We start from the raw sequence: 113,520 nt of genomic DNA, 5'->3' as shown, positions 1-113,520 counted from the left end.
CCTTCGTTCTCGACCTTGGCGCGGTCGGTGAGGATCACCACGTCTTTCTGCGCCTGGTACTGGATGGTCACGGCCCAGCCTTTCATCTTGTCGGGCTTGGCGGCGCTCTGCTGCTGCTCGAAGTAGGCCAGGTTGCCCACCGAGGTGACCACGTCGATATCGCCGTTGGCGGCGCGGGTCATGGTCACGGTGTTGCCTTTGATCATCATCGAGCCCTGGGTGATGATCACATCGCCCGTGTAGGTGGCGACGCCCTGCTTGTCGTCCAGGTGGGCGTTGTCCGCCTGGATGCGGATCGGCTGGTCACGGTCGTTCGGCAGGGCGAAGGCGCTCGCGCTTCCCAGTGCTACGCCCAGGCTGAGCAGAAGGGGGATGGTTTTAACGAGCCTCATACTGTCCTCTTACGTTAGAGAGCAGGTCCATCCTGCCTTCTTTCAAATACGCTTTCATTCCTTTGCCCGTAGTCGTGCCACCGGCGCCGTCGATTCTAACGGCTTGCTCGGTCTGCGCATATTGCTTCTGCGGGAACACGGTCATGCGTGTGCTGGTGATGATGGTTTCGCGTTGCTTCTCGTCGGTGCGCGCCACGCGCACTTCGTCGATCAGCTCCACCTCGGTGCCGTCCGGGTTGACCTCGGCGCGCTTGCTCTGCACATGCCAGGGGTACTCGGTGCCACGGTACAGGTGCAAGTCGGGAGTGGTCACCAGGGTGACCTCGCTGGCCTTGAGGTGCTCGACCTTGGCGGCGGTCATCTCGTACTGCAGCTTGCCGTCGGGCAGGAACTGCAGGCTGTGGGCGTTGATCGCGTAGTAGTCGATGGCGCTCTGGTCGACCTGGGCCTGGGGCTGCTCGAGGAAGCTTTCCGGGCTGATGTTCCAATAGCCTACAGCAACCAGCACCGCGGCGATCCCGCCTAGCAGCGCGACATTTCTGATCTTCTTGCTGAGCATGGGCAGCCTTACAGATAATGGGCGTTGGCAGCGTCCAGGGTGCCCTGGGCCTGCATGATCAGTTCACAGAACTCGCGGGCGGCGCCTTCGCCGCCGCGGGCCTGGGTAACGCCGTGGGCGTGCTGGCGAACGAAGGTCGCGGCATTCTGCACCGCCATGCCCAGACCGACGCGGCGGATCACCGGCAGGTCGGGCAGATCGTCGCCGAGGTAGGCGACCTGTTCATAGCTTAGATTGAGTTCGGCGAGCAGGCCGTCCAGCACCACCAGTTTGTCCTCGCGGCCCTGGAACAGGTGCGGGATACCGAGGTTCTTAGCCCGGCGCTCGACCACGGGGGTCTTGCGCCCGCTGATGATCGCGGTGGTCACGCCCGAGGCCATTAGCATCTTGATGCCGTGGCCGTCGAGGGTGTTGAAGGTCTTGAATTCGCTGCCGTCCTCGAGAAAGTACAGGCGGCCATCGGTGAGCACGCCATCGACGTCGAACACGGCCAGCTTGATGGCCTTGGCGCGTTGCATCAGGTCCTGGTTCATTTACATCACTCCGGCGCGCAGCAGGTCGTGCATGTTCAGGGCGCCGGTCGGGCGGTCGTCCTGGTCGACAACCACCAGCGCGCTGATCTTGTGGTCTTCCATGATCTTCAGTGCCTCGGCGGCGAGCATCTCGGCCCGGGCGGTCTTGCCGTGCACGGTCATCACTTCGTCGATGAGCGTCTTGTGCACGTCGATGTTGCGGTCCAGGCTGCGGCGCAGGTCACCGTCGGTGAAGACTCCGGCCAGCTTGCCGTCGTTACCCAGCACCACGGTCATGCCCAAACCTTTGCGAGACATTTCAAACAGCGCGTCCTTGAGCAGGGTGCCGCTCTTTACCACGGGCAGTTCTTCGCCGGCATGCATGACATTCTCGACCTTCAGCAGCAGGCGACGGCCCAGCGCGCCGCCCGGGTGGGAGAAGGCGAAGTCTTCGGCGGTGAAGCCGCGAGCCTCCAGCAGGGCAATGGCCAGGGCGTCGCCCAGTGCCAGCGCCGCGGTGGTGGAAGAGGTGGGTGCCAGGTTGAGCGGGCAGGCTTCCTGGGCGACGCTGGCGTCGAGGTTGACCTCGGCGGCCTGGGCCAGGGGCGAGTCCGGTTTGCCGGTGAGGCTTATCATCTGGATGCCCAGGCGCTTGATCAAGGGCAGCAGGGTGACGATCTCGGCGGTGCTGCCGGAGTTGGACAGGGCAAGTATGACATCGTCACGGGTGATCATGCCCATGTCGCCATGGCTGGCCTCGGCCGGGTGCACGAAGAATGCCGGGGTGCCGGTGCTGGCCAGGGTGGCGGCGATCTTGTTGCCGATGTGCCCCGACTTGCCCATGCCTACCACCACGACCCGTCCCTTGCTGGCCAGGATCAGTTCGCAGGCCTTGACGAAGTCCCCGTCGATGCGGGCCAGCAGGGCCTCCACGGCCTCGAGTTCGAGGCGCAGGGTGCGCTGGGCGGATTGGATCAGCTCGCTGGATTGAGTCATGTCGAAACGCAATGCCTGATGAAAAGGCGGCGATTATAGCCGCAATGTGTGAAAGGCTCATCCTTCGAATGTCATATGGATGCCGCGCTTGCCTGTCTGTGCCCTGAACGAGTGGGGTGACGGCCTTGGGGCGGGCCTATCAGCGGTGCTATAGTTCGCCGCTATTCGCCCGCCGGGGACCTGTGTGCCTTCCAGATGAAGGCAGGCGTCCACTATGACGAGGCTGCACTAGCAAGGAGTCTAGATGAGTGTGGATAGCGCCTACGCGGTCGAGTTGAAGGGCGTCACCTTCAAGCGCGGTTCGCGCAGCATTTTCAGCAACGTGGACATACGCATTCCCCGCGGCAAGGTCACCGGCATCATGGGGCCTTCGGGGTGCGGCAAGACCACCTTGCTGCGTCTGATGGGCGCGCAGTTGCGCCCGGCCGGCGGCGAGGTCTGGGTCAATGGGCAGAACCTGCCCGCGCTGTCGCGGGGCGACCTGTTCGATGCGCGCAAGCAGATGGGCGTGCTGTTCCAGAGCGGTGCGTTGTTCACCGACCTGGATGTGTTCGAGAACGTGGCCTTCCCGCTGCGGGTGCATACGCAGCTGTCGGACGAGATGATCCGCGACATCGTGCTGATGAAGCTGCAGGCCGTGGGCCTGCGCGGCGCCATCGACCTGATGCCCGACGAGCTGTCCGGTGGCATGAAGCGCCGTGTGGCGCTGGCCCGTGCGATCGCCCTCGACCCACAGATCCTCATGTACGACGAGCCTTTCGTCGGCCAGGACCCGATCGCCATGGGCGTGCTGGTGCGCCTGATCCGCCTGCTCAACGATGCCCTGGGCATCACCAGCATCGTGGTGTCCCATGACCTTGCGGAAACCGCGAGTATTGCCGACTACATCTATGTGGTCGGTGATGGCCAGGTGCTGGGGCAGGGCACGCCGGACGAACTGATGGGCTCGGACAACCCGCGCATCCGCCAGTTCATGAAAGGCGACCCGGATGGCCCGGTACCCTTCCACTTCCCTGCGCCTGACTACCGCGCCGATCTGCTGGGGACGCGTTGATGCGCAGAAAATCCTTACTCGAACGTATCCGTCTGTTCGGCCGTTCGGCCATCGATGTGCTGGCTGTGCTGGGACGCTCGTGCCTGTTCCTCGGCCATTCGCTGGGCGGGCGCAGTGGTATCGGCGGCGGTTTCCAGCTGCTGGTCAAGCAACTGTATTCGGTGGGCGTGCTGTCGCTGGCGATCATCGTCGTGTCCGGCGTGTTCATCGGCATGGTGCTGGCCCTGCAGGGCTACAGCATTCTCAACAAGTACGGCTCGGAACAGGCGGTGGGGCAGATGGTCGCCCTGACCCTGCTGCGCGAGCTGGGGCCGGTGGTCACTGCATTGCTCTTTGCCGGTCGCGCGGGCTCCGCGCTGACCGCCGAAATCGGCAACATGAAATCCACCGAGCAGTTGTCGAGCCTGGAAATGATCGGCGTCGACCCGCTCAAGTACATCGTGGCGCCACGCCTGTGGGCCGGCTTCATTTCGCTGCCGCTGCTGGCGCTGATCTTCAGTGTGGTGGGCATCTGGGGCGGCTCGTGGGTTGCCGTGGACTGGCTGGGCGTCTACGAAGGCTCGTTCTGGGGCAACATGCAGAACAGTGTCTCTTTCAGCGACGACGTGCTCAACGGGCTGATCAAGAGCCTGGTGTTCGCCTTCGTCGTCACCTGGATCGCCGTATTCCAGGGGTACGACTGTGAGCCCACTTCAGAAGGGATCAGCCGTGCCACCACCAAGACCGTGGTCTATGCCTCGTTGGCAGTCCTGGGTCTGGACTTTATTCTGACCGCCTTGATGTTTGGAGATTTCTGATGCAAAACCGCACCCTGGAAATCGGTGTCGGCCTGTTCCTCCTGGCCGGGATCCTGGCGCTGCTGCTGCTGGCCCTGCGTGTCAGCGGGCTGTCGGCCAGCCCGAGCAGCGACACATATAAAGTTTATGCGTACTTCGACAATATCGCCGGTTTGACGGTCAGAGCTAAAGTGACCATGGCCGGTGTGACCATCGGCAAGGTCACCGCCATCGATCTGGATCGCGACTCCTACACCGGTCGGGTGACGCTGCAGTTGGACAAGCATGTCGACAACCTGCCGACCGACTCCACTGCCTCGATCCTGACTGCCGGCCTGCTGGGCGAGAAGTACATCGGCATCAGCGTGGGCGGCGAGGACGTGGTTCTCAAGGATGGCAGCACCATCCACGACACGCAGTCGGCGCTGGTGCTGGAAGATCTGATCGGCAAGTTCCTGCTCAACTCGGTGGGCAAGGAACCGAAAGAAGCTCAACCGGCTAATTAAGGAGTTTCCATGATTTCGATCCTGCGACGTGGCCTGCTGGTTCTGCTGGCGGCCTTCCCCCTGCTGGCCCTGGCGGCGCCGGGGCAGTCTGCCCGTGATGTGATCCAGGGCACCACCACCCAGTTGCTCAGCGACCTGAAGAGCAACAAGGAGCAGTACAAGGCCGACCCCAATGCGTTCTACAACGCGCTCAACGCCAATCTTGGCCCGGTGGTCGATGCCGACGGCATCTCCAAGAGCATCATGACGGTCAAGTATTCGCGCAAGGCCTCGCCCGAGCAGATGCAGCGCTTCCAGGAGAACTTCAAGCGCAGCCTGATGCAGTTCTATGGCAACGCCTTGCTGGAGTACAACAACCAGGGCATCACCGTCGACCCGGCCAAGACCGAGGCTGACGATCGCACCAGCGTCGGCATGAAGATCACCGGCACCAACGGTGCGGTCTATCCGGTGCAGTACACCATGGTCAAGCTGGACGGCGAGTGGAAGGTGCGTAACGTCATCGTCAACGGCATCAACATCGGCAAGCTGTTCCGCGACCAGTTCCAGGATGCCATGCAGCGTAATGGCAACAACCTGGACAAGACCATCGACGGTTGGGCCGGTGAAGTGGCCAAGGCCAAGGAAACAGCCGACAGCTCGCCGGATAAGGAAGTCAAATGAGCGACGCCGCCGTGAGCATGGCCGCGCCGGGCGTTCTTGCCCTGGCCGGCGTGCTGGATTATCGCAGCGGCCCGGCCCTGCGCAAACAGGGCAAGGCGTTGATCGCCGCCAGTGGCGAGGCGCGCCTGGTGTTCGACTGCACTGCGGTGGTCAAGTCGAGCAGCGTCGGCCTGTCTTTGCTGCTGGGGTTCATGCGCGACGCCCAGGCGGCTGGAAAAACCTGGGAGTTGCGCGGTATCCCCGAGAACATGCAGGAAATTGCCGGGGTCTATGACCTCGATGAGGTATTGGCGGGCTGAGGCCCTGCCGTTCGGGAAAGGCCCCTCGGTCAGTGCGCCCCTTCATGGGCTTCGCAGGCGAGGGGCTTTTTTGTATGATGGCCGACCCGCGCGCGTTGGGCGCCGATCGAGGTTGAGCATGCAGGCCGTAGAAGTTAAAAGCTTTCTGGAAGAGAAATTGCCGGGAACCCAGGTCGAAGTTGAAGGCGAAGGCTGCAACTTCCAGTTGAACGTGATCAGCGACGAGCTGGCCGGCCAGAGCCCGGTCAAGCGTCAGCAGGCGATCTATGCTCACCTCAATCCGTGGATCGCCAACGGCAGCATTCACGCGGTAACCATGAAATTCTTCAGCAGCGCAGCCTGGGCTGAGCGCACCTGAGCCTACTTGGCGGCGAGATACGTATGGACAAACTGATTATCACTGGTGGCGCGCGTCTCGATGGCGAGATCCGCATTTCCGGCGCAAAGAACTCCGCCCTGCCGATCCTTTCGGCCACCCTGCTGTGCGATGGCCCGGTCACGGTCGGCAACCTGCCGCACCTGCACGACATCACCACCATGATCGAGCTGTTCGGCCGCATGGGCATCGAGCCTGTGATCGACGAAAAACTCTCGGTGGAGATCGACCCGCGTACCATCAAGACCCTGGTCGCTCCCTACGAGCTGGTCAAGACCATGCGCGCCTCGATCCTGGTGCTCGGCCCCATGGTAGCTCGCTTCGGTGAGGCCGAAGTGGCCCTGCCGGGTGGCTGCGCCATCGGTTCGCGTCCGGTCGACCTGCACATCCGCGGCCTCGAGGCCATGGGCGCGAAGATCGACGTCGAAGGCGGCTACATCAAGGCCAAGGCCCCCGAAGGCGGCCTGCGCGGCGCGCATTTCTTCTTCGACACCGTCAGCGTCACCGGCACCGAGAACATCATGATGGCCGCCGCCCTGGCCAAGGGCCGCAGCGTGCTCCAGAACGCCGCCCGTGAGCCGGAGGTGGTCGACCTGGCCAACTTCCTGATCGCCATGGGTGCGAAGATCCAGGGCGCCGGTACCGACACCATCACTATCGATGGCGTCGAGCGCCTGCACTCGGCCAACTACCGTGTCATGCCCGACCGTATCGAGACCGGCACCTACCTGGTCGCCGCTGCCGTGACCGGTGGCCGCGTCAAGGTCAAGGATACCGACCCGACCATCCTCGAAGCTGTCCTCGAGAAGCTCAAGGAAGCCGGCGCCGACATCACCACCGGCGAAGACTGGATCGAGCTGGACATGCACGGCAAGCGGCCGAAGGCCGTTAACCTGCGTACCGCTCCGTACCCGGCGTTCCCGACCGACATGCAGGCGCAGTTCATTTCGCTCAACGCCATCGGCGAAGGCACTGGCGCGGTGATCGAGACCATCTTCGAAAACCGCTTCATGCACGTGTATGAAATGCACCGCATGGGCGCGCAGATCCAGGTCGAGGGCAACACTGCCATCGTCACTGGCGTCAAGGCGCTCAAAGGTGCGCCGGTAATGGCCACCGACCTGCGTGCTTCCGCCAGCCTGGTGCTGTCGGCGCTGGTCGCCGAAGGCGACACCCTGATCGATCGCATCTACCACATCGACCGTGGCTACGAGTGCATCGAGGAGAAACTGCAGATGCTGGGCGCGAAGATCCGTCGCGTGCCGGGCTAGCAGTCACCGTGGCGCAGGGACGCGCCAGCCGAATCGTATGCGGTCGGGCTGCTGAGCCCGGCCGGCAGTAGACGCTTAAGGACCGACGTTCCAATGTTGACCATCGCGCTATCCAAAGGCCGTATTCTCGACGATACCCTGCCACTGCTGGCCGAGGCCGGTATCGTGCCGACCGAGAATCCGGACAAGAGCCGCAAGCTGATCATCCCCACCACGCAGGATGATGTGCGCCTGCTCATCGTGCGTGCCACCGATGTGCCGACCTATGTCGAGCATGGCGCCGCCGACCTCGGTGTGGCCGGCAAGGACGTGCTGATGGAATACGGTGGCCAGGGCCTGTACGAACCCCTGGACCTGCAGATCGCCCAGTGCAAGCTGATGACCGCTGGCGTAACCGGCGCACCAGAGCCCAAAGGCCGCCTGCGCGTGGCTACCAAGTTCGTCAATGTAGCCAAGCGCTACTATGCCGAACAGGGCCGCCAGGTCGACATCATCAAGCTGTACGGCTCCATGGAGCTGGCGCCACTGATCAACCTTGCCGACAAGATCATCGACGTGGTCGACACCGGCAATACCCTGCGCGCCAACGGCCTCGAGCCCCAGGACCTGATCGCCACGATCAGCTCGCGCCTGGTGGTCAACAAGGCCTCCATGAAGATGCAGCACGCCCGTATCCAGAGCCTGATCGACACCCTGCGCAACGCCGTCGAATCGCGACACCGCGGCTGACCTCTGCGCGCGACCTCCGCTGTCGCGCCCGTCTATCCGCGTCATAGCCTTTTTTCTCAGGTGCCCGCGCGGATGGAGTGGTAGCTTTAGGGCGCCTGAACATCCGCTAATAACGAGGCCCTCGCCATGACCGTGTCCACTGCAATTGCCCGTCTCAACGCCGCTGACCAGGATTTCGCCCGACATCTGGATCATCTGCTGAGCTGGGAAAGTGTGTCCGATGACGCGGTCAACCAGCGCGTGCTCGACATCATCAAGGCCGTGCGTGAGCGCGGTGACCAGGCACTGGTGGAGTTCACCCAGCGTTTTGATGGTGTTGATGCCAAGACGATCGACGACCTGATCCTCGATCGCGAGCGCCTGGAGCTGGCGCTGACGCGCATCACCCCGGTACAGCGCGAGGCCCTGGAAAAGGCCGCCAACCGCGTGCGCATCTACCATGAGCGGCAGAAGCAGGACTCGTGGCAGTACACCGAGGCTGACGGCACTGTCCTCGGCCAGAAGGTCACGCCGCTGGACCGTGCTGGGCTGTATGTGCCTGGTGGCAAGGCGTCGTACCCATCGTCGGTACTGATGAATGCCATTCCGGCCAAGGTCGCGGGCGTCAGCGAGGTGGTGATGGTAGTGCCGACCCCGCGTGGCGAGGTCAACGAACTGGTACTCGCCGCGGCCTGCATCGCCGGGGTCGACCGTGTGTTCACCGTCGGTGGCGCCCAGGCCGTGGCAGCCTTGGCCTACGGTACCGAGAGCGTGCCGCAGGTGGACAAGATCGTCGGCCCGGGCAACATCTATGTGGCGACCGCCAAGCGCCATGTGTTCGGCCAGGTCGGCATCGACATGATCGCCGGCCCTTCGGAGATCCTGGTGGTCTGCGACGGCCAGACCGACCCGGACTGGATCGCCATGGACCTGTTCTCCCAGGCCGAGCACGACGAGGATGCCCAGGCGATTCTGGTCAGCCCGGACGCCGCTTTCCTCGATCGCGTCGCTGCCAGCATCGACAAGCTGCTGCCGACCATGGAGCGTGCCGAGATCATCGAGAAGTCGATCAATGGCCGTGGCGCGCTGATCCAGGTGCGTGACATGCAGCAGGCCATCGAGGTGGCCAACCGCATTGCCCCCGAGCACCTGGAGCTGTCGGTGGCCGATCCGCAGGCCTGGTTGCCGCAGATCCGCCATGCTGGCGCGATCTTCATGGGCCGCCACACCAGCGAGGCGCTGGGCGACTACTGCGCCGGCCCCAACCACGTGCTGCCGACCTCCGGCACCGCGCGCTTCTCTTCACCACTGGGCGTGTATGACTTCCAGAAGCGTTCGTCGATCATCTTCTGCTCCGAGCAGGGCGCGTCCGAGCTGGGTCATACCGCTTCCGTGCTGGCCCGGGGCGAATCGCTGACCGCCCACGCGCGCAGCGCCGAATACCGCATCCTCAACGAGAAGGGGAACTGAGCATGAGTCGATTCTGGAGTCCCTTCGTCAAGGACCTGGTGCCTTACGTGCCGGGTGAGCAGCCGAAGCTGGCGCGGCTGGTCAAGCTGAACACCAACGAGAACCCCTATGGCCCGTCGCCCAAGGCGCTGGAAGCCATGCGCGGCGAGCTCAACGACAACCTGCGGCTGTATCCGGACCCGAATGGTGACCGGCTCAAGCAGGCGGTGGCCGAGTACTACGGCGTGACGCCAGCGCAGGTGTTCGTCGGTAACGGCTCGGACGAGGTGCTGGCGCACATTTTCCACGGTCTGTTCCAGCATGACCGCGGGCCGCTGCTGTTCCCGGACGTGAGCTACAGCTTCTACCCGGTGTATTGCGGTCTGTACGGTATCGCGTTCGAGCAGGTAGCACTGGATGAGCAGTTCCAGATCCGGGTTTCGGACTACAGCAAGCCTAATGCCGGGGTCATCTTCCCCAACCCCAATGCGCCGACCGGCTGCCTGTTGCCGCTTGAGGCGGTCGAGCAACTGCTGCAGGCCAACCGGGATTCGGTGGTGGTGGTCGATGAGGCCTACATCGATTTCGGTGGCGAAACGGCCATCAGCCTGGTTGATCGCTATGACAACCTGCTGGTGACCCAGACCTTGTCCAAGTCGCGTTCGCTGGCGGGGCTCAGGGTTGGCCTGGCGGTGGGGCATCCCGACCTGATCGAGGCGTTGGAGCGGATCAAGAATAGCTTCAACTCCTATCCGTTGGATCGCATGGCGATTGTCGGGGCGGCGGCGGCGTTCGACGACCGTGAGTATTTCGATGAGACCTGCCGCAAGGTTATCGACAGCCGGGACGTGCTGGTTTCTGAGTTGGTGGCGCGTGGGTTCGAAGTGCTGCCTTCGGCGGCGAACTTTATCTTTGCCCGGCATCCCGGGCAGGATGCTGCCGGGATCGCGGCGCGGCTTCGTGAGCAAGGGGTGATTGTTCGGCACTTCAAGCAGGAGCGGATTGCGCAGTTCCTGCGGATTACGATTGGGACGCCGGAGATGAACCAGGCTTTGCTTGATGCTTTGAATTGATTTCAGGGGTTTGACAGGGGGGCGGATTGGGGGTGGTTGTTCTGACTTCTGATTCGCCCTTTGTTGTTGTTGTTGTTGTTGTTGTTGTTGTTGTTGTTGTTTGGTGGTTTTGGAAGTTGTATGCGCATTCATTTTTGATGTCGACGCTTATTCACCTTTCCGCCCTTACGGCGGGTCCCTTTTTGAAGGATCAAAAAGGAACCAAAAAATCCTCGCTCCATTCATCCGGCCCTCCGCTTCGCTCCGGGTTCCCTCACTCCGGCCTTGCTCCCGGGAGGACCGCGCTGAACGCCCCATCCTGGGGCGCAGCGCTTGACGGGCATCCATGCCCGTCACCTCCCTCCGCAAGACCTGCGTTCGGCCTCCTGAAGTCGCGAAGTTACGGGCGGCGCCTGGACTGGCGCAGCTGTCGCTAGTTGGAGCGTAATTAAACTCTCGATTGTTTCGCGGGGCACAGCCAATATATAACTTACTTTGAAACAGTAAACCTCGCATTTCCTGCTCTTGCTCTTGCTTCTAAGCGCGCGATAGTTCAGGCGCTGCCAATCGCGACTTCAGGAGGCCGAGCGGAGTTCTTGCGTAGTGGGGCGACGGCCATGGATGGCCGTCGAGCGCTGCGCCCCAGGATGGGGCGTACAGCGCGGTACCCACGGGAGCAAGAACGGAGCGAGGGAACCCCGGAGCGAAGCGTAGGAGCCGTATGAACGGAGCCGAACGGTTTTGCCGACTTTTGCCACGACAAAAGTCGGCCGCCGTAAGGGCGGAAAGGTGACTAAATGTCGATATCGTCTACGAATACGCATACAAAACCAAAAACAATCACCCTCAAGCCCCAGCAACACCTTTATGCGCCAAAACACTATAAATGCACGGCAAAACAAACAACGTAAACAAAGTCCCCACCGACATCCCGGTAGCAATCACCATCCCGATATCAAACCGGCTGACCGCCCCGGCCCCGGTGGCCAAAATCAAGGGCACCATGCCAAACACCATGGCCGCCGTGGTCATCAGCACCGGCCGCAGGCGAATCGCAGCGGCTTCTTCGATTGCCTCGCGTACCCCAAACCCCCGCTCGTCCCGTAGCTGATTGGCAAACTCGACAATGAGAATCCCATGCTTGGTAATCAGCCCGATCAGTGTCACCAACCCCACCTGGGTATAGATGTTCATGCTCGAGACCCCAAGGAACAGCGGCAAGAGCGCACCGCAGATGGACAACGGCACGGTCACCAGAATCACCAGCGGATCGCGGAAGCTCTCGAACTGCGCCGCCAGCACCAGGAAGATGATCGCCAGCGCCAGGCCGAAGGTCACCCACAACGCGCTGCCCTCCTGGACGAACTGCCGAGCTGTCCCGGCATAGTCCAGTGAAAAGCCTTCCGGCGCCTCCTCGCGGGCGATGGCGCGCACGGTTTCCAGTGCTTCACCCATGCTCACCAGCGGAACGCCCTGGATGATCGCCGAGTTCAGCTGCTGGAACTGGTTGAGCTGTCGCGGCCGGGCCCGGTCGCTCAGGGTGATCAAGGTTGATAATGGCAACAGCTGGCCTTGCTCGTTCTTTACGTAGTAGCTGTTCAACCAGCCGGGGTTGGCGCGGTAGGGCCGTTCAACCTGGGCGATGACCTTATAGCTGCGCCCCTCCAGCGTAAAGCGGTTGATCTCGGCCTCGCCAAGCAAGGTCGCCAGGGTGCTGCCAAGGGTGTCCATCGACACGCCCATCTGCGCCGCCTTGGCGCGGTCGATGTCGATCACCACCTCCGGTTTGTCGAAGGCCAGGTCGATGTCGAGGAAGGCGAATTTACCCGAGGCCTGGGCGCGCTCCTTGACCCGTTGCGCCACCTCCAGCAGCGCCGGGTAATCACCGGCGGTGTTGATCACCAGCTGGAACGGCAGGCCCTCGCCGGTGCCGGGCAGCGATGGCAAGTTGAAGCCGAAGATCTGCAGGCCGCCGATCTGTTCGAGTTTGGCCTGCACCAGCGGCAACAGCTGCATCTGCGTGCGCTCGCGTTCGTTCCAGGGTTTGAGCAGGAAGCCGCCGATACCGCTCTGTACGCCGTTGAAACCATTGATCTGGAATGACGAGTAGTACTCGGGGAAGCCCTTGAAGATTGGCGTGAACTGGTCGGTATAGGCGTTGAGGTAGTCCAGGTTCGCGGTTTGCGGTGAACTGCTCATCATGAAGATAACCCCCTGGTCCTCCTCCGGGGCCAGCTCGTTGCGGGTGAACATCAGCAGCACCGGGATCAGGCACATGATGAGCACGGCGAACGCCAGCACCACCGGGCGGCTGTTGAGCGTACCGTGCAGCAGGCGCTGGTAGCGTACCTTGAGCGATTCGAAGATCAGGTCCAGGCGGTGGGCCAGCCCGCTGGGGTTCTGTTCGTGGCGCAGCAGCACGGCGCACATCATGGGGGAGAGGGTGAGGGCGACGACCCCGGAGATGACCACGGCTCCGGCCAGGGTCAGGGCGAACTCCTTGAACAGGGCGCCGGTCAGCCCGGTGAGAAAACCAATGGGAGCGTACACAGCAGCCAAGGTGATAGTCATGGACACGACCGGCAGGGCGATCTCGCGGGCACCCTCCAGGGCCGCTTCGAGGGGCGTCTTGCCTTCTTCGATATGGCGGTGGATGTTTTCCACCACGACGATGGCGTCATCCACCACCAGGCCGATGGCCAGTACCATCGCCAGCAGGGTCAGCAAATTCAGCGAATAGCCCATCATCTGCATGAAAAACAGCACGCCAATCATCGACAACGGGATGGTCACCACCGGGATCACCACCGACCGCAGGGCGCCGAGGAACAAAAACACCACGACGATGACGATCAGCACCGCCTCGCCGAGGGTCTTGATCACTTCGTCGATGGAGGCCTGGATAAACAGGGTGGCGTCGTAGGCGATGGACACCTTCAGGCTGGAGGGCAGTTGTTCTTCGAGCTGCGGCATGATCCGCCGTACTTCCTTGATAACCTCCAGCGGGTTGGCCGCCGGCGTGGCCTTGATGCCGATGTAAACCGAGGGCGTGCCGTCGAACGAACTGACCGTGTCGTAGTTTTCGGCGCCCATTTCCACCCGGGCCACGTCACCCAGCAGTACCCGGCTGTCACCGCTGGTCTTCACCGGTAGGGCGGCGAAGGCTTCGGCAGACTTGAGCTCGGTGCTGGCGTTGATGCTGGTGACCACGTACTCGCCCTTCACTTCGCCAGCTGCGGAGAGGAAGTTGTAGCGGCGCACGGCGTTGGTCACGTCCACTGCCGACAGGCCGAAGCCGGCCAGCTTCACCGGATCGATCCAGATACGCATGGCGAACACCTGGTTGCCGAGAATCTCGGCCTCGGCCATGCCCGGCAACGTGGCCAGTTTGGGTTGGATGACCCGTGACAGGTAGTCGGTGATCTGCGGGTTGCTCATTTCCTTGCTGTAGAAGCTGATGTACATCAGTGCCGAGGCGTCGGCGGCCTCCTTGCTCAGTACCGGATCCTCGGAGTCCTGGGGCAGCTTGTTGCGCACCTCGTTGGCCTTGGCCAGCAACTGGGTGAACAGCCGGTCGGTGTCGGCGCCGATCCGCGCGTAGACCGAAATGATCGAGAAGTTCTGCCGGCTCACCGAGGTCATGTAGTCGATGCCGTCGGCGCTGGCCAGGCTCTGCTGCAGCGGCTGGGTGATGTAGCCCTGGATGGTCTCGGCGTTGGCCCCGGGGTAGGCGGTCGTCACCGTGATCAGGGCGTTTTCCATCTGCGGGTACTGGCGGATCTGCAGCTTGCTCCAGGCCTGCAGGCCCAGCAGCAGGATCAGCAGGCTGACCACGCAGGCCAGCACCGGGCGGCGGATGAACGGGTCGGTGAACGCCATGGCCGCCTCCCGTTCACTGCGCGCCAGGCGCGGCGGGTTTCAGGGCTGAATCGGCGCTGATGCGGATCGCCGCGCCTGGGCTCAGCTTGAGCTGACCCGCGGTGACGACCTGGTCACCGGCCTGCAGGCCCTTGAGCACCACGACCCAACCGTCGCGACGCTCGCCGGTCTGCACGGTGAGTTGTTCGGCGATCAGCTGCGGCTGATCGTTGGCATCGTGCAGCGGCTGGCCGTCCTCGCCCTTTTTCGGGCTGACGCGATACACCGAGTTGCCGTAGAGGGTGTAGGTGATGGCGTTTTCCGGCACCACGACCTGCGGTTGCGGGTCGGGCAGCAACAGTTGCAGGCTGGCGAACATGCCCGGCAGCAGCTTGCCTTCGGGGTTGGCCAGGGTGGCGCGGACCATCAGGTTGCGCGTGCTTTCCTCGACCTTGGGGTTGATCGCGCTGAGGCTGGCGGGGAAGGTCTGGTCAGGGTAGGCGGCCACCTGGGCCAGCACGCGCTGGCCGAGGCTCAGGTGTGGCAACGCCTGCTCGGGCACATTGAAGTCGACGTAGAGACTGGACAGATCCTGCAGGGTGGCGATCACCGTACCGCTGGGCAGGTAGGCGCCGACGTCCACTTGGCGGATGCCGATGGTGCCGCTGAACGGAGCGCTGATGCTCTTTTTCGCCAGCGATGCCTTGAGCTGGTCGACCACGGCCTGGTTGCGCCGGTACTGGCTGGCCAGGCGGTCATATTCGCCACGGGAGATCGCCGAGTCGCCGACCAGTTGGCTGCCGCGGCCGAAGTCGACCTTGGCCAGCCCCAGGTCGGCCTGTGCGGTGCCGAGCAGGGCGGTTTCCTGGTCGCTGTCCAATTGCAGCAACAACTGGCCGGCCTTGACCTGTTGCCCGGATTCGAAATGCAGCGACTTTACCGTCCCGGCCACCTCAAGGCTCAACTCAACGCCCTGGTAGGCCTTGAGGCTCCCGACCGCCGGCAGGCGCTCCTGCCACTGGCGTAGCTCGGCCTGGGCAGCGGCAACACTGACCGGGGGCCTGGGCTGCGAGAACATCTGCACTTGCCGGTAGATGGAAAAGGCCTTGATGCCCCCCAGGATCAACACGATCAGCAGGACGACGGCCAACATGATCAGCATGCGGCGGCGCAACATGGTCCGGTTCCCTGGAGGTGGATTTTGTTGTTCGTCGGGCACGACCACGGGCGATCCGGCCCACGTGCGATGGGGCAAGTATTGTCGGTTTTCTGGAAAAGGGGAGGAGATAGATTGCCTGTTGTGGCCCCATAGTCGGCAAGCCGGCTCCCACAGGAGGGTGTTGCTGGTGTGGGAGCCGGCTTGCCGGCGATGGGGCCGGTGCAGGCAATAGAGCGATCAGACCAGGTGCAGATGGTTATCCCAGAAGCCTGAAGGCAGGTCCATCGGTTGCCCGATCAACTGCGCCTGGCGGCAATCATAGAAGCGGCAGCGGCCTTGCCCGGAGGTGACTACGAAACCATCCTTCACCGCTCCGACCCCGGCGCAATCGGGCATCGGCGCATCAAGTTTGACTGCGCCGCTGTCCAGGTCCCAGATGAACAGGCGGTTGGCCCGCGGCGCGGTCAGCGCCACCAGGCGCAGGTCGCTGTGGATGGCGACGCTGGCGGTGTACTGGGCCATCGATTGCAGCTGGCGCTCCGGCACCGGGAAGGCCTGGAACGGCTCGCCCGGGCGCTTGATTGCCAGCAGTTCGGCGGTTTCTTCCGAGCCACCCATGAACTGCTGGCAGGCGGCGATGGTGCCATCATCGCCAACTGCCAGGTGACGCACGCTGTTCATCTGCTGGGCCAGGGTCTCCTTGCTCAGCAGCGTGCCGTCACGCTGCATCAGCACCAGGCTCGGCTCCATGGCGTCGAGGTTCATCTCCACCCGGCTCTCGGCCTCGGTGCGGATGCCGCCGTTGGCCACCACCAGGGTCTCGCCATCGGGCAGCCAGGCCACTTCATGGGGCCCGATGCCGTGGGTGGGGATCTCGCCGCTGTGCACCAGGCGCTCGCCCTCGAAGCGGTAGACGCCCAGTACGCCACGGCCCGGGTCGCTGGTGTCGTTCTCGGTCGCATACAGCCACTCGCCACCCTTGTGGATCACTGCGTGGCCGTAGAAGTGCCGGCTGGGCTGTGAGGCGAGGGTTTGCAACAGGCGCCCGTCACGCAGGTCGACCAGATAGCTCTCGGTACCGGGCCGGCGCGCGACGAACAGTGCGATCGGCAGCGTCGGGTGGTTGATGATCGCATGGCAACGCTGGGCCACCTGGGTGCTGAACACCTGGGTGCCGTCCAGGCGGAAGCCGACGGCGTAGTGCTTGCCGTCGCCGTCGTCGCGGGCCGAAAGCAGCAAGGGTTCGCTGCCTTTGCCGCGGAACAGGCTCCAGCCACCCAGGGTGAGGGCGCTGAGCAGAACGCTACCGAGTTTCAGGGCCTGGCGTCGCAGCATGATCAGTCACCGTCGTTGGCGTTGAAGCCCAGCTGGATGTTCAGCGCCTTGGCCAGCTCGCCTTCGTGCAGGCGGTGGACGACGTTGAGGGCATCGTAGATTTGGTTGAGGGTCTGCTTGCCGGCGTCATCGGCCAGCAGTTCGCCGAGGGTCTTCTGGTTGTCGGCCAGCAGCTTGAGCGCAGCAGCATAGGCGTCGTCGATCTTCTGTGCCAGTGCCGTCTGGTCCTTGCCCAGCAGTCCGCGCAGGCCTTGGTTGTCGACCCCGACCCAGACAGTCTGGGCGGCCTTGAGCGAGGCTTCCAGGCTCTTGATCGACGAGTGGCTGCGCCAGGCCTCGGCCTGCAGTGGTTGGGCAATGCCCTTGCTCTGCCGGCCCATTGGCGCGCCGAGCTTTTTCTTCAGGCTGTCCAGGGCGGTGACCTGGGCACGCAGCACGTCGGCGATCGCCTCGTGGGAGTCGGCGTAGCGCTGGTTGGGGAACTTGGTCATCTGCGACAGCATGCCGTCGGTGCTGTTCCAGCCCTTGAGGATCTCTTCGGCCAAGGCCTTCTGGTGTTCGCCGATGGCGACCAGCAGCGGGCAGTAGCGGGCCTTCTGTTCGGCGCTGGCGATGTCCGGTTTGCTGTCGAACAGGATGTATTCGTAGGCGGACAGGCCACGGACCACGACGCTGGCCTTGCCCAGCGATTCGACGGTGACCGCCTGCTCGCCGTTGACCAGTTGCTCGACCTGGCGGCCGACCAGGTTTTTCTTGTCCGGCCAGAACTGCACCTGCCAGGCACGGTTGCCTTCGGCCAGCGGGCCGACCAGCAATGGCTGCAATTCGGCCCAGGCTTTTTGCGCGTTGAGGAAGTCGGCACGGGCGGTCTCGAGGTCCTGCTTGCCCTCACAGTAGGCCAAGGCGCTGGCGGCCAGTTGCCGGTCGGCCTCAACCCAGCGGCTGTAGGTCGGCAGGATCACCTGCTTGGCGATGGCCGCGGAGGTCACTGCCTGTGGGTCTTGTGGCGAGCAGGCGCCCAAGGCGAGTGCGGCGAGGCTGGTGAACAACAGTTTGGGTCGGAACATGCCCGGCTCCTTGTGCGTTTAAAGTGAATTCAGGAACGCCAGCAGCGCTGCGCGCTGCTCGGCATTGAAGGTCAGTACATGGTCGCGCGCCGCCTGGGCTTCGCCGCCGTGCCAGAGCACGGCCTCGAGCAGGTTGCGGGCGCGGCCGTCATGCAGGAACTGGCTGTGGCCGCTGACGGTTTCGCTCAGGCCGATGCCCCACAGCGGTGGGGTGCGCCAGTCCTGGCCGTTGGCGGCAAATTCGGTGCGTTCGTCACTCAGGCCCGGGCCCATGTCGTGCAGCAGCAGGTCGCTGTAGGGGCGGATCACCTGGTTGGCCAGTTCCGGCTCGGCCGCATTGGCGGAGGTGGTGAATTGCGGGGTGTGGCAGCCCTGGCAACCAGCCCGGTAGAACAGGTTCTTGCCGGCCAATACCTGCGGCGCATCGACGTTGCGCCGGGCCGGCACGGCAAGGTTGCGGGTGTAGAAGGTGACCAGGCGCAGGATATTGTCGCTGACCTCCTTTTCGCCGCCCTGGCCATTGCCATTGGGCGCGGCCAGGCAATCGAGCTGCGCTGCGGTGCAGTCGTCCTTGGGCAACAGGGTGGTGGTCAGGCCCATGTCGCCGGCGAAGGCGTGCACGTTCTGCTGGTTGACGTTTGGCTGTCCTGCCTTCCAGCCGAAGCGGCCGACCACGGTCCTGCCCTGGGCATCGTCCCACACGCGGTTGGCGCGGCCACGGATACCGTCGCGGTTGTGGTCGTCGGGATCCTCGTTGGCCAGCATGTCGGCTTCGGGGATGGCTTCAAGCAGGCCCAGGCCGATCATCGGCGGAGCGACCCGGGCGGAGAAGCGTGTGTCGGGGTGCAGCGGGCCGTAGCCGAGCTGGCTGATTCGCAGGGTCGGGCGTCGCAGTTCGACCTGGTGGCCGTCCGCGAAGGTGACATTGTGGTTGTCGTAGGTCACGCGGACCTTGCCTTCCGGGGCCACGCCGGGGATGGCCATGTCCTGGAACTGGGTACCGTAGACGGGCTCCGGGACTACCCCCAGGCGCTCGATCACCTGGGCGTAGTACGGCTGGTCGGGGATCGACAGACGCACCAGCATCGACACCGCGTTGCTGTCGTCTGGCTCCGGCGGATGGCCGCGACCATCGCGCACGTGGCAGTTCTGGCAGGCGTTGGTGTTGAACAACGGGCCGAGGCCATCGCGGGCGGTAGTTGTGGAGGGGGCGATTACCCAGGGGTTGCGGAAGAAGCTGTTGCCCACGGCGAAGTCCAGGCGCCGCTCGGGCGTGAGGTTGGCCGAGGGCAGCGAGTAGGCGTTGCGATCGCTGCGCTGCACCGTCGCCTTGCCGCCGGAGAGCGCCTCGCCGGGCTCGGCCTGGGTGAAACGCGGGGCGTCGTCACAGGCGGCGAGGGCGAAGGCCAGCAGCAGAGGGCTTAGGCGGAGCAAGGACATCGACAATCCTGGGCATGGGCGAAAAACCGGCGTGCAAGCTTATCAGGCCAGGGGGGATTGAATAAGAGCAATTTGCAATTACCAGATGAAATAGGCTTTACCTGGAAATGTCCGCGACCACCCATTCCGCTCCCGAACACGGAAATGAAAAAGGCGGCCCGAAGGCCGCCTCTGCTGAACCGCAACGCTGATCAGAATTCGTGATCGGCGGTGTCCGGGTTCAGGTTGTCGATGCCCAGCTTGCCCGCGGCCTGCTCGATCGCGCCGGTCTGCTTGACCAGGGAAGCGATGGCGTCACGCACGATCTGGTTGCCGGCGGCGTTGTCGGCGGCGATCAGCTGGTCGTAGTGCTCGCCCTTGAGAGCGTGGTCGACGATCACCTGGATCTTGGCTTCGGTGGCTTCCAGGTCGGCCTTGAGGGTGGCGTCGGTGGCTGGGTCGGCCTTGGCCACCAGCGACGACAGGCTCGGGCCGCTCAGCTTGCTGCCGTCGACACGGGTGTACTCGCCCAGGTAGACGTTGCGGATGCCCTTGGCGTCGTAGAAGTGCGAGTAGTGGGTGTTGTCGCTGAAGCAGTCGTGTTCATCTTCCGGCGAGTTGGCCTCCAGCGAGACCTTCATGCGCTCGCCCGCCAGTTCGCCCAGCGACAGGCTGCCCATGCCGAACAGCATCTTGCGCAGGCCATCGTTGGCCGGCTCTTTTTCCAGGCTGGCGCGGTAGTTGTCGGCGACGTTCGGCGCCCAGTTGCCGACCATTTCCTCAAGGTCCTTGACCAGCAGGTCGGTGGCCGCCTTCAGGTAGGCACGGCGACGGTCGTTGTGCCCGCCGGTGGCACCTTTGCCTTCGAGGTAGTCGGAGGCCGGGCGGTTGCCCGCGCCTGGGCCGGTGCCGTTGAGGTCCTGGCCCCAGAGCAGGAATTCGATGGCGTGGTAGCCGGTGGCGACGTTGGCTTCGGAACCGCCCAGCTCGTTCAGGCTGGCCAGCTTCTCGGGGGTGATGTCCTTTACGTCGATTTTGTCTTCGCCCACCTGGATCTCGGTGTTGGCGATGATGTTGGCGTTGGCCGCCGGGTTGCCCAGGGCGTGCTCATAGCTCTTGTCGACGTAGTCGATCAGGCCTTCGTCCAGGGGCCAGGCGTTCACCTGGCCTTCCCAGTCGTCGATGATGGTGTTGCCGAAGCGGAAGACTTCGCTCTGCAGGTAGGGTACGCGCGAGGCGACCCAGGCGTCCCGGGCGGCTTTGAGGGTCTGGTCGTCGGGCTTGGCGAGGAAGGCGTCGACGGCAGTCTGCAACTGCTTGGCGGTGCTCAGCGAGTCGCTGTACACGGCATGGACCATCTCGGCGTAGTGCTTGACCACGGCCTTGGCGGCGGCTTCATCGACAGCCCCTGGTGCCGCGGTGGTGGCAGCGGCAGATGTCTGGGCTTGCGGTGCGGCGGCCTTGTCGTCATTGCCTTCGCCGCAACCGGCGAGGGCGATGGCGATGGCCAGCAGACTGGCGGAGGCCAGAGGCATTCGAATCATTGTTGGTTTCCTGCGTCGTGTGGTTGGACCATGGGTGGACCGTGCGCCGTGGCACGCGAAACCGCAACATCATGCGAAAGATTTGCATTTGCTGTAAAGGGGCGGGCGCGCATTTCATGCAAACGCCCGCTTGCCCTGCTTGGCCGAGATTGGTGGGGGTTACAACGCGGAAACCTGGTTGCGTTGCGCCTGCTTGAGGAAGTTGGTCAGTTCGCGCGCGGACAGCGGCTTGCTGTAGTGGTAGCCCTGACCCTCATGGCAGCCCTGGGCGATGATGTAGGTCTCCTGTTCGGCGGTTTCCACGCCTTCGGCGATCACCTGCATGCCCAGGCTCTTGCCCAGCTGGATGATGGCGCGAACGATGGTGGCGTCGTCATCGTCGTCGAGCAGGTCCTGGACGAAGCTCTTGTCGATCTTGATCTTGTCCAGCGGCAGCGATTTCAGGTAGCTGAGCGAGGAGTAACCGGTGCCGAAGTCGTCGATGGCGATCAACGCCCCGGAGCGGCGCAGGCTCAGCAAGTGCTGGGCGGCGGTGCTGATGTCTTCCATCAGGCCGGTCTCGGTGACTTCCAGCTCCAGGCTGCGCGGTGGCAGGCGGTAGGCCTGCAGCAGGTTGTTGACTACCCGCGGTAGCTCGTTGTGGTGCAGTTGCACGGTGGACAGGTTGACCGCCATGCGCAGCTCGCTGAAGCCCTGGTCGTGCCATTCGCGCAACTGCCGGCAGGCCTGGTCGAGCACCCACTCGCCGATGCTGATGATGCTGCCGTTCTGCTCGGCCAGGGGAATGAACTGGTCGGGCGGGACCATGCCCAGCTCCGGGTGCTGCCAGCGCAGCAAGGCTTCGACGCCTACCACGCGGTGGTCGCGGTAGCTGATCTGCGGCTGGTACACCAGGTACAGCTGGTTGCGCGGCAGGGCTTCGCGCAGGTCCTTTTCCAGTTCGCGGCGGCGGCGCATCTCACTGTCGACGCTGGCGATATAGAACTGGTATCGGTTACGCGAGCGGGCCTTGGCCAGGGTCATGGTCTGCTCGGCCTTTTGCAGCAGCTTCTCAGTGCTGTCGCCGTCCTCGGGGAACAGGGTGATGCCGATGGTGGCGCGCAGGCGGATCTGCTGGTGGTCGAGGTCGAAGGGCGCCTCGAGGTCATCGAGGATGCTCTGGGCCAGCTCGGCGGCTTCGTAGGGCTGTTCGATATTGGCCTGGACCAGGGCGAACTGGTCGCCACCCAACCGGGCCAGGGCGCCGAGGCGCCCGCTGTGGGCGCGCAGGCGGTCGGCCAGCGCCAGCAGCAGCTGGTCGCCGACCTGGTAGCTGAACTGCTCGTTGATGCCCTTGAAGTCGTCCAGGCCCACGCACAGCACGGCGACACGGCGTTGCAGGCGGCCACCGTCGATGAGGATCTTGTCCAGTTGCTGCTGCAGTTGCTGGCGATTGGGCAGGCCGGTGAGAAAATCGTACTGGGCCATGCGCTGCAGACTGTTCTCGGCCTCGTGGCGCAGGTGGGTGTTGCGTTCGATGGAGGCCAGCAACTGGTTGGCGGTGTTGACCCAGATGCCCAGTTCGTTGCGCTCGTGCCCCTTGAGCAAGGGGATCTGGTGCTGGCTGGGGCGGTCGGGGTTGATTTGCGTCAGGTGCTCGATGATCTTCGACAGCGGCTTGGTCAGCAGCCAGTGGTACACCAGATACAGCACCAGGCCCATGGCCAGGGCGCGCAGCACGCCGGAGATGAAGATGATCACCGCGTTGACCAGGAAACCCTCGCCATAGGCGGAGGTGTCGAGGGTAATGCTCAGGTCGCCGTAGTATTCACTGTAGGGGCCGCGGCCGACCAGTTGCGTGGTGTAGGTGCGCTCCTGGCCGAGGATCAGGTCGGTCAGCCAGCGCATGGACATGTCCTGCAGTGGCCGGGACTTTTCCGCGAGCATGGTTTCGTTGGGGTGGCCGATGGAGGCCATGCGTACCGAGCCGTCCTGGAACAGGCCTTCCATCACCTGCATGCCCATTTCCCGGTCGAGGCTGTACACCGCCTGCGTCGAGGGGTCGCGGAACATGTCGAGGATGCGCTGGGCGTCGTTGTTCACCGACTGGCGGGTCTTGTAGGCGTCATAGACGATCTGCGCACAGCTGAGTACGACGCCGACAGCCAATGCCGAGAGCAGTACGACCCGCAGCAACTTGACCGATAAGCTGTTTCGGAATTCCAGCTTCAATGGGGTTTCCTTAATCCATGCGCATGCCATTATTTTGCCATCAACCATGGCGACAGACTATCGACCGAATGCCCCGGCAGGCAACACGTCCGTCGACGGATCTGCCCTTGGCTCTATATCGGTTGAGCGGTCATGCGACTTGAGTGCGCTGCGTCAACTTTCCAGAAGGTTGATGTTAGCGCGCTATGCGGGCTGAGCAAGAGCGCACGGATGGGTTGCAGGCAATTCTGTCAGGTTGGCCCTGGGGGCAGCGAGCTTGCTTGGCGCTAGCGTCATGGCAGGCAACAAAAAACCCGGCACGAGGCCGGGTCTTTTTGCAGGCTTGGCGAACAATCAGGCCTTGAAGGTCTTGCCTTCGAACTGCTCGGCAACGAACTTCCAGTTGACCAGGTTCCAGAACGCCTCGACATACTTCGGACGCAGGTTGCGGTAGTCGATGTAGTAGGCGTGTTCCCAGACGTCGCAAGTCAGCAGCGGGGTGTCGCCGCTGGTCAGCGGGTTGCCGGCGCCGATGGTGCTGGCCAGGGCCAGGGAGCCGTCGGCCTTCTTCACCAGCCAGCCCCAGCCGGAGCCGAAGGTGCCGACGGAGACCTTGGTGAACTCTTCCTTGAACTTGTCGAAGGAACCGAAGGCGGTGTTGATGGCCTCGGCCAGAGCGCCAGTTGGTTGGCCGCCGGCGTTCGGCGCCAGGCAGTTCCAGTAGAAGGTGTGGTTCCAGACTTGAGCGGCGTTGTTGAAGATACCGCCGGAGGAGCTCTTGACGATCTCTTCGAGGGTCTTGCCTTCGAATTCGGTGCCTGGGACCAAGTTGTTCAGGTTCACGACATAGGTGTTGTGGTGCTTGTCGTGGTGATACTCCAGGGTTTCCTTGGAGATGTGCGGCTGCAGGGCATCGTGGGCGTATGGCAGCGGCGGCAATTCAAAAGCCATGGTGGATCTCCTGATTCAGGTCTGTTCGCGGTATGCGCAAGGCCGATCACGGGCGGCCCGGTGAGCGTCGGCGAGTTTGTACTCTTTGCGACGCAAGGGCTGGATCATAGCACCGGCCTCGGCGCTTAACCACGCAACATCTATAGGGAATAGAGGTTCCAGAGCGGTTGGCTGGGGCCGACAGGTGGGCTGCTTGACTGTCGTAGCCCTGCGTGGGATACCCGGTTTTTTCGCGGCGTCAGTTGAAGATCAACTGCGCCGCCACCGCGAACATCATCACCGCCACCATCAGGTCCAGCATGCGCCAGGTCGCCGGACGTGCCAGCCACGGTGCCAGCCAGGCGGCGCCGATCGCCAAGGTCGAGAACCATACCAGCGAGGCACTGGCGGCGCCGGCCACGTAGGCGCCGGGCACGGCCTGCTGGGCGCCGAGGGAGCCGATCAGCAACACGGTATCAAGGTAGACGTGCGGATTGAGCAGGGTCACCGCCAGGGCGCTGAGCAGCACCGCGCGGCGCGAACGCATGCCCTGGCCTTCCTGATGCTGCAGGCTCTGTTTCGAGCAGGCGCTGCGCAGGGCCTTGGCGCCGTACCAGATCAGGAACAGTGCACCGCCCCAGCGGGCCACGGCCAGCAGTGTCGGGTTGTGCGCCAGCACCGTGGCCAGACCGAACACCCCGGCGGCGACCAGCAGGGCATCGCAGACGATGCACAGTGCCGCCACTGGCAGATGGTGTTCACGGCGCAGACTTTGTGCCAGGACGAAGGCGTTCTGCGCGCCGATGGCCATGATCAGGCCGAAGGCCACCAGCATGCCGTTGAGATAGCTTTGCCACATAGCGGGAACACTCCAATGGCGCCGATGCGGGATCGGCGCGGGTTACCAAGAAAGATGTGGCCATTCTGGCGGTTGCGGCGGTATAAGAAAAACAAATATAGCTGATCAGTCATTAGAGAAATCGATGTTCGACTACAAATTGCTCGCCGCCCTCGCCGCGGTGATCGAGCAAGGCGGCTTCGAGCGCGCCGCCCAGGTACTGGGATTGTCGCAATCGGCCATCTCGCAACGCATAAAGCTGCTCGAGGCACGGGTTGGCCAGCCGGTGCTGGTGCGCGCCACGCCACCGAGCCCGACGGAAGTCGGGCGCCAGTTGCTCAACCATGTGCAGCAGGTGCGCCTGCTCGAGCGCGATCTGCAAGGCCAGGTGCCGGCACTGGACGAGGAGGGCATGCCCGAGCGCCTGCGCATCGCCCTCAACGCCGATAGCCTGGCAACCTGGTGGGCCGGGGCGGTGGGGCCGTTCTGCGCCGAGCAGCAGGTGCTGCTCGATTTGGTGGTCGAGGACCAGGACGTCGGTCTGAAACGCATGCGCGCCGGTGAAGTGGCGGCCTGCCTGTGTGGCAGCGAACGGCCGGTGGCCGGAGCGCGCAGCTTGCCGTTGGGCTTGATGCGCTATCGGGCGCTGGCCAGTCCCGCGTTCATGGCGCGTTACTTTCCCAACGGGTTCGCGGTCGAGCGCCTGGCCCGCGCCCCGGCTGTCGTGTTCGGGCCTGACGATTTCCTGCAGCATCGCTACCTGGCGTCGTTGGGTGTGCAGGAAGGTTTCCTGCACCACCTTTGCCCCTCATCCGAAGGTTTCATGCGCATGACAGAAGCCGGCCTCGGCTGGGGGCTGGTGCCGGAGCGACAGGTGGCCAAGCAGCTGGTGCGTGGTGAGCTGGTGGAGATCTGTGCAGATACCCCCATCGATGTGCCCTTGTACTGGCATCATTGGCGCAACGGCGGGCAGTTGCTCGCCCAGTTGACCGAGCACCTGCGCCATTCGGCGCGGAATTGGCTGGTGCCCTTGTAGGCACTTCAAGCGTCAGCTGCATCTGAAATAGAGCAAGGCGGAGTCTTACATGCGAATTCTGGTCACCGGCGCGAGCGGCTTCATCGGCGGGCGCTTTGCGCGTTTCGCCCTGGAGCAGGGCCTGGAGGTGCGGGTCAACGGCCGGCGGGCAGAGGGTGTGGAGCATCTGGTCAAGCGTGGGGCGCAGTTCATCCCCGGCGACCTGGGCGACGCCGAACTGGCCCGGCGCCTGTGCCAGGGGGTGGACGCGGTGGTGCACTGCGCCGGCGCAGTGGGCACCTGGGGCCGCTATCAGGACTTCCACCAAGGCAACGTGGTGCTCACCGAGAACGTGGTCGAAGGCTGCATCAAGGAGCATGTGCGGCGCCTGGTACACCTGTCGTCGCCGTCGATCTACTTCACCGGCCGCTCGCGTATGGATGTCCGCGAGGACCAGGTACCGCGTCGATTCCATGACCATTACGCGCTGACCAAACACCTGGCCGAGCAGAAGGTGTTCGGCGCCCAGGAGTTCGGCCTGGAGGTGCTGGCGCTGCGCCCGCGCTTCGTCACCGGGGCCGGCGATGCGAGCATCTTCCCACGGCTGATGCGCATGCAGGCCAAGGGGCGTGTGGCGATCATCGGCAATGGCCTGAACAAGGTCGACTTCACCAGTGTGCACAACCTCAACCAGGCACTGTTCAGCGCGCTGTTCGCCGAGGACCAGGCTTTGGGCCAGGCCTACAACATCAGCAACGGCCAGCCACTGCCGCTGTGGGATGTGGTCAACTACGTGATGCGCCGCATGCAGCTACCCCAGGTCACCCGCTATCGTTCACCTGCCCTGGCCTACAGTCTGGGGGCGCTCAACGAGGCTGCCTGTCTGCTTTGGCCCGGGCGCCCGCAACCGACCCTGAGCCGCACGGCGGTGCAGGTGATGAGCACGGATTTCACCCTCGATATCAGCCGCGCCCGCCAGTATCTGGACTACCGGCCCGGAACCGATGTGTGGGCGGCGCTGGATGAATTCTGCAGCTGGTGGCAGGCGCAACACGGGCAACGCTGAACCTGTGCGCGGGATGATGGTCATCAGTGCGCCGCCCTGGCGGTTTATACTCATGCCTCTTTGCTACCACCGCGGTTGAATGCACCCATGCGTAACGACGCCCACGATGATTTCGACGACGTGCCCACCCTGCGTGCCGGCACCCCTGATGACGATGAATTGCTGCCTGCCCATGTGGCCCGTAGCCGCCAGAAGGCGGTGCGGCCGCGTAGCAATGGCCCGCTGTGGACATTGCTGGGCGCCTCGTTCATCGCCCTGGCCGGGCTTGGCTGGTGGAGCTTCCAGCAGATCACCCTGATGGAGCAACAGCTGGTCGCGACCCAGGAAAGCTTTGCCCGTATCAGTGAAGAGGCCGCCGGGCGCTTGCAGGTGATCAGCGGCAAGGTCGACGCCAGTGAGTCCAGCAACAGCACCGGCAGCGAGGCATTGAAGTTGCAGATTCGCCAGTTGCAGGCTTCCCTGGCCGAGCAGGGCAAGCAGCAGCTGGGCGTCGCCGGGCAGGCGGGGGACCTGGGCAAGCGCCTGGAGCAAGTGCTGGCCGATACCCGTGAACAGCAGAAGGCGGTCACTGAACTGCAAAGCCAGTTGCAGGCGCAACTCAAGGTCCTCAATGCCGAGCTGGCCGCGCTCAAATCGGGGCAGGTGGATGGCGGTAAGCTCGATGGCCAGCTCAAGAGCCTGAGCAACGACGTGGCGACTTTGAAGAAACAGGGCAACCCAAATGCCGCCATCGAGAGTCTGGAGCAAGATATCCTGGTGCTCAAGAGCCAGGTGGACAATCGCCCTACGCCCACGGCCGGTGGCGCCTCGGTGCAGGAATTCGATGCCTTCCGCGGGCAGGTAACCCGCAACATCAGCACGCTGCAGAGCCAGATCCAGAACCTGCAGCAGCAGATTAACTCCCGTCCTTGAGCGCGCTTCTACGCGCCTGCTCTACTTCCCTGCCTATTTTGAAGCTCCGTGCGTGATCTACGCGCGGGGCTTGCTCGTGGTTTGTCCACAGTGGTTTCAGCCGCCTCTTGCAAGCCCCAGGTGCGCGTAAACCTGGGCGCAGCAGCGTCAGCTTTCAGGCCTATGGCAGCGCGCACCTAGCATTTCTGTCAGGTGTGGGCCTGGATGGACTTTGTTATTACTGCTTCACCCAGACGGTGGTGGCCAAGCAGCCGCGATCACGATCTCGGCACCGCGTCATCCGGAGCTGAGCATCATCCGGGCCAATGACACCGGGGTGGAGCCTACATTCAGGTACCGCGCAATCCACGCTCACAACAGCACACGCCTGAACACGCCAAATGCAAGGGGAGGTTGCCATGAATACGCCTGCTCACCCGTTGATCAGCAGCGCAAAAGTAAAGAAGACTTCGACGCTGGTTTTTCCGAAACTCGCGATGGGCGAGGCCATTGTTGAAGATCTGATTGATGACGGTACCGGAAAGATGGAATTGCTGCCTAAAACCAAGCAAGAAGACGCGCTAAAGGTAAAGGTACCGAACTGGCCAGAGTCCGAGGTCGATTACATCATCGCATTGACATGGGACGACGTGCGTCTCGATAACATTCCTGGCGCTTTCCACTCCATAGCTCAGGCAGAACAGGCAAACCCTGATTTTAAATTCGAGCTCAGCGTGCCTGCCACGTATTGGGCCTCGGTGGCTGATGGAGAGGATGCGCGGTTTCGCCTGGGCTATGACGTACAACCGTTCCCGGATGACCGTTGGGATTTAGGGCCCCGGCGCCTTGTGCGCATCGACCGAGAGGCTCCGGGAGGCAGCGATGGAGCCTTGGCCAAACTGCAGTTTCCCAAGGTGGTGGAGGAGAGAAGGCGCATTCTGGTGGGAGACTTCACCTCCGGCCTGTTGGATACCGAGGTCAAGGGATATGTGTCGCAGCAGGTGGGTGACCAGATCGTGGTCACCATGACCGATGGTACCAACAAGGTACCGATCGGGCCGATCACCGTTTTTAGCGCAACTGATCCCACTACCGTGCCATTGCCTTTGATCGACTTGCAGAAGTTGGACGACAGAAAACCCATCACCTTCACCTACCAGTCGACCGACCGGGCGGGGAACGTGTCGCTGGCTTCGGTCCCGCACGACACGCTCGAGTTGCTGTTGACGGATATCCCGGACCTGCTGCCGGTTCCCGAAGTGCCAGGTTTCGATGCTGGCGGTGATCCACCTGTCCTCGAGGCGGATGCCCGGGCGGGTGTGGACGTGCATGTTCCCCAGATCACCAGCGTCGCGGTGGGTGACGAGATCGTCGTGTTGTGGGGGAGCCAACGTGACGCGCCGCAGCGGGTCAACCAGATTCCGCCAGCGCCGGATCCACTGATGGTGCTCAAGCTGCCCTACCCGCTGACCAGCGCGGAAACGGAGTACGGCCCGGTGGCCGTTGCCTATGAACTGTGGCGAGCCGGTTCGTTGATCGGTACATCGGATGGCGCCGCGAATGTAGAGGTCGATCTACGGGTGCCAGGTGGCCCCGACCCTGATCCGGAAACGCCCGGGCATGACGACCTGGTGCCCGCCACGATCAAAGGTGGTAGCTCAGGCCAGGACGACAAGCTGGATCCCGAGGATGTCGCGGCAGGCGCCGAGGTTACCATTGCGTGGGAGGGGCTCAGTGCTAGGGAAGTCCTGGCCGAGGGGGACAAACTCGCACTGTGGTGGGGGAACCAATCGCCTCATCCGCTCGATTCGGTCACTGCGCACGAGGCGTCTGAGCAGCTACCTATCGTCCGTGCGGTGCCAGCAGCGTTGTTGGGTGCCGAGCCCAGCGGCCAAGTGGTAATGGCCTATGCAGTCACCCGGGAAACTGAAACAGGAGGGCCGGAAAACACCTCGTTTTCACCCCCGAAGCTGGTCGAGGTCCTGCGCGCTGACGAGTTGCCGGGGCAAGGGGGGCCACTGCCTTCGCTGGAGTTCACCAAACTGAATGGCAACGGTGCCATTGGCCGGGAGGAGGCACAACGAGAGCTGCCGGTGCGTATCGCTGGCTACAAAGGTATGGCGCCCGGCGATGTGATCGTGATCACGGTCGATGGAAAGCGCGGCCTTGGGATGCCAGAAGATCCGATTCCCGGCTTCCCGGTGAGCGGGCCGTCGTTCCGCATCGAGCAGCACCATATTGACGAGGGTGAGGTAGTGCTGGCGCTCAAGCGCCAATATGCCTACATGGTTTGTCGAGGTCACCTGCACGTGAGCTACACCGCCAGTAACGTTTTCGGCTCGGTGGCGGCGGCGCATCAACCTACGCCAGTCTCCGTGCGTGAGGCTGGGCAGGATAATTGCCCAATTCCCACTCAACGCTTCTGAAGCCATATCCCTGGCGAGCGCCTGCTCGCCAGGGGGCACTACCTGGGAGGCAAAGGCCATGTCCGAAGAACTGTCGCGCAATCGCCCCGCTGTCGGTAAACACGTCGCGCAACTGCCTGAACCTGTGATCCCTCAGGCTTTTAAGGGCAGGGGGATTGGCTTGCGCTTGCTGGATGATGAGCAGTCGCCGTTGAAGGTCCAAGTGCTGGCAATCCACATGCAACCGAACGACCTCGTCACGCTGTATTGGAACGACGATGAAATAGAGCGCAAGACGGTAAGCCCGTCGGTGGTCAAGCGAGTTCGCAAGGCGCAGGCACTCGGTATCGAATCCGGTACCTATCTTGATTTCGACGTACCACCGTCGAAGATTCCCGACGGTGCTGGCGTCGTCTGGTACAAGTGGAAAGACGATATCGGTGAGCAGGAGGACGATTCGTTAAAGCTTGATGTCATGGTCAAGCGCAGCTTGCCCGGCGGTGTCGACCCCGATCCCAGCACCTCCTTCAACGAGAACCTGGATATGCCGGGGGGCATCCCGCCTTTCATCGATGCTGACCAGGCTGCCAAGGGAGTAGAGGCCATCATCATGGGCGGCTACCCCAATCGTGGGCCGAACGATTGCTACGAGCTCCAATGGCATGGCAAATCCATAAAGGGGCCGGTGCCTTCAGGCGCGGATTCTTTCCCTGTCACGGTCGGCCAGGACATCATCGAAGAGGTCGGCAGTGTCGAACAGCTCATCGTTCGCTATGAAATTCGCGACGAGGTCAATAATCGCTCGCTGTGGTCGCGAGAGGCCTACGCCAAGGTGGATCTTGCCGAGCGTACCCTGGACGCGCCGGTGGCCTTGGATGCCGACGAGGACGGCAACATCGATTTCAACGCCCTGGAGGGTACGCCGCTCAAAGTCAGGATTGAACCTTACCGCGATATTACAGCCGGCGATCAGCTGAAGCTGACCTGGACGGGTGTCAATGCCAAGCAGGAGCGCCTGGACCCCGTAGACCAACCCCATACCGTGACCCAGCAGGAAGTCACCGCCGGCATTGAGCTCGAGTTGAAAAATGACTTGGCGGTCGCCGCATTGCAAGGGGGCGCATTGTTGGAGTACCAGGTCAACGACCAGGCGGGGCGCAAGTCGCATGTTCTGGAAATCACTGTATCGGGCAACCTTGAACTCGACGCGCCCAGTGTGGATGAAGCCAGTCGCGGGGGGCTCGACCCGCATGATGTGCCGGACGACGGCGTAACCATTCGCATCGCTGCCTACGCACATATGGCCGTGGGTGACGAAGTGTCGGTGTGGTGGAAAGGCACTGCTGCGGATGGCGCTACTCACGACCATGATTGGACTTTGCCCGTGGAACGCGTCGGCGATATCGAGCACCTCGTCGAGAAGGACCTGGTACTCGAGTTGGTGGGCGGGACGCTCGAGTTGTTCTACGCACTGACCGCCAAGGGGGGCGCCAAGTTCGAGTCTGCCCCGTGCAAACTGGTGGTGCCGGTCGACTTGCGACGCCCCTCGGTGGAGAAGGCGTTCGGGGACGATAACGACCAGCTCGATTTCCATAAGGATTTTGCCAATGCGTCACATGTGAAAGTTACGGTTCCGCGATACTCCGGCATGGCGACTGGCGACAAGGTGGCAGTGGTCTGGACCGGCCCGAACTTCCCCTACCAAATGCCGTGGCAAGTGATCACAGCCCCTGGGGATGTGGTGTTCCAGTTGCCACGGGTGGTGTTGCTGGACTCGATCGGAACAACGGTTGACGTCAAGTACCTCGTCGAGCGTGGTGGTGAGCCGCCCGAGGCAACGTCGGAGGCCCTGGCGTTGACCGTGCTTGCCCAGGCGCTGGAGCTACCGGCCCCCGGGTACCTGTCTTCCGGGGGAGACAATCCAAGGTTCAACCTCAACTATCCCAATATCAAAGAGGGAGACAAAGTCGAGATCCGCTGGGAAGTGGATCCGGCAATTGAGCCCACCCTGCGCGAGGCCACTCTCGATGTGTACAAGGACGGGCGATCCTTCCTGATAAAGGTGAATCCGGCCTGGCCCCAGACTGACAGACGCAAGAAAGTGTTCGCCAGTTACTCCATCGAAGTAGACGGTTCAAGGTTGTATTCCCAAGTAAAGTCATTCCAACCCGACTGATATCAATTGCCACGGCGATGTGCTGGGCACTGGTAAGAAGGGGCAGTGTTTGCCTATATAAAAACAGGAATTCTCCTACATAGGTTTTTACCTTTTTTGTCGAGACTGCGGCCAATTGGCTACATCCAGGTGGCTGATTTCAACTTTTCGGTAGCACGGGTGAGAAACTGGGACGGGAGAACAACATGAAGGTAAAGCACGCTAGAGTACCCCTGAGCCTCGCCGTCGGCCTGGCGGTGATGGCAAGTACCGGGGCGGTCGAGGCAACGCAGATTATCGACAACCGTTCCGAAGTGGTCAGCGGCCCGGTGGCGGACGACTATATGGTGCGCAACCGCGGGGCCTTGGAAGTCACTGCCACGGGGAGTACGCAGGGCATCGATGTGCGCAGCCGTTCGACTCTCGTCGTCAATGGTGGGGAAGTGGCCGGTAGCGGCACCCAGGTGGGGGTCGCCCTGTCTGACGAGAGCAGTGCGGCCCTGGTCGATGCGACCGTTTCCGGGGGAACCTTCGGCGTGTCGGGCAACACCCAGTCGAGCATGCAGGTGCAAGGCGGCACCATCGTCGGCAACAATGGTGCGTCGTTCACGGGGGGCAGTACCCTGAGCCTGTCCGCTGCGGCCCTTACCGGCAGGACCGGGGTCGGTGCCTTCATGCTAGGCGGCACTCTGAACGCGTTGCAAGGCTCGGTCATTACCGGACAGACCCAGGGGGTGCAATTGCGCCAGGGCACCACGGCCACTGGCGGTAGTGACTCGAGCATGACCCTGGACGGCTCGACCGTCGAAGGCAAGACGGGGAGTGCCATCATTGTGCGCGATTCCGCGGATGGCAACAAAGGCACGGTAAACATCCTCGTGGGCAACAACAGCCGGCTCATCGGCGGCAATGGCAACATCCTCGAGGTCACCCGTGGCATGACCGCCGACTTCACGGCAGACAACAGCCAGTTGTCCGGGGACGTGGTTGTCGACGGCACCAGTACGGCCAATCTGCTGTTTCGCAACGGGGCGTCGCTCAGGGGTAACCTGGTGAACGTGGAGAGCCTGACGCTTGAGAGCGGCGGTCGCTGGGCCATGACCCAGGATGCGCAGGTGGGCAACCTCTCGCTGGACGACGGCACCGTCGATTTCACCGACCGGGATACCACGCCCGGTTTCAAGACGCTGACACTCGACAGCCTCGAGGGTTCGGGCGTGTTCGTGATGGGCATCGACCTGGCCAGCGGCACCGGCGACTTGCTGAAAGTAACTGGCGCGGCAGAGGGCAATCATCAACTGAGCATCGCCAGCACCGGTGTTGACCCGGTGGAAGGGCAGGCGCCACATCGCATAGTCGAGACCGGTGGCGGTGATGCCACGTTTGGCCTGTTGCACGAGATCGATTTCGGCACCTTCCTCTACACCTTGGAAAAAGGCGACGGTGAGGACAACTGGTACCTGAAGCAGAAGCCCGGCAACGTGCTGACCCCGAGTGCCCATGCGGTGTTGGGCATGTTCAGCGCCGCGCCGACCGTGTGGTATGGCGAGCTGTCGTCGCTGCGCAGCCGCATGGGCGAACTGCGCCTGGGCCAGGGCCAGGGCTTGTGGATGCGCAGCTATGGCAACCGCTACAACCTGTCGGCGGGTAGCGCCGTGGCCTACCAGCAGGACCAGAACGGTGTAAGCTTCGGCGCCGACGGCACCTTGCCTGGCTACGATGGCCGTTGGTTGCTCGGGGTGATGGGCGGCTACAGCGAGTCGGGCCTGGATTACAGCCTCGGCTCTTCCGGCAAGATCAAAAGTTACTATGTCGGCGCCTACAGCACCTGGATGGCCGACAGTGGCTACTACATCGACGCCGTGCTCAAGTACAACCGTTTCCGTAACCGCAACGATGTGGTGATGAGCGATGGTCGCAAGACCAAGGGCGAGTATCACAACGACGGTCTCGGGGCCTCGGTTGAGGTTGGTCGGCACTTCAAGCTGGACGATGGCTGGTATGTCGAGCCGTTCACCCAGCTGTCCGCTTTGTGGGTCGATGGCGACAGCTATACCCTGGACAACGGCCTGCGGGCCGAGAGCGATGGCGCCAACTCGGTGCTTGGCGAGGTCGGTGCGCAGGTCGGGCGCAGCCTGGCGCTGGACAATGGCAGCATCCTGCAACCGTACCTCAAGGTGGCGGCGGCCCACGAGTTCATCAACAGCAACAAGGTCAAGGTCAACAACAACCACTTCACCAACGACCTCTCCGGTACCCGAGGCGAGGTGGCAGTGGGCCTGGTGGCGCAGGTCTCGGAAGTGTTGCAGCTGCATGGCGAGTTCCAGTACAGCAATGGCGAGCATATCGAGCAGCCGTACGGGGTGAACCTGGGCTTGCGCTACAACTTCTGATCGTTCGCAGGTATCCACTTGTAGAAGCGGGCAAGCCCGCTTCTACAAGTCCTGCATTCCCCTACATCCGTGGGTAGTCGATATACCCAACCGGGCCTTTGCCATAGAACGTCTCCGGATGCGGCGCATTGAGCGGTGCATCGGCAGCCAGGCGCGCTGGCAGGTCGGGGTTGGCGATGAACGGAATGCCGAAGGCCACTGCATCGGCTTTACCGCTGGCCAGGGCAGCGTTGGCGCCGGCCTTGTCAAAGCGCTCGTTGACGATGTAGGGGCCGCCGAACGCTGCCTTGATCAGCGGACCGATGCTGTCGTCAGCCGCTTTTTCCCGCGAGCAGATGAAGGCGATGCCGCGTTTGCCCAGTTCCCGGGCCACATAGCTGAATGTCTCGGCACGGTCAGCGTCGCCCATGTCATGGGCATCGGCCCGTGGCGCCAGGTGCACACCCACACGGCCTGGGCCCCACACCTCGATGGCGGCATCGGTCACTTCCAGCAGCAACCGCGCGCGGTTCTCCAGCGAGCCGCCATAACGGTCGGTGCGCTGGTTGGTGCTGCTCTGCAGGAACTGGTCGAGCAGGTAGCCGTTGGCACCGTGGATCTCCACGCCGTCGAAACCGGCGGCCTTGGCGTTCTCGGCGCCGCTGCGGTAGGCCTCGACGATGTCGGCGATCTCTTCGGTTTCCAGCGCGCGCGGGGTCGGGTAGTCACTGAGCGGGCGCACCAGGCTGACATGGCCCTTGGGCTGGATCGCGCTGGGGGCCACCGGTAGTTCACCGTTGAGGTACGACGGGTGGGAGATGCGCCCGACGTGCCACAGTTGCAGGAAGATGCGCCCGCCCGCGCCGTGGATGGCCTTGGTCACGTTGTGCCAGCCACGTACCTGCTGGTCGTTCCAGATCCCGGGGGTATCCGGATAGCCGACGCCCATTGGCGTGACCGAGGTTGCTTCGCTGAGAATCAGGCCGGCGCTGGCGCGCTGCACGTAGTATTCGGCCATCAGCGCATTGGGCACGCGGCCTTCGTCGGCGCGGCAACGGGTCAGCGGGGCCATGATGATGCGGTTGGGCAGTTCCAGGTCGCCCAGGGTGATCGGGTCGAACAACGTAGTCATGTGCGAAGCCTCGCTTGGATCAGGTCAGAGCTCTTGGCTCATTTGCTCGAGGAACGCCTTGATGGTCGCCTCGTTGCGTTTGAAGAAATGCCATTGGCCGATCTTCTGGCTGCTGATCAGGCCGGCGCGCTGCAGGGTGGCCAGGTGAGCGGACACGGTCGACTGCGACAGGCCGCAGCGCTGGTCGATCTGCCCGGCACACACACCGTGTTCGGTGCTGTGGTGCTGCTCGGGGAACTGCGCGGCCGGGTCTTTCAGCCAGTTGAGGATGTCTCGCCGGACCGGGTGGGCCAGGGCTTTTATTATTTCGTCGAGATCGAGGGGCATGGTTGGGCTCGTGGCGTGTAGCGGTATATCGCGATGGAGCGAAATATAAATCGCTGCATCGCGATATACAAATATGAAGTGGTCATAAGGCAAGTCTTGATAGCTATATCGTCTTGTGACGATATAGTCGCCAGCGGTGCTAGACTGGCGCCATGAATTATCTCGCGCACCTTCATCTGGGCGGCCCCGCGCCGCAGCAACTGCTTGGCAGCCTGTATGGCGATTTCGTCAAAGGCGAGCTCGCCGGGCGCTTCCCGCCTGTGCTGGAGGCTTCTATTCGGCTGCACCGGCACATTGATCGCTACACCGACAGCCACCCACTGGTGCTGGCGGCGCTGGCGCGTTTCCCGCGCGAGCGGCGGCGGTTCGCCGGGATCGTCGTGGATGTGTTCTTCGACCACTGTCTGGCGCGGCACTGGGCGGCGTATGCCGAACAGCCGCTGGCGCAATTCACCGATGATTTCTACAAGGTATTGCTCGCCGAGCCGGAGTTGCCGGGGCGGTTGGCGCGCATCGCGCCGGTGATGGCGGCCGACGACTGGCTGGGAGCGTATGGCGATTTCGCCACCCTGGAGCAGGTGTTTGCCGGGATTGCCCGGCGCCTGTCACGACCTGAGGGGATAGCTGGGGTGATGGTGGAACTGGAGCGGTTGTACGAGCCGTTGCTGGCGGACTTTCGCGAGTTCTATCCGCAGTTGCAGGCATTTGCCCGGGGACAGCAATCGGCTTGAGTCGGCAATCGCGGACTCAGGCTGCCCGAGCCTGTCGCCTCGGTGCGACCTCGACGTTCTCGGCGCCGAAAAGCGCCAGATGGACCGCCTGTTGCGCTTCGAAAGCCAGTACCGCGCGTTCCTTGCCCGCGCTGCCGATTGGCGGCAACAGGTGGATCAGCACTTGTCCGCGGTCCTGTGCGAACAGCCGCATCAAATGGGAAACCAGGTCGTCCTCGCCAATGAACGGCGCGATCGGATCGGTCTGGCCTGCGCGCAGGTACTGGATTGCCACCGGCTGTACTGGCGTGTTCTGGTCGATTGCTCCGGCCAGCAGGCGCCCATGGAAGGTGCGCAGGCTGCGACCGTCCGTGGTGGTGCCTTCGGGGAATATCAATAGAGGGCGTTGCTCGCCCAGTTGTTCGCTGATCTGCTCGCGCAGGCGCTGGGCATCGCCGCCTCCGCGACGAATGAACAGGGTCCCGGCCTTCTCGGCCAGCCAGCCGGCCAGCGGCCAGTGGCGCACCTCGGCCTTGGACAGGAACGACAGCGGGGTGAGCATGCCGAGCAGTGGGATGTCGGTCCACGACACATGGTTGCAGACCCACAGCATCGGCTGTTGCGGCAGCTCGCCCCTGACCTGCACTTCGAAGGGCAGGGCGGCGACCAGGCGCCCCATGAACATCCGTGTCCAGCGTTGGCGCTGTTCTATCGAGGCGCTCAGCCCCAGACGCTCGCCCAGGGCGATGACACTGGCCATGGCCAGCCCCAGGGCCAGTACCAGGAACAGCCGCAGCAGGCGGGCAGCGGCCCGTATGCGCGGCATCAGACCGCCGCCTTGAAGTGACGGGCATAGCGTGGGCAGAGGTCGTCGCGCTTGAGCAGGATGAACACGTCGGCGACCTGGAAGTCCTCGTCCCAGCACGGCTCGCCGCAGATCTTCGCGCCCAGGCGCATGTAGGCCTTGAGCAGCGGCGGCATTTCGGCGATGACGTTGTTCGGCAGCGGCAGGCTGGGCAGCGGGTTCTTCGGTTCGGCACGCAGGTGCTCGGTGCACAGGTAGCGTTCGCGCAGGCGCTGCATGATCGCATGGGCCTGCACGCCGCCGTCCTGCATGGGGATGCTGGCACAGCCCATCAGGTAGCTGTAGCGGCCCTCATTGAGCACCTCGGCCAATTCGCTCCAGAGCACGGCGATGGTGCCGCCGTTGCGGTAGGCCGGGTCGACGCAGGTACGGCCCAGTTCGAGGATCGGGCCCTGCAACTGCAACAGGCCGTGCAGGCTGAACTCCTCTTCGCTATAGAAGCGGCCGAGGCTGCTGGCGGCCTGGTGATCGAGCAGGCGGGTGGTGGCGACCAGTTGACCGGTGGCCAGGTCGCGCACGCCGATGTGGCGGCAGTGGATGTCGTAGTCGTCCATGTCCAGGCCGTGTTCGGCGCCCTTGAGCTTGGCCTTGAATTCGGCGCTGAACACCTTGAAACGCAGGGCCTGTGCTTCCTGCAGGGCCGCGGCGCCGACCAGGCGTTCGGCTTGCAGACGGCGTTCAGTGCTGGTGTCGCCAGAGCGAGCGATCCGGGTCATCGTGAGTCTCCATAAGCCAGCCAAAGGGTTGCGGCCGGTCGGCTTTGTTGTGCAAAGTCAGCCTAGGTACGCCCAGTGTCACTCCCGTGAATCTTTGGTGATGCTTGCGTGACACCCCTGAAAGGAGCTTGCGATGGCCTGGTTGCAACGACTCAACGACCCCTTGCGCCACCCGCTGGCGGCGCCCCTCGGTGAAACCTATGCGGCGGTGCTCGAGCGCCTGGGCACGGTGGCGCCGTTCGAGCTGGCGGTGCTGGGCGGGCGGGCCATGGCCACTCCCGGGCTGGCGTTCCTGCTCGGCTACCAGGCGGCGCTGCGGGTCCTATGGCCCAGCGCTCCGGCCAGCCTGGGCGCGTTGTGTGCCACCGAGCGGCGCAGCGTGCGCCCGGCGGACATGTACACCCGGCTGGACGGCCTGCGCCTGACCGGCAACAAGGACTTCGTCACCGCTGGGCTGGACGCCGAATGGCTGCTGGTGGCCGCTCGTCACGAAGGCGCGGGCGAGGCGCCGCGCTTGCAACTGGCGGTGGTCTATCCGGGCGAGCCGGGGGTCAGCCTCGAAGCCTTGCCGACACTGCCGTTGATGCCCGAAGTGGGGCATGGCCGCCTGCAGCTCAAGGATGCCGCGTGCGAGTTGCTGGCCGGTGATGGCTGGGATGCCTACGTCAAGCCGTTCCGCTCTCTCGAGGACCTGTATGTGCTCGCCGCGCTGGTGGCCTGGCTGCATGGCGTAGCCCAGGAGTGCGCCTGGCCGCAGGCCCTGCGCCTGAAGCTGATCGGCCTGCTCGCCGGGTGCGCCGAGGGCAGTCGGCAATGCCCGGACAGTGTGGCCTGCCATTTGCTGCTGGGAGGCCTGTTTGCTCAGTTCCACGATTTGCGAGGCGAGATCGACCAGGCGTTGGCCGCAGGGCCGGAGCACTGGGCGCAGTTGTGGCAACGCGACCAGGGCCTGCTGGCGCTGGCCGGCGCCGCCCGTGACAAGCGCCTGGCCAAGGCCTGGAGTGCCGCCGGACTGTCATGAAAGCCTGAGAGGCTGTGGGCACCTTTGAACCTGGGCCACTGTGCGCCCCATCGCGGCTGAAGCGGCTCCTACAGGCCATGCGCAACCTTTGTAGGAGCGGCTTCAGCCGCGATGGGCTGCAAAGCAGCCCCTTGCAGGACTCTCCATGAAGGCAGTGATGCTTGCCCTGGCCATGACCACAGCCCCGGCCTTGGCCGAAGACTGGCCCTCGGCGCAGTGGCCAGTCGATAACGCCGTTATCAACTGGCAAACCGTAGACACCTACGCCTTCGCGCCACACGATACCGAGCGCGGCGGCATTCGCACCGATGCGCTGTTGATCATCCGCGATGGCCGCATTCTGCATGAGCGCTACGCCGAGCCAACCCGTGTCGACACTGCGCACCTGACCTGGTCGGTGAGCAAGAGCGTGCTGGCCACGGTCATGGGCGTTGCCTACGGCGAAAGGCGCTTCCAGCTCGACGATCCGGCTTTGCGCTATTACCCGGCCTTGCAGGCGCACCCAACGTTGCGCCTGGCCGACCTGCTGCATTGGGCCAGTGGCCTGGCCTGGCAGGAAGATTACGAATACGCGCCGTTGAAGTCGTCGGTGGTGGCCATGCTCTACACCCGTGGCCGCACCGACATGGCCGCCTACACAGCGGCCAGGCCTGCCGCCAGTGCGCCCGGCACGCAGTTCGTCTACTCCAGCGGCGACAGCAACCTGCTGGCCGCCAGCCTGCGCGCCATGCTCGCGCCTGAGCGCTATGCCGACTATCCCTGGCAAGCCCTGTTCATGCCGCTGGGGATCGACAGCGCTGTCTGGGAGCGCGATGGCGCAGGCACTTATGTGGGCTCCTCGTACCTCTATCTCAGTGCTCGCGATCTGGCGCGCATCGGCCTGCTGATGCAGCGTGACGGGCGCTGGCGCGAGCAACAGTTGCTGCCGGCCGAGTGGGTGGCGTTCAACCGCACCTTGTTCAGCGCCGCGCAGCCTGTGCCGGGCGAGGCCAACCCCGGCGGGCACTGGTGGCTCAACCAGCCATTGCCCGGCCAGCCGGTGCCGTGGCCGGATGCGCCGAGCAATACGTTCGCCGCACTCGGCCACTGGGGTCAGGCGCTCTATGTACTACCCACGCAAAAGCTGGTGATCGTGCGCTACGCCGATGACCGCGATGGCAGCTTCAGCCACAACGAACTGCTCAAGCGGGTGCTGGACGCCGTGGCCGGGGAGGGCGCATGAAGCGGGTGGTGCTCCTGCTGTTATTGGCCGTGTCTGCCTGGGCCTGGCACGAGCGCCAGGCGTTGGCGGACTTCCCGGGCATCCTTTCGGCCTACTCGGCGAAAGAGTACTGCTCGTGCCGGTTCGTGATGGGTTTCCCTGAGGCCTATTGCCGGGGCTATGTGCGCCAGTACCTGCCCTTGGGCCTGCTGAAAGAGGACAGCCCCCGGCGCCTGGTCACCGCCGAGGGCCTTGGCCGGCGCAACCAGGCGGCCTGGCAGGGTCACCGCGAAGGCTGCCGCTTGCTGCCGTGAAACCGTGCGGGTAAGGTTGACGGCCTTGATTCACAGGATTTCACATGTTCAAGCCGTCCCGTCTGCTGCCCGCCCTCCTGCTCGCCCTGTGCCTGCCCGCCCATGCCAACTGGCACCTGGATGGCGAATCCTCGCGCCTGTCCTTCGTCACCGGCAAGAATGGCAATATCGCCGAGGTCAACCGTTTCCTGGTGCTGCATGGCAAGGTCGACCGCAAGGGCGCGGCTGAGGTCAGCATCGAGATGGACTCGATCAGCAGCGGCATCCCGCTGCGTGACGAGCGCATGCGTGACGGCCTGTTCGCCTTCGAACAGTTCCCCGAGGCCACGGTGCAGGCACAGATCGACCTGCGCCCGATCAACGACCTCGCCAACGGCGCGCAACTGGAGCTGCGCTTGCCGGTGAGCGTGACCCTGCATGGCCAGACCCGCAGCTACAACACCCTGCTGCTGGCCACGCGCCTGGACGAACGGCGTTTCCAGGTGGTGACCCTGGAGCCGCTGATCCTGCGTGCCTCGGAGTTCGGTCTCCTGCCGGGCCTGGAGAACCTGCGCAAGCTGGCCGGGCTCAAGTCGATCAACCCCTCGGTGCCGGTGAGCGCGGTGCTGATCTTCACCGCCCGCTGACATGCCGGGGCCGGTCTTCCCGTGGCGGGATGGCAACCAGTTCGAACTGCTGATCGACGGCCCCGAGTTCTTCCCGCGCATGCTTCTGGCGATCGTGCGTGCCGAGTATCAGGTCGACCTGGAGCTTTATCTGGTCGAGGCCGGGGCGTGCGCCGAGGCGGTGGTCGAGGTCCTGGAACAGGCCGCGCGGCGTGGCGTGCGGGTGCGTTGCCTGTTCGACGACTATGGCTCGCTGGCCTTTACCTCCGTCTTGCGTGAGCGCCTGCTGGCGGCGGGTGTCCAGCTGCGCTGGTACAACCGCCTGCGCTGGCGCCGGGGCCTGCGCAATCTCTATCGCGATCATCGCAAGCTGTTGCTGGTGGACGAGCGCTGGGCGGTGGTCGGCGGTACCGGGGTCACCGACGAGTTCTGGACACCCGAAGCCGACACCAGCGAGTGGCACGAAGTGATGGTGCGCATGGAGGGGCCGATCGTCACCGACTGGCAACTGTTGTTCGACCGCCAGTGGCACGCCAACCAGCGCCGCACCGCCTGGCGCCCGCCCGAGGGCTTCGGACTGCCGCGCCTGCCCCAGGTGCCGGCGCAGGGCCAGGGCATGGGCCGGGTGGCCTATGCCGACGCCCGCCAGCACAAGGACATCCTGCATGCGCTGGTGCGCGCCCTGAACAGCGGCCAGCGGCGCATCTGGCTGGCCACGCCGTACTTCCTGCCGACCTTCAGCGTGCGGCGCTCGCTGCGGCGTGCCGCGCAGAAGGGCATCGACGTGCGCCTGCTGCTCACCGGCCCGCGCACCGACCACCCGGCGGTGCGCTATGCCGGACATCGCTATTACCCAAGGCTGCTGCGCGCCGGGGTGCGGATCTTCGAATACCAGCCATGCTTCCTGCACCTGAAGATGGTGCTGGTGGACGACTGGGTCAGTGTCGGCTCGTGCAACTTCGATCACTGGAACCTGCGCTTCAACCTCGAGGCCAATGTCGAGGCCATCGACCCGCCACTGAGCGCGGCCGTGGCCGCCAGCTTCGAGCGCGATTTCGCCCAGAGCCTGGAAGTCGACCTCGCGCGCTGGCACGCCCGGCCACTGTGGCGTCGTGTGCAACAACGCCTATGGGGCTGGCTGGACCGGCTGGTGGCCAACCTGCTCGACCGCCGCGACTAGTCGCACGTATCGCGGTCGGGCAAAGCGGACTATCTTGCTGGGACTGTTCCCAGACTACCGAAGGAGTGGATACGATGACGGCGAAGAAGATTCTCATGCTGGTGGGCGATTACGTCGAAGACTACGAGGCGATGGTGCCGTTCCAGGCCTTGCTCATGGTCGGCCACACCGTGCATGCGGTCTGCCCGGAGAAGGTTGCGGGGCAGACGGTGCGCACGGCGATTCACGATTTCGAAGGCGAGCAGACCTACAGCGAGAAACCCGGGCATAACTTCGCCCTGAACTACGACTTCGTCCAGGTGCGCGCCGAGAGCTACGACGCCTTGCTGATCCCGGGCGGGCGGGCGCCGGAATACCTGCGCCTGAACGACAAGGTGCTGGAACTGGTCAGGGCGTTCGATCATGCGGGCAAGCCTATCGCCGCGGTGTGTCATGGCGCGCAGTTGCTGGCTGCGGCCGGGGTACTGGAAGGGCGCGAGTGCAGTGCCTACCCGGCGTGCGCCCCCGAAGTGCGTCTGGCGGGTGGACAGTTCATCGATATCGCGATGGACCAGGTTCATGTGGACGGCAACCTGGTGACAGCGCCGGCCTGGCCTGCTCATCCGGCGTGGCTTGCGGCGTTTCTCAAGGTGCTTGGGACGCGCATTCAGTAAGGGCGTCAGCATCAATGCGGGCGCGTTCAGGGGGTGGCGGTAGCGGTCATGGAGAAATACCTGTCGTGCCGGGACAAGGGCAAGTTGCGACGCCGATGGTAGGGTTTCCCCTCACGCCGGCTTGCCCGAGCGCGTTATCCACCGCGACCAGACGACTGCTTCTCCATGGAAATACGCCTGCTGCATGGCGCGGCGATTGCGCCTTACATCGATGAGCTTGCACGCTTGCGCCTGACGGTGTGGCGCGAGTATCCCTACCTCTATGAGGGGTCGCTGGAGCATGAGGCGAATCACTTGGCTACCTACGCCGACTCTGGCCGTAGCCTGATGGTGCTGGCGTTGGACGGCGGCCAAGTGGTAGGGGCCTCCACAGGCCTGCCGCTGATAGATGAAGCGCCTCGCTTCCAGCAACCGTTCCTCGCCCAGGGGCGTGATCCGACGTCGGTCTACTACTTCGGTGGCTCGGTGTTGCTACCTGCTTATCGCAGTCAGGGCCTGGGCGTACGCTTTTTCATCGAGCGCGAATCCTACGCACATAAGTTGGCGGAGTTCGATTACTGCACGTTCTGCGTCGTCGAGCGCCCAGGCATACACCCGCTGCGGCCTGCCAGTTACAAACCATTGCACGGTTTCTGGCGTAACCGCGGCTTCCTGCAGGACCCTTCATTACGCACCCGTCATGCCTGGTGCGATCTGGACGAGCAGGAAAGCAGCAACAAGATCATGTCGTTCTGGCTCAAGGCGCTACCGATATGATATGCCTGGCGGGGTGTCTACCGGCATGAACCTCATTATGGGAAGTACATTCGTCCGGTTGCCGGTTCCAGGGTCCTGTCGAAATCGAACGGACCTTTGGCACCGAACAATCGACGGTATCTGGAGATCTTCTGCATGGGCACTGTGGACCAGAGATTGCCGACGTCCAGCCTGTCCATGCGGCTTACACCTGGGACGTAAGTGATCTTGTCGGTACCATAAACCGGGCGTTGCAGCACATCGGCGATTCGTTGCGCCGCGCCGCTTTTTCCGCCCCAGCAGGCGAGCAGGACGATGGGCTCGCCTGCTGGGGCGTTGGCCACCCGCGGGGCTATCTCGCGCAGCGCGATGCGTGCTGCGTCTTCGTATTGGCCGGCCGCGTTCATCAAGACACCGTCCTTGCCCCCATGTGTTTCAAAAGCTTTTATCCCTCTGCCCCACGCATCGTCGTACCAGACGACCTCTGCTCGGTTGGTTCTGGGGTTTCTGAACATGACGTCAATGGGAGGCTGAGGATTCTTGGGGGCGTGAACCGCAGGCTTTCTCAGTGCATTGCTGCGCTTGAGGGTGCTGACGCTTTTTCCAGCCATCCGTGTCAAGCCCCCCGTGGCAAGACTGGATAGCCCTGTGCCTAACGATATCCAGCCGAGCACGTTGGCGGCTTGCTCATTCTTGCCTTGCACTTGCATCGCCATGGCTGCCGCTCCCGTGCCCAGGGACACGATGTTGAGTGTCGCCGTCGCCACGGCCAGTGCACCGCTGGCACTGAGAATACCGCCAGCGGCCAGCGCGGCGCCGGCGGCGCCAAAGCTGGCGACCGTGGCCAGGGCTCCGACCGCCAGACCAATGCCGGCTATTACCCAGGTCTGCCAGCTGTGCCCATCTGGGTCGATGCGGTTGACCGGGTCGCCGCCACAATAGGTATAGGCATTGATACCGCCATGACCGAACGGGCTTTCGCTGTCGGGCGCGAGGAAACACATCAGCAATGGGTCGTAGGGCCGATAGCCTGCGGCGATGTACCAGCCGGTCAGGGGTTCACGGCGTTCCCCTGCATATCCGAATGGCTGTTGCTGGTCGTTGCCCTGTTCGCTGCCGTGAGGGCTGTATTGCAGCATGCGCACCTGGTCACCGGCGTTGAGGCGCACCGAGCCTTGGCCGTCGCAGCCTAGCAAAGTGGTCTGGCGTACACCTTCGGTGATCGCGCTCACGGCGAACAGCGTGCTGCCGTCGCCAATCACTTCAAGCGTGGTGTTCCCCCGGTGCTCATGGGTCAGTTGCCTGCCGCTGAAGAAACTGCGGTTGAGCGAGCCATTGATCGTTCGGTCGCGCAGCTGGCCATTCGGGGTGTAGCGGTACTCGCATGTCTTGCCCCCATGTTCGACACTTTGCAGTCGTTCGTGGGCGTCCCACGTCAGTTTGCGACCCAGGCTGTCTGCGATGACGCGCCCGTGGGCATCGTAGGTAAGCTCGATCCGCGCCGGCCAGCTGGAATGGCTATGATCGATCGCCACGACCCGGCAAGGGTCAGCGGCTGCGTAGTGGAACTGGGCGATATCTTCGCTGCCGTCGTTGAAACGACTGATGACCTGTCGATAGCCGTCGAGTTCATTGAAGACAAACCGTTGCTCGACGATGGCGTTGCCGAACGGGTCCCTCGGTGCAGCATTGGTGTTCGCGGTAAAGCGCACCATGCGGCCTCGCGAATCGTAGGCGAAGCGTTCGTCTGCCTCTTGCTGGCCGTACTTGCCAGTACGTCGGATGAGCTGATCGAGCGCGTTGTAGCCGAGGGTTTGGGTGAAGGTTCGAGTTGCACCGTTTTCGGTCAAGCTGAAGGTGTTGCTGGCTTCTCGCCCCATGGCATCGTAGCTCAGTTGCCTGACCAGCACGCGGGCATCCTGATCCTGCGTGGTGGCTTGAGCGACGCGCGACAGTGCATCATAGGAAATGCGCGTACTGACCTTGCCTGTGATGATTTGCGCGAGCCTGCCGAGGGCATCGTAATGGCGTTGTTGTTCGGTGCCGTTGGCGCCCACGAAACCCAGTGGCTTGCCACCTAGCGATGTGCGCCAATGGGTAATGTGCTCGGCGCCATCGATGACCCAGGACTCCTGCTGCGGCAAGCCGGCGGGGGAGAAGCTCCACTTCAGCGTCCCCAGGGCACCACTGGCCTCGGTGGGCTGACCCAGGCAAGGGTGATAGTGCAGTTGTTCGCTGTGGCCGCCCTCGGTACTGGACGAAAGCAGTACGTCATTCAGTTGTGGTTCGTAGGCGAAGTCCACGCGTCGACCATCGGCAAGCGTATTGGCGCAGGGAGGCAACTGGCCCGGGCGGTAGTGGTAGAGGGTGGTGCGCCCGGCCACCTCTACCGCACGCTGGCGGCCCAGGCCGTCGAAAGTCTGCCGGCCCAAGGTAATGGCATTCATGCTTGTTCCTCCTGCGCAGGGGCGGTGGTGGTAATCAATTCGGGATGCTGTCCATCGCTGTGGGGCGCGAAGTGCCAGGCGAGGGTTGTGCCATCTTCCAAGACCTTTTCGATGACCCGCGAATAGTGGTCATATCGGTAGCGGGTAACGGTAGTGGACATGTTCGGTACGCTGAGCCGCTCTTCGACCACCCTGTCCAGGCCATCGCGCACCCACTTCAAGGTGCGGGCAAGATTGTTGTTGCAATCGTAGTGCTGCTGTTCGATGGGGCTCCCCGCAAGGTTTTTCAGGGTCACGGTCCGAGGGCTGCAGAGTCCGCCCGCAGCTTGCCATTGTTCGCAGCGACGGGTGATTGGGTCATGGAGCGTGTGTGCATGTATGCCGTGGGCGTCAATGGTCAGGGCGGTCTGCCCCCAGTCGTCGAAGGCAATGATGGTAGTCAGGGACAGCGGGCCAGGAGAGTCCTTTGACAACCAGTCCTGGGTCGTCCGGCGTATCTGCCGGCCCAGGGCATCGAATTGGCAATGCATGATTTCAAGGAAGCGGCCGGGCTCGTTGTCCAGGTCTTCCAATTCGATACGCCGGGTACGTCCATCGCCGTCGAGCCACAGACGCTGGCGTTGGCCGGTAACCTCCACCAGCTCGATCATCATTGGCGGCAGGACGCTGGAGCCTTGCAGGTTCACCGCCAGTGCGTCGCCCAGGTGGTAACGCACCAGGCGCTGTGTCTGGTACGGGCTATCGGCTGAGTTGAGTGTTCGGACGATACGGCCAATCTGGTCATACTCGTAGCGGGTGAGCGCCCCGCTTTCGCTACGTTCCCAAGTGGTCTGGCCTGTGAGCAGTGACTGCGCGCTGTCGTGGGTCGAGCGGTTCACGTCGTCGTTCTCGAAGCCGATCACCGTGGTCCGCAAGAGCAGTTCGCCGTTTGCCTGCCCATAGTGGTATTCGGTAGCGGTTGACTTGTCGTTGAGGGTCGTGACGCTTCGCTGGATTCGCCCGTAACAGGTATGAGGTTGATGGAAATACGTGTGGCGGGTCTCCTCCAGCGTGCGGCTGTCCAACTCGTCAAGCAACTGTTCACGCTCGACCACGATATGCGCAGGGGCATCGACCACCCGTGAAGGAAGTGGCGCATAGGTGTACGTGCTGCTCAACACCGGAGCTGAGCCATCAGCTTTGGCTGGCCGAATAGTTTTCTTGCGCACAAAGCGCACCATCCCCAGGGGATCCGCTGGGCAACCTTCTCCCCCTTCGGCGGGATAGTAGCAATTGATTTCACAGATCCCGGTTGGGTAGTCGACCTGGGTGATGTTGCCGTAGTTATCGTACTGATAAAGCGTCGTTTCGGTGCGAATGGCCCCAGGGCGGCGATGGTCCGTGTAAGTGGTCGAGACCTGATGGGGGAGCTGGCAGGTACTGGATTGCTCCTCCCAGGTTTTGCCAGGATCGATACCATAGCGGGTATGCGTGCTGATCTCGCAATCGCCTCGTCTCGAGCTTTCCAGGAGGGGCAGATGAAAGCGGTTCCAGGTGCGGGTGATGGTATCCAGGGGCGTGCCCTGCGCATCGCTGACCGTTTCGACCACTTCGTACTGGTAGTCGCTTTCGACCTGGTAGAGGTTGTCCCGTCCGTGCTCCCAGGAAAACGCCTGGGCGCTGCCGAAGCCAAGGAAATTGGCCGTGCCGACCCATCGGTAGTGGTGCATCCGTTCGGTGTCGGGGGTGCCGGCGCTGTGGGTCCATGATTCGACCCGCGGCAGGTGGGAAAACGGTGCGTTGGCCTGCAACTGATGGCCGTCGGCCCCGGTCGCCCACTTGACGATGTCATGGGCACCCAGCGGGCTGTCCACGGTGGTGGGCAGCAGCAGGCGAGCGCCATTGTCCAGGAGCAGGTCGTCGTACTCGATTACGAAGGGACGCTGGATGCCGGGCACGTGGATTTCGCTGAGTCGGTCATTGCTCAGCGCCAGGCGCAACTTGAGCGCTTGTGAGGTATCCGGGTTGACGATGAGATGGACTTCATCCTCCAGCTGATCCACATTCAGCAGCGCGCGCTGTTCATCACGGATCCGCTGGAGAATGAAATGGTCGTCATTGCCGTAGGGGGCCCAGTCGATGAACAGGCGATGGCCCTCCGGGGAGTGCATTTCCTCAACCAGATAGCACCCACTGTCTTCCTGCTCACGCAGGATTTCGCACTCTCCGGACTTCTTGTCTACCCGGAAATCGCCGTTGTGTTGTGGAGTGACCCGCAGCGTCGGGAGTTTTTGATCGGTGAAGGTCAACGGCGTGTCGGGTGCGAATGTGGAAGCATCTTGATCAATGGCGTACTGCTCGCCGGAGGCGAGCCTCAGGGTGTTCCGGTCGAGCTCGGACAGCCCAATGGTCCAACCTAGTCCGTAGCCTTTGTTGATACTTGAACCCAGCACGCTGAAGGCCAGGGTGACCGAGAGCGCCGGTCCACTCAGCTGGTTGGCGGGAGGGAGCGGCAGGGAGACCGCGAGGGTGAACTGGCCGGTACGGTTGTCCACGCCGGTTTTCATGAAGCCCAGAAAATTACTGGCTTGGGTATGTATCGAAGACATCAGGTGTTTCCTGGCGCAGGGGAGAGATCGGTACCCTTTCGATGGACACCGATTTTCTGGGAAGGTCAGGCGTTGTTCGCGTTTACCGTGAAGGACACATGTTTGCCTGCTTCTGCGACAGAGAACTCGACTTCATAGGCGTTGCCATGCTGGTCGATCACGTTCCAGATACTGCGCCTCGACTCGGAACTGCTGTAGTGGCGGTTATAGAAGCGCCTGGCGTACAGATGAATCAGCATGTGGCCAGGACGCTGGTGATAGGCTCGGTCTGAGTCTGGAGATTTCACCGTGAATGGCTGGCCTACCTCATAGACTGTTACCTTGCGGTGCTGGCTGTAGTCATTGGTGAGCTGGAACGAGATCAATGCGTGAGCCCAAGCGTTCATTTCATAGATGGCGTGAGAGGCCGGAGTGGCCAGTGCCCGGCTTTCGACCATCACGGTTCTCGGATCGGTAAATCCGAAGTAACCGGCGGTTTCTTCGAACTCATCATCCCAGTAATTCAGGTTCAAGCTCGGGAGCTTGTACTTGAGGGGGGACTCGACGCTCAGTTGGAAGAGGTCTTTGTGGGCCGGCACAGGCGCAATTGACTCAATAACGACCGACGACTTGAAGGGTTCGGCATTGGTGACGAAGAGATGATCTTCATCCATCCAGATCGCCGCGTGGATTTGGCTGAGCGTGCCTCCAGGACGCTTCGACGACACATAGAAACGTCGGTGAATGGCGTTGGAGGATGACGCCATCAGCGCGCTGGGTGCGCTGCCGCTGGCGTTATGGTAGACGAATCGCTCGTCGCGCTGCGTATGCGCGTACAGGTCCGGATGATCCAGTACTCGAGGATTGCCTTCGTCATCGATCTGGACCAGGGTTAGCGAGTTGAGACTTTCTCGAGAGATGGTCTGGCCGTTCCGAGGTTCAAGTGTGACTGTGATCTCCACCTGTTGGCGGCCATTGGCATAAACGCGACGGGAGTTGGAGGTGATATCCAGTTGGAAACGGCGTAGCCATTGATTGGCTTTTACGGTGTTGCTCATGAGGTCTGCCTCTGCAGGAGATGAGGCCTCATTTGAGTCGGAAATTACGCTTTGAGAGCAGTACATATTGCTGGCTGTAGGAGCCAGCATCAATTTCTTGCGAGCAAAAAAAACCGCTCCTCAAGGGAGCGGCTTGTTTCCTACTGCGGTGTAGACGTTACTTCACTTCCACCGCCAGGCTTTCGGCGATCTTGCTCTGCCACAGCGCAGGGCCGGTGATGTGCACCGATTCACCCTTGCTGTCCACCGCGACGGTGACCGGCATGTCCTTCACTTCGAACTCGTAGATCGCTTCCATACCCAGCTCGGCGAAGGCCAGGACCTTCGACTTGCGGATGGCCTGGGCCACCAGGTAGGCGGCGCCGCCGACGGCCATCAGGTACACGGCCTTGTTGTCCTTGATCGCCTCGATGGCGGTCGGGCCACGTTCGGACTTGCCGATCATGCCCAGCAGGCCGGTCTGTTCGAGGATCTGGCGGGTGAACTTGTCCATCCGCGTGGCGGTGGTCGGGCCTGCCGGGCCGACTACTTCGTCACCGACCGGGTCGACCGGGCCGACGTAGTAGATGAAGCGGCCTTTGAGGTCCACAGGCAGCTCTTCGCCACGGTTGAGCATCTCGACCATGCGCTTGTGCGCGGCGTCGCGGCCGGTGAGCATCTTGCCGTTGAGCAGGATGGTCTCGCCGGGCTGCCAGCTGGCAACCTCTTCCGGAGTGATCTCGTCGAGGTTCACGCGGCGAGCACTTGGGCCGGCTTCCCAGACGATTTCCGGGTAAGCGTCCAGCGACGGCGCTTCCAGCTCGGCAGGGCCGGAGCCGTCGAGCACGAAGTGGGCGTGACGGGTCGCGGCGCAGTTGGGGATCATGCACACCGGCAAGGAGGCGGCGTGGGTTGGGTAGTCCATGATCTTGACGTCGAGCACGGTGGTCAGGCCGCCGAGACCTTGGGCGCCGATACCCAACTGGTTGACCTTGTCGAACAGCTCCAGACGGATCTCTTCGATGCGATTTTGCGGGCCACGGGCTTTCAGCTCATGGATGTCGATGGATTCCATCAACACTTCCTTGGCCATCACCGCGGCCTTCTCGGCGGTGCCGCCGATGCCGATGCCGAGCATGCCGGGCGGGCACCAGCCAGCGCCCATGGTCGGCACGGTCTTGAGCACCCAGTCGACGATCGAGTCGGAAGGGTTGAGCATGGCCATCTTCGACTTGTTCTCCGAGCCGCCGCCCTTGGCTGCGACATCGACCTCGACCTTGTCGCCCGGGACGATGGAGTAGTGGATCACTGCCGGCGTGTTGTCCTTGGTGTTCTTGCGGGCACCGGCCGGGTCGGCCAGGATCGAGGCGCGCAGGACGTTCTCGGGCAGGTTATAGGCGCGGCGCACACCTTCGTTGATCATGTCGTCGACGCTCAGGGTGGCGCCGTCCCAGCGCACGTCCATGCCGACGCGCACGAATACGGTGACGATGCCGGTGTCCTGGCAGATTGGGCGGTGGCCGGTGGCGCACATGCGCGAGTTGATCAGGATCTGGGCGATCGAGTCACGCGCGGCAGGCGACTCTTCACGCAGGTAGGCCTCGTGCATCGCCTGGATGAAGTCGACGGGGTGGTAGTACGAAATGAATTGCAGGGCGTCGGCGACGCTCTGAATCAGGTCGTCTTGCTTGATCACGGTCATGCAGCGCGCTCCTCTTAAAGACGGGAACATTCGAAAAGGCATTCCGACAGTGCACACCTGTATGTCAGGAACGCCTGGCAAGGCGCCGGCTGGTCGGGCCGGCACAAAAAAGGCGCGGCAGTATACCGTGCCCCGCCTGCGGAAACACCTGCACGTGGTCTGGACCAAGGTCGGCAGGGAAGGGGCATCCTTTTTGCTGATGACATGCGATGCTGTTGTATCGGGAGCGTTTCGCCGGCAATGGGGCGCAAAGCGCCCCTGGAAAACCTTGAATCGAATGAGAAACCTGACCATGCCCGAACTTTGCGTGGGCGAGCGCCAATGGGCAGTGCCAAGCGGCAGCAATCTACTGGATGCCCTCAACGAGGCAGGCCTGGATGTGCCCTACAGCTGCCGCGCCGGCAGCTGCCACGCCTGCCTGGTACGTTGCCTCGATGGCCAGCCCGAGGATGCCAGGCCCGAGGCCCTGAGTGCGGCCCAGCGCGACGAGGGCTGGCGCCTGGCCTGCCAGTGCTCGGTGGCCAGCGACTTGCGGGTGGCGCTGTTCGATCCGCTGCAGGATGGCCTGCCAGCCACGGTGGTTGCACTGGATTGGTTCGGCGACGTGCTGCGCCTGCGTCTGCGCCCAGGCCGGACGCTACGCTACCAGGCTGGCCAGCATCTGGTGCTGTGGTGCGGCGATGTGGCCCGCCCCTACTCGCTGGCGAGCCTGCCGGCAGAGAATGAGGCGCTGGAGTTTCACCTGGATTGCAGCCGCCCCGGCGCGTTTTGCGACAGGGCCCGGCAGTTGCACGTAGGCGATGCGCTGAGGCTGGGTGAGCTGCGCGGCGGTGCACTGCACTACGACCCTGACTGGCAGGCGCGGCCTTTGTGGCTGCTGGCGGCGGGCACCGGGCTGGCGCCCTTGTGGGGTATCCTGCGCGAGGCCCTGCGTCAGGGGCATCAGGGCGAAATTCGGCTGCTGCATGTGGCGCGCACGCCAGCCGGGCACTACTTGGCGGAGGCATTGCAGGCGGTGGACGGGGTGAAGGTGGAGTTGGTGCTGGTCGAGCAGTTGGATGAGGCGCTGGCCGGTTTGCGCCTGCCGTCGCGCCAGACCATGGCATTGCTGTGCGGGGCGCCGACAAGTGTCGAACGGTTCGCCCGGCGCCTGTTCATTGCCGGGGTACCGCGGAATCAGGTGTTGGCGGATGTGTTCACCGAGCATGCCTAGGCATTGAAAAATCGCGGGGCAAGCCTACTCCCACGCAGGTGATACCTGATGCGTGGGAGCGGGCTTGCCCCGCGATAGCGTTTTAACGCCAGATCAGCCGACCAGCGGATCACCGACATGCAGGATCTTCATGCCGTTGGTGCCACCGATGGTGTGGTAGCTGTCACCCTTGGTCAGGATGACCCAGTCGCCTTGCTCCACCAGGCCGCGCTTGAGCAGCTCGTCGACGGCCGCCTGGCTGACCTTGTCGGCCGGCAGCGACGCCGGGTCGAAGGCGATCGGGTAGACGCCGCGGAACATGTTGGCACGGGCCTGGGTGGCGCGGTGCGGCGACAGGGCGAAGATCGGCACGTGCGAACGCAGGCGCGACATGATCAGCGGGGTATAGCCACTTTCGGTGAGGGCGATGATCGCCTTGACGCCGGGGAAGTGGTTGGCGGTATACATGGCCGCCAGGGCGATGCTCTCGTCGCAGCGTTCGAAGGTGGTGTGCAGGCGGTGGCTGGACTTCTGGCTGGTCGGGTGCTTCTCGGCGCCCGAGCAGATACGGGCCATGGCCTGGACTGCCTCGATCGGGTAGCTGCCGGCCGCGCTCTCGGCCGAAAGCATCACCGCGTCGGTGTTGTCGAGCACGGCGTTGGCCACGTCGGACACTTCGGCGCGGGTCGGCATCGGGTTCTGGATCATCGACTCCATCATCTGGGTCGCCACGATCACCGCCTTGTTATTGCGGCGGGCGTGCTGGATGATCTTCTTCTGGATCGCGATCAGCTCGGCATCGCCGATTTCCACGCCCAGGTCGCCTCGGGCCACCATGACCGCGTCGGAGGCGAGAATCAGTTGGTCAAGGGTCTCGTCGTCGGCCACTGCTTCGGCGCGTTCGATCTTGGCCACCAGCCAGGCGCTGCCGCCGGCTTCGTCACGCAGCTTGCGGGCGTATTCCATGTCGCTGGCGTCGCGCGGGAACGACACGGCCAGGTAGTCCAGGTCCATTTCCGCGGCCAGCTTGATGTCGGCCTTGTCCTTCTCGGTCAGGGCCGGTGCGGTCAGGCCGCCACCTTTGCGGTTGATGCCTTTGTGGTCCGACAGCGGGCCGCCGATGATCACCACGCAGTGCAGGGCATCTGCGGTGGCCGTTTCGACGCGCATGACCACGCGGCCGTCGTCGAGCAGCAGCTCGTCACCGACGCCGCAGTCCTTGACCAGGTCGGGGTAGTCGATGCCGACGATATCCTGGTTGCCTTCGGTCAGCGGGTGAGCGGTGGAGAAGGTGAACTTGTCACCGACTTTCAGTTCGATGCGCTTGTTGGCGAATTTGGCGATGCGGATCTTCGGACCCTGCAGGTCGCCCAGCAGCGCGACATGGCGGCCGTTCTTGGCGGCGATGTCACGGATCAGGCGGGCGCGGGCCTTGTGCTCGTCCGGGGTGCCGTGGGAGAAGTTCAGGCGTGCCACGTCCAGGCCGGCGAGGATCAGCTGTTCGATCACTTCCGGCGAATTGCTGGCGGGGCCAAGGGTGGCGACGATTTTGGTACGGCGGATGGTCATGCACAGACTCCTATAGTGAAGCGCAGCGAAAGGCTACTCCTCAATTGCGTTGTAGTCATTGTTCCGTTGCACTACCTGCACGGTTGCGAGTATGGCGTTTGACCGGTCGCGATATGCTTGCAAAAGCCGGTGAAGATTTGTCGTGAAAGGCCGATACAGTGCCCATCAAAGGAGAATTTCCATGCGCACCCTGATCGTTTTGACCATGGCGGCCAGTGTCGTCGGCTGCACTCGCTGGTCCATGGACCACCACCTCAACAATGCCTATCGCGCCTATGACCGTGGCGATTGCGCGAAGGTCATGCTCGAGCTGTCGCAGGTCGACCGTACCAGCCGTGCCCGGCCGTTCATTCACCCGGAAGTGTCGCTGCTGCGTGGCCAGTGCCTTGAGCGCCAGAAGCTCTACGTCGACGCGGCGCAGACCTACCAGTACCTGATCCAGCAGTACCCGCGCAATGAATACGCCTACCGCGCCCAGGCACGCCTGCAGACACTGGAGAAGCTCGGCCACCTGCGCGGCAGCGAAGCGGCGGTGGCCAGTCCGGTGAACACTACACCTTGGCGTTAATCCCAAGGTGTCGATGATTTCATGTAGTCCGTCCGTCGGACTGGGCTAATCTGTTGGAGAGTTGTAACGATCATCGCCAGTACCTTGTCTTCCTGGCTCCAGGTACAGGACTTCACTGCGATCATGTTTATCGAGCGACACATACAACGTCACCAGCTGCCTTGCGTGCTCAAGGTCTTCAACCGCTGCACCGACCAGCAAATCGGCTATCTGGGCAATGCCTCGGAAGACGGCCTGATGTTGATCAGCCAGTTGCCGGTGCTGGTGGGGCCGGACTTCGAGCTGCAATTGCGGGTTCCCCTGGCCGGCGGTGGCCTGCAGTTCATCAACCTCACTGCCAGTTGCCTGTGGTGTCGTGAAGACGAAACGCCCGGACATTTTGATGCCGGCTTCATGCTGCTGCAGGCCCCTCAGGAATATGATGAGTTCGTCCGCTCCCTGCGCGACTTCTTCAGCTTCCGGCCGATGAACGCCTCCGCGTGAGGCTGGCCCAGCCCTCACGCGTGCCGTTAGACTCTGGTCGACCTTGTTACAGGACGACCCCGTGAGCTCCAGCATCTTCTGGCACGACTACGAAACCACCGGCATCAATCCACGCTGCGACCGCCCACTGCAGGTGGCCGGCGTTCGCACCGACCTCGACCTCAACGAGATCGAGGCGCCTATCAGCGTCTATTGCCGCCCCTCCGACGATATCCTGCCGCACCCAGCGGCCTGCCTGGTGACCGGCATCACGCCGCAGCAGTTGGCCAGCCAGGGGCTGTGCGAGGCCGAATTCATGACGCTGATCCATGAGCAGCTGGCCCGGCCCGGCACTTGTGGCGCCGGCTACAATACGTTGCGCTTCGATGATGAGGTCACCCGCTATAGCCTCTACCGCAACTTCTTCGACCCCTATGCCCGTGAATGGCAGGGTGGCAACAGCCGCTGGGACTTGATCGATGTGGTGCGTACGGCCTATGCGCTGCGCCCGGAGGGCATCGTCTGGCCACAGCAGGATGGGCGCACCAGCTTGCGCCTGGAGCTGTTGAGCAAGGTCAATGGCATCGATCATGGCCATGCCCACGAAGCGCTTTCCGACGTGCGGGCGACCATTGCCCTGGCCCGGTTGATTCGTGACCGACAGCCCAGATTGTATGACTGGTTGTTCCAGTTGCGCAGCAAGCATAAGGTCATGGAGCAGATCCGCCTATTGCAGCCCCTGGTACATGTATCCGGACGTTTCTCGGCGCAGCGCAATTATATCGGTGTGGTGCTGCCATTGGCCTGGCACCCGCGTAATCGCAACGCGCTGATAGTCTGCGACTTGCAACAGGATAATTCGCCTCTGCTCCAGGAGAGTGCGCAAGCATTGCGTCAGCGTTTGTACACGCGGCATGAAGACATGGCCCAGGGCGAACTACCGGTACCGCTGAAGTTGGTACATATCAATCGCTGCCCGGTGCTGGCGCCGCTATCGGTACTGCGCCCAGCCGATCAACAACGGTTGGGGCTTGAATTGTCGGTGTTGCAGGCACGGGCGGAGCAGTTGGCCAATCAGCAGATGACCTGGCGAGACAAGCTGGACATCATCTATCAGGAAGAGGGCTTTGCTTCCAGCGAAGATCCGGAGCAACAGTTGTATGACGGTTTCCTCGGTGAACGGGACAAACGGCTGAGCGAACAAGTGCGGTGTACCGATCCGGCGCAATTGGCCAAGGGGCAGTGGATGTTCGATGATCCGCGCATGCCGGAATTGTTGTTCCGCTATCGGGCGCGAAACTTTTCCGAAACCCTTGATGAACAAGAGCGTGCACGGTGGCATGAGTTCTGTCAGCAACGTCTTACAAACCCTGCCTTTGGTGCGCCGAACACCCTGGCCAATTTCGAGCAGGCATGCCAAGCCAGCCTGGCAGACGCCAGCGAGGCGGGGCGCCAGGTACTGGAAGCCTGGCAGGGTCATATCCGACAACTGAAAGTGCAATATCTGCTTTGAAATGTGCAGATAAACAAAAACGCCGGCGAATGCCGGCGTTTTCATGTTCAAGCCAGTACGCGGGTCAAGCTTATCAGTCCAGCAGTGTGGCCCAGCTTTCGACGACGTCGCCGCCCCACTTGGCTTTCCACTCTTTCAGGGTCTTGTGGTTGCCACCCTTGGTTTCAATTACCTCGCCGTTGTGCGGGTTCTTGTATTGCTTGACCTTGCGCGCACGTTTGGTGCTGGTGGTCTTAACTGCGCCACGTGGCGTCTTGCTCAGTTTGCTTTCCGGATCGAGCAGCGCGATCACGTCACGTAGCGATTTGCCATTTTCGGCCATCAGTTCGCGCAGCTTCTTCTCGAACTCCAGCTCTTTTTGCAGTTTGCCGTCCTGCGACAGATTGGCCAGACGGGCCTGGAGTTCCTTGATAGCTTCTTCGGTGGCGCGGTACTCGTTGATCAGGGACATGATGTGTTCCTTAATGCATGTTCGGAGAGAGACAGTAGGGCAATAATAGACAGACGAAACTCTCAAGTAAACAATTTAAAATTCAAGACTCAATTAATAGTAGGGCACGACTTCCCTGACGTTAGGTTAAGAAAAATTTACAATTTTCTTGAGCCAATGCCGATTTGCCCTTGGGAAATAGCAATTGGACCTGCGCGATCAAGCCTCCCGGCCAAGCCGCTCAGGTAAAGATGCTTACTGCGTTTTTCTCGCCAGGTCGCTAGAATATGCGCCTTTGCGAAGTTCTGGAGTCTCCCTCATGCGCACCTATCGACTGGTGATTGCCTGCCCCGACCGTGTCGGCATCGTGGCAAAAGTCAGTAATTTCCTGGCCCTTTACAATGGCTGGATCAATGAAGCCAGCCACCATTCCGATGAACAGAGCGGTTGGTTCTTCATGCGTCATGAGATCCGTGCCGAATCTCTCCCTTTCGGTATAGAGGCCTTCCGCGAGGCATTTGCCCCGATCGCCGAAGAATTTTCGATGACCTGGCGGATCACCGATTCGGCACAGAAGAAACGTGTGGTGCTCATGGCCAGCCGTGAGTCACATTGCCTGGCAGACCTGCTGCACCGTTGGCATACCGACGAGCTTGACTGCGAGATCCCCTGCGTTATCTCCAACCATGATGACCTGCGAAGCATGGTCGAATGGCATGGCATTCCGTTCCACCATGTACCGGTCGACCCGAAGGACAAGCAGCCGGCATTCGCCGAGGTATCGCGCCTGGTCGAGGAATACGGCGCCGATGCCGTGGTGCTGGCGCGCTACATGCAGATCCTGCCGCCGCAGCTGTGCCAGGCATATGCGGAAAAAGTCATCAACATCCACCATAGCTTCCTGCCGTCGTTCGTGGGCGCCAAGCCTTATCACCAGGCGGCGTTGCGTGGCGTGAAACTGATCGGCGCGACCTGCCACTACGTGACCGAGGAGCTGGACGCAGGCCCCATCATTGAGCAGGATGTGGTGCGTGTCAGCCATGCCGACAGCATCGAGGACATGGTCCGCTTCGGGCGTGACGTGGAGAAAATGGTCCTGGCCCGTGGCCTGCGTTATCACCTGGAAGACCGCGTGCTGGTGCACGGCAACAAGACTGTTGTGTTCAACTGACACGGGGCCGGCAAATGGCGGATCCACGTGACAAGGCCGGCGCTTCGGCGCCACCAACCTTGGGCGAGGGCTGCCTTGCCCGTTTCGATCCCGAAGCGTTGAGCGATGATGACGGCACCGAGTTCGCGGGTGCCGCCGAACTCTGGAGGCGGCTCAATCCGCCTGTCGGCGCCGACGATCCAGCAGTGGACGCGCCAGCAGATAAAGGAATACCGGCCCCCCGGCCAGCAGGTAAAAGTAGTAGGTAACCGCGCGCCAAATGAGGATCGCCGCGGCTGCCGTCGAGCTTCCTACCAGCGGTGACAGCAAGGCCGCCGAGGTCAGCTCCGCCGCGCCCGCGCCGCCCGGCAGCAGGCTGAACTGCCCTGCACTGAGCGACAGCATCTGCACCAGGAAGCTCGGAATCCACGCCAGGTCGACGCCCAACCCCCGCAGCACCAGATAGAGCACGCTGTAGCGCAGGCACCAGTGCGCGCAAGTGAGGAAGAACACCGCCGCCAGCCTGCGCCGTGGCATGCGCAAGGTATCCGCCAGGGCATGGGCAAAGCGCAGTACCTTGCGCGCCCAGCGCAGCCTGCGTTGCGATGTCACGCCCAAGCGGCGCAGCAGCCGGCCATTGCCACGCATCACCGCGTGCCGATAGCGCACCAGCAGGACGATCACGGTCAAGGCGATACACAGCAGCAAGGCGCTGCCCATCAACATGTGTGCCTGGCTCTGGCCAAGACGATGGAACAGGGCATAGGCGGCGATCGCCAGCATGGCGCAGAAGAAGAACAAGAGGTCGTTCAACTGGTCCATGGCGAACACCGCGCCGCTCCGTGATGGAGCAATACGCTCGCGTGCCAGCAACGTCATCAGGGTAAGCGGGCCGCCGGTGCCCCCGGGGGTGGTGCAGATGGCGAACTCGGTGGCGATGATCACCCCAAGGCTACGCATCCGGCCCACCTGGGCGCCTTGCTCGCCGAGCAGCAGGCGCAGGCGGATGGCATTGATCGCCCAGCACAGCAGGATCATGCCGAGCAGCAACATCATCAGCCCGGGTGCGAAAGACTGGAGCCGGGGGAGCAGCTCGCTGCCACCAAGCAAGGCGGGCACCAGCACCGCCAGCAGCAATGCCAGGCCGAGCCAGCCCAGGCGGGTCATGGGGTGGCCTGGCGCTCCAGCCAGGCCGACTTGGTCAGTGGCTCACGGCCTTGCTCCAGCAGTTGCCGCAGGGTCTGGAGCCAGTAGTTGCGCGCGCTGGGGTGTCGCATGTCGACCGGATGCAGGCCTAGTCGCAGGGTGTCGGCCTCACGCCAGCGTCGGCGTTGCCAGTCGCTGACCACCCTCGACAGCCCGCGGCGCCAGGCGCTGCGGGCGCTCCATACCAATCCGGGGGCAGCGAAGGCGGTGAAATCGGGTAGCCGGTACAGGTGCCTTGGCGTGCTGGTGTAGCGTAGCGGCAGTTGGCGCAGCGCCGCGCGCGTGCCTTCGCTCATCAGCCAGGCAGGGGCGACGAAGCCTGCCACTGGCCAGCCCTGTTGCCCGAACAGCGTCAGCCCGGCTTGCAGGCGCTGTAGTGCGCTGGCCTGGTCCAGGCTGTGAAACTCGCCTTCGTGGGTGTAGATTCGGCGCTCGACGTATTCGCGCGGCCCGCGTGGCGGAGGACCGTCGTCGGCATGATAGTAGCCGTGCAGGGCCAGTTCGTCACCACGAGCCAAGCGCCGTTCGAGCAGGCGGCAAAACTCGGGCGAACGCGTGAGTGGGTTGCGATGGTGGAAGTCCGGAACTACCAGCCAGGTCATGGGCACGCCACCCATGTCGTCGATCGCCTGGACGAAGGGTTGGTAATCCGGCCAGGTTTCCGGCGCCACATCGTGTAGCACCAGCATCAGGCTGCGGTTGGCCAATAGGGTCTCAGCCATGGGCGCGTACCGGCAGCGAATGGCCGAGCACTGCCTGATAGTGCTGAAGCAGGCCATTGACAACGTTGTCCCAGCTGTAATGACGCTCCACGTGTTGACGCGCCTGGCTGCCAAGCGCGCGCACGCCGCTGTCGAAGATCTCGCGTACGGCATTGGCCATGGCCCTGCCATCGTTGGGCAGGCACAGGCGGCCGCACTGCTCGCCGACGATCTCGCCGAAGGCGCCGGCGCGCACAGCCACTACCGGTGTCCCACAGGCCATGGCCTCGAGAATCACCAGGCCGAAGGTTTCCTGATCGCCGGCATGTACCAGCAGGTCGGCGCTGGCCAGAAGCCGGGCGACCTCGTCGGGTGGGCAGAAGTGGTCGATCACGCTGACATTGCCTGGCACCCCGGCCGGCATGTTCGAACCGACCAGAAGCAGGTGGTAAGGCTGTCCGAGCAGCTGCATGCAGTCCAGAAGCACCGGCAGGTTCTTTTCCCGCGAACCGCGGCCGGCGAAGACCAGCAGGCGACTATTATCAGCGATGCCCAGTTCGCGGCGCAGGCCTGGGTCGTGCTTGTCGGGGTGAAATTGCACTAAATCTACCCCTAGCCGCTGCACATGGACATTCTCGACACCCAGCCTGCGCAGCTTGTCGGCCATCACTTGGCTGGGCGCCAGTACCCGGTCGAAATGTCCATAGAGTTTGCTGACGTAGGCCTCGACATTGGGGGTGAACCAACTGCCCATGCGATTGCTCACCAGTAGTGGCAGGTCGGAGTGATAGAAGCCGATCACCGGCACATCAAGTTGGCGCCGTGCCTCCAGGGCCGCCCAGGCGGTGAGGTAGGGATCGCCAACTTCGATCAGGTCGGGTTGCAGACGACGCAGTTCCTTGCACCAGGGGGCCAGACGCACCGGGAAACGGTAGCCGTTGCCGAATGGCAGGGGCGGCGCTGGAACATGGTAGATGCCGTTGACCTGGCTGGCGCTGGCGCCAGGAATCAACAGGCTGTGGCGAACGCCAGGCATGGCGTCTAGACGGCGATGTTTGGCATCAAGATAGGTTCGTACGCCGCCGCTGGCTGGGGCATAGAACATGGTGATGTCGGCGATGTGCACGATCAGCATCCCTCCGGGATCGTCCTCGGTGTGTCATCAGGCGGTAAAGGGCCGGCGATGACGCGCCTTAGGGTTGACCTTCTTGGAGGATAGTTTGTTCGATCAGGGTTTGGCTGGGCCCGCTCCCACGCAGGGTGGGAGCGGGTGAAGGGTCAGATGCGGAAGCTGCCGACCAGATGTTTGAGGCGACCGGCCTGCTGCTCCAGGTCCGAACAGGCGCGCAGGGTGGCCTGCAGGTTCTCGACGCCTTCCTGATTGAGCATGTTGATCTCGTTGATGTCCATGTTGATCGAATCGACCACGGCAGTCTGTTCTTCGGTCGCGGTGGCCACCGACTGGTTCATGCCGTCGATCTCGCCGATGCGCTGGGTGACGCTGCCCAGGCGCTCACCGGCCTGATTGGCGATGTCCATGCTGTCCTGGCTGTGGCGCTGGCTCTGGCCCATGGTGTCGACCGACTCGCGGGCGCCGACCTGCAGCTCCTCGATCATGGTCTGCACCTGTTGCGCCGACTCCTGGGTGCGGTGCGCCAGGTTGCGTACCTCGTCGGCGACCACGGCGAAACCACGGCCGGCCTCGCCAGCGCGGGCAGCCTCGATGGCGGCGTTGAGGGCAAGCAGGTTGGTCTGCTGGGAAATGCTGGTGATCACCTCGAGGATCTGGCCGATGTTCACGGTCTTGTTGTTCAGCGTCTCGATATGCTCACTGGAGGTGACGATCAGGTCCGAGAGACGGTTCATCGCATCGATGTTGCGCTGCACCACCTGCTGACCTTCCTCTGCCAGCAGGCGAGCGGAACTGGCGTGCTGCGAGGCCTGGGCGGCATTGCCGGCGATCTCCTGGGCAGCGGCGCCGAGCTGGTTGATGGCGGCGGCGACGCTGTTGGTGCGGTTGGACTGCTCGTCGGAGTTGGCCATCGATGAGTTCGAGGCGCTGATGACCCGCAATGCCACTTCGTTGACCTGTTCGGTGGCCGATGACACCTCACGGATCGAGCCATGGATGCGTTCGACGAAGCGGTTGAAGGCGGTGCCGAGGATGCCGAACTCGTCGTGATTGTGGATTTCCAGGCGGCGGGTCAGGTCGCCTTCGCCTTCGGCGATGTTCGACATTGCACGGGTCATGGTGTGCAACGGCTGCATCAGTACGCGGATCAACAGGCCGAGCAGGGCGATGATGATCACTACCGCAACCACTGTGGCGATCACCGCCGAGGTGCGGAAGGTGCTGAGCATCGAGAAGGCCTTGTCCTTGTCCACCGACAGGCCGATGTACCAGTTGGCCGACGGCAAGCCTTTGACCGGGGTGAAGGTCAGCAGCCGGGTTTCGCCATTGAGCGTCACTTCGGTCAGCTCGCTGGATAGCCGCGGTGTGTTCTGTGGGAACAGGTCCGACAGCGACTTCATCACCAGGTTCTTGTCCGGGTGCACCAGGATCTTGCCTTGGTCATTGACCAAGAAGGCATAGCCCATGCCGCCGAAGTTCAGCGAGTTGATGATCTCCACCAGGCCGTCGAGGGCTAGGTCGCCACCGACCACACCCACCGAGCGCGAGGCGGTGCTGATGATCGAAATGACCATCTTGTTGGTGGCCATGTCGATGTAGGGTTCAGTGAGGATCGGGCCGCTGGCGTTCAGGCCGTCCTTGTACCAGGGCCGCACGCGCGGGTCGTAGCCGTCGGGCATCTTGGTGTCCGGGCGTACGGTGAATGTCCCGTCAGGCTGGCCCAGGTAGATGGTCAGGAAGCTCGAAGTGAGGGCGTTCTGGCCCAGCAGTGTGCCGGTGTTCTGTGGGAACTGTGCGAGGTTCTGGGCGACGTTGTCGACCAGTTTGATGCGTCCTTCGAACAGGTTGCGGATGTTGGTGGAGGTCGATTCACCCATCTCGGCCAGGTAGTTCTCCAGGTCTTCGCGAATGGCATTACGCTGGAGATAGTCGTTGTACAGGGTGAACAGGCTGAAGGCGAGTATCACGATCAGTGATGCCGCCAGAAGAATCTTGTGGCTGAAACGAAGGCTTTTGTTCATAACGTGATCGTGTCCGCTAAGGTTTTTATCGGGTCGTTCGCACAAAGCACGGCTGGAAAACAGTGCAACAATTCCCGTGGGTCCTTTTCGGGTTGTTACTGTCTTTCTGGTAAGAGTCACTCTGAACTATCGGCTGTAACGCGGCAGAACTTGAGTGGGGGATGAAAGAAGATGTCAGATTTCTTACGAATGGTTGTAGGTGCAAGCCCGGATGGTCAGCCCATATCCCAAGCCATGCGCCTGGCCAACCGGCATGGCCTGGTGGCCGGTGCCACGGGGACTGGCAAGACGGTTACCCTGCAACATCTCGCCGAGCTGTTCAGTGACGCCGGGGTGGCGGTTTTTGCCGCGGATGTGAAGGGCGACCTGTGTGGTCTCGGGGCGGCGGGTGCGCCGCAGGGAAAGGTGGCCGAGCGGATTGCCGGGATGCCCTGGCTGAAACACACGCCCCAAGGCTACCCGGTGACCCTGTGGGATGTCGCGGGCCAATCAGGGCATCCCCTGCGTACCACCTTGAGTGAAATGGGGCCGCTGCTGCTGGGCAATCTGCTGGAGCTTACCGACAGCCAGCAGGCGGCCTTGTATGCGGCGTTCAAGGTAGCCGACCGTGAGGGCTTGCTGTTGCTCGACCTGAAGGACCTCAAGGCCCTGCTCGCGCACCTCAAGGAAAACCCGCAATTGCTGGGGGAGGACGGCGCGTTGATGACCAGTGCTTCCACGCAGGCTCTCTTGCGCCGGCTGGCGACCCTGGAGCAACAAGGGGCCGAGGCATTGTTCGGCGAACCGGCGCTGCAGCTCGAAGACCTGCTGCGCCCCGAGGGCGACGGGCGCGGCCGCATCCACCTGCTCGATGCCAGCCGCTTGGTACATGATGCCCCTAAGGTCTATGCGACGTTCCTGCTGTGGCTGCTGGCAGAACTGTTCGAGCAACTACCGGAGCGCGGCGATGCCGACAAACCTGTGCTGGCGTTATTCTTCGATGAGGCGCACCTGCTGTTCAACGGCACGCCCAAAGCGTTGCAGGACCGCCTGGAGCAAGTGGTGCGGCTGATCCGCTCCAAGGGCGTGGGAGTGTATTTCGTCACTCAGTCGCCGGGGGATCTGCCGGATGCGGTATTGGCCCAGTTGGGCTTGCGCATCCAGCATGGCCTGCGCGCCTTCACCGCCAAGGAGCAGAAATCATTGCGTGCAGTGGCTGATGGGTTTCGGCCGAACCCGGCGTTCGACAGTTTGGCGGTGCTTACCGAGCTCGGTATCGGCGAAGCCCTGGTCGGCACCTTGGAAGAGAAGGGCACGCCAGCCATGGTTCAGCGGGTGTTGATCGCGCCGCCACAGTCGCGGATCGGACCCTTGAGCGTGGCTGAGCGCAGTGCGCTGATCGCGGCGTCGCCGTTGGCGGGGCATTATGACAAGCCGATCGACCGTGAGTCGGCTTATGAAATGCTCACGCAGCGCAAGGGCGCGCCGGTGGAGCCGGTTCCCCAGTCCAAGGCCGGGGAAGACAGCTTTGCCGACAAGGCCGGCGAGTTCCTGCAGAGCGCGGCGGGGCAGGCGATCAAATCGGCGGTGCGCCAAGCGGCCAATCAGTTGGGGCGCCAGTTGGTGCGGGGGTTGATGGGGTCGCTGCTGGGCGGGAAGAAACGTTAAGCCTTATTGGGCTAAACGCGGAGAAAATCGCATCGGCGCACCGCCGCTCCCACGAAAAAGGCGCCCTGTAAGGGGCGCCTTTTTCAGTACTGCATCAGCACTCAGCTAATGGCCTTGGTGGCCAGCCAGAACAGGCCGGCTGCCAGGCCCATCGACGCCGGCAGGGTGAGCACCCAGGCCAGCAGGATGGTTTTCACGGTGCCGCCTTGCAGGCCGCTCTTGTTGGCAACCATGGTACCGGCCACGCCGGACGACAGTACGTGGGTGGTGGACACCGGCAGGCTGAATACGTTGGCCATGCCGATGGCGCAGGCCGCGGTGATCTGGGCCGACATGCCCTGGGCATAGGTCATGCCCTGCTTGCCGATCTTCTCGCCAACGGTCAGCACCACGCGTTTCCAGCCGACCATGGTGCCCAGGCCCAGGGCCAGGGCGACGGCGACGATCACCCAGAACGGGGCGTATTCGGTGGTGGCGGTCAGGTCCTTGCGCAGTTTATCCAGGTCAGCCTTTTCACGAGGCTCCAGGCCAGGCAGCTTGCCGACCTTCTTCGCCGTGTCGTCCAGGCACAGCAGGTAGCGGCGCACTTCGACGCGCTTCTCGGCGCTCAGGGCGCGATAGTCGGTCACACCGGCGAGCGACGATTGCAGCGCGGCGATGGTGGGCTCGGTCTGCTGTGGATTGCAGCTGAACTGCTCCGGCAGGTCGCTTGCCTGCGCCTTGCCCAGCGCCAGGAACTCGCCAAGGGTGGCGGCGTTGCGCTGGTAGAACTGGCTCAGGTGCAAGGTGGCGTCACGGGTGCGCTCGATCTGGTAGGTGGTGCTGTTCAGGTCGAGGACGAACTTGGCCGGGACGATACCGATCAGTACCAGCATGATCAGGCCGATGCCTTTCTGGCCATCGTTGGAGCCGTGCACGAAGCTCACACCCATGGCCGAGATCACCAGCACCAGGCGGTTCCAGAACGGCGGGTGCTTCTTGTCGTCAAGCTTGCGGCGCTGGTCAGGGGTCTTGTGCATCTTCGACAGCGGGCGCCACCATTTCAGGCCAATCAGCACCAGGGCGGCGACAGCAAAGCCGGCCATTGGCGAGAGCACCAGGGACATGGCGATATCAATGGCCTTCTGCCAGTTGACGCCGTCACCCAGCGGAATGTCGCTGAGCAGGGCGTTGGCCAGGCCGACCCCGAGAATCGAGCCGATCAGGGTGTGCGAGCTGGACGCCGGAATGCCGAAGTACCAGGTGCCCAGGTTCCAGGTGATGGCGGCGGCCAGTAACGAGAAAACCATGGCCAGGCCGTGGCCGGTGTTCACATTGATCAGCAGTTCGACCGGCAGCAGGTGGACGATGGCATAGGCCACCCCGACACCACCGAGCAGAACGCCGAGGAAGTTGAACACGCCAGAGAAGAACACGGCGAGGTGCGGTGGCATGGCCTTGGTATAGATGACGGTGGCTACCGCGTTGGCGGTGTCATGAAAGCCATTGATGAACTCGAAGGCGAGCACGAAGGTCAGAGCGAGCGTCAGGCTCACGATAACCCAGGCATCCAGTCCGCTGAATAAATCGATCATGAAGGTTGTCTGGCGGTCTTAGGGGGGGCGGATTATGCCAGAAAACGATGGCAATCGATGCACCTGCGGCTGACCGATGGCAGGCAAATGCCAACATGGCACAAGCAGCCAGGTGCCGGGTAATCGCAAAAAAACGCCGTTAAAAATCGATAAAATTCAGAAAAATCAGCTATTTGAGGTGATTTTTACTGGGCTTGCGCAATTAAAACGACTGTATGAAATTTGTGTGATTCCATTTCATATCACAGGTTTTTGCTCATCCGGCTGGCTTCAGACCCTTCCTGGGTGATAGCGCATTGGCATCGATCGGCTTCAGTTGTCGTCGCTGCGCAGTTCCTTTTCGATCTTCTCGATTTCCTGGGCGAACGCCTGGTCGAGAACGCTGGCACGTTTACGCCAGGGCTTGCGTTCCGGATCGGGTTGCGCGGCATAGGTGGTGACTTCACCACCGTAAACATCCTTGTAACGTTCAGCCTGGCGCTCGAGTTCCGCGCGCAGTTCTTCTTTCGTCACAGTAATACCTGATTAGGTTGAAGTTGGGCGTCAGCCTTTAAATACACACGCAGAATGCGGATATGTCGGCAAGCCGAACAATTCATTGCAGCGAAATGGCAATGTATGAGTTGGCAAGCTGCGGTGCAGCACACGGCGAGCCACTGCAAAGGCAGGGACTGGCAGTCTAAAGGCAACGAAAGTGCGTCGATTGGATCCGTTAAACGGTGCTTGCAATCAACACCGGCAATTATAGCAATCGCCCGGTTGAAGGCTATCGTTCTTTACCTGCAACTGACAATAGACCTGAAGTTTGTTGTGCAGCCTATAAGCCCTTTGTCGTGCAGGCATTCAAAAGGTTCAAGTCGATGGCAAGCAAAGTTCGCCGGCCACTGTCAGAAATGAAAACGGCCTCGCTTAAGGGCGAGGCCGTTGCCTGGGACTTCTACGGTGGGTACCTGACCAGTCTCTCCAAAGAAGCCACATGTGGCAGGGGAAAGGTATAAGCAAAAGTGTCAGCGGTCAATTGCGATTATCGGCCGTTCGTTCGATAATCGCACGAGGTAGCGATTTTTTTGAGGCATGCCCATGAGTGAAGAAACCAGCGGCCAGTCAGCCCACGAGTCCGCACGCAGTAGCAGCCCCACCCTGGCCCCGCCGATCGTGGCATCGGCGGCCAAGCGTATCCAGGCGTTCACCGGCGACCCCGACTTCATGACCTCCCTAGCCCGTGGCCTGGCAGTGATCCAGGCCTTCCAGGAGCGCAAGCGCCACCTGACCATCGCCCAGATCAGCCACCGAACGGAGATCCCGCGGGCCGCGGTGCGGCGCTGCCTGCATACCCTGATGAAGCTGGGTTATGCGACCACTGACGGGCGTACCTATTCGCTGTTGCCCAAAGTGTTGACCCTTGGTCATGCCTACCTGTCATCCACGCCATTGGCGGTGTCGGCTCAGCCTTATCTGGATCGCATCAGCGACCAGCTCCACGAGGCGGCGAACATGGCCACGCTGGAGGGCGATGACATTCTCTATATCGCACGCTCCGCAACGGTCGAACGGCTGATCTCGGTCGACCTTTCAGTCGGCGGGCGATTGCCGGCCTACTGCACTTCGATGGGCCGTATCCTGCTGGCGGCATTGGATGATGCCAGCCTGCACGAATACCTGGAACGAGCCGACCTCAAGGCCCGAACCAGCCGTACCCTGCATGATCCGGAGTCGTTATTTGCCTGTATCCAGCAGGTGCGTGAGCAAGGTTGGTGCGTGGTGGACCAGGAGCTGGAACAAGGGTTGCGCTCGATTGCGGTGCCGATCTATGACGCATCCGGTCAAGTGCTGGCGGCGCTTAATGTCAGTACTCATGTCGGCCGCGTCAGCCGCGGGGAGCTGGAGCAGCGTTTCCTGCCGATCTTGCTGGCGGCAAGCAGGGATTTATGTCATCAGCTATTTGGCTGAGCCCGCCGGGGCGCATTGCGCCCCAACGCCGAAAAGCAGGCGCCCGTAGCGACCCGGCTCAGCTGGCTTTCCAGTGATGCGGCCATTGCAAGCAACACCGTACTTTGCTCGTGCGCAGGAGCGTTGAACACATCACGCCGTTTCCTGTTCGATAAACGCACAGTGTCGCTCTCGGCGAATTGCGCCGCCCACGCCTGCTGATTAATGTCTGTCGCACCTGTCGGCTGCGCCGACCGGATAATAACAACAGGCCCGAGGGCATCCCCATGACCACTGTCCCTTCGCTGTCGCGGTCGCACCCGCGCACGGTGCTGCTGCACTCCGGCTGAGCCTCGGCCGTCGTATCCGCTGTTCCCTGTTCCAGTGCAACCGCCCTGCGCGGTAGCCTGCCTGTGCCCAACTCCCGGATAAAAATAATGAACAAGCCACAATCCGCTGTCGGCAACTGCCTCGACGTCCAGTCCTTCATCAACGCCCAGCCGCTGTCCCGTTATCAGTGGCGGGTGGTGATCCTGTGCTTCCTGATCGTCTTTCTCGATGGGCTGGACACTGCCGCCATGGGCTTCATCGCCCCGGCGCTGTCCCACGAGTGGGGCATCGACCGGGCCAGTCTCGGCCCGGTGATGAGCGCCGCACTGATCGGCATGGTGTTCGGCGCCCTCGGCTCCGGCCCGCTGGCCGACCGCTTCGGGCGCAAGGGCGTGCTGGTAGGAGCGGTGCTGGTGTTCGGTGGCTTCAGTCTGGCCTCTGCCTACGCGAGCAATGTCGACCAATTGCTGGTGTTGCGCTTTCTGACCGGTCTGGGCCTGGGGGCTGGCATGCCCAACGCCACCACCTTGTTGTCGGAATACACCCCGGAGCGCCTCAAGTCGTTGCTGGTGACCAGCATGTTCTGTGGTTTCAACCTGGGTATGGCCGGCGGTGGTTTCATCTCGGCCAAGCTGATCCCGGCCTACGGCTGGCACAGCCTGCTGGTGATCGGTGGCGTGCTGCCGCTGCTGCTGGCCGTGGTGCTGTTGGCCTGGTTGCCGGAGTCGGCGCGCTTTCTGGTGGTGCGCAATCGCGGCGCCGACAAGGTGCGCAAGACCCTGGCGCCGATCAATCCTGAACAGGTAGCCCAGGCATCGAGCTTCCGCGTGCCGGAACAGAAGGCGGTGGCGGCGCGCAACGTGTTTGCGGTGATCTTCTCGGGTACCTATGGCTTGGGCACCGTATTGCTGTGGCTGACCTATTTCATGGGCCTGGTGATCGTCTACCTGCTGACCAGCTGGCTGCCGACCCTGATGCGCGACAGCGGCGCAAGCATGGAGCAGGCCGCTTTCATCGGCGCATTGTTCCAGTTTGGCGGGGTGCTGAGCGCGGTGGCAGTGGGTTGGGCCATGGACCGTTTCAACCCGCACAAGGTGATCGGCATCTTCTATTTGCTCGCAGGTGTGTTCGCCTACGCCGTTGGACAGAGCCTGGGCAACATCACCTTGCTGGCGACCCTGGTGCTGGTTGCCGGCATGTGCGTGAACGGCGCGCAATCGGCCATGCCCTCGCTGGCGGCGCGCTTCTATCCGACCCAAGGCCGTGCCACAGGCGTTTCCTGGATGCTCGGGATCGGTCGCTTCGGCGCGATTCTCGGCGCCTGGAGCGGGGCTACGCTGCTGGGGTTGGGGTGGAATTTCGAGCAGGTGCTGACGGCACTGCTGGTGCCAGCGGCATTGGCCGCGGTGGCTGTCGTGGTGAAAGGGTTGGTCAGCCACGCGGATGCGACCTGAGGTCTGGGAGGCTCGCTCCTGCAGGATCGTATAAATAGCAGGGTAACAAATCGTTCGATAATCGCACAAAAGTGCGATTATCGGATTGAGATACCCCCCTCAGTCTCCTTAATCTGGGCCCATCGCAGCGATGCATCGGTCCGCTGCTCACTGACCCGACTCGACCTGACCAGGAGTCTCCAATGGCAGCAATCCTCTCGCTTCACGAGGCCGTGAAGCAGTTCATCCAGGATGGCGACAGTGTCGCCCTCGAAGGTTTCACCCATCTGATCCCGACCGCCGCCGGCCACGAGATCATTCGCCAGGGCAAGCGCGACTTGACCCTGGTGCGCATGACCCCGGACCTGATCTACGACCAACTGATTGGCGCCGGCTGCGCGCGCAAATTGATCTTCTCCTGGGGCGGCAACCCCGGCGTCGGTTCGCTGCACCGCCTGCGCGACGCGGTGGAAAAACAGTGGCCCCACGCCATCGAGATCGAGGAGCACAGCCACGCCGACTTGGCCAACGCCTATGTCGCCGGCGCCTCCGGCCTGCCGTTCGCGGTGCTGCGCGCCTACGCCGGCTCCGACCTGCCGAAGGTCAACCCGCTGATCAAGTCTGTCACTTGCCCGTTCACCGGCGAAGTGCTCGCCGCCGTGCCGTCGGTGCGCCCGGACGTCACCGTGATCCATGCGCAGAAGGCCGACCGCAAGGGCAACGTGCTGCTGTGGGGCATTCTCGGCGTGCAGAAGGAAGCGGCGCTTGCAGCCAAGCGCTGCATTGTCACCGTCGAGGAGATCGTCGATGACCTGCAGGCACCGATGAATGCCTGTGTGCTGCCGACCTGGGCCCTCAGCGCGGTGTGCCTGGTGCCCGGCGGCGCCCACCCGTCCTACGCCCACGGCTACTACGAGCGCGACAACCGCTTCTACCAGGCCTGGGATCCGATTGCCCGTAACCGTGAGTCGTTCACTGCCTGGATCGACACCTATATCCGTGGCACCGCCGATTTCACCGAATTCCAGGCCAGGCTGGCCAGCACCGCGGAGGCCGCGCAATGAGCTACTCCACTTCCGAAATGATGACCGTCGCCGCCGCCCGTCGCCTGCGCAACGGCGCCGTCTGCTTCGTCGGCATCGGCCTACCGTCGAAGGCCGCCAACCTTGCGCGCCTGACCTCATCGCCCGACGTGGTGCTGATCTACGAGTCCGGCCCGATCGGTGCCAAGCCCAGCGTGCTACCGCTGTCCATCGGAGACGGCGAGCTGGCCGAGACCGCCGACACCGTGGTGCCGACCGGCGAGATCTTCCGCTACTGGCTGCAAGGCGGGCGCATCGACGTCGGCTTTCTCGGCGCCGCCCAGGTCGACCGCTTCGGCAACATCAACACCACCGTGGTCGGTGACTACCACGCACCGAAGACCCGTCTGCCGGGTGCAGGCGGCGCACCGGAGATCGCCGGCTCCGCCAAGCAGGTGCTGATCATCCTCAAGCAGTCGCCGCGGGCCTTCGTCGACAAGCTCGACTTCATCACCTCGGTCGGCCATGGCGAAGGCGGCGATTCGCGCCAGCGCCTTGGCCTGCCGGGAGAGGGGCCGGTCGGCATCATTACCGACCTGTGCATCATGGAGCCGGAGGCAGATACCCACGAGTTCGTGGTCACCTCGATCCACCCAGGCGTGACCCGCGAGCAGATCATCAAAGCCACTGGCTGGGCGATCCGCTTTGCCGAAGGCGTGCAGCAAACCGCGGCACCCAGCGAGGTAGAGCTGTCCGCTTTGCGCGATCTCGAAGCGCGTACCGCCGCCGCCCATGGCCAGACGGCAGGAGAAGCCTGATGCGTGACGTCTTCATCTGCGACGCTGTTCGTACCCCTATCGGCCGTTTCGGCGGGGCCCTGGCCGGCGTGCGCGCCGACGACCTGGCGGCAGTGCCGCTCAAGGCATTGATCGAGCGTAACCCGGGTGTGCAATGGGACCGGCTCGACGAAGTGTTCTTCGGCTGTGCCAACCAGGCTGGCGAGGACAACCGTAACGTGGCGCGCATGGCGCTGTTGCTGGCCGGCTTGCCACACAGTGTCCCGGGCGTGACCCTCAACCGCCTGTGCGCGTCGGGCATGGACGCCGTCGGCAGCGCCTTCCGGGCCATCGCCAGCGGCGAAATGGAGCTGGCGATTGCCGGTGGCGTCGAGTCGATGTCCCGCGCGCCGTTCGTGATGGGCAAGGCCGAGAGCGGCTACTCGCGCAACATGAAGCTCGAGGACACCACCATCGGCTGGCGTTTCGTCAATCCGTTGATGAATGCCCAGTTCGGTGTGGACTCGATGCCCGAGACCGCCGACAACGTCGCCGATGATTACCAGGTATCGCGTGCCGACCAGGATGCCTTCGCCCTGCGCAGCCAGCAGAAGGCTGCCGCCGCGCAGGCCGCCGGCTTTTTCGCCGAGGAAATCGTGCCGGTGCGTATCCAGCACCGCAAGGGTGAGACGGTGGTCGAGCACGACGAACATCTGCGCCCGCAGACCACGCTGGAGGCACTGGCCAAGCTCAAACCAGTCAACGGCCCGGACAAGAGCGTTACCGCTGGCAACGCCTCGGGTGTCAACGACGGTGCCGCCGCGCTGATTCTGGCGTCGGCCGAGGCGGTGAAGACGCACGGCCTGACCCCACGTGCCCGGGTGCTGGGCATGGCCAGCGCCGGTGTGGCGCCACGGGTGATGGGCATCGGCCCGGTCCCCGCGGTGCGCAAGCTGACCGAGCGCCTTGGCATTGCCGTGGCCGACTTCGATGTCATCGAGCTCAATGAAGCCTTTGCCAGCCAGGGCCTGGCGGTGTTGCGCGAGCTGGGTGTGGCAGACGACGCTCCACAGGTGAACCCCAACGGTGGCGCCATCGCCCTGGGGCATCCGCTGGGCATGAGCGGGGCACGTCTGGTGCTGACGGCATTGCATCAGCTGGAGAAGAGCGGCGGGCGCAAGGGGTTGGCGACCATGTGTGTGGGCGTTGGGCAGGGGTTGGCGTTGGCTATTGAAAGGGTCTGATCCTTTGGAACCCGGCGCTCCCACGAAAATGCCTGTGCCAGGCTACGTGGGAGCGGGCTTGTCCCGCCATGACGCACGGGCAAGGCGGAACGAGTGTGTAACCAGGTATGTCTAGAATTACCTGTGACCCTCCAGGAGCAAACGCACCATGACCTCAACCTATTACACCGGCGAAGAACGCAGCAAGCGTATCTTCGCCATCGTCGGCGCCTCGTCGGGCAACCTGGTGGAATGGTTCGACTTCTATGTCTACGCCTTCTGCGCCATCTACTTCGCCCCGGCCTTCTTCCCCTCCGACGACCCCACGGTGCAGTTGCTCAACACCGCCGGCGTGTTCGCCGCAGGCTTCCTGATGCGCCCTATCGGCGGCTGGATCTTCGGCCGCCTGGCCGACCGTCACGGGCGCAAGAACTCGCTGATGATCTCGGTGCTGATGATGTGCGGCGGCTCGCTGATCATCGCCTGCCTGCCCACCTACGCCAGCATCGGCACCTGGGCGCCAGCGCTGCTGCTCCTGGCGCGGTTGATCCAGGGGCTGTCGGTGGGCGGTGAGTACGGCACCACCGCCACCTACATGAGCGAAGTGGCGCTGCGTGGCCAACGCGGTTTCTTTGCCTCGTTCCAGTACGTCACCCTGATTGGCGGCCAGTTGCTGGCGGTGCTGGTGGTGGTGATCCTGCAGCAACTGCTCACCGAGGACGAACTGCGCGCCTATGGCTGGCGCATCCCGTTCGTGGTCGGTGCCATTGCCGCGTTGATCTCGCTGATGCTGCGCCGTTCGCTGAAGGAGACCAGCAGCGCCGAGACCCGCCAGGACAAGGATGCCGGCAGCATCAGCGGGCTGTTCCGCAATCACGCTGCCGCGTTTATCACGGTGCTGGGCTATACCGCCGGTGGTTCGCTGATCTTCTATACCTTCACCACCTACATGCAGAAGTACCTGGTCAACACCGCCGGCATGAACGCCAAGAGCGCCAGTTTCGTCATGACCGGCGCGCTGTTCCTGTTCATGATCCTGCAGCCGCTGTTCGGCATGCTCTCCGACCGCATCGGTCGGCGTAATTCGATGCTGCTGTTCGGCGCCCTGGGGACGCTATTCACCGTCCCCTTGCTGATGGCGCTGAAGACCGTGACCAGCCCGTTCATGGCCTTCGTGCTGGTGACCCTGGCCTTGTGCATCGTCAGCTTCTACACCTCCATCAGCGGCCTGGTGAAGGCCGAGATGTTCCCGCCACAGGTTCGCGCATTGGGCGTGGGGCTGGCCTACGCCGTGGCCAACGCGGTGTTCGGCGGCTCGGCCGAATACGTGGCACTGGGCTTGAAAACCTTGGGGATGGAGAACACCTTCTACTGGTACGTGACCGCCATGATGGCGGTGGCTTTCCTGTTCAGCCTGCGCCTGCCGAAGCAGGCGGCGTACCTGCACCATGATCACTAAGGACGTTGCATGAGCAACCAACTGTTCGACGCCTACTTCACCGCCCCGGCCATGCGCGAGGTTTTCTCCGACCGGGGCCGGCTGCAGGGCATGCTCGACTTCGAGGCGGCCCTGGCCCGTGCCGAAGCGGCCGCCGGGCTGGTGCCGCACACGGCGGTGACTGCCATCGAGGCGGCCTGCAAGGCCGAGCGCTATGATGCCCGGGCGCTGGCCGACGCCATCGCGGTGGCCGGCAATTCGGCGATCCCGCTGGTCAAGGCCCTGGGCAAGGTGGTCGCCAGTGGCGTACCCGAGGCCGAGCGCTACGTGCACCTGGGCGCTACCAGCCAGGATGCGATGGACAGCGGCCTGGTGCTGCAACTGCGCCATGCCCTGGGATTGCTCGAAAACGATCTCGGCAAGCTGGCCGACACCCTGGCGCATCAGGCATTGCAGCATGCCGACACGCCGCTGGTGGGGCGGACCTGGCTGCAGCATGCAACGCCGGTGACGCTGGGCATGAAGCTGGCCGGTTTGCTCGGCGCCCTCACTCGCCATCGGCAACGCCTCAAGGAACTGCGCCCGCGCCTGCTGGTACTGCAGTTCGGTGGCGCTTCCGGCAGCCTGGCGGCGCTGGGCAGCAAAGCGCTGCCGGTGGCCGAGGCCCTGGCCGCGCAACTGAAGCTGACCTTGCCTGAACAGCCATGGCACACCCAGCGCGACCGCCTGGTGGAGTTCGCCTCGGTGCTGGGCCTGGTCGCCGGCAGCCTGGGCAAGTTCGGCCGTGACGTCAGCCTGCTGATGCAGACCGAGGCAGGCGAGTTGTTCGAACCCGCCGCACCGGGCAAGGGCGGGTCCTCGACCATGCCGCATAAACGCAATCCGGTCGGGGCGGCGGTGTTGATCGGCGCCGCTACCCGCGTGCCCGGGCTGCTCTCGACCTTGTTCAGCGCGATGCCCCAGGAGCACGAACGCAGCCTCGGCCTGTGGCACGCCGAGTGGGAAACCCTGCCGGAGATCTGCTGCCTGGTCTCCGGAGCACTGCGCCAGGCCCAGCTAATCGCCGAAGGCATGGAGGTGGACGCCGAACGCATGCGCCGCAATCTCGACCTCACCCAGGGCCTGGTGCTGGCCGAGGCGGTCAGTATTGTCCTCGCCCAACGCCTGGGCCGCGACCGTGCCCATCACCTGCTGGAGCAGTGCTGCCAGCGCGCCGTGGCCGAAGGGCGCCATCTGCGTGCAGTGCTCGGTGATGAGCCGCAGGTCAACGCCGAGTTGTCCGGCGACGAGCTCGACCGCCTGCTCGACCCCACCCATTACCTGGGCCAGGCCCGCGTCTGGGTGGCGCGCGCCGTGGCCGAACATCAACGTTTCACTGCCTGATAGGAGACCGCTGTGGCGCTTTTGCAACTGGCCGATGGCGTACTGAACTACCAACTCGATGGCCCGGCCGATGCGCAGGTGCTGGTGCTGTCCAACTCCCTGGGCACCGACCTGGGCATGTGGGATGTGCAGATTCCCGCCTGGAGCGAACACTTTCGCGTGCTGCGCTACGACACCCGTGGCCATGGCGGCTCGCTGGTCACTCAAGGCCCCTACAGCATCGAACAGCTGGGGGGCGACGTGCTGGCCCTGCTCGATGCGCTGGACATCGAGCATGCGCACTTCGTCGGCCTGTCCATGGGCGGCCTGATCGGCCAGTGGCTGGGCATCAACGCCGGCCACCGCCTGCACAGCCTGACCCTGTGCAACACCGCGGCGAAGATCGCCAACGACGAGGTCTGGAACTCTCGCATCAACACGGTGCTCAAGGGGGGGCAGCAAGCCATGGCGGACCTGCGCGATGGCTCCATCGCCCGTTGGTTCACCCCGGCCTTCGCCCAGGCGCAGCCGGCCGAGGCCCAGCGCATCTGCCAGATGCTCGCGCACACCAGCCCAGAAGGCTATGCCGCCAACTGCGCGGCGGTACGTGATGCCGATTACCGCGAACAGCTGGGGCGCATCCAGGTGCCGACGCTGGTGGTGGCGGGCACCGCGGACGTGGTCACCACGCCTGAGCATGGCCGCTTCATGCACCGCCGCATCGTCAACGCGACCTATGCCGAGTTCCCGGCGGCGCACCTGTCCAACGTCGAGATCGGCGCGGCCTTCACCGCCCGTGTGCTCGATTTCCTGCTGGCCCGCTGAGGAACCTGCCATGGATGAGAAACAACGTTACGAAGCCGGCATGCAGGTGCGTCGCGCGGTGCTCGGCGATGCCCACGTGGACCGCAGCCTGGAAAAGCTCAATGATTTCAACGGCGAGTTCCAGGAGATGATCACCCGGCACGCCTGGGGCGATATCTGGACCCGCCCCGGCCTGCCACGGCACACCCGTAGCCTGATCACCATCGCCATGCTGATCGGCATGAACCGCAACGACGAACTCAAGCTGCACCTGCGCGCGGCCGCCAACAATGGCGTGACGCGGGAGGAGATCAAGGAAGTGATCATGCAGAGCGCGATCTACTGCGGCATCCCGGCGGCCAATGCCACGTTCCACCTGGCCGAGTCGGTGTGGGATGAACTTGGGGTGGAGTCCAGGCAGTAACGCATCGCGGGGCAAGTCGCATCGGCGCACCGCCGCGACTTGCCCCGCGATCACTTCACACGACTGCTTTCTTCTGGCGAACGGCAACAGGCCCGGCATTGGCCTCCACGGCCTTTTTCAGCTCGCCGCACAGCCCAACCATGAACGCCAGCTCCGCCACCACGAACAGCGGGCCGATGATAAGCCCGCTGAGGTCATCGACAAATGCCGGCTTGCGCCCTTCGTAGGCATGTCCGACGAACTGGATGATCCAGCCCACCACGAACGCACCCAGCCCGGCACTCAACCACAGCCCGGTACTCTGCACGGCCAGCGCGTGGCCGGCCCACAGGCACAAGCCCAGCAGCAGGCCCATCACCAGGCCGAAGCGCAGGTCCAGGCGCAGGTAAAACCATACTGACCAGATCGCCAGCAGCAGCGCTGGCGACAGCCAGAGGCCCACCACCTCCCAGCCCGGGCGTGACAGCAGCACGGTCACGGCCAGCACTATCAGCGGAATGCCGATGAAGTGGGTGGCGATGTTGCGTGGATCGCGGTGGTAGGCCGCGTATTGACTCAAGTGCTCGACGAGGTTTTTCATTGTTGTTCCTCCATCAGGGGTGAGCACAGCTTGCCCCTGTCCATTCATCGTCGTCTGTCGCCTGGCCGACAGAGTTCGCTTTGCGAGGTGCCATGCACGATCCGCGTACCCAGCTGCTGCATGGCCAATGGTTCCGGCAGTTGCCCGTTACCGTTCAGGATAGTCTGCTGGCCCTGGGCCGTCCGCGTGAGCTGGCAGCGGGGCAGCGACTGTTCCAGCGCGGCGATGCGCCGTGTGGCTTGTATGCGGTACTCGAAGGGGCGATGCGGGTCGGGGCGGTCAGCAGCGCAGGCAAGGAGGCGTTGCTGACGCTGGTCGAGTCACCCCACTGGTTCGGCGAGATCAGCCTGTTCGATGGCCAGCCGCGCACCCATGACGCCTATGCCGAGGGGCCGACACGCCTGCTGTGGATTCCCCAGGCGCCGTTGCTGGAATGGTTGGCCCGCCAGCCAGAGTACTGGCGCGACCTGGCCCTGCTGATGAGCCACAAGTTGCGCTGGGTGTTCGTCGCCCTCGAGCAGCAGAGCCTGCTGGCCGCCGCGCCGCGGGTGGCGCAACGGCTGTTGCAGATGGCCGAGGGCTACGGTGAGCGCGATGTCGCCCAATGGCGGCTGCAGGTGTCCCAGGAACAGCTGGCCTTGATGCTGTCGCTGTCGCGCCAGACCATCAACCAGATCCTCAGGAGCCTCGAACAGGCCGGCGTGGTGCGCCTGGGCTATGGCGAGGTGGAGATTGTCGATGCGTCACGTCTGCGGGCGATGGGGCAGCATCCAGGCTGACCAGCGTGTCGATCATTGCCTGCGCCGCCGGTGACAGGCGCTGGCCACTGCGGCTGATCACTCCACAACGCACGCTGAGTACTTGCAGACCTGGCGGCAGGTTGCGCCAGTGCAGACGCACCAGATGGCCGGCGGCCAGGTCCTCGACCACCGCCTCTTCGCTGGCCGTACCGATGGCGTCGCTGGCCAGCACCACGCTGCGCAGCACCGCCAGGTGCTCGGTCTGCAGGTGCGGGGTGAAGTCGGTGCGTCCGCTGAGATTGGCCAGGCGTTTGCGCACGCCGGGGGCCAGCAGGGCGCTGGCCAGCGGGTAGGCGAACAGGTCGTTGGTCGACAGGCTGTCCTTGGCCAGCAATGGGTGCCCGGGGCGGCAGAAGAACAGGCCTGGCCGCGGGGACAGTGCCTCGGTGTGGAAGTTGGGATCGGCCTCGAAGGGCCGCACGTCATCGACGAAAAACTCGATCTGCTCGCGACGCAGGGCCTGGCCAAGGCGCTCGGCATTGTCCACCAGCAGGTCGGTGCGGATACCGGGATGAGTCCTGATGAAATGTTGCAGGGCCTGGGGCACCAGGCGCACGGCCAGGGCCGGGCCGCTGCCGAAGTGCAGCTCTCCGGCATCGAGCTTGGTCATCTGCAGGACGTCGTTGTTCAGTTGCGCGGCGCCCTGGACCAGGCGACGGGCATGTTGCAACACCACATGGCCCTCGGGGGTGGGGGGCAATGCCTTGCTGGCGCGATCGACCAGGGCGCAGCCAAAGGTATGTTCGAGGTTCTGGATTGCGCGGCTGAAGGCGGGTTGGGTGATGCCCATGGCGTCGGCGGCGCGGACGAAACTGCGGTATTCGGTGAGGGCGATGAAATAGCGCAGTTGGCGGAGGTCCATGCTCGGGCTCTGGTGCGGGGATCGGAGCTTGGTTTTAGCGGCTTGTTACATATAGCGTCAAAGAATGTTATTTGATTTGCATATGTTATTTGGTTATTTGCCGGACGGCAGGTCCAATCGCGAGGCAAGTCGGGTCGCCGCATCGCCGCTCCCATGCCGCTCCTGTTTTGTGCGGGCGGCGTGGGAGCGGGCTTCCCGCGATGGCTTCAAAGAAGATTGAACGGGTAGCTGACAATCAAGCGGTTCTCATCGAACGCGTTGCTGCTGAAATCCCTGCGCATGGTCGAATTACGCCACTTCACCGACAGGTCCTTGAAGGTTCCGGCCTGCACCACGTAGGCCAGCTCGGTCTCCCGGGCCCATTCCTTGCCATCGTCCACCCCTCCGGCATGCACGTTGTCGCCTTTGATGTAGCGGTTCATCAAGGTCAGGCCGGGGATACCGACGGTGACGAAATTGAAGTCGTGACGCAGTTGCCAGGAGCGCTCCTTGGCATTGTCGAAGCTGGCGTTGTAACTGTCGTTGGCCAGTGTGCCGCCACTGGTGCCGTTGACGCGCATCCAGGCGTCGTCGCCACTGACCTTCTGCAGGCCCATATAGAAGGTGTGGCCCTGGTAGCGCGCCGAGAGCATGGCCGAGGTGGTGCGGTTGTCCAGGTCGCCGGCGCGGGCGCTGCCATCCTCCTTGCCGAGGAAGTAGCCCAGGTTGGCGCCCAGGGTCCAGTCGCCCAACGGCTGGCTGTGCACCAGGTTCAGATACTGCTGGCGATAGATGTCTTTCAGCCGGGCATCCCACAGGCCGAGCATCGTGCGTTTGTCGTTGAAGCTGTATTCGCCGCCGGCGAAGTTGAAGCGGTCAGAGGTGATACCGGCACGCCCCTGCATGAACAGGTCTTCCATGCTCGCATCGTTGCGCGGGCTGTTGCCGCGGAACTGGCCGGCGTACAGGGTCAGGCCGTCGATCTCCTTCGAGGTGAGCTGACCGCCGCGGAACGTCTGCGGCAGCGAGCGGCCATCGTCCGAACGCAGGATCGGCAGCACCGGCATCCATTCGCCGACTTTGAGTTCGGTCTGCGACAGGCGCGTCTTGAACGCCACCCCCAGGCGGCCGAAATCGTCCGCCGGGCGGCCGTCGTCATGCACCGGCAGCAGGTGGGTGCCGGCGGTGCCCTTGCCGCCATCGAGCTTGACCGAGTAAAGCCCCAGCACATCGATGCCGAAACCGACGGTGCCTTGGGTGAAGCCGGAGCGGGCGTCGAGAATGAAACTCTGGGTCCATTCCTCGGCCTTGCCCTGGGGATTGGCTGGGTCGACGAAGTTGCGGTTGATGTAGAAGTTGCGCAGGTTGAGGCTGGCCTTGGCGTCTTCCAGGAAGCCACCTTCGGCGGCCACGCCGGGCAGGGCGCAGGACAGGGCCAACAGGCCGGGCAGCAGCTGGCGTGCGGGTTGCAAAGTGCTCATCTGTCGTGGATCTCTTGTTTTTATTGGGCGAGCCGGGTCGCTGCGGGTACGGCCGCAGGGATGGGCATCTTTAGAGAGAACTTGTGCAACGTTGCGGGGGCGATGGTGCGGGGGAGGGTGGGGGCTAGGCAATTCGTTGCAAGCGGAACGGGGCGGTTATCGAACGCAATGTGACCGCGCAACAAAAAGCCCACCGCGAGGGTGGGCTTGGTGCCGTTACCGGTCCAGTCAGCCTTTCGGTGTCTGGATCGAAGCCTGCTGCTGGGTCTGCTCGTACCAGCCGCCGCCGAGGGCCTTGTACAGGTTGACCTCGCTGACCAACTGCGACAGGCGATCACCGATCAGCGACTGCTGGGCGCTGAACAGGTTGCGCTGGGCATCGAGGAAGGTCAGGTTGCTGTCGATACCGATGCGGTAGCGGCGCTCGGCCAGGCGGTAGTAGTCCTGGTTGGCCGCGACCAGGTCGCGTTGCGCCTGCAGTTGCTCTTCGAACGTCTTGCGTGCGGCCAGGCCATCGGCGACTTCCTGGAAGGCGGTCTGGATGGTCTTTTCGTACTTGGCGACGTTGATGTCCTTCTGGATCTTCGAGTAGTCCAGGCTGGCCCGCAGGCTGCCGGCGTTGAAGATCGGCAGGTTGATCTGCGGCTGGAACAGCCAGGTGCCCGAACCACCCTTGAACAGCCCGCCCATATCCGGGCTCAGGGTACCGGCGTTGGCGGTCAGGCTGATGCTCGGGAAGAACGCTGCCCGCGCTGCGCCGATGTTGGCGTTGGCGGCCTTGAGCAGATGCTCGGCCTCCTGGATGTCGGGGCGGCGCTGCAGGATGTCGGACGGCAGGCCGGCCGGCACTTCGGCCAGCTGGTCGGCATTGAGCTCCAGCGGCTTGGGCAGGTTGGCCGGCACGCCGGTACCTACCAGCACGGTGAGGCTGTTCAGGTCCTGGGCGACCAGGCGCTGGTACTGCGACAACTTGACGCGAGCGCCTTCGACGGCGGTGCGCGCCTGGCTCAGGTCCAGGGCCGAGGCCACGCCCACCTCATTGCTGCGGCGGGTGAGGTTGTAGCTCTCTTCGTACGTCTTGAGCGTTTCCTCGGTCAGTTTCAACAGCGCCTGGTCGGCCTGCCACGTGTAATAGGCGTTGGCCACGCTGGCCACCAGGCTGATCTGCGTGGAGCGGCGCGCCTGTTCGCTGGACAGGTAGGTTTCCAGGGCCTGCTGGGTCAGGCTGCGCACCCGGCCGAACAGGTCCAGCTCATAGGCACTGACACCCAGGGTGGCCGAGTACTGGCTGGTTATATTCGCCTCGCCAGTTTGTGACATGTTCGCCGGCACCCGCTGGCGGCTGCCGCTGCCATTGGCGGAAACCGCCGGCAGCAGGTCGGCGCGCTGGATGCGGTACTGCGCGCGGTAGGCGTCGATGTTCAACGCCGCGACCCGCAGGTCGCGGTTGTTTTCCAGCGACGTCTGGATCAACTGCTGCAGCGCCGGGTCGTGGAAGAACTGGCGCCAGCCCTGTTCGGCCGCGGCGACGTCGGCCGATTGGGTCGGCGAGTACGCTGGGCCTTGAGGCCACTGCGCGGCCACCGGCGCCTCTGGCGTCTGGTAGTCGGGGATCAGCGAGCAACCGCCGAGGATGAAGGCGGTTACCGCCAGGGACAACAAAGACTTGGTCATTGCCCAGCCTCATAACGTGGAGTTTCAGGGGTGGCGTGTTCTTTCGGCTCTTTGCTGCCGAACAGCGACGACACTGCGACGAAGAATAGAGGTACCCAGAAGATGGCCAGTATGGTTGCACTGATCATGCCGCCGATCACACCGGTGCCGATGGCGTGCTGGCTACCCGCGCCGGCGCCACTGGCGATGGTCAACGGTACCACGCCGAGGATGAACGCCAGTGAGGTCATGATGATCGGGCGCAGACGCATGCGGCATGCTTCGATGGCCGCGTCGTACAGGCTGCGGCCCTGTTCGTGCAGCTCCTTGGCGAACTCGACGATCAGGATGGCGTTCTTCGCCGCCAGGCCGATGGTGGTCAGCAAGCCGACCAGGAAGTACACGTCGTTGGACAAGCCGCGCAGGCTGGTGGCGAGCAGGGCACCGATGATACCCAGTGGCACGACCAGCACGACTGCGATCGGGATCGACCAGCTTTCATACAGCGCTGCCAGGCAGAGGAACACGAACAGCACCGAGAGGGCGAACAGTGCCGGCATTTGCGAGCCGGAAAGTTTTTCCTCGTAGGACATGCCGGTCCAGGAGAAGCCGATGCCGGTTGGCAGTTCGCCGGCGATACGCTCGACTTCGGCCATGGCTTCACCGGTACTGTAGCCTGGTGCCGGGGTACCAAGGATCTCGACCGCTTCCACGCCGTTGTAGCGCGACAGCTTCGGCGAGCCGTAGGTCCATTCGCCCTTGGCGAATGACGAGAAGGGCACCATCTCGCCCTTGCCGTTGCGCACGTACCACTTCTGCAGGTCTTCCGGGCTCATCCGGGCGTTGGGCGCACCTTGGATGTAGACTTTCTTGACCCGGCCACGGTCGATGAAGTCGTTGACGTAGCTACCGCCCAGGGCGATCGACAGGGTGTTGTTGATGTCGGCGATGGTCACGCCCAAGGCACTGGCGCGTTCGTCGTCGATGGTCAGCTGGTACTGCGGCTCGTCGTTCAGGCCGTTAGGACGCACGGCGCTGAGGATCTTGCTCTGCGCGGCTTTGGCCAGGAACTGGTTGCGCGCTTCCATCAGCTTAGCGTGGCCGACCCCGGCGCGGTCCTGGAGGAAGACGTCGAAGCCGGTGGCATTACCCAGTTCGAGTACCGCTGGCGGGGCGAAGGCGAATACCATCGCGTCACGGAAGCCGAAGAAGTGCATCTGCGCGCGCTGGGCAAGGGCGAACACGCTGTTCTCCTTCGAGCGCTCACCCCAGGGCTTGAGCATGATGAACGCCATGCCTGAGCTCTGGCCGCGACCGGCGAAGTTGAAGCCGTTCACTGTGAACACCGACGAGACGGTATCGGCTTCGTCCTTGAGCAGGTACTCGCGCATCTGGTCGACCACTACCTGGGTGCGCTCGGCACTGGAACCGGCCGGGGTCTGCACCTGGGCGAACAGCACGCCTTGGTCTTCTTCCGGCAGGAATGCGGTCGGGATGCGGGCGAACAGCCAGATCATGCCGACCACGATCAGCGCGTAGGCCAGCAGGAACGGGATCTTGTTGCGCAGGATGGTGCCGACGCTACGCTCATAGCCGACGACGCTGCGGTCGAAGTTGCGGTTGAACCAGCCAAAGAAGCCGCGCTTGGCGACATGGTGCTCGCCCTTCTTCAGCGGCTTGAGCATGGTGGCGCACAAGGCCGGGGTGAAGATCAGCGCGACCAGCACCGACAGGCCCATGGCCGAGACGATGGTGATGGAGAATTGGCGGTAGATCACACCGGTGGAGCCGCCGAAGAAGGCCATCGGCAACAGTACTGCCGACAGTACCAGGGCGATACCCACCAGGGCGCCCTGGATCTGTTCCATGGAGCGCTTGGTCGCCTCCTTGGGCGGTAACCCTTCCTCGGACATCACCCGTTCGACGTTCTCCACCACGACGATGGCATCGTCCACCAGCAAGCCGATGGCCAGGACCATGGCGAACATGGTCAGGGTGTTGATGCTGAAGCCGGCGGCGGCGAGGATGCCGAAGGTCCCGAGCAACACCACCGGCACGGTCATGGTGGTGATGATGGTGGCGCGGAAGTTCTGCAGGAACAGGTACATCACCAGGAACACCAGGACCACCGCTTCGATCAGGGTGTGGATCACGCCGCTGATCGATTCGGTAACCACCGGGGTGGTGTCATATGGGAACACGGCCTTCACCCCCGGCGGGAAGAACGGTTCCAGGTCGCTGATGGTCTTGCGCAGAGCCTTGGCGGTATCCAGAGCATTGGCGCCGGTCGCCAACTTGACCGCCAGGCCCGAGGCCGGCTTGCCGTTGAACTGGGCGCTGATGGCGTAGTTCTCACCGCCCAGGCCGACCTGAGCCACGTCCCCCAGGCGTACCTGGGAGCCGTCGGCATTGACCTTGAGCAGGATCTTCTCGAATTGCTCGGCGGTCTGCAGACGGGTCTTGCCGATGATGGTGGCGTTGAGCTGGGTACCTGGCAGTGCCGGCAGGCCGCCAAGCTGGCCGGAGGACACCTGCACGTTCTGCGCGGCGACCGCGGTGCGCACGTCAACCGGGGTCAGCTGGAACTTGTTCAGCTTGGCCGGATCCAGCCAGATGCGCATGGCGTACTGCGCACCGAACACCTGGAAGTCGCCCACGCCTGCGGTCCGCGAGATCGGGTCCTGCATGTTGGAGACGATGTAGTTGGCCAGGTCGTCCTTGGTCATGCTGCCGTCTTCGGACACCAGGCCGATCACCAGCAGGAAGTTCTTCACAGCCTTGGTGACGCGGATACCTTGCTGCTGCACTTCCTGCGGCAGCAGCGGGGTGGCCAGGTTCAGCTTGTTCTGTACCTGGACCTGCGCGGTGTCCGAGTTGGTGCCCTGCTCGAAGGTCGCGGTGATGGTCATGCTGCCGTCGGAGTTACTTTCCGACGACACATAACGCAGGTTGTCGATACCGTTGAGCTGCTGCTCGATAACCTGCACCACGGTGTCCTGCACCGTCTGCGCCGAGGCGCCCGGGTAGGTGACGGAGATGGCGATGGCCGGCGGGGCGATGCTCGGGTACTGGTTGATCGGCAGCTTCAGGATCGACAGGGCGCCGACCAGCATGATCACCAGGGCGATCACCCAGGCGAAGATCGGGCGATCGATAAAGAACTTCGACATGGTTTACTCCGCTTTGGCGTCTGCGTTCGCCGTGTTGGCCTGAGCAGGGCCGGCCGGCTTCTTGACGTTGGTGGCTTCGCTGACCTTGACCTCGACCCCTGGTCGCACGAACTGCAGCCCTTCGGTGATCAGGCGGTCGCCCGGGTTCAGGCCTTCCTCGATCAGCCAGTCGCTGCCCAGGGTACGGCTGGCCTTGAGCTGGCGCAGTTCGACCTTGTTTTCCTGGTTGACCACCAGCGCGGTCGGTGCACCCTTGAGGTCACGGGTCACGCCCTGTTGCGGGGCCAGGATGGCGTTGGCGTTGACCCCGGCCTTGAGCCGCGCATGCACGAACATGCCGGGCAGCAGGGTGTGGTCGGGGTTGGGGAAGATCGCGCGCAGGGTGACGGAGCCGGTGGTTTCGTCAACCGCGACTTCGGAGAACTCCAGGCGGCCCTGTTGCTTGAACAGGCTGCCGTCTTCCAGCACCAGCTGAACCTGGGCGGCGTTGTCGCCGGCCTTCTGCAGCTGGCCGCTTTCCAGGTCACGGCGCAGCTTGAGCAGCTCGGCGGTGGACTGGGTGACGTCGACGTAGATCGGGTCGAGCTGCTGGATGGTGGCCATGGCGTTGGTCTGGCCGTTGTTCACCAGGGCGCCTTCGGTGACCGAGGAGCGGCCGACGCGGCCACTGATCGGGGCCAGTACCTTGGTGTAGCGCAGGTCGATCTGGGCGCTCTTGAGCGACGCCTCGGCCTGCAATCGTTTGGCATTGGCGTCATCGTATTCCTGCTTGGAGACGGCCTGCTCGTCGATCAGTTGCTTGTAACGCTCGGCCAGCGAGCGGGTAGCCTGCAGGTTGGCCTGGGCGTTGGCCAGGTTCGCCTCGTAGACGGCCGGGTCGATCTGGTAGAGCTGCTGCCCTTCCTTGACGTCGCTGCCTTCCTTGAACAGGCGCTTGAGAATGATGCCGTTCACCTGTGGGCGGACCTCGGCCACACGGTAGGCGCTGGTGCGCCCCGGCAGTTCCGAGGTCAGGGTGAAGGCTTGCGGTTGTACGGTCACGACGCCGACCTGAGGAGCCTGCGGCGCAGGCGCTGCTTCCTCTTTCTTACAGCCACTGAGCAGGGTTGCCAGGGCCACGGCGGAAACCAGGGCGGTTACGGCTGGCTTGAATTGCATGAGGATCCTCGGGTCGCAGGAGCAGGGGAGCTCAAGAATATAGTGGAAGTGCTTTGTCAGAAAAACGCTATCCGGTGGATAAATAGCTTGCTAAGGAATATACTTACATTCATGGTTGTTTGTAAATAGCGCCGGTGCGTCGTGAGTGACCACCGCCGATCGCCCAAATCCACCCGGGAGCGGCCCTGAAAGAGCCTGCCCCGGCCTGATTCCCGCTCGCCAGATCGAGCGCGCGGGGCCTGATGAGGTTGTACTGCCATGGTCCGTCGAACCAAAGAAGAAGCCCAGGAAACTCGCGCCCAGATCATCGAGGCGGCGGAGAAGGCCTTCTACAAGCGCGGGGTAGCGCGTACCACCCTGGCCGACATCGCTGAGCTCGCCGGCGTCACTCGCGGGGCGATCTACTGGCACTTCAGCAACAAGGCCGAGTTGGTGCAGGCGCTGCTCGACAGCCTGCACGAGACCCATGACCACCTGGCCCGCGCCAGTGAAAGCGAGGATGAACTCGACCCGCTCGGCTGCATGCGCAAGCTGTTGCTGCAAGTGTTCAACGAGTTGGTGCTCGATGCCCGAACCCGGCGTATCAACGAAATCCTGCATCACAAGTGCGAGTTCACCGACGACATGTGTGAGATTCGCCAGCAGCGTCAGGGCGCGGTGCTGGACTGCCATCAAAGCATTGCCCTGGCCTTGGGCAATGCAGTGCGTCGTGGCCAGTTGCCTGCCGAGCTCGAGATCGACCGGGCTGCGGTGGCCATGTTTGCCTATGTGGATGGCCTGATAGGCCGCTGGCTGCTGCTCCCGGAGAGCTTCGACCTGTTGGGCGATGTCGAGAAATGGGTCGACACCGGGCTGGATATGCTGCGCTTGAGCCCTGGCTTGCGCAAATGACACTTTGTTAACGATTGTGAGGAAGTGTTATCCCTTTTCGGTTAACGCAGGATTAATAGCGCGGGAGCGAGCTTGCCCGGCGATGACAACCTTCAGGCCGTGATGTCGCCTGGGCGGACGCTATCGCGGGGCCAGCCCGCTCCCACCACTTTCAGCGCCCGCGCAACTGTCTGTCCGGCAAGGCCAGCGCGACCAACAGGCCGATCAGCGAAGCCCCGGCACTGACCAGCAAGAGGTCGCGGAAGGTTTCCAGCAAGCGCGCCTGGGTGTGCGGATCCGCCTCGCCCGCCTTGAGGCTGCCCAGCAGCGGGTTGCCCAGCACTTCGAAGCCGCCCTGGTGCAACCACGCCAGCAACAGGCTGGACATGCACGCCACCCCCATTGCCCCACCCAGCGAGCGGAACAGGTTGGTGGTGCTGGTCGCCACGCCGATGTCCTGGCTGTCCACCGCGCTTTGCGTGCCCACCAGCGAGGTGGGAAATTGCAGGCCGCAGGCAATGCCTGTCAGCAGCATGAACAGCGCGCTCTGTAACCAGGCTTGCGGTGGCGTCAGCGCCATGGCTGCGATGGCCATTGGCATCAACAGCGCGCCGGTGAGGATCTGTGGCTTGAAGCGCCCGGTGCGGCTGGTCATGCGCCCACCGGTGAAGGCGCCGATGGGCAACCCCATGGCCAGTGGCAGCAGGTGCAGCGCCGCGCTGTCGGCGCCGGCGCCGGTGATGCCTTGATAGCGCAGAGGCATCAGCATGGTCAGCGAAATGGACTGGAAACTGGCGAAGAAGATCACGCACCAGCACAGCACCGCGACCCGGTTGCCGAACAGGCCCAGAGGCAGCAATGGTTCGCGGCAGCGCCGCTCGTGGGCTACGAACGCCGCCAGCCCCAGCAGCGCGCAGGCCAGCAACGCCAGGACTTCGGACGACTGCCAGGCATGTCCCTGGCCGACCAGGGTGATGCCCAGCAGCAGGCTGCCCAGGCCGAGGATCATCAGCACCGCGCCGAGGTAGTCGACCTGGGCCTGGCGATGCTTGACCGGCAACCCGTCCAGCGCCCGGTGGATCACCCACAGCGCGGTCAGCCCCAGCGGCAGGTTGATCCAGAACACCCAGCGCCAGGACAGGTACTCGGTCAGCCAGCCGCCCAGCACCGGCCCGGCGACGCTGGCCAGTGCGTACATGCTGCTGAAGTAGCCCTGGTAGCGACCGCGTTCACGAGGTGGCACGAAGTCGCCGATGATTGCCTGGCTAACCGACACCATGCCGCCGGCGCCGATACCCTGAAGCACCCGGGCCAGCACTAGTTGCGGCATGTCCTGAGCCAGGCCGCAGGCCACCGAGGCCAGGGTGAACAGGGCGGTGCCGGTGAGAATCATGCGCCGCCGCCCATACAAGTCACCGAGCTTGCCGTAGATCGGCACGGCGATGGTCATGGCGACCATGTAGCCGGAGATGACCCAGGCGAGCAGGCCGACATCGTTGAACTGCGCGGAAATCGCCGGCAGTGACACGGCGACGATGGTCTGGTCGAGGGCACCGAGGAATATCGCCAGCATCAGGGCGGTGAGGACGCTGCGCAGAACAGTAGGGGGCAGGGCGGCGGTCACGGTGGATACCTTGTGGTCAGAGCTGGCGCGATCGCGAGGCATCGTGGGAGCGGGCCTGCCCCGCGATGGGCTCATTCATGGTAGGGCATTGTACGCTGAGTTACATAGCTACCTATGTACTCCGTGCATCCCCTATGCAAGATCGGCATTGGCGCATTCATCCAGTGCTGCATGGCCGCGTGATATCGTGGCTTGGCCGCAGAGGCTGAAATCCGGGGCCTGCACCAGCTTGGTGCAAATATTTTCCAGAGGATTTCGCGTTGCTGTATGTCCACACCTTCTATTCCTCTGCCTGCATGTCGAGCATGACCGCCCTGATGGCGACGGTTGGAACAGTCAGGTAGACCCGATACAGGGGTCGGTTGTCAGCCGTTCACAATTTCTCATTACAAGCGGAGTGATCATGCCCAAGGCTTCCCACCACGATCTGCGTTTTGCCTTCCGCGAACTGCTTGCTTCAGGTTCGTGCTATCACACCGCGTCGGTCTTCGACCCGATGTCAGCCCGTATTGCCGCCGACCTTGGTTTTGAGGTCGGCATTCTCGGCGGTTCGGTCGCCTCGCTGCAGGTCCTGGCGGCGCCGGATTTCGCCCTGATCACCCTGAGCGAGTTCGTCGAGCAGGCTACCCGCATCGGCCGTGTCGCCCAGTTGCCGGTGCTTGCCGACGCCGACCACGGCTACGGCAATGCGCTCAACGTGATGCGCACGGTGATCGAACTGGAACGCGCCGGCGTTGCCGCGCTGACCATCGAAGATACCTTGCTGCCGGCCCAGTTCGGTCGCAAGTCCACCGACCTGATCTCGGTGGAGGAGGGCGTGGGCAAGATCCGCGCGGCGCTGGAGGCGCGGGTCGATTCGGCGCTGGCGATCATTGCCCGCACCAATGCCGGCGTGTTGACCACCGAGGAAATCATCGTGCGCACCCAGAGCTACCAGAAGGCCGGCGCCGATGGCATCTGCATGGTGGGGGTCAAGGACTTCGAGCAACTCGAGCAGATCGCCGAGCACCTGAGCGTGCCGTTGATGCTGGTGACCTACGCCAACCCCAACCTGCGCGACGACGAGCGCCTGGCGCGCCTGGGCGTGCGTATCGTGGTCGACGGCCATGCCGCCTACTTCGCCGCGATCAAGGCCACCTACGATTGCCTGCGCCAGCAGCGTGGCCTGCAGCACAAGTCGGACAGCCTCGGCGCCACCGAGCTTTCGCACACCTACACCCAGCCCGAGGACTATATCCGCTGGGCGAAAGAGTACATGAGCGTCGAGGAGTGATCCGACCTACCTGACGGCGCTCAGCGTGGCGCTGTGGGGAACGCAATGCTCATGTACGCAACTGTTGGCCGTGTTGGGCTGGCTGCGCAGCAGCTCCACCCGCCAGCAGGCCGAGCCGTACAGCCCGGCCACCGCGACCAGGGCGAAGACGAGGGCGCAACGCCTGGATTTGATACTCATGGTGCGGACCTCCTGTTGATGCAACAGGTGATACCTACAAGCATAGGCCCAATGCGCGTAACTGCACCGTCTTGACTCAACTCAATCCTTTGTCCCACTCCGGTTCGTCGGCAAACCGCTGCGCGAGAAAGTCGAGCATGCTGCGCAACGTCGCCGGCATGTGCTTGCGCGAGGTGTACACCGCATTCAGGGTCAGTTCCCGTGGCTTGGCTTGCGGCAGCAATCGCACCAGCTCGCCACTGCGCAGCGCGGCGGCCGCCTGGTAGGTGGGCAGCATGGCGATGCCGGCATTGGCCAGGGCGGCTTTCTGCAGGGTCATGGCCTCGTTGGCGCTGATGTTGCCCTGCACCGGCACGGCGACGTTCTGCCCGTCCACCTCGAAGTGCCACAGGCTGTGACCGAAGTAGGCGTGGGTCAGGCAGTTGTGCTGGCTCAACGCCTCGACCCGGTCCGGCGTACCGTACTCGCGCAGGTAGGCGGGGCTGGCGCAGATCACCGAGCGGCACACGCTCAGGCGCCGGGCAATGAGGTTGGGGTCGACATCGTTGCTGGTGCGGATCGCCAGGTCGATGCGCTCGTCCACCAGGTTGACGGTGCGGTCGAGCATCTGCAGCTCAACCTTCACCCCGGGGTAGCGTTTGACGTAGGCCGCCAGCGCATCCACCAGCTGGGCCTGGCCGAACGAGGTGCTGACGCTGATGCGCAGCTCGCCACGGGGCGCGTCGTCCGGTTGGCGCACGGCGCTTTGCAGGTCGCCGGCCAGCTCCAGCATCTGCCGACAGCGTGGCAGGGTCTCGAGGCCTGCGGCCGTCAGGCTGAGCTTGCGGGTGGTGCGTTGCATCAGGCGTGCCCCGACCCAGTCCTCCAGCTCCGCCAGGTAGCGGGAAACCACGGGCCTGGAGAGTTGCAGATGGTCCGCGGCGGCCGACTGGCTGCCCAGGTCGACGACGGTGACGAATACGCGCATGGCGTTGAGCCGATCCATGATCTGTCCGATTTCAGAAACAAACTATGTCGAAGCATCGCATTTTTTGTATTGGTTCGGGCAACTAAGCTTGCACCCATCGTCCCACTCACAGGATCTTGCAATGTCTCTCTTCACGCCCCTTCGCGGCCTGCTGCTGGCCTGCCTTACCCTCGGCGGCCAGGCCATGGCTGCCGAACCGCTCAAGCTGGAAGCCTACAACCCCGGTCACGCGGCGATCTTCCCGGTCAGCTCGGTGATCGTCAGCGGTGCCCACGACGCCATCCTGGTCGACGCCCAGTTCGGCAAGGCCCAGGCCGAACAGCTGGTCGAGCGCCTGCGTGCCAGCGGCAAGCAGCTGACCACCATCTACGTCAGCCATGGCGATCCGGACTACTACTTCGGCCTGGACACCATCACCCAGGCGTTCCCCAAGGCCCGCGTGGTCGCCTCGGCCGCCACGGTCGAGCACATCCGCAAGACCATGGACGCCAAGCTGGCCTACTGGGGCCCGCAAATGGGCGCGGACAAGCCGGCACGTCTGGTGGTGCCCCAGGTACTGCAGGGTGATCGCCTGGAACTGGAAGGCCAGGCACTGCAGGTCGTCGGCCTGGACGGTCCGCAGCCGGACCGCAGCTTCGTGTGGATTCCCTCGATCAAGGCAGTGGTCGGTGGCGTGGTGGTTTCCGAAGGTATCCATGTGTGGATGGCCGACACCCAGACCGCGCAATCCCATGCCGACTGGCTGAAGACCCTGGCGAAGATCGAACAGCTCGCACCGCGCACGGTGATCCCGGGGCACTACCTGGGCGACGGCAGCCGTTCGCTGGACGCGGTGCGCTTCACCGCCGGCTACATTCGTGACTTCGATACCGAGGCCGCCAAGGCTGCCAATGCCGCCGCGCTGATCGCGGCGATGAAGCAGCGCTACCCGAACCTGGGTGACGAGAGCTCCCTTGAATTGGGTGCCAAGGTCGCCAAGGGCGAGATGAAGTGGTAACCCTTTTCAACCTGTTGGAGTGTTTCCCATGAGCAAGATCGCAATCATCGGCGCCACCGGGCGCGCCGGCAGCCAGTTGCTGGAAGAGGCCCTGCGTCGGGGTCACAGTGTGGTGGCCATCGCCCGCGATCCTAGTGCGCTGCAAGGCCGTGACGGCGTGACGGTCAAGGCGCTGGATGCCAAGGGCAGTGCCGCCCTGCAGGCGGCCGTGACGGGCTGTGACGCGGTGCTGAGCGCGGCGCATTTCTCGACCATCGAGCCTGAAGCGATCATCGAGCCGGTCAAGCGTGCCGGGGTCAAGCGCCTGCTGGTGGTGGGCGGGGCCGGTAGCCTGCTGCTGCCGTCCGGGCAGCGGGTGATCGACAGCCCGGATTTCCCGCAAGCCTACAAGGCCGAGGCCAATGCCGGTGTGCGCTTCCTCGATACGCTGCGCCAGGAGCCGGCCCTGGACTGGACATTCCTGTCGCCGTCGGCGGAGTTCGTCGAAGGTCAGCGCAGCGGGCACTACATCCTGGGCAAGGATCACCTGCTGATCGGTGCCGATGGCAAAAGCTGGATCACCTTTGCCGACTATGCCATCGCCATGCTCGACGAGCTGGAAAAGCCGGCGCATTCACGGGCACGGTTCACGGTCGGCTACTGAGTCGTCTGCACCGCGGGGCAGGTCGGGTCGCGATTGATGTCATGTGCGGGCACGCGCCTGCAGCCACTCCATCAACTCGACCAACCCCGTGGGCATGCTCTTCGACGGGCTGACCAGGTAATAACCCTTCCCGGTCGTCACCTTCAGCTCGAACGGCATGCACAAACGCCCGGCGCGCAGGTCGTCGGCAATCAGCGAATAGTCTCCGATGGCGATCCCCGTCCCCTGGGAGGCCATGGCCATCGCCATGTCCAACGTCTCGAAGTGCTGCTTCGGTCCCTGGGGCTCGACGCCGGCATTGGCCGCCTGCAACCACAACCGCCAGTCGTGCTCGTCCCGAGAGGGGTGCAGCAGCATCTGCCGCGCCAGGTCCTGCAGCTGCAAGGGGGCGCCAGATAGCGATGGTGCGCAGACCGGTGTCAGTTGTTCATCGAACAGCTTGCGTACCTGCAGTCCATGGTTCGGCACCGCACCATACACGACGGCCGCATCGAAGCCCTCGCGGCGAAAATCCACGCCATGTTGCACCGTGGTGGTCAATTCCACCGGCACGTCCGGGCGCAGTGCCTGCCACTCCAGCAAGCGTGGCAGCAGCCAACGCATCACACAGGTCGGTGCCTTGAGCTGCAACGTCGTGCTGCGGCCACCGACCTCACGCACGCCTTGCTCGATCATTGCGAAAACCTGCTGCACCCGAGGCAGCCAGTCCTGTCCTTCGCGGGTCAGGGCCAGGCCACGGGCCTGGCGCTGGAACAACGCATAGCCCAGGTGTTCCTCGAGCCCGGCGATTTGTCGGCTGACCGCGCCCTGGGTGATATGCAGCTGTTGCGCGGCACGGGTGAAGTTGCAGTGCTGCGCGGTCACCAGGAAGGTGTGCAGGGCGGGGAGGGGCGGCAGGCGTTTCATAGTGGCAAGCCATGATATGAGGTCATGGCTAGTATGTGTTTTTTTGCATTGTGGCGGTAGTCGGCGCTTGGTTCCATGAGCACCAGTCTCAACAAGAATCGGGTACTCGATGATGGCAACCTGTGGTGAAGTGCTGGTCAAACTCCTCGAAGGCTATGGTGTCGATCATGTCTTCGGCATTCCCGGCGTGCATACCGTGGAACTCTACCGCGGCCTGGCTGCCTCCTCGATCCGCCACATCACCCCGCGCCACGAGCAGGGCGCCGGGTTCATGGCCGATGGCTACTCGCGTACCCGGGGCAAGCCTGGGGTGTGCTTCATCATCACCGGCCCGGGCATGACCAACATCACCACCGCCATGGGCCAGGCCTACGCCGACTCGATCCCGATGCTGGTGATTTCCAGCGTGCAGTCGCGTAGCCAGCTGGGTGGCGGGCGCGGCAAGTTGCACGAACTGCCCAACCAGGCCGGGCTGGTGGCGGGCGTGGCGGCGTTTTCGCACACTTTGATGAGTGCCGATGACCTGCCCGAAGTATTGGCCCGTGCCTTTGCGGTGTTCGACGGGGGCCGCCCGCGCCCGGTGCATATCGAGATCCCGCTGGATGTGCTGGTGGAACCGGCCGATCACCTGCTCCCGGGCCGCCCGGTGCGCACCGCGCGGGCGGGCGCGGCACCGCAGACCGTGCAGCAGATGGCCATGCGTCTGGCCAGGGCGCGCCGACCGTTGATCCTGGCCGGCGGTGGTGCCCTGGAAGCCGGCGCCGGGCTGGCCAGGCTGGCCGAGCACCTGCAGGCGCCGATGGCGCTGACCATCAATGCCAAGGGGCTGCTGCCGGCCAACCATCCGCTGCAGATCGGCTCGACCCAGACTTTGCCGGCCACCCGTGCGTTGGTTGCCGAGGCCGATGTGGTGCTGGCCATCGGTACCGAGCTGGCCGAGACCGACTACGACGTGACGTTCAAGGGCGGTTTCGAAATCCCTGGCAGCCTGCTGCGGATCGATATCGATCCGGACCAGACAGTGCGCAACTACCTGCCCGAGCTGGCCCTGGTGGCCGATGCCGCACAGGCGACCGAGGCCTTGCTGGTGGCCCTGCACATGCAGGCGCAACCCCCGCGTGATGATCACTGGGGCGCTGCTCGGGCCGCCCGGCTGCGCCAGGACAATGCCGCCACCTGGGACCAGCCGACCTTGAGCCAGACCCGTTTGCTGAACAGCATCCTGGAAACCCTGCCGGACGCTGTGCTGGTGGGCGATTCGACCCAGCCGGTCTACACCGGCAACCTGACCCTGGACATGACCCGTCCGCGGCGCTGGTTCAATGCCTCGACCGGCTATGGCACGCTGGGCTATGCGTTGCCAGCGGCCATGGGCGCCTGGCTCGGCAGTGCCGAAGCGCGCGCCGCACGTGCGCCCACGGTATGCCTGATCGGTGATGGCGGGTTGCAGTTCACCCTGCCCGAGCTGGCCAGTGCCGTCGAGGCGCAGGTGCCGCTGATCGTGCTGCTGTGGAACAACCAGGGCTACGAGGAAATCAAGAAGTACATGGTCAACCGGGCGATCGAGCCGGTCGGTGTGGACATCCACACCCCGGACTTCATCGGCGTGGCACGGGCGCTGGGGGCCGATGCCGAGTCGGTGGCTGACGTGGCGCAGTTGCAGGCGGCGCTGGGCCGAGCGGTGGAGCGCGCGGGGCCGACGTTGATCCAGGTGGATCAGGGGCAATGGCAGTTGGCGGTGCAAGGCTGACTGCGCCACGAGGACTGTGCCCTCGATTCGCCGGGTGCGGCGGGTCGTTCAACTGGCGCTGGCGCGCAACCTTGCCACGTCACGGATCGGCGGCGCGCCGTACAGCCGGCTGTATTCGCGGCTGAACTGGGATGGACTCTCGTAGCCCACCCGGTAGCCGGCCACGGCAGCCTCCAACCCCTCGTTGAACATCAGGCGTCGGGCCTCCTGCAGGCGCAGTTGTTTCTGGTATTGCAAGGGGCTCATCGACGTCACCGACTTGAAGCGGTGATGCAAGGTGGAGACGCTGAGGTTCACTTCCCGGGCGAGGTCTTCGATACGCAATGGCTGGTGGTAATGGTTGTTGAGCCAGGTAATCGCCTGGCAGACCCGATGGGTCTGGCTGTTGGCCAGGGCGATTTCGTACAGCCGGTAACCCTGGGGGCCGCGCAACAGGCGGTAGAAGATTTCCCGGCGGATCATCGGCGCGAGGATGGCAATGTCGCGTGGCGAGTCCAGCAGTTTGATCAGGCGGATCAACGCATCCAGAAGCTGCGGATCGCTTTTCTCCACGTACAGGCCGAGGCCTGATGGCCGGTTGGGCACCACCATCGGGCTGCTTTCGGCGATCAGCTGGCTCAGTTGCGCCGGGTCGATATCCAGGCGCAAGCCCAATGCGGGATGCTCGGGGCTGGCCTTGAGCAGGGCGCCGCTGATCGGCAAGGTGACCGACACCACCATGTAGTGCAGCGGATCATAGGCGTAATGTTCGTCGCCGAGGATCAGGGTCTTGCTGCCTTGGGCAAGAATGCACAACGCCGGCTGGGCCAGCGCGGGCATGCCGCGGATTTCCTCTTGATAGCATGTGAGGTAAAGGTCTTCGATGGCCGACGCGGGGCCATGGGGCTGGCCGGCGTGGCGCTGGATCAGCGCGGCCAGTTCCTGGCGCTGCAGCTCAAGGGTCGAGTCGGGTGGCGGGAGCGTGGTCATGACGTGGTTCCTCTACTGACCGGGCCAGCATAGGTATGGGCAATGTCGGGCGCTAGTCGAATGCTGTCGTTCGATTGCCTGATCCTGTCGCGCGGCAGGATCAGGCAATCGCTCGGCAGTAATGGCCTAACGTCGCGCGAGGGTGGGGCCCTAATCTTGGCAGCCTGTTTTCCCGTCCGTAGCGCTTCAAGGAGATCGTTCATGACCCAGCCTCAACCGGTCACTCACCTGGCTTTCATCCGCGCCAGCAACGGTCGTTCGGCGGAACTCGGCATGCGCCTGCGCGACCTGCTGGAGCCGTCGCTGCGGGCGCCCGGCTGCCTGAGCTTCAGTGTGCAGCGTTCGCAGGTCGATGCCGATCTGTGGCTGCTCAGCGGCAGCTGGAGCGACCAGCAGGCGATGAGCGGCTATTTCGCCTCGCCCACCCTGGAGGTGTTTGGCGAGCTGGTCCAGGCGCAGGTGGTCAGCAGCCTGGACCTGCATACCTTCGCCTGATGTGTAGAATGCCGCCCCTATATCATTCAGGCGGAGTGCAGCATGGCACGTAGAGAATTCCCCCACTTCGAAGCGGTCTCGGCGATGGTCCCGGTGCAAGGCGGCGGCTACCACGCGGCGATCGCCGTGAAGGCCCTGGGCATGGGCGGTGCGCCGCGCTTTCACAAAGTGCTCGACGGGCAGGTGTTCCAGTCGGCGATCGCGGCCGACGCGGCCGCTTGTGCTGAACTCGAACGCCTGCAGGGCGTGGGCGAGGAAGGCGAACTGGTCTTCTGATCAGACCTGTGGACGGGCCATCTTGAACAGCTCGCCCAGCGCAAAGTAGTCGGCCGGGCCACCGCCACGCAGAATCGGCTCGGCGGCGGCGGTGTCGTAGATGCCGTCCTTGAGCAGGTGCTCGGCAATGTGCACCGCCACTACCTCTCCCAGGATCAGCCAGCTGGGCACAAGTTCCTGGTCGGCGCGTTTGAGCTGGACGATCTGGCTGACCTTGCATTCGAAGCTCACCGGGCTCTCGCCCACGCGCGGCACCTTGACCACGTTGGACATGGCCGGGGTCAGGCCACTGAGCGCGAACTCGTCGATATCTGCCGCCACCGCGGCACAGCTCTGGTTCATCTGCTCGGCCAGCGGCCGGGTAGCCAGGTTCCAGACGAACTCGCCGGTCTGCTCGATGTTGTTCAGGCTGTCTTTGCGCCCGACGCTGCAGAAACCGATGATCGGCGGGATGTAGTTGAAGGCGTTGAAGAAGCTGTAGGGCGCCAGGTTCAGGCGGCCTTCGCGATCGTGGCTGGAGATCCAGCCGATGGGCCGTGGGCCGACGATGGCGTTGAACGGGTCGTGGGGTAGGCCGTGGCCTTTGGCGGGTTCGTAGTAGTACATCTGCGCAAGGCCGTGAGGCCCTTCCTGGTGGGGGACGAGGCGCCTAGTGTGCCAAGGCTTTGCCTGGCTGAAAATGATCAAGCCCGGCCGAAGCCGGGCTGGTTGCTCGCATCAGTGATCAGCTGATGCGGTTGCCGTTGGTGCGGTCGAATCCGTCTTCGGCAAAGCGTTGGCCGTTGGTGCGGTCGAAACCGTCTTCGGCGAAGCGCTGGCCGTTGGTGCGGTCGAAGCCGTCTTCGGCAAAGCGCTGGCCGTTGGTGCGGTCGAAGCCGTCTTCGGCAAAGCGCTGGCCGTTGGTGCGGTCGAAGCCGTCTTCGGCGAAGCGCTGACCACCCGTGCGATCAGAACCATCTTCTGCGTAGCTGGCCGACTGGCTCTGGGCGGCGGCGAAAGTGTGGGCGCTGGTACGGTCGAAACCGTCTTCGGCGAAAGCGCCAGTGGTCAGAACCGAGAGGGTCAGGGCGAGGATCAGTTTGTTTTTCATGGTCGTTGCTCCGGTGGATCAGTGGGTTATTTGCTTCTATGGGTTCAATACTACGCCGATTAAATTGATTAAAAAGCGCAAAAAACAACGTAAAATAATCAATTAAATCGATTGTTGTGGGCGCGCTTGTCCCGCATCAAAAGCAGTACCTGGCCTTGTCAGGCCATGCGAGTGGTGCGGCTTTTTCAGTTGGCCAAGCATGAATGGTGGGAATTAATGCCGAATTAACAGCTCACGAGTGTTTGCCGTACGCGACCAACGCTTTTTTCATGCAACACCAACCGTTTTTTCAGACAGCGCTCTTCACCATCGCCGCACTTAAACCTGGAGCGGCACAACGATGAACAAACTCCCGCAAATCACCCTGGCCTTCTGGGTCATGAAGATCTGCGCAACCACACTCGGCGAGACGGCGGGCGACCTGCTGTCGATGACCCTGAACATCGGTTATGCGATGAGCTCGCTGCTGCTGATCAGCGTGTTCCTGCTGACCCTGGTCACCCAGCTCTACTCGCGCCGCTACAACCCGATGCTCTATTGGCTGGTGATCCTTTCCACCAGCACTGCCGGCACCACCATGTCCGACTTCATGGACCGCACCCTGGGGCTGGGCTATGCGACAGGTTCGGCGCTGCTGATCGGCATCCTGCTGCTGACCTTCGCGGTGTGGCGCCTGAGCGGCAACCCATTGGATGTCACCCGTATCAAGAACCGCAGCGGCGAGCTGTTCTACTGGGTGGCGATCCTGTTCTCCAACACCCTCGGCACTGCGCTGGGCGATTACCTGGCCGACGATTCGGGCCTGGGCTTCGCCGGCGGTGCGCTGTTGATCGGCTCGGCAATCGCCGTGGTGGCGGCTGCCCGTTACTGGACGAAAATCTCCGGCGTGGTGCTGTTCTGGATCGCCTTCGTGCTCACTCGCCCATTCGGTGCGACCCTGGGCGATGTGCTGACCAAGACCCACGAGAAAGGCGGGCTGGACTTCGGTACCGTGGGTTCGTCGATGGTACTGGGCGGGGTGCTGCTGGTGCTGGTGCTGGCGGCCACGTACTACCAGCGTCGTGAGCCGCAACGAGCGATGGAGATGCCCTGAGTGACACCTATTCGGCTCATTCAGTGAACCGAATAAACCCGCTATTCAGGACGAGACACACCCAACAAAAAGGGGCGCTCCACCAGCCGGAGCGCCCCTTGTTCATTGCAGTGCAGCTGATCAGTCAGTGGTGATCCGCGAATGCTGCTTGGTGTCCTTCATGGTCGCGTACACCAGCAGCGAGCAGGCGATGCAGCCGGTGACGTACCAGTAGAAGCCGGTTTCCATGCCGTTGCTCTTGAACCACAGGGCCACGTATTCGGCGGTGCCGCCGAAGATCGACACGGTCAGCGCGTACGGCAGGCCGACGCCCAGGGCGCGGATTTCGGTGGGGAACAGCTCGGCCTTGACCACGGCGTTGATCGAGGTGTAGCCGCTGACGATGATCAGCGCGGCCATGATCAGGAAGAACGCGCCCCACCAAGTCTGCACGGTGTGCAGGGTGCTGAGGATCGGCACGGTGAACAGGGTGCCGAGCACGCCGAACGCGATCAGGATCGGGCGACGGCCGATCTTGTCGGACAGCCCGCCGATGATCGGCTGCAGGCACATGAAAAGGAACAGCGTGGCCGCCGAGATGGTGGTCGAGTCGCTGATGCTCATGCCCACGGTGTTGACCAGGTACTTCTGCATGTAGGTGGTGTAGGTGTAGAAGGCCAGGGTGCCGCCCATGGTCAGGCCGACCACGGTCATCAGCTCTTTGGGGTGGCGCATCAGGGTGCGCATCAGGCTCTCTTTGGACTTCTCTTTCTTGGTGAAGGAGGCGGTCTCTTCCATGCCGCGGCGCAGGTACAGGGCAACCACCGCGCACAGCGCGCCGATCACGAAGGGTACACGCCAGCCCCAGGCATACAACTGCTCGGTGGTGAGCGTCTGCTGCAGGATGATCAGCACCGCCAAGGCGATGAGCTGGCCGGAGATCAGGGTCACATACTGGAAGCTGGAGAAGAAGCCGCGGCGTTCCTTGCTGGCCATCTCACTCAGGTAGGTGGCCGAGGTGCCGTATTCACCCCCTACCGAGAGGCCCTGCATCAGGCGGGCGATGACCAGCAGGACCGGTGCTGCGACGCCGATGGTCTCGTAACCCGGCGTCAGCGCGATGACCAGCGAGCCTGCGCACATCAGCAGTACCGAAGCCATCAGCGCCGCCTTGCGGCCCTTGCGGTCGGCGTACAGGCCCATCAGCCAGCCACCGATCGGGCGCATGAGGAAGCCCACGGCAAAGATTGCGGCGGTATTGAGCAGTTGGGCGGTGGTGTCGCCGGCGGGGAAGAAAGCCTTGGCGAAGTACAGCGAGAATGCGGCGTAGACGTACCAGTCGTACCATTCGACCATATTGCCGATGGAACCACTGAAGATCGATTTGAGGCGGCTGGCGGTGGACTTTTCCGCGGCGGGCGCAACGGCCGCCCCGGTGGGCAGAGTGCTGGCGTTATCCATCAGGGATACCTTCTCGTTGTTTTTGTGGAGCGCGCTCGGGGCGCAGCTTGAGAAGGGTTTTGCAGGAGGTGTGCCAAATGGGTGCTTGGTGGTCCATTTGAGGGCGTGTTGTGCCCTGTCGCGGGCAAGCCAGCTCCCAGCGTATCTGGCTTGCATGGTGCTTTGTGGGATCTGGCTTGCCAGCGATGGGCTGCCAGGCAGCCCCCGGCGATTCGGCATGCGGTGAGCGAACTTCCGCTCATTGGCCTGAATCGATAAGCGGAAATCCGCCTACTCGTTGCCGAGAAAGTCCTCACGTACCAGGCCATGCCGCTGCATCTTCTCGTTCAGCGTACGCCGTGGCAGTTGCAGCGCCTCCATCACCCCCTTGATCTCGCCCTTGTGCTGGCGCAGCGCCGCACGCAGGCATTGGGCTTCGAACGCCTCCATCTGTTCGCCCAGCGACTGTCCGCCTGGCAGGCTCTCAAGGTTCGGCGAGTCCAGCCCCAAGGCATGACGTTCGGCGGCATTGGCCAGCTCACGCACATTGCCCGGCCAGTCGTGGGCCAGCAACTGCGCCAATCGTCCCCCGCTGACCGCGGGGCAATGGCGGCCCAGGCGTTCGGCGGCAGTGCGAGCGAAGTGTTCGAACAGCAGCGGGATATCTTCACGGCGCTCGCGCAGCGGTGCCAGGCGCAGCTCGGCAACGTTGAGGCGGTACGCCAGGTCCTCGCGAAAGCGCCCTGCACGGGCCTCTTCGAGCAGGTCCGGTTTGGTCGCGGCGATGATGCGCAGGTCGACGGCGATGCTCTGGTTGGCCCCCAGGCGCTCGAGCTTCTGCTCCTGGATCACCCGCAGCAGCTTGGCTTGCTGGGCCAGGGGCATGCTCTCGATCTCGTCGAGAAACACCGTACCGCCATTGGCGTACTCCAGCTTGCCGATGCGCTTGCCCTGGGCGCCAGTGAACGCGCCGCTCTCATGGCCGAACAGCTCGGCCTCGAACAGTGTTTCTGGAATGGCCGCGCAGTTGAGCGCGACGAAGGGTTTGTCGGCGCGCGGGCCGAAGTCGTGCAGGCAGCGGGCCACGCGCTCCTTGCCACTGCCGGTTTCACCCCGGATGAGCACGTTGACCGGCAGGCTGGCCAGCTCGAGTACCTGGCGACGCAGCTGCTGCAGCCCCTGGGACATGCCCAGCAAGGTGTTCTCCAGCTGTGCCTTGAGGTCGGCCTGCTCATGCAGGCGGCGGTTTTCCAGGACCAGCTGGCGTTTTTCCAGGGCCCGGCGCAGGCTGCCCATCAGGTGCTGCGGGGTGAAGGGTTTTTCCAGGAAATCGTAGGCACCGTTGCGCATCGCCTCCACCGCCATGGGGACATCGCCATGGCCGGTGAGCAGGATCACCGGCAGGTCCGGGTCGGCCTGCTGTAACCGGTCGAGCAACTGCAGGCCGGACATGCCGGGCATGCGCACGTCACTGATGACCACGCCGGTAAAGTGCGCCGGAAGTTGCGCCAGGCACTCCTCGGCACGCTCGAACAGTTGCACGTTGAAACCCGACAGACTCAGCCATTGTTCCACCGCCGCGCGGATGCTGGCTTCGTCATCGACGACGATCACTGAATTCAACATACCGTCTCCAGGTCGCGGGGCAGGGTGAGGCTGAAGCGCGCGCCCCCCGCCAGGTTCTCGACCTGCAGGTGGCCGCCGGCATCGACGACGATACCGTAGGAGATGGCCAGGCCAAGGCCCAGCCCCTCGCCGACCGGCTTGGTGGTGAAGAATGGGTCGAAGACGCGGCAAAGGTCGGTGGCGAGAATGCCACCACCTGAGTCGAGCACGCTCAAGCGCCACTGTCCATCGTCCGCCTCGATACGGATCTCCAGACGTTTGTATCGCTTGTCGGCCATGGCGTCGAGGGCGTTGCGCAAAAGGTTGATCAGCACTTGCTCCAGGCGGATCGCGTCGCCACGGACCCAGGCTGGACGCGCCAGGTACAGCGCCACTTCGACGCCTTCAGCGCGGATGCGGGTGTCCAGCAGGTGCAAGGCCTGGTCTACCACAGTGGCCAGGTCCAGGCGTTCGCGCAGGCCTCCGGGGCTGTTGCGGGCGAAGGTCTTCAGGTGGCCGGTGAGCGCGGCCATGCGGGTCAGCATCTGCTCGAGCGGCTCCAGGGCCTGGCGGGCTTCGTCATGGCGGCCATGGTCGAGCAGCAGGCGCAGGGTTTCCAGTTGCATGCGTTGTGTGGTCAGGGGCTGGTTGATCTCATGAGCCAGCGCGGCCGACATCTGCCCCAGCGCCGCCAGCTTGGCCGATTGCACCAGGCCTTCCTGGGCAGTGCGCAGCTCACGGGTACGTTCTTCGACCTGGCGTTTGAGCTCTTCGCGGCTGCGTTGGCGCAAGCGGGCCAGACGCAACCTCTGGCTGACGAACAGCGCGGCAAACACCAGGCTCAGCCAGACCGCGGCGGCAGCTAGGGCCGCGTTGCGCCCATCCTCGGCAACCTGCGGTTTGCGCAGCAGGTGCAGGGTCCAGCCTTCGGCCTCCAGGGGCAGACGCTCCCACAGGTATTCGGCGGTGCCATCCGGGCCTTGCACGCGAGTCAGGTGGCTGGTGTCGGTGAAGCGGGTCAACGCCTGGTGCTGCAGGGGCACCAGCGGCTGCTTGTCGTACTGGCGGGTCTCGGCCAGCTCGGCGCGGTCTGCGCCGGATAGCGGTTGCAGCTCGCGGTAACGCCAGCCGTCCTGGTTGGCGATGAACGTGATGCCGCGGGCATCGCTGACCAGCAGGATGTCGCTGCCCTGGCGCCATTCACGTTCGAGCTCGGGGAACTCCAGCTTGACCACCATGGCGCCGAGGAAGCGGCCTTGTTCATCGTCCACCGCACTCGCCAGGAAGTAGCCCGGCACGCCGCTGGTCACGCCGACGGCGTAGAAACGCCCACTGCCCTGGCTGCGAGTTTGTTTGAAGTAGGGGCGAAAGCCGTAGTTGGAACCTACATAGGTGGTCGGCAGGCGCCAGTTGCTGGCGGCGATGGCCAGGCCTGTGCGGTCCAGCAGCTCCAGGGTGGAGGAGTTGGCGGCGCCATTGATGCGTTCGAGCTTGCGGTTCAGGGCGTCCTGCACCTGTTTGGTAACCGGGCCGCGGAGGGCGGCGATCAGCTCCGGGTCCAGCGCCAGTACCGCAGGCAATGCACGGTAACGCTCGATCAGGGTATGCAGGGCGTTGGCGTACAGGCCCAGTTGCTGGCTCGCTCTACGGGCGTCGGTTTCCATTGCCTGGCGCTTGGCCTGGTGCATGGCCCAGCCTGCACTGAGGCTGGTGCCGACCAGGATCAGCAGGATGATCAAACCCAGGCGCAGGGTGCGGAAGGATGAGGGCATGGAGCGGATCCGGGATTGCGGTTGTCTGTGTCGGCCTCATCGCTGGGCAAGCCCGCCCCCGCATTGTCACCTGCAGGATCGGTTCGCCCCGCGACGGGGCCTGTTCTGGCTTACAGCAGTTCGAAGCTCTGCTGCTGCACCGCCTCTGAATCCAGGCCAACCTGCACATTGAACTGGCCAGGCTCTGCGACACGCTGCAGCTGGCCATTGTAGAACTTCAGGTCTTCCTCGTTGATGTCGAAGGTCAAGGTTCGCGACTCGCCGGCTTTGAGCATCAGCTTCTGGAAGTTCTTCAGCTCCTTGACCGGGCGGCTCATCGACGCGCTCTGGTCCTGGATATACAGCTGCACCACAGTCTCGCCGTCACGCTTGCCGGTGTTCTTCACGACGACCTTGGCCTTGAGGGTCGCGCCACGTTTCAGCTCGGTTTGCGACAAGGTCAGGTCCGACAACTCGTAGCTGGTGTAGCTCAGGCCATAGCCGAATGGATACAGCGGACCGTTGGGCTCCTCGAAGTATTGCGAGGTGTAATTGCCGGGTTTGCCTGGGGTGAACGGCCGGCCGATGCGCATGTGGTTGTAGTACATCGGGATCTGCCCAACCGAACGCGGGAAGGTGATGGCCAGGCGTCCGGAGGGGTTGTAGTCGCCGAACAGCACATCGGCGATGGCGTTGCCGCCCTCTGTGCCGCTGAACCAGGTCTCGAGGATGGCGTCAGCCTGCTCGCGCTCCCAGGCGATCGACAGCGGGCGGCCATTCATCAACACCAGCACCAGGGGTTTGCCGGTGGCTTTCAGCGCTTTGATCAAATCCCGTTGGACCGCCGGGATTTCCAGGGTGGTGCGGCTCGAGGACTCGTGGGACATGCCACGGGACTCGCCGACCACAGCCACGACCACGTCCGACTGCCTGGCGGCCTTGACCGCTTCGTCGATCAGCACCGCGGCCGGGCGCGGGTCGTCGACGATTTCCGGGGCGTCGAAGTTGAGGAAGTTCAGGTAGTCGAACATCGCCTTGTCGCCAGTGACGTTCGAGCCCTTGGCGTACACCAGCTTGGCCTTGCCTTCCACGGCGCGGCGCAGGCCTTCGCGCACGGTGACCGAGTGCTGCGGTTTGCCGTCGGCGGCCCAGCTGCCCATCATGTCGATCGGCGCATCGGCCAGTGGGCCGACCACGGCGATGGTGCCGGCCTTTTTCAGCGGCAGGGTCTGCTCGCGGTTTTCCAGCAGCACCAGGCCACGGCGTGCGACATCGCGTGCGGCTTCCCGGTGCAGGCGGTCCTCGGCGTAGTAGTCCTTCAGGTCGGTTTCAGGCTTGGGAATGCGCACGTAGGGGTCCTTGAACAGCCCCATGTCGTACTTGGCGCCCAGCACTTCACGCACCGCCTGGTCCAGTTCGGCCTGGCTGACCTCGCCTGACTTCAATAACCCGGGCAGTTCTTCGCCGTAGAGGGTGTCGTTCATGCTCATGTCGATGCCGGCCTTGATCGCCAGCTTGGCGGCTTCACGGCCGTCACGGGCCACGCCATGGCGGATCAGTTCCTGGATGGCGCCGTGGTCGCTGATGGTCACGCCCTTGAAGCCCCACTCCTTGCGCAGCAGGTCATTCATCAGCCAGGTGTTGGAGGTGGCCGGCACACCGTTGATCGAGTTCAGCGCCACCATCACCCCGCCGGCACCGGCATCGAGCGCGGCGCGGTAGGGCGGCAGGTAGTCGTTGTACATCTTCGGCAAGCTCATATCGACCGTGTTGTAGTCGCGGCCCCCTTCCACGGCACCGTACAGGGCAAAGTGCTTGACGATGGCCATGATGCTGTCGGCGTTGGCGGGGCTCGAACCCTGGAACGATTTGACCATCACCTGGCCGATCTTCGAGGTCAGGTAGGTGTCCTCGCCAAAGCCTTCGCTGGTGCGCCCCCACCGCGGGTCACGGGCAATGTCGACCATCGGTGCGAAGGTCATGTCCAGCGAGTCGGCGGCTGCCTCGATGGCCGAGGTGCGGCCGACCTTGGCGATGGCGTCCATGTCCCAGGACGAGGCCAGGCCCAGGCCGATCGGGAAAATGGTGCGCTCGCCATGGATAGTGTCGTAGGCGAAGAACATCGGGATCTTCAGGCGGCTGCGCATGGCCGCGTCCTGCATCGGACGGTTCTCGGGGGCAGTGCGCGAGTTGAAGGTGCCGCCGATGCGTCCGGCGGCAATTTCCTCGCGGATCTTCGCGTGGGGCATTTCCGGGCCGATGCTGATCAGGCGCAGCTGGCCGATCTTCTCGGCCTCGGTCATCTGGCTGACCAGATGGTCGACGAACGCCTGCTTGTCCTGCAGGGGCGGGGCGGTAGGGGCGGCAAGGGCCGCCTGACTGGCAAGGCCCATGGCCAGGCCCAGCAAAGACAGTTTCATCATCAATTCCGTTGTCGAGTGATAGCGGTGGGCCGAGACGTTTCGTACGCCTGTTGTTGTCGTGTCCGCTGGCCGTTCTGTGGATCATTCATCCATGATCCGACGCAGTCGCGGATTATGCCTTATATGGGGCACTTGTTGAGATACACTCCCGCCCACCCGATTGCCGGGATAACAATGATAAGAACGCTCGAGAGACGATGGCATGACCGAATACGAACAGCGCCAGATCGCCGAAGCGATCGCCCGCGCCGAGCGGCGCACCGATGCCGAGCTGGTCACGGTGCTGGCCCGCCGAGCCGATGACTTCCCTTATCTGCCATTGCTCTGGGCCGCCTTGCTGGCCTTGCTGGTACCCGGTGTGTTGCACCTGTGGCTGGGCGGCATTGGCGTCAATGGCTTGTTGCTGGCGCAGATGCTGACCTTCATCAGCTTGTGCCTGGTGTTGCGCCATCCGCGCCTGGCTACCTGGGTGGTGCCGTCGATGCTGCGCCGCCGGCGCGCCTCGGGCCTGGCCCGGCAGCAGTTTCTCGAGCTCAACCTGCAGCGTACTGCCGGCGCCACGGGGGTGTTGATCTTCGTCAGCGAAGCCGAGCGGCATGTCGAGATCCTGGTCGACGAGGGCATCGCCCGGTACCTGCCCGAGCAGGCACGCGAGGCGATCGTCGCCCGTTTCACCGATCAGGTGAGCCAGGGCCAGACCTTGCAGGGCTTCGTCGAATGCATCGAGGCCTGCGGCGAGTTGCTCAGCGAGCATGTCCCTGCGACCCATGCGCGCAACGAACTGCCCAACCGCCTGGTGATTCTCGACTGACTGTTGGCCAGTTGTCCGTGTTTCACCAGGGGGCCTATCGACGTAGAATGCCCGGCATTGCGCATCGCGCCCCCGCATTTCGAGGCACCCGTTCCCACGTCTTCCCCTTCCTCCGCCCCTGGCGCGCCGGACGCGCGCGCCCAGTTCCTGAGCCTGCTCGCCGATGCCCTGGGCGACGGCAGCCTGAGCAAGCTGGTGCTGGCCCGCCATGTCGGCACCGACCAGACCCTGCAGAGGATCATCGCCAAGCCGGTGCAGATCAAGGGCCAGGTCTGCCTGTCGTTGGTCTACCGCCACCAGACTCGCGACATCACCCGCAACCTGGGGTTGGACGAGGCGCAGGCGCTGGTGGCCGCACTGCTACCCGAGAGCTTTCGCAACGCGCACCTGTTCACCGCTGCCGGCGAGGTGCACCTGGAGTTCAGCAAGAAGGGCAAGCCGATGCTGCGCCGGCACCTGGCCCAGCAGGCGCCCCGCGAGGCGGGCGCGGCTGGCCATGATCGGCAGAAGAGGCGTTATCTGGAGCTGTCGCGGCCGTTCCTGCGCGACCTGGGGGTAACCGACGCGCAGGGCGCGCTGATCCCGTCCATGTCGCGCAAATGGAAGCAGATCAACAAGTTCATCGAGGTCTTCGACCATGCCTTGAGCGACGCGCCCGTGGACGCCCAGCAGAGCCTGAAGGTCGCCGACTTCGGTTCGGGCAAGGGCTACCTGACCTTTGCCATGCACGACTACCTGCGCAACACCCTAGCCCGTGAGGCGCAGGTCACTGGTGTCGAGCTACGCCCGGACATGGTCGAGTTGTGCAATGCCGCCGCCGCGCGCCTGGAGCACCCGGGCCTGATGTTCGAATGCGGCGATGTGCGCAGCGTGGTGCCTGAGGCCATCGATGTGATGATCGCCTTGCATGCCTGTGATATCGCCACCGACTATGCCATCCACACCGGCATTCGCTGCAACGCCGCGATCATCATGTGCTCGCCGTGCTGCCACAAGCAGATCCGTCCGCAGTTGCACAGCCCGGGCTTGTTGCAACCGATGCTGCAGTACGGGCTGCACCTGGGCCAACAGGCCGAGATGCTCACCGACAGCCTGCGCGCCCTTTACCTGGAAGCTTGCGGCTACGAGACCAAGGTATTCGAGTTCATCTCGCTCGAGCACACCAACAAGAACAAGATGATCCTTGCGGTCAAGCGCCGCCAGCCCCAGGACAATGCGGGTTTGCTGGAGAAAATCGCCGAGCTCAAGGCGTTCTATGGGGTGCGCGAGCATTGCCTGGAGACCCTGCTGCAGGCGGATGGCCTGATCGCTGGGTGATCGATCTCATCTGAACCTACAGCATTTTCCCAATCTCGGTTAGGTGGTTTCCGAAACGACCTTTCTGAGTCTTTTGCATCCCACTCGGCACCTAGTCTGGCTTGTGATGACGCCCATCAGCGTTGCCTGGTTGTCACTTGACAACCTTTTTTTCATGTCCATACTGGAGCTCGAACGATGGTCCGTCCCCTCCATCCAAACAAGGAAGTCGAGCAGTCCCTGAAGCACGCCGAAGCGCGGGGCTGGAAAGTCACGGTGCGAGGAGGCCATTGCTGGGGGCGGGTCTATTGCCCTAACAACGACCGCGAATGCCGCTGCGGCGAGTTCTGCATCACCAGCGTGTGGAGCACGCCCAGAAACCCGGGCACCTTCGCCCGCCAGTTATGCCGGATCGTGGACAACTGTACGTCGACAAGCGTGATAGCCAATCAGTCAGTGGAGCGAAAGTGATGGAGTACGAGTTCACCCTCAAATACCAATTGACCGAGGACATGGACGTCGAGGCGCTGATCGAGCGCCTGGGGGAGGCCGGTTGCGATGATGCAGTGGTCGGTAGCGGCCAACCGGGCCGTCTGGCCCTTGCCTTCGCCCGCGAGGGCGGCACGGCGCGGGAGGCACTGCACAGCGCTTTGGCGGATGTGCGGAAAGTGTTGCCGGATGCCCGGCTGATCGAGGTCAGCCCCGACCTGGTCGGCCTGACCGATGTGGCGGAGCTGGTGGGGGTTTCCCGGCAGAACATGCGCAAGCTCATGCTCACCCATCACCGTAGCTTTCCGGCCCCGGTGCATGACGGCACGCTCTCGCTTTGGCACCTCGCCGACATCCTGTCGTGGATGCAGGTGCGCGGCACGCATGCCGTCGCCCAGGCAGTCCATGAGCTGGCCATCGTGGCGATGCAGGTGAATGTCGCCAGGGCCCAGGAGCGGGTGGCGAACGGCAGGTGATGCACTCCGTTGCATCATTGCCTGCCAGCAGGCTCAGAAGAACCGGGTCACGCTGATCTTGGCATTGCGTCCCTGGGTATAGGCGTTTTCACCTGACAGCTCCGGCCGGATGGCCTTGTTGAACAGGTTGTCCACGGTCAGGTTGACCTCGGTGCCCTTGAGGTAGGGTTGCTGCGGTTTCCAGTTGGCGAACAGGCCGTGGATCTGGTACTTCTCGTTGCCGAAGTTGTCGTAGTAACGGTCACCGAGCGCACTCGCGGGGCCCTCGAAGTACTTGTCGCTGGGCAGGTGGTGGGTGGCGCCGACGAACTGCGCGGTCCAGCCGACACGGGCATCCCAGGCCGGGATCTTCACGCCAAGGGTGGTGATCCATTTCGGTGCCGGTACATCCTTGGCCCAGACATCCGGCCCCCAGGGGTTGGTGTACGCGCCCTCGTGGCGACCTTCCATCCACGCGTACGATACCGCACCGAACCAATAGGTGGAGTCGTAGAAGGTCTCGATTTCGAAACCCTTGTAGGTCACGTCGCCGATATTGCGGTAGTTGCCCATCAGCCCGTCGCCGCAGGTGTTGGCAATGGTGCCGCCGCTGACCAGTTGCTCTTGGCAGCCGATGCCGGTGGCCTTGAAGATCTCGTCAGTGACCTTGTTGTGGAATGCCATGGTGCGAATCTGCGCGCTGTCGCCTTGGCTGAACACATTGGTGAAGGTACTGATGCTGCCGACCCGTACACCGGTGATGCGCTCGGGGTCGAGGTTGCGACTGGTGGCGGTGCGGCTGCCGACACCCTGCACTTCATACTGTTCATCCAGCACCGGGGCGCGCCAGGTCTTGCTGTAGTCGGCGAACAGCGCGGTCTGTTCGGTCATCTTCCAGAACAGCGACAGACGTGGCGACCAGCCGCTGTAGGTCTTGTCACTGTAGTCGTGGCCAGCCACCGGGTTGTTGTAGTAAGGCGCCTGGTTGGGCTTGCCCTCATTGGTCACATGGTCGTAGCGCAACGATGGGGTGATGGTCAGGTCGCCCAGGGTGATGGCGTCCTGCAGGTAGTAGCCCTGGCTGTCGACCTGGCCGCTGGGCATGAAGTACGGCTGGTAGTGACCATGGTTGTACTTGGGTACTTCGTAGGTCTTGCCGGGCATCCACATCTGCGTGTCACGGTCATGGCGACGCAGCTGCACGCCTGCGGTAAGCGCATGCTCCAGGGGACCGGTGAGGAAGGTGCTGGTGTTCTTCACATCGAGCATGCGGTCCTTGTACTCGGTGTCCATCTTGCGTCCACCAGTGGCGGGCTGGAAGAACGCCGTGGCGTCGCGCTCGTCGGTCTGCTTGGTGTCCGATTCGGAGTACTTCACCTGCAGGTCTACCCACGGGTTCTCGATCGGTTGGTACTTGTAGGTGGCCGACCAGGTGGTGTCGATGGTGCGGCGGTTGGCGAGGAAGCGCTTGAGGGCGGCTTCGTAGCCGTACTTCTTGATATCCGCCGCAGTGGGGGGCGTGCTGAAGGCGGTCGATGAGAAGGTGGTCCAGCGCTGGCTTTCTGATTGTGCCCAGGACAACCCCAGGCTGTGCTCGTCGGTGAAATGGATATTGGTCTTGAGCAGGGCGCCGTCCAAGTCCAGGGCGCTGTAGGGGATGCGCTGGGGGTTGATTGGCCATTTGCCGGTGGGGTCGGGCAGGCTGTCGGCCATTTTCAAATTGCCGCCGTCACGCTTGGTGTAATACACAAGTCCGTCGATGCGACCGTCGTCGGTACGGCCGAACAATGCCGAGCTATAGATCTGCTGGTGGTCGTTGCTGCCATAGCCGTATTTGAGCATCGCACCGCTGTTGCGACCTTCCTGAAGCAGGTCGCCGGCGTCCTTGGTTTCCATGTTGACGCTGCCGCCGAAACCGCCATTGCCGGTCTTGACCGAGTGCGGCCCTTTTTCGACCTCGATGTGCTTGATCAGCTCGGGCTCGATGAAGATGGTGCCTTGCTGATAGCGCTCGAAGCCGCTCTTGGGCGCACCGTCGAGGGTCATCGGCACGTCCTCGGCGTCGCCGAAGCCCCAGATGTTGATGGTCTGGCCGCCGGGCTTGGACGAGCCCCCCATATTCACCCCCGGCAGGGTCGCCAGCACGCTGGGAATGTTGCTGGGCTGGTAGCGGTCGATCTGCTCTTGGTCGAGGGTCGAGCGCCCGACGTTGCCAGCGTCGACCTGCTGGCCATCACCAACAATGCTCACGGCACCGAGTTGCAGGCTGTTGTCGGCAGCCGGATCGTCTTCGCGCAGGCGTACCACATAGGTGTTGCCCATGCGCACCACGTTGAAGCGGCTGCCCACCAGCAGGCGGCTGATGGCCGCTTCGGCTTCGAAGTCGCCCTTGAGCACTGGCGCCTGGGCACTGCCGAGCAGGGCCTCGTCGAACAGCAGCTGGACCTTGGCCTGCTGGGCCAGTTGGCTCAGCGAGCGCG

Annotated in this window: 100 protein-coding genes and 1 pseudogene (2 of these 101 cut by a window edge); 53 read left to right on the top strand and 48 right to left on the bottom strand. The window is 63.4% G+C overall.

Going from position 1 to position 113,520, the window contains the following annotated elements; all coding sequences use genetic code 11:
• The 4 genes in view from lptA to BMY03_RS02855 are tightly spaced (at most 8 nt apart) and all read right to left on the bottom strand, a layout consistent with a single transcriptional unit that may run on beyond the window.
• On the bottom strand, positions 1-392 hold the 5' portion of the coding sequence (gene lptA / locus BMY03_RS02870; RefSeq protein WP_023629083.1) for a lipopolysaccharide transport periplasmic protein LptA. 133 nt of this gene lie to the left of the window's left edge; the window shows 392 of its 525 coding nt (coding positions 1-392); it begins with the start codon at positions 390-392; the stop codon falls past the left edge of the window.
• Complete coding sequence (gene lptC, locus BMY03_RS02865) at positions 379-951, bottom strand: LPS export ABC transporter periplasmic protein LptC (protein WP_023629082.1); 573 nt, start codon at positions 949-951, stop codon at positions 379-381. The genes lptA and lptC overlap by 14 nt, the downstream gene beginning before the upstream one ends.
• 8 nt (positions 952-959) lie before the next feature.
• Positions 960-1,484 (bottom strand): KdsC family phosphatase, encoded by a 525-nt coding sequence (locus BMY03_RS02860; protein ID WP_023629081.1) that lies wholly within the window; start codon positions 1,482-1,484, stop codon positions 960-962.
• Positions 1,485-2,459 carry a KpsF/GutQ family sugar-phosphate isomerase gene (locus tag BMY03_RS02855; protein ID WP_038707430.1) on the bottom strand — a complete coding sequence of 325 codons (975 nt, stop codon included), beginning with the start codon at positions 2,457-2,459 and terminating at the stop codon, positions 1,485-1,487.
• Positions 2,460-2,703: 244 nt separating this feature from the next.
• On the opposite strand from BMY03_RS02855, the gene BMY03_RS02850 reads away from it, so the two are divergent.
• From BMY03_RS02850 to hisC, 10 genes are all read left to right on the top strand, one after another.
• Positions 2,704-3,513 carry an ATP-binding cassette domain-containing protein gene (locus tag BMY03_RS02850; RefSeq protein ID WP_023630420.1) on the top strand — a complete coding sequence of 270 codons (810 nt, stop codon included), beginning with the start codon at positions 2,704-2,706 and terminating at the stop codon, positions 3,511-3,513.
• Entirely contained in the window at positions 3,513-4,310 is a 798-nt protein-coding gene (mlaE, locus tag BMY03_RS02845) for a lipid asymmetry maintenance ABC transporter permease subunit MlaE (protein WP_031315029.1), read from the top strand. Before BMY03_RS02850 ends, mlaE begins: the two co-directional genes overlap by 1 nt.
• Positions 4,310-4,795: an outer membrane lipid asymmetry maintenance protein MlaD gene (mlaD, locus tag BMY03_RS02840; RefSeq protein WP_023630422.1), complete on the top strand. Its 486-nt coding sequence runs from the start codon at positions 4,310-4,312 to the stop codon at positions 4,793-4,795. The genes mlaE and mlaD overlap by 1 nt, the downstream gene beginning before the upstream one ends.
• Before the next feature lie 9 nt (positions 4,796-4,804).
• Positions 4,805-5,458, top strand: a complete 654-nt coding sequence (locus BMY03_RS02835; RefSeq protein ID WP_023630423.1) for an MlaC/ttg2D family ABC transporter substrate-binding protein — start codon at positions 4,805-4,807, stop codon at positions 5,456-5,458.
• Entirely contained in the window at positions 5,455-5,757 is a 303-nt protein-coding gene (locus tag BMY03_RS02830; RefSeq protein WP_023630424.1) for an STAS domain-containing protein, read from the top strand. The genes BMY03_RS02835 and BMY03_RS02830 overlap by 4 nt, the downstream gene beginning before the upstream one ends.
• Positions 5,758-5,875: 118 nt before the next feature.
• A complete protein-coding gene (locus BMY03_RS02825; protein ID WP_023630425.1) occupies positions 5,876-6,115 on the top strand; it encodes a BolA family protein in 240 nt (79 codons plus the stop codon).
• A 23-nt stretch (positions 6,116-6,138) separates the two neighbouring features.
• The gene (gene murA, locus BMY03_RS02820; protein WP_023630426.1) at positions 6,139-7,404 is read left to right on the top strand and encodes a UDP-N-acetylglucosamine 1-carboxyvinyltransferase; all 1,266 of its coding nucleotides are present in this window, start codon (positions 6,139-6,141) and stop codon (positions 7,402-7,404) included.
• Between the two features lie 93 nt (positions 7,405-7,497).
• Positions 7,498-8,133, top strand: coding sequence for an ATP phosphoribosyltransferase (hisG, locus tag BMY03_RS02815; RefSeq protein WP_023630427.1), 636 nt, complete (start codon positions 7,498-7,500; stop codon positions 8,131-8,133).
• Positions 8,134-8,259: 126 nt separating this feature from the next.
• Positions 8,260-9,582 carry a histidinol dehydrogenase gene (gene hisD / locus BMY03_RS02810; protein ID WP_023630428.1) on the top strand — a complete coding sequence of 441 codons (1,323 nt, stop codon included), beginning with the start codon at positions 8,260-8,262 and terminating at the stop codon, positions 9,580-9,582.
• Between the two features lie 2 nt (positions 9,583-9,584).
• Complete coding sequence (gene hisC, locus BMY03_RS02805) at positions 9,585-10,634, top strand: histidinol-phosphate transaminase (RefSeq protein WP_023630429.1); 1,050 nt, start codon at positions 9,585-9,587, stop codon at positions 10,632-10,634.
• An 825-nt stretch (positions 10,635-11,459) separates the two neighbouring features.
• Here hisC and BMY03_RS02800 read toward each other — a convergent pair.
• The 9 genes from BMY03_RS02800 to BMY03_RS02760 form a co-directional block, all read right to left on the bottom strand.
• The gene (locus BMY03_RS02800) at positions 11,460-14,492 is read right to left on the bottom strand and encodes a multidrug efflux RND transporter permease subunit (protein WP_094010201.1); all 3,033 of its coding nucleotides are present in this window, start codon (positions 14,490-14,492) and stop codon (positions 11,460-11,462) included.
• A gap of 13 nt (positions 14,493-14,505) precedes the next feature.
• Positions 14,506-15,648, bottom strand: a complete 1,143-nt coding sequence (locus BMY03_RS02795) for an efflux RND transporter periplasmic adaptor subunit (RefSeq protein ID WP_094010200.1) — start codon at positions 15,646-15,648, stop codon at positions 14,506-14,508.
• 219 nt (positions 15,649-15,867) lie between these two features.
• Entirely contained in the window at positions 15,868-16,965 is a 1,098-nt protein-coding gene (locus tag BMY03_RS02790; protein ID WP_094010199.1) for a DUF1513 domain-containing protein, read from the bottom strand.
• Positions 16,966-16,967: 2 nt separating this feature from the next.
• Positions 16,968-18,032 (bottom strand): imelysin family protein, encoded by a 1,065-nt coding sequence (locus BMY03_RS02785; RefSeq protein ID WP_023630933.1) that lies wholly within the window; start codon positions 18,030-18,032, stop codon positions 16,968-16,970.
• An 18-nt stretch (positions 18,033-18,050) separates the two neighbouring features.
• A complete protein-coding gene (locus tag BMY03_RS02780) occupies positions 18,051-19,478 on the bottom strand; it encodes a di-heme oxidoreductase family protein (RefSeq protein WP_094010198.1) in 1,428 nt (475 codons plus the stop codon).
• A 185-nt stretch (positions 19,479-19,663) separates the two neighbouring features.
• The gene (locus tag BMY03_RS02775; RefSeq protein ID WP_023630931.1) at positions 19,664-20,995 is read right to left on the bottom strand and encodes an imelysin family protein; all 1,332 of its coding nucleotides are present in this window, start codon (positions 20,993-20,995) and stop codon (positions 19,664-19,666) included.
• Positions 20,996-21,154: 159 nt separating this feature from the next.
• A complete protein-coding gene (locus BMY03_RS02770) occupies positions 21,155-23,206 on the bottom strand; it encodes a putative bifunctional diguanylate cyclase/phosphodiesterase (protein ID WP_038707431.1) in 2,052 nt (683 codons plus the stop codon).
• A gap of 333 nt (positions 23,207-23,539) precedes the next feature.
• A complete protein-coding gene (locus BMY03_RS02765; protein WP_023630875.1) occupies positions 23,540-24,136 on the bottom strand; it encodes a superoxide dismutase in 597 nt (198 codons plus the stop codon).
• Positions 24,137-24,374: 238 nt separating this feature from the next.
• Entirely contained in the window at positions 24,375-24,974 is a 600-nt protein-coding gene (locus BMY03_RS02760; RefSeq protein ID WP_094010197.1) for a LysE/ArgO family amino acid transporter, read from the bottom strand.
• Positions 24,975-25,098: 124 nt separating this feature from the next.
• Here BMY03_RS02760 and BMY03_RS02755 point away from each other — a divergent pair, with 124 nt between their 5' ends.
• The 6 genes from BMY03_RS02755 (at position 25,099) to BMY03_RS02730 (ending at position 34,878) form a co-directional block, all read left to right on the top strand.
• Entirely contained in the window at positions 25,099-25,989 is an 891-nt protein-coding gene (locus tag BMY03_RS02755; RefSeq protein WP_094010196.1) for a LysR family transcriptional regulator ArgP, read from the top strand.
• Positions 25,990-26,038: 49 nt separating this feature from the next.
• The gene (locus BMY03_RS02750; RefSeq protein WP_094010195.1) at positions 26,039-27,034 is read left to right on the top strand and encodes an NAD-dependent epimerase/dehydratase family protein; all 996 of its coding nucleotides are present in this window, start codon (positions 26,039-26,041) and stop codon (positions 27,032-27,034) included.
• A gap of 87 nt (positions 27,035-27,121) precedes the next feature.
• Positions 27,122-27,946: an ATPase gene (locus BMY03_RS02745; RefSeq protein ID WP_094010194.1), complete on the top strand. Its 825-nt coding sequence runs from the start codon at positions 27,122-27,124 to the stop codon at positions 27,944-27,946.
• A 398-nt stretch (positions 27,947-28,344) separates the two neighbouring features.
• Positions 28,345-30,351: a hypothetical protein gene (locus BMY03_RS02740; RefSeq protein ID WP_143067515.1), complete on the top strand. Its 2,007-nt coding sequence runs from the start codon at positions 28,345-28,347 to the stop codon at positions 30,349-30,351.
• A gap of 58 nt (positions 30,352-30,409) precedes the next feature.
• A complete protein-coding gene (locus BMY03_RS02735) occupies positions 30,410-32,506 on the top strand; it encodes a hypothetical protein (protein ID WP_094010192.1) in 2,097 nt (698 codons plus the stop codon).
• A gap of 185 nt (positions 32,507-32,691) precedes the next feature.
• The gene (locus BMY03_RS02730; protein ID WP_094010191.1) at positions 32,692-34,878 is read left to right on the top strand and encodes an autotransporter outer membrane beta-barrel domain-containing protein; all 2,187 of its coding nucleotides are present in this window, start codon (positions 32,692-32,694) and stop codon (positions 34,876-34,878) included.
• Between the two features lie 61 nt (positions 34,879-34,939).
• Here BMY03_RS02730 and BMY03_RS02725 read toward each other — a convergent pair whose 3' ends face one another.
• Positions 34,940-35,989 carry an alkene reductase gene (locus BMY03_RS02725; protein WP_094010190.1) on the bottom strand — a complete coding sequence of 350 codons (1,050 nt, stop codon included), beginning with the start codon at positions 35,987-35,989 and terminating at the stop codon, positions 34,940-34,942.
• Positions 35,990-36,013: 24 nt separating this feature from the next.
• Positions 36,014-36,316, bottom strand: coding sequence for an ArsR/SmtB family transcription factor (locus tag BMY03_RS02720; RefSeq protein ID WP_023628827.1), 303 nt, complete (start codon positions 36,314-36,316; stop codon positions 36,014-36,016).
• 152 nt (positions 36,317-36,468) lie between these two features.
• Here BMY03_RS02720 and BMY03_RS02715 point away from each other — a divergent pair, with 152 nt between their 5' ends.
• On the top strand, positions 36,469-37,047 hold the full coding sequence (locus BMY03_RS02715; protein ID WP_094010189.1) for an acyl carrier protein phosphodiesterase: 579 nt from the start codon (positions 36,469-36,471) through the stop codon (positions 37,045-37,047).
• A gap of 16 nt (positions 37,048-37,063) precedes the next feature.
• Here BMY03_RS02715 and BMY03_RS02710 read toward each other — a convergent pair whose 3' ends face one another.
• A complete protein-coding gene (locus BMY03_RS02710) occupies positions 37,064-37,852 on the bottom strand; it encodes a lysophospholipid acyltransferase family protein (protein WP_094010188.1) in 789 nt (262 codons plus the stop codon).
• Positions 37,852-38,607: an L-ornithine N(alpha)-acyltransferase gene (olsB, locus tag BMY03_RS02705; RefSeq protein ID WP_038705508.1), complete on the bottom strand. Its 756-nt coding sequence runs from the start codon at positions 38,605-38,607 to the stop codon at positions 37,852-37,854. Before olsB ends, BMY03_RS02710 begins: the two co-directional genes overlap by 1 nt.
• 133 nt (positions 38,608-38,740) lie before the next feature.
• On the opposite strand from olsB, the gene BMY03_RS02700 reads away from it, so the two are divergent.
• The 7 genes from BMY03_RS02700 to BMY03_RS02670 all read left to right on the top strand — a co-directional run bounded on the left by BMY03_RS02700 (position 38,741) and on the right by BMY03_RS02670 (position 44,337).
• Entirely contained in the window at positions 38,741-39,628 is an 888-nt protein-coding gene (locus BMY03_RS02700) for an acyl-CoA dehydrogenase middle domain-containing protein (protein ID WP_094010187.1), read from the top strand.
• Between the two features lie 145 nt (positions 39,629-39,773).
• Positions 39,774-40,850, top strand: coding sequence for a serine hydrolase domain-containing protein (locus tag BMY03_RS02695; RefSeq protein ID WP_094010186.1), 1,077 nt, complete (start codon positions 39,774-39,776; stop codon positions 40,848-40,850).
• Positions 40,847-41,143, top strand: coding sequence for an amidase (locus tag BMY03_RS02690; protein WP_094010185.1), 297 nt, complete (start codon positions 40,847-40,849; stop codon positions 41,141-41,143). The genes BMY03_RS02695 and BMY03_RS02690 overlap by 4 nt, the downstream gene beginning before the upstream one ends.
• 44 nt (positions 41,144-41,187) lie before the next feature.
• On the top strand, positions 41,188-41,769 hold the full coding sequence (locus BMY03_RS02685; protein ID WP_023632820.1) for a YceI family protein: 582 nt from the start codon (positions 41,188-41,190) through the stop codon (positions 41,767-41,769).
• 1 nt (position 41,770) lies between these two features.
• Positions 41,771-42,928 carry a phospholipase D-like domain-containing protein gene (locus tag BMY03_RS02680; protein WP_094010184.1) on the top strand — a complete coding sequence of 386 codons (1,158 nt, stop codon included), beginning with the start codon at positions 41,771-41,773 and terminating at the stop codon, positions 42,926-42,928.
• A 74-nt stretch (positions 42,929-43,002) separates the two neighbouring features.
• Positions 43,003-43,581: a DJ-1/PfpI family protein gene (locus BMY03_RS02675; RefSeq protein ID WP_094010183.1), complete on the top strand. Its 579-nt coding sequence runs from the start codon at positions 43,003-43,005 to the stop codon at positions 43,579-43,581.
• Positions 43,582-43,746: 165 nt separating this feature from the next.
• The gene (locus BMY03_RS02670) at positions 43,747-44,337 is read left to right on the top strand and encodes a GNAT family acetyltransferase (RefSeq protein ID WP_094010182.1); all 591 of its coding nucleotides are present in this window, start codon (positions 43,747-43,749) and stop codon (positions 44,335-44,337) included.
• 35 nt (positions 44,338-44,372) lie between these two features.
• On the opposite strand, the gene BMY03_RS02665 is transcribed toward BMY03_RS02670, so the two are convergent.
• From BMY03_RS02665 to BMY03_RS02650, 4 genes are all read right to left on the bottom strand, one after another.
• Positions 44,373-46,763, bottom strand: a complete 2,391-nt coding sequence (locus BMY03_RS02665) for an RHS repeat-associated core domain-containing protein (RefSeq protein ID WP_094010181.1) — start codon at positions 46,761-46,763, stop codon at positions 44,373-44,375.
• Complete coding sequence (locus BMY03_RS02660) at positions 46,760-49,351, bottom strand: RHS repeat domain-containing protein (protein WP_094010180.1); 2,592 nt, start codon at positions 49,349-49,351, stop codon at positions 46,760-46,762. The genes BMY03_RS02665 and BMY03_RS02660 overlap by 4 nt, the downstream gene beginning before the upstream one ends.
• A 65-nt stretch (positions 49,352-49,416) precedes the next feature.
• A complete protein-coding gene (locus BMY03_RS02655) occupies positions 49,417-50,388 on the bottom strand; it encodes a hypothetical protein (RefSeq protein ID WP_023629004.1) in 972 nt (323 codons plus the stop codon).
• A gap of 157 nt (positions 50,389-50,545) precedes the next feature.
• Positions 50,546-52,069: a fumarate hydratase gene (locus tag BMY03_RS02650; protein WP_023629003.1), complete on the bottom strand. Its 1,524-nt coding sequence runs from the start codon at positions 52,067-52,069 to the stop codon at positions 50,546-50,548.
• Positions 52,070-52,361: 292 nt separating this feature from the next.
• On the opposite strand from BMY03_RS02650, the gene BMY03_RS02645 reads away from it, so the two are divergent.
• Positions 52,362-53,282 carry an iron-sulfur-binding ferredoxin reductase gene (locus tag BMY03_RS02645; protein ID WP_094010179.1) on the top strand — a complete coding sequence of 307 codons (921 nt, stop codon included), beginning with the start codon at positions 52,362-52,364 and terminating at the stop codon, positions 53,280-53,282.
• Positions 53,283-53,375: 93 nt separating this feature from the next.
• On the opposite strand, the gene pyk is transcribed toward BMY03_RS02645, so the two are convergent.
• Positions 53,376-54,830, bottom strand: coding sequence for a pyruvate kinase (pyk, locus tag BMY03_RS02640; RefSeq protein ID WP_023631128.1), 1,455 nt, complete (start codon positions 54,828-54,830; stop codon positions 53,376-53,378).
• A gap of 181 nt (positions 54,831-55,011) precedes the next feature.
• On the opposite strand from pyk, the gene BMY03_RS02635 reads away from it, so the two are divergent.
• The 3 genes from BMY03_RS02635 to sbcB all read left to right on the top strand — a co-directional run bounded on the left by BMY03_RS02635 (position 55,012) and on the right by sbcB (position 57,373).
• The gene (locus BMY03_RS02635) at positions 55,012-55,398 is read left to right on the top strand and encodes a tetratricopeptide repeat protein (protein WP_023631127.1); all 387 of its coding nucleotides are present in this window, start codon (positions 55,012-55,014) and stop codon (positions 55,396-55,398) included.
• A 123-nt stretch (positions 55,399-55,521) separates the two neighbouring features.
• Entirely contained in the window at positions 55,522-55,881 is a 360-nt protein-coding gene (locus tag BMY03_RS02630) for a PilZ domain-containing protein (protein ID WP_023631126.1), read from the top strand.
• A gap of 61 nt (positions 55,882-55,942) precedes the next feature.
• On the top strand, positions 55,943-57,373 hold the full coding sequence (sbcB, locus tag BMY03_RS02625) for an exodeoxyribonuclease I (protein ID WP_094010178.1): 1,431 nt from the start codon (positions 55,943-55,945) through the stop codon (positions 57,371-57,373).
• Between the two features lie 73 nt (positions 57,374-57,446).
• Here the strand turns inward: sbcB and mvaT are convergent, their stop codons facing one another.
• Positions 57,447-57,824, bottom strand: coding sequence for a histone-like nucleoid-structuring protein MvaT (mvaT, locus tag BMY03_RS02620; protein ID WP_094010177.1), 378 nt, complete (start codon positions 57,822-57,824; stop codon positions 57,447-57,449).
• Between the two features lie 298 nt (positions 57,825-58,122).
• On the opposite strand from mvaT, the gene purU reads away from it, so the two are divergent.
• Entirely contained in the window at positions 58,123-58,974 is an 852-nt protein-coding gene (gene purU, locus BMY03_RS02615; RefSeq protein WP_094010176.1) for a formyltetrahydrofolate deformylase, read from the top strand.
• A gap of 14 nt (positions 58,975-58,988) precedes the next feature.
• Complete coding sequence (locus tag BMY03_RS26520) at positions 58,989-59,222, top strand: glycoside hydrolase family protein (RefSeq protein ID WP_081941206.1); 234 nt, start codon at positions 58,989-58,991, stop codon at positions 59,220-59,222.
• Here the strand turns inward: BMY03_RS26520 and gpgF are convergent.
• The 5 genes and pseudogenes from gpgF to BMY03_RS26855 all read right to left on the bottom strand — a co-directional run.
• Positions 59,128-60,120 (bottom strand): glucosaminyl phosphatidylglycerol flippase, encoded by a 993-nt coding sequence (gene gpgF / locus BMY03_RS02605; RefSeq protein ID WP_094010175.1) that lies wholly within the window; start codon positions 60,118-60,120, stop codon positions 59,128-59,130. The two genes, BMY03_RS26520 and gpgF, sit on opposite strands and share 95 nt — an antisense overlap.
• Positions 60,117-60,881 carry an N-acetylglucosaminyl phosphatidylglycerol deacetylase gene (gene gpgD / locus BMY03_RS02600; RefSeq protein ID WP_038705517.1) on the bottom strand — a complete coding sequence of 255 codons (765 nt, stop codon included), beginning with the start codon at positions 60,879-60,881 and terminating at the stop codon, positions 60,117-60,119. Before gpgD ends, gpgF begins: the two co-directional genes overlap by 4 nt.
• Positions 60,874-61,995, bottom strand: a complete 1,122-nt coding sequence (gene gpgS, locus BMY03_RS02595; RefSeq protein ID WP_094010174.1) for an N-acetylglucosaminyl phosphatidylglycerol synthase — start codon at positions 61,993-61,995, stop codon at positions 60,874-60,876. Before gpgS ends, gpgD begins: the two co-directional genes overlap by 8 nt.
• Before the next feature lie 143 nt (positions 61,996-62,138).
• Positions 62,139-62,903 carry a methyl-accepting chemotaxis protein gene (locus BMY03_RS26860; RefSeq protein ID WP_371041571.1) on the bottom strand — a complete coding sequence of 255 codons (765 nt, stop codon included), beginning with the start codon at positions 62,901-62,903 and terminating at the stop codon, positions 62,139-62,141.
• 93 nt (positions 62,904-62,996) lie between these two features.
• Positions 62,997-63,869 (bottom strand): annotated as a pseudogene (locus BMY03_RS26855) (cache domain-containing protein); the annotation flags it as partial.
• 315 nt (positions 63,870-64,184) lie between these two features.
• Here BMY03_RS26855 and BMY03_RS02585 point away from each other — a divergent pair.
• Positions 64,185-65,660, top strand: coding sequence for a helicase HerA-like domain-containing protein (locus tag BMY03_RS02585; RefSeq protein ID WP_094010172.1), 1,476 nt, complete (start codon positions 64,185-64,187; stop codon positions 65,658-65,660).
• Positions 65,661-65,761: 101 nt separating this feature from the next.
• Here the strand turns inward: BMY03_RS02585 and BMY03_RS02580 are convergent, their stop codons facing one another.
• Positions 65,762-67,234 (bottom strand): inorganic phosphate transporter, encoded by a 1,473-nt coding sequence (locus tag BMY03_RS02580; RefSeq protein ID WP_023629967.1) that lies wholly within the window; start codon positions 67,232-67,234, stop codon positions 65,762-65,764.
• A 312-nt stretch (positions 67,235-67,546) separates the two neighbouring features.
• A complete protein-coding gene (locus BMY03_RS02575; RefSeq protein WP_023629966.1) occupies positions 67,547-67,747 on the bottom strand; it encodes a hypothetical protein in 201 nt (66 codons plus the stop codon).
• Between the two features lie 567 nt (positions 67,748-68,314).
• Here BMY03_RS02575 and pcaR point away from each other — a divergent pair.
• The 9 genes from pcaR (at position 68,315) to pcaC (ending at position 77,975) form a co-directional block, all read left to right on the top strand.
• Entirely contained in the window at positions 68,315-69,184 is an 870-nt protein-coding gene (gene pcaR / locus BMY03_RS02570) for a pca regulon transcriptional regulator PcaR (protein ID WP_094010171.1), read from the top strand.
• Between the two features lie 416 nt (positions 69,185-69,600).
• Complete coding sequence (pcaK, locus tag BMY03_RS02565; RefSeq protein ID WP_038705520.1) at positions 69,601-70,947, top strand: 4-hydroxybenzoate transporter PcaK; 1,347 nt, start codon at positions 69,601-69,603, stop codon at positions 70,945-70,947.
• A gap of 182 nt (positions 70,948-71,129) precedes the next feature.
• The gene (locus BMY03_RS02560; RefSeq protein WP_094010170.1) at positions 71,130-71,990 is read left to right on the top strand and encodes a CoA transferase subunit A; all 861 of its coding nucleotides are present in this window, start codon (positions 71,130-71,132) and stop codon (positions 71,988-71,990) included.
• The gene (locus tag BMY03_RS02555) at positions 71,987-72,766 is read left to right on the top strand and encodes a CoA-transferase subunit beta (RefSeq protein ID WP_023632036.1); all 780 of its coding nucleotides are present in this window, start codon (positions 71,987-71,989) and stop codon (positions 72,764-72,766) included. The genes BMY03_RS02560 and BMY03_RS02555 overlap by 4 nt, the downstream gene beginning before the upstream one ends.
• Positions 72,763-73,968 carry a 3-oxoadipyl-CoA thiolase gene (gene pcaF / locus BMY03_RS02550; protein ID WP_177182878.1) on the top strand — a complete coding sequence of 402 codons (1,206 nt, stop codon included), beginning with the start codon at positions 72,763-72,765 and terminating at the stop codon, positions 73,966-73,968. Before BMY03_RS02555 ends, pcaF begins: the two co-directional genes overlap by 4 nt.
• Before the next feature lie 148 nt (positions 73,969-74,116).
• Positions 74,117-75,406 carry an MFS family transporter gene (locus tag BMY03_RS02545; protein WP_023632037.1) on the top strand — a complete coding sequence of 430 codons (1,290 nt, stop codon included), beginning with the start codon at positions 74,117-74,119 and terminating at the stop codon, positions 75,404-75,406.
• A gap of 9 nt (positions 75,407-75,415) precedes the next feature.
• The gene (locus BMY03_RS02540) at positions 75,416-76,768 is read left to right on the top strand and encodes a 3-carboxy-cis,cis-muconate cycloisomerase (RefSeq protein ID WP_094010168.1); all 1,353 of its coding nucleotides are present in this window, start codon (positions 75,416-75,418) and stop codon (positions 76,766-76,768) included.
• Positions 76,769-76,780: 12 nt separating this feature from the next.
• Positions 76,781-77,572, top strand: coding sequence for a 3-oxoadipate enol-lactonase (gene pcaD / locus BMY03_RS02535; RefSeq protein WP_094010167.1), 792 nt, complete (start codon positions 76,781-76,783; stop codon positions 77,570-77,572).
• A gap of 10 nt (positions 77,573-77,582) precedes the next feature.
• Complete coding sequence (pcaC, locus tag BMY03_RS02530) at positions 77,583-77,975, top strand: 4-carboxymuconolactone decarboxylase (RefSeq protein ID WP_046856920.1); 393 nt, start codon at positions 77,583-77,585, stop codon at positions 77,973-77,975.
• Between the two features lie 55 nt (positions 77,976-78,030).
• Here the strand turns inward: pcaC and BMY03_RS02525 are convergent, their stop codons facing one another.
• The gene (locus BMY03_RS02525; protein ID WP_094010166.1) at positions 78,031-78,555 is read right to left on the bottom strand and encodes an Mpo1 family 2-hydroxy fatty acid dioxygenase; all 525 of its coding nucleotides are present in this window, start codon (positions 78,553-78,555) and stop codon (positions 78,031-78,033) included.
• A gap of 92 nt (positions 78,556-78,647) precedes the next feature.
• Here BMY03_RS02525 and BMY03_RS02520 point away from each other — a divergent pair, with 92 nt between their 5' ends.
• Complete coding sequence (locus BMY03_RS02520; protein WP_023631937.1) at positions 78,648-79,334, top strand: Crp/Fnr family transcriptional regulator; 687 nt, start codon at positions 78,648-78,650, stop codon at positions 79,332-79,334.
• Here BMY03_RS02520 and BMY03_RS02515 read toward each other — a convergent pair.
• The 5 genes from BMY03_RS02515 to ttgA form a co-directional block, all read right to left on the bottom strand.
• Positions 79,234-80,217, bottom strand: a complete 984-nt coding sequence (locus BMY03_RS02515) for a LysR family transcriptional regulator (RefSeq protein ID WP_094010165.1) — start codon at positions 80,215-80,217, stop codon at positions 79,234-79,236. The two genes, BMY03_RS02520 and BMY03_RS02515, sit on opposite strands and share 101 nt — an antisense overlap.
• A gap of 206 nt (positions 80,218-80,423) precedes the next feature.
• Positions 80,424-81,677, bottom strand: a complete 1,254-nt coding sequence (locus BMY03_RS02510) for an OprD family porin (protein WP_094010164.1) — start codon at positions 81,675-81,677, stop codon at positions 80,424-80,426.
• Between the two features lie 228 nt (positions 81,678-81,905).
• Positions 81,906-83,351: an AdeC/AdeK/OprM family multidrug efflux complex outer membrane factor gene (locus BMY03_RS02505; RefSeq protein ID WP_038705526.1), complete on the bottom strand. Its 1,446-nt coding sequence runs from the start codon at positions 83,349-83,351 to the stop codon at positions 81,906-81,908.
• Positions 83,348-86,500, bottom strand: coding sequence for a multidrug efflux RND transporter permease subunit TtgB (gene ttgB, locus BMY03_RS02500; RefSeq protein ID WP_023630221.1), 3,153 nt, complete (start codon positions 86,498-86,500; stop codon positions 83,348-83,350). Before ttgB ends, BMY03_RS02505 begins: the two co-directional genes overlap by 4 nt.
• Positions 86,501-86,503: 3 nt before the next feature.
• Complete coding sequence (gene ttgA / locus BMY03_RS02495; RefSeq protein ID WP_038705527.1) at positions 86,504-87,658, bottom strand: toluene efflux RND transporter periplasmic adaptor subunit TtgA; 1,155 nt, start codon at positions 87,656-87,658, stop codon at positions 86,504-86,506.
• 258 nt (positions 87,659-87,916) lie between these two features.
• Here ttgA and ttgR point away from each other — a divergent pair, with 258 nt between their 5' ends.
• Complete coding sequence (gene ttgR, locus BMY03_RS02490; RefSeq protein WP_023630222.1) at positions 87,917-88,549, top strand: efflux transport transcriptional regulator TtgR; 633 nt, start codon at positions 87,917-87,919, stop codon at positions 88,547-88,549.
• A 151-nt stretch (positions 88,550-88,700) separates the two neighbouring features.
• Here ttgR and BMY03_RS02485 read toward each other — a convergent pair whose 3' ends face one another.
• The gene (locus tag BMY03_RS02485) at positions 88,701-90,152 is read right to left on the bottom strand and encodes an MDR family MFS transporter (protein WP_094010360.1); all 1,452 of its coding nucleotides are present in this window, start codon (positions 90,150-90,152) and stop codon (positions 88,701-88,703) included.
• A 403-nt stretch (positions 90,153-90,555) separates the two neighbouring features.
• On the opposite strand from BMY03_RS02485, the gene BMY03_RS02480 reads away from it, so the two are divergent.
• Positions 90,556-91,425, top strand: a complete 870-nt coding sequence (locus BMY03_RS02480) for an isocitrate lyase/PEP mutase family protein (RefSeq protein WP_023630223.1) — start codon at positions 90,556-90,558, stop codon at positions 91,423-91,425.
• Between the two features lie 6 nt (positions 91,426-91,431).
• On the opposite strand, the gene BMY03_RS26285 is transcribed toward BMY03_RS02480, so the two are convergent.
• Positions 91,432-91,605: a hypothetical protein gene (locus BMY03_RS26285; RefSeq protein ID WP_023630224.1), complete on the bottom strand. Its 174-nt coding sequence runs from the start codon at positions 91,603-91,605 to the stop codon at positions 91,432-91,434.
• Between the two features lie 76 nt (positions 91,606-91,681).
• Complete coding sequence (locus BMY03_RS02475) at positions 91,682-92,590, bottom strand: LysR family transcriptional regulator (protein ID WP_094010163.1); 909 nt, start codon at positions 92,588-92,590, stop codon at positions 91,682-91,684.
• Positions 92,591-92,693: 103 nt separating this feature from the next.
• Between BMY03_RS02475 and BMY03_RS02470 the strand changes: the two genes are divergently transcribed.
• Both BMY03_RS02470 and BMY03_RS02465 read left to right on the top strand, forming a co-directional pair.
• Entirely contained in the window at positions 92,694-93,569 is an 876-nt protein-coding gene (locus BMY03_RS02470; protein WP_023630226.1) for an MBL fold metallo-hydrolase, read from the top strand.
• A 28-nt stretch (positions 93,570-93,597) separates the two neighbouring features.
• Positions 93,598-94,212: an NAD(P)-dependent oxidoreductase gene (locus BMY03_RS02465; RefSeq protein ID WP_038705528.1), complete on the top strand. Its 615-nt coding sequence runs from the start codon at positions 93,598-93,600 to the stop codon at positions 94,210-94,212.
• Between the two features lie 39 nt (positions 94,213-94,251).
• On the opposite strand, the gene BMY03_RS02460 is transcribed toward BMY03_RS02465, so the two are convergent.
• Entirely contained in the window at positions 94,252-95,118 is an 867-nt protein-coding gene (locus BMY03_RS02460; protein ID WP_023631055.1) for a LysR substrate-binding domain-containing protein, read from the bottom strand.
• 112 nt (positions 95,119-95,230) lie between these two features.
• Here BMY03_RS02460 and BMY03_RS02455 point away from each other — a divergent pair, with 112 nt between their 5' ends.
• Positions 95,231-96,868 carry a 5-guanidino-2-oxopentanoate decarboxylase gene (locus BMY03_RS02455; RefSeq protein ID WP_094010359.1) on the top strand — a complete coding sequence of 546 codons (1,638 nt, stop codon included), beginning with the start codon at positions 95,231-95,233 and terminating at the stop codon, positions 96,866-96,868.
• Between the two features lie 48 nt (positions 96,869-96,916).
• Here the strand turns inward: BMY03_RS02455 and BMY03_RS02450 are convergent, their stop codons facing one another.
• Positions 96,917-97,837 (bottom strand): AraC family transcriptional regulator, encoded by a 921-nt coding sequence (locus BMY03_RS02450; protein ID WP_023630182.1) that lies wholly within the window; start codon positions 97,835-97,837, stop codon positions 96,917-96,919.
• Positions 97,838-98,038: 201 nt separating this feature from the next.
• Between BMY03_RS02450 and BMY03_RS02445 the strand changes: the two genes are divergently transcribed.
• Both BMY03_RS02445 and BMY03_RS02440 read left to right on the top strand, forming a co-directional pair.
• Positions 98,039-98,332 carry a putative quinol monooxygenase gene (locus BMY03_RS02445; protein WP_023630181.1) on the top strand — a complete coding sequence of 98 codons (294 nt, stop codon included), beginning with the start codon at positions 98,039-98,041 and terminating at the stop codon, positions 98,330-98,332.
• A gap of 42 nt (positions 98,333-98,374) precedes the next feature.
• On the top strand, positions 98,375-98,608 hold the full coding sequence (locus BMY03_RS02440) for a hypothetical protein (protein WP_094010162.1): 234 nt from the start codon (positions 98,375-98,377) through the stop codon (positions 98,606-98,608).
• Here the strand turns inward: BMY03_RS02440 and BMY03_RS02435 are convergent, their stop codons facing one another.
• Entirely contained in the window at positions 98,609-99,214 is a 606-nt protein-coding gene (locus BMY03_RS02435; RefSeq protein ID WP_023630179.1) for a flavin reductase family protein, read from the bottom strand.
• A gap of 118 nt (positions 99,215-99,332) precedes the next feature.
• Positions 99,333-99,698 carry a heme utilization protein gene (locus BMY03_RS02430; protein ID WP_094010161.1) on the bottom strand — a complete coding sequence of 122 codons (366 nt, stop codon included), beginning with the start codon at positions 99,696-99,698 and terminating at the stop codon, positions 99,333-99,335.
• Between the two features lie 340 nt (positions 99,699-100,038).
• On the opposite strand from BMY03_RS02430, the gene BMY03_RS02425 reads away from it, so the two are divergent.
• Positions 100,039-100,791, top strand: coding sequence for a COG4705 family protein (locus BMY03_RS02425; RefSeq protein ID WP_023630178.1), 753 nt, complete (start codon positions 100,039-100,041; stop codon positions 100,789-100,791).
• Between the two features lie 120 nt (positions 100,792-100,911).
• On the opposite strand, the gene BMY03_RS02420 is transcribed toward BMY03_RS02425, so the two are convergent.
• The 4 genes from BMY03_RS02420 to bglX form a co-directional block, all read right to left on the bottom strand.
• Entirely contained in the window at positions 100,912-102,231 is a 1,320-nt protein-coding gene (locus BMY03_RS02420; RefSeq protein WP_023630177.1) for an MFS transporter, read from the bottom strand.
• Positions 102,232-102,501: 270 nt separating this feature from the next.
• On the bottom strand, positions 102,502-103,836 hold the full coding sequence (locus BMY03_RS02415; protein ID WP_094010160.1) for a sigma-54-dependent transcriptional regulator: 1,335 nt from the start codon (positions 103,834-103,836) through the stop codon (positions 102,502-102,504).
• Complete coding sequence (locus BMY03_RS02410) at positions 103,830-105,587, bottom strand: ATP-binding protein (protein WP_038705529.1); 1,758 nt, start codon at positions 105,585-105,587, stop codon at positions 103,830-103,832. Before BMY03_RS02410 ends, BMY03_RS02415 begins: the two co-directional genes overlap by 7 nt.
• A 110-nt stretch (positions 105,588-105,697) precedes the next feature.
• On the bottom strand, positions 105,698-107,989 hold the full coding sequence (gene bglX, locus BMY03_RS02405; protein WP_023632610.1) for a beta-glucosidase BglX: 2,292 nt from the start codon (positions 107,987-107,989) through the stop codon (positions 105,698-105,700).
• 202 nt (positions 107,990-108,191) lie between these two features.
• Here bglX and BMY03_RS02400 point away from each other — a divergent pair, with 202 nt between their 5' ends.
• From BMY03_RS02400 to BMY03_RS02385, 4 genes are all read left to right on the top strand, one after another.
• The gene (locus tag BMY03_RS02400) at positions 108,192-108,800 is read left to right on the top strand and encodes a TPM domain-containing protein (protein ID WP_023632611.1); all 609 of its coding nucleotides are present in this window, start codon (positions 108,192-108,194) and stop codon (positions 108,798-108,800) included.
• A gap of 63 nt (positions 108,801-108,863) precedes the next feature.
• Positions 108,864-110,117 (top strand): class I SAM-dependent methyltransferase, encoded by a 1,254-nt coding sequence (locus tag BMY03_RS02395; RefSeq protein WP_094010358.1) that lies wholly within the window; start codon positions 108,864-108,866, stop codon positions 110,115-110,117.
• A 177-nt stretch (positions 110,118-110,294) separates the two neighbouring features.
• On the top strand, positions 110,295-110,567 hold the full coding sequence (locus tag BMY03_RS26515; RefSeq protein ID WP_094010159.1) for a hypothetical protein: 273 nt from the start codon (positions 110,295-110,297) through the stop codon (positions 110,565-110,567).
• Positions 110,567-111,061: a helix-turn-helix transcriptional regulator gene (locus tag BMY03_RS02385; protein ID WP_094010158.1), complete on the top strand. Its 495-nt coding sequence runs from the start codon at positions 110,567-110,569 to the stop codon at positions 111,059-111,061. Before BMY03_RS26515 ends, BMY03_RS02385 begins: the two co-directional genes overlap by 1 nt.
• A gap of 33 nt (positions 111,062-111,094) precedes the next feature.
• Here BMY03_RS02385 and BMY03_RS02380 read toward each other — a convergent pair whose 3' ends face one another.
• Positions 111,095-113,520, bottom strand: partial view of a TonB-dependent receptor gene (locus BMY03_RS02380; protein ID WP_094010157.1) — the 3' portion only. Its footprint extends 127 nt past the window's final position; only the last 2,426 of its 2,553 coding nucleotides appear in the window; the start codon falls outside the window, past its right edge — the gene reads right to left on this strand; its stop codon occupies positions 111,095-111,097.

It is taken from the genome of Pseudomonas soli, assembly GCF_900110655.1.
GTDB classification, from domain to species: Bacteria; Pseudomonadota; Gammaproteobacteria; order Pseudomonadales; family Pseudomonadaceae; genus Aquipseudomonas; species Aquipseudomonas soli.
The sequence above is the reverse complement of the archived record's forward strand: the minus strand, read 5'-3'. Positions and strand labels throughout refer to the sequence as shown.

Excerpts from the sequence above, each read along its gene's own strand:
- BMY03_RS02685 (WP_023632820.1), top strand. The coding sequence starts at position 41,188 with ATGTTCAAGCCGTCCCGTCTGCTGCCCGCCCTCCTGCTCGCCCTGTGC.
- BMY03_RS02750 (WP_094010195.1), top strand. The coding sequence starts at position 26,039 with ATGCGAATTCTGGTCACCGGCGCGAGCGGCTTCATCGGCGGGCGCTTT.
- BMY03_RS02545 (WP_023632037.1), top strand. The coding sequence starts at position 74,117 with ATGACCTCAACCTATTACACCGGCGAAGAACGCAGCAAGCGTATCTTC.
- pcaR (WP_094010171.1), top strand. The coding sequence starts at position 68,315 with ATGAGTGAAGAAACCAGCGGCCAGTCAGCCCACGAGTCCGCACGCAGT.
- BMY03_RS02430 (WP_094010161.1), bottom strand. The coding sequence starts at position 99,698 with ATGAAAAACAAACTGATCCTCGCCCTGACCCTCTCGGTTCTGACCACT.
- mlaE (WP_031315029.1), top strand. The coding sequence starts at position 3,513 with ATGCGCAGAAAATCCTTACTCGAACGTATCCGTCTGTTCGGCCGTTCG.
- BMY03_RS02475 (WP_094010163.1), bottom strand. The coding sequence starts at position 92,590 with ATGGATCGGCTCAACGCCATGCGCGTATTCGTCACCGTCGTCGACCTG.
- BMY03_RS02860 (WP_023629081.1), bottom strand. The coding sequence starts at position 1,484 with ATGAACCAGGACCTGATGCAACGCGCCAAGGCCATCAAGCTGGCCGTG.
- BMY03_RS02455 (WP_094010359.1), top strand. The coding sequence starts at position 95,231 with ATGGCAACCTGTGGTGAAGTGCTGGTCAAACTCCTCGAAGGCTATGGT.
- BMY03_RS02470 (WP_023630226.1), top strand. The coding sequence starts at position 92,694 with ATGTCTCTCTTCACGCCCCTTCGCGGCCTGCTGCTGGCCTGCCTTACC.
- murA (WP_023630426.1), top strand. The coding sequence starts at position 6,139 with ATGGACAAACTGATTATCACTGGTGGCGCGCGTCTCGATGGCGAGATC.
- BMY03_RS02720 (WP_023628827.1), bottom strand. The coding sequence starts at position 36,316 with ATGCCCCTCGATCTCGACGAAATAATAAAAGCCCTGGCCCACCCGGTC.
- BMY03_RS02690 (WP_094010185.1), top strand. The coding sequence starts at position 40,847 with ATGAAGCGGGTGGTGCTCCTGCTGTTATTGGCCGTGTCTGCCTGGGCC.
- BMY03_RS02715 (WP_094010189.1), top strand. The coding sequence starts at position 36,469 with ATGAATTATCTCGCGCACCTTCATCTGGGCGGCCCCGCGCCGCAGCAA.
- pcaK (WP_038705520.1), top strand. The coding sequence starts at position 69,601 with ATGAACAAGCCACAATCCGCTGTCGGCAACTGCCTCGACGTCCAGTCC.
- BMY03_RS26515 (WP_094010159.1), top strand. The coding sequence starts at position 110,295 with ATGGTCCGTCCCCTCCATCCAAACAAGGAAGTCGAGCAGTCCCTGAAG.
- BMY03_RS02505 (WP_038705526.1), bottom strand. The coding sequence starts at position 83,351 with ATGACCAAGTCTTTGTTGTCCCTGGCGGTAACCGCCTTCATCCTCGGC.
- hisC (WP_023630429.1), top strand. The coding sequence starts at position 9,585 with ATGAGTCGATTCTGGAGTCCCTTCGTCAAGGACCTGGTGCCTTACGTG.
- BMY03_RS02555 (WP_023632036.1), top strand. The coding sequence starts at position 71,987 with ATGAGCTACTCCACTTCCGAAATGATGACCGTCGCCGCCGCCCGTCGC.
- bglX (WP_023632610.1), bottom strand. The coding sequence starts at position 107,989 with ATGATGAAACTGTCTTTGCTGGGCCTGGCCATGGGCCTTGCCAGTCAG.
- mlaD (WP_023630422.1), top strand. The coding sequence starts at position 4,310 with ATGCAAAACCGCACCCTGGAAATCGGTGTCGGCCTGTTCCTCCTGGCC.
- BMY03_RS02520 (WP_023631937.1), top strand. The coding sequence starts at position 78,648 with ATGCACGATCCGCGTACCCAGCTGCTGCATGGCCAATGGTTCCGGCAG.
- BMY03_RS02830 (WP_023630424.1), top strand. The coding sequence starts at position 5,455 with ATGAGCGACGCCGCCGTGAGCATGGCCGCGCCGGGCGTTCTTGCCCTG.
- BMY03_RS02710 (WP_094010188.1), bottom strand. The coding sequence starts at position 37,852 with ATGCCGCGCATACGGGCCGCTGCCCGCCTGCTGCGGCTGTTCCTGGTA.
- BMY03_RS26860 (WP_371041571.1), bottom strand. The coding sequence starts at position 62,903 with ATGGCCAACTCCGACGAGCAGTCCAACCGCACCAACAGCGTCGCCGCC.
- pcaC (WP_046856920.1), top strand. The coding sequence starts at position 77,583 with ATGGATGAGAAACAACGTTACGAAGCCGGCATGCAGGTGCGTCGCGCG.
- BMY03_RS02835 (WP_023630423.1), top strand. The coding sequence starts at position 4,805 with ATGATTTCGATCCTGCGACGTGGCCTGCTGGTTCTGCTGGCGGCCTTC.
- BMY03_RS02785 (WP_023630933.1), bottom strand. The coding sequence starts at position 18,032 with ATGTTCCGACCCAAACTGTTGTTCACCAGCCTCGCCGCACTCGCCTTG.
- BMY03_RS02795 (WP_094010200.1), bottom strand. The coding sequence starts at position 15,648 with ATGTTGCGCCGCCGCATGCTGATCATGTTGGCCGTCGTCCTGCTGATC.
- BMY03_RS02410 (WP_038705529.1), bottom strand. The coding sequence starts at position 105,587 with ATGCCCTCATCCTTCCGCACCCTGCGCCTGGGTTTGATCATCCTGCTG.
- BMY03_RS02755 (WP_094010196.1), top strand. The coding sequence starts at position 25,099 with ATGTTCGACTACAAATTGCTCGCCGCCCTCGCCGCGGTGATCGAGCAA.
- BMY03_RS02800 (WP_094010201.1), bottom strand. The coding sequence starts at position 14,492 with ATGGCGTTCACCGACCCGTTCATCCGCCGCCCGGTGCTGGCCTGCGTG.
- BMY03_RS02740 (WP_143067515.1), top strand. The coding sequence starts at position 28,345 with ATGAATACGCCTGCTCACCCGTTGATCAGCAGCGCAAAAGTAAAGAAG.
- ttgR (WP_023630222.1), top strand. The coding sequence starts at position 87,917 with ATGGTCCGTCGAACCAAAGAAGAAGCCCAGGAAACTCGCGCCCAGATC.
- BMY03_RS02730 (WP_094010191.1), top strand. The coding sequence starts at position 32,692 with ATGAAGGTAAAGCACGCTAGAGTACCCCTGAGCCTCGCCGTCGGCCTG.
- BMY03_RS02850 (WP_023630420.1), top strand. The coding sequence starts at position 2,704 with ATGAGTGTGGATAGCGCCTACGCGGTCGAGTTGAAGGGCGTCACCTTC.
- BMY03_RS02635 (WP_023631127.1), top strand. The coding sequence starts at position 55,012 with ATGCGCACCCTGATCGTTTTGACCATGGCGGCCAGTGTCGTCGGCTGC.
- BMY03_RS02675 (WP_094010183.1), top strand. The coding sequence starts at position 43,003 with ATGACGGCGAAGAAGATTCTCATGCTGGTGGGCGATTACGTCGAAGAC.
- ttgA (WP_038705527.1), bottom strand. The coding sequence starts at position 87,658 with ATGCAATTCAAGCCAGCCGTAACCGCCCTGGTTTCCGCCGTGGCCCTG.
- BMY03_RS02450 (WP_023630182.1), bottom strand. The coding sequence starts at position 97,837 with ATGACCACGCTCCCGCCACCCGACTCGACCCTTGAGCTGCAGCGCCAG.
- BMY03_RS02735 (WP_094010192.1), top strand. The coding sequence starts at position 30,410 with ATGTCCGAAGAACTGTCGCGCAATCGCCCCGCTGTCGGTAAACACGTC.
- BMY03_RS02680 (WP_094010184.1), top strand. The coding sequence starts at position 41,771 with ATGCCGGGGCCGGTCTTCCCGTGGCGGGATGGCAACCAGTTCGAACTG.
- BMY03_RS02665 (WP_094010181.1), bottom strand. The coding sequence starts at position 46,763 with ATGAATGCCATTACCTTGGGCCGGCAGACTTTCGACGGCCTGGGCCGC.
- BMY03_RS02630 (WP_023631126.1), top strand. The coding sequence starts at position 55,522 with ATGTTTATCGAGCGACACATACAACGTCACCAGCTGCCTTGCGTGCTC.
- BMY03_RS02515 (WP_094010165.1), bottom strand. The coding sequence starts at position 80,217 with ATGGACCTCCGCCAACTGCGCTATTTCATCGCCCTCACCGAATACCGC.
- mvaT (WP_094010177.1), bottom strand. The coding sequence starts at position 57,824 with ATGTCCCTGATCAACGAGTACCGCGCCACCGAAGAAGCTATCAAGGAA.
- gpgF (WP_094010175.1), bottom strand. The coding sequence starts at position 60,120 with ATGACCCGCCTGGGCTGGCTCGGCCTGGCATTGCTGCTGGCGGTGCTG.
- ttgB (WP_023630221.1), bottom strand. The coding sequence starts at position 86,500 with ATGTCGAAGTTCTTTATCGATCGCCCGATCTTCGCCTGGGTGATCGCC.
- BMY03_RS02385 (WP_094010158.1), top strand. The coding sequence starts at position 110,567 with ATGGAGTACGAGTTCACCCTCAAATACCAATTGACCGAGGACATGGAC.
- lptC (WP_023629082.1), bottom strand. The coding sequence starts at position 951 with ATGCTCAGCAAGAAGATCAGAAATGTCGCGCTGCTAGGCGGGATCGCC.
- BMY03_RS02560 (WP_094010170.1), top strand. The coding sequence starts at position 71,130 with ATGGCAGCAATCCTCTCGCTTCACGAGGCCGTGAAGCAGTTCATCCAG.
- BMY03_RS02855 (WP_038707430.1), bottom strand. The coding sequence starts at position 2,459 with ATGACTCAATCCAGCGAGCTGATCCAATCCGCCCAGCGCACCCTGCGC.
- BMY03_RS02465 (WP_038705528.1), top strand. The coding sequence starts at position 93,598 with ATGAGCAAGATCGCAATCATCGGCGCCACCGGGCGCGCCGGCAGCCAG.
- BMY03_RS02645 (WP_094010179.1), top strand. The coding sequence starts at position 52,362 with ATGCCCGAACTTTGCGTGGGCGAGCGCCAATGGGCAGTGCCAAGCGGC.
- BMY03_RS02655 (WP_023629004.1), bottom strand. The coding sequence starts at position 50,388 with ATGAGCAACACCGTAAAAGCCAATCAATGGCTACGCCGTTTCCAACTG.
- BMY03_RS02695 (WP_094010186.1), top strand. The coding sequence starts at position 39,774 with ATGAAGGCAGTGATGCTTGCCCTGGCCATGACCACAGCCCCGGCCTTG.
- BMY03_RS02580 (WP_023629967.1), bottom strand. The coding sequence starts at position 67,234 with ATGATCGATTTATTCAGCGGACTGGATGCCTGGGTTATCGTGAGCCTG.
- BMY03_RS02775 (WP_023630931.1), bottom strand. The coding sequence starts at position 20,995 with ATGATTCGAATGCCTCTGGCCTCCGCCAGTCTGCTGGCCATCGCCATC.
- BMY03_RS02700 (WP_094010187.1), top strand. The coding sequence starts at position 38,741 with ATGGCCTGGTTGCAACGACTCAACGACCCCTTGCGCCACCCGCTGGCG.
- BMY03_RS02660 (WP_094010180.1), bottom strand. The coding sequence starts at position 49,351 with ATGTCTTCGATACATACCCAAGCCAGTAATTTTCTGGGCTTCATGAAA.
- BMY03_RS02670 (WP_094010182.1), top strand. The coding sequence starts at position 43,747 with ATGGAAATACGCCTGCTGCATGGCGCGGCGATTGCGCCTTACATCGAT.
- BMY03_RS02725 (WP_094010190.1), bottom strand. The coding sequence starts at position 35,989 with ATGACTACGTTGTTCGACCCGATCACCCTGGGCGACCTGGAACTGCCC.
- pyk (WP_023631128.1), bottom strand. The coding sequence starts at position 54,830 with ATGACCATCCGCCGTACCAAAATCGTCGCCACCCTTGGCCCCGCCAGC.
- BMY03_RS02445 (WP_023630181.1), top strand. The coding sequence starts at position 98,039 with ATGACCCAGCCTCAACCGGTCACTCACCTGGCTTTCATCCGCGCCAGC.
- gpgD (WP_038705517.1), bottom strand. The coding sequence starts at position 60,881 with ATGGCTGAGACCCTATTGGCCAACCGCAGCCTGATGCTGGTGCTACAC.
- BMY03_RS26520 (WP_081941206.1), top strand. The coding sequence starts at position 58,989 with ATGGCGGATCCACGTGACAAGGCCGGCGCTTCGGCGCCACCAACCTTG.
- BMY03_RS26285 (WP_023630224.1), bottom strand. The coding sequence starts at position 91,605 with ATGAGTATCAAATCCAGGCGTTGCGCCCTCGTCTTCGCCCTGGTCGCG.
- gpgS (WP_094010174.1), bottom strand. The coding sequence starts at position 61,995 with ATGCTGATCGTGCACATCGCCGACATCACCATGTTCTATGCCCCAGCC.
- olsB (WP_038705508.1), bottom strand. The coding sequence starts at position 38,607 with ATGACCCGGATCGCTCGCTCTGGCGACACCAGCACTGAACGCCGTCTG.
- BMY03_RS02760 (WP_094010197.1), bottom strand. The coding sequence starts at position 24,974 with ATGTGGCAAAGCTATCTCAACGGCATGCTGGTGGCCTTCGGCCTGATC.
- BMY03_RS02480 (WP_023630223.1), top strand. The coding sequence starts at position 90,556 with ATGCCCAAGGCTTCCCACCACGATCTGCGTTTTGCCTTCCGCGAACTG.
- BMY03_RS02540 (WP_094010168.1), top strand. The coding sequence starts at position 75,416 with ATGAGCAACCAACTGTTCGACGCCTACTTCACCGCCCCGGCCATGCGC.
- BMY03_RS02420 (WP_023630177.1), bottom strand. The coding sequence starts at position 102,231 with ATGGATAACGCCAGCACTCTGCCCACCGGGGCGGCCGTTGCGCCCGCC.
- purU (WP_094010176.1), top strand. The coding sequence starts at position 58,123 with ATGCGCACCTATCGACTGGTGATTGCCTGCCCCGACCGTGTCGGCATC.
- BMY03_RS02525 (WP_094010166.1), bottom strand. The coding sequence starts at position 78,555 with ATGAAAAACCTCGTCGAGCACTTGAGTCAATACGCGGCCTACCACCGC.
- hisG (WP_023630427.1), top strand. The coding sequence starts at position 7,498 with ATGTTGACCATCGCGCTATCCAAAGGCCGTATTCTCGACGATACCCTG.
- BMY03_RS02650 (WP_023629003.1), bottom strand. The coding sequence starts at position 52,069 with ATGACCGTGATCAAGCAAGACGACCTGATTCAGAGCGTCGCCGACGCC.
- BMY03_RS02790 (WP_094010199.1), bottom strand. The coding sequence starts at position 16,965 with ATGCTGCGACGCCAGGCCCTGAAACTCGGTAGCGTTCTGCTCAGCGCC.
- BMY03_RS02510 (WP_094010164.1), bottom strand. The coding sequence starts at position 81,677 with ATGAGCACTTTGCAACCCGCACGCCAGCTGCTGCCCGGCCTGTTGGCC.
- BMY03_RS02825 (WP_023630425.1), top strand. The coding sequence starts at position 5,876 with ATGCAGGCCGTAGAAGTTAAAAGCTTTCTGGAAGAGAAATTGCCGGGA.
- BMY03_RS02765 (WP_023630875.1), bottom strand. The coding sequence starts at position 24,136 with ATGGCTTTTGAATTGCCGCCGCTGCCATACGCCCACGATGCCCTGCAG.
- BMY03_RS02425 (WP_023630178.1), top strand. The coding sequence starts at position 100,039 with ATGAACAAACTCCCGCAAATCACCCTGGCCTTCTGGGTCATGAAGATC.
- BMY03_RS02440 (WP_094010162.1), top strand. The coding sequence starts at position 98,375 with ATGGCACGTAGAGAATTCCCCCACTTCGAAGCGGTCTCGGCGATGGTC.
- hisD (WP_023630428.1), top strand. The coding sequence starts at position 8,260 with ATGACCGTGTCCACTGCAATTGCCCGTCTCAACGCCGCTGACCAGGAT.
- BMY03_RS02400 (WP_023632611.1), top strand. The coding sequence starts at position 108,192 with ATGACCGAATACGAACAGCGCCAGATCGCCGAAGCGATCGCCCGCGCC.
- BMY03_RS02745 (WP_094010194.1), top strand. The coding sequence starts at position 27,122 with ATGCGTAACGACGCCCACGATGATTTCGACGACGTGCCCACCCTGCGT.
- BMY03_RS02585 (WP_094010172.1), top strand. The coding sequence starts at position 64,185 with ATGTCAGATTTCTTACGAATGGTTGTAGGTGCAAGCCCGGATGGTCAG.
- BMY03_RS02415 (WP_094010160.1), bottom strand. The coding sequence starts at position 103,836 with ATGTTGAATTCAGTGATCGTCGTCGATGACGAAGCCAGCATCCGCGCG.
- BMY03_RS02460 (WP_023631055.1), bottom strand. The coding sequence starts at position 95,118 with ATGAAACGCCTGCCGCCCCTCCCCGCCCTGCACACCTTCCTGGTGACC.
- BMY03_RS02435 (WP_023630179.1), bottom strand. The coding sequence starts at position 99,214 with ATGTACTACTACGAACCCGCCAAAGGCCACGGCCTACCCCACGACCCG.